The 115,343-nt window shown below is 45.8% G+C and carries 93 protein-coding genes and 1 pseudogene (2 of these 94 only partly in view); 43 read left to right on the forward strand and 51 right to left on the reverse strand.

Features of this window, described 5'->3' with window-relative positions; all coding sequences use genetic code 11:
* From AC51G0_RS11160 to AC51G0_RS11180, 5 genes are all read right to left on the reverse strand, one after another.
* Positions 1 to 588, reverse strand: the start of a protein-coding gene (locus AC51G0_RS11160) for a TRAP transporter large permease (protein ID WP_496298483.1). Its footprint begins 753 nt before the window's first position; 588 of the gene's 1,341 nt are visible here — the first part of the coding sequence; it begins with the start codon at positions 586 to 588; its stop codon lies off the left edge, out of view.
* A 29-nt stretch (positions 589 to 617) separates the two neighbouring features.
* On the reverse strand, positions 618 to 1,175 hold the full coding sequence (locus tag AC51G0_RS11165) for a TRAP transporter small permease (RefSeq protein WP_496298484.1): 558 nt from the start codon (positions 1,173 to 1,175) through the stop codon (positions 618 to 620).
* Between the two features lie 197 nt (positions 1,176 to 1,372).
* Positions 1,373 to 2,371, reverse strand: coding sequence for a TRAP transporter substrate-binding protein (locus AC51G0_RS11170; RefSeq protein ID WP_496298485.1), 999 nt, complete (start codon positions 2,369 to 2,371; stop codon positions 1,373 to 1,375).
* Positions 2,372 to 2,553: 182 nt separating this feature from the next.
* Positions 2,554 to 3,960 (reverse strand): NAD(P)/FAD-dependent oxidoreductase, encoded by a 1,407-nt coding sequence (locus AC51G0_RS11175; RefSeq protein ID WP_496301928.1) that lies wholly within the window; start codon positions 3,958 to 3,960, stop codon positions 2,554 to 2,556.
* Positions 3,961 to 4,067: 107 nt separating this feature from the next.
* Complete coding sequence (locus AC51G0_RS11180) at positions 4,068 to 4,487, reverse strand: nuclear transport factor 2 family protein (protein ID WP_496298486.1); 420 nt, start codon at positions 4,485 to 4,487, stop codon at positions 4,068 to 4,070.
* A 633-nt stretch (positions 4,488 to 5,120) separates the two neighbouring features.
* Here AC51G0_RS11180 and AC51G0_RS11185 point away from each other — a divergent pair.
* A complete protein-coding gene (locus AC51G0_RS11185) occupies positions 5,121 to 5,780 on the forward strand; it encodes a glutathione S-transferase family protein (RefSeq protein ID WP_496298487.1) in 660 nt (219 codons plus the stop codon).
* A 164-nt stretch (positions 5,781 to 5,944) separates the two neighbouring features.
* Here the strand turns inward: AC51G0_RS11185 and AC51G0_RS11190 are convergent, their stop codons facing one another.
* Complete coding sequence (locus AC51G0_RS11190) at positions 5,945 to 7,363, reverse strand: FAD-binding oxidoreductase (protein ID WP_496298489.1); 1,419 nt, start codon at positions 7,361 to 7,363, stop codon at positions 5,945 to 5,947.
* 156 nt (positions 7,364 to 7,519) lie between these two features.
* Entirely contained in the window at positions 7,520 to 7,927 is a 408-nt protein-coding gene (locus AC51G0_RS11195; protein ID WP_496298491.1) for an ester cyclase, read from the reverse strand.
* 298 nt (positions 7,928 to 8,225) lie between these two features.
* On the opposite strand from AC51G0_RS11195, the gene AC51G0_RS11200 reads away from it, so the two are divergent.
* Complete coding sequence (locus AC51G0_RS11200; RefSeq protein WP_496298492.1) at positions 8,226 to 8,528, forward strand: PTS fructose transporter subunit IIB; 303 nt, start codon at positions 8,226 to 8,228, stop codon at positions 8,526 to 8,528.
* Positions 8,525 to 9,334: a PTS sugar transporter subunit IIA gene (locus AC51G0_RS11205; RefSeq protein WP_496298494.1), complete on the forward strand. Its 810-nt coding sequence runs from the start codon at positions 8,525 to 8,527 to the stop codon at positions 9,332 to 9,334. Before AC51G0_RS11200 ends, AC51G0_RS11205 begins: the two co-directional genes overlap by 4 nt.
* Here the strand turns inward: AC51G0_RS11205 and AC51G0_RS11210 are convergent.
* The gene (locus AC51G0_RS11210) at positions 9,331 to 10,176 is read right to left on the reverse strand and encodes a helix-turn-helix transcriptional regulator (RefSeq protein ID WP_496298495.1); all 846 of its coding nucleotides are present in this window, start codon (positions 10,174 to 10,176) and stop codon (positions 9,331 to 9,333) included. The genes AC51G0_RS11205 and AC51G0_RS11210 overlap by 4 nt on opposite strands.
* Before the next feature lie 434 nt (positions 10,177 to 10,610).
* On the opposite strand from AC51G0_RS11210, the gene AC51G0_RS11215 reads away from it, so the two are divergent.
* The 4 genes from AC51G0_RS11215 (at position 10,611) to AC51G0_RS11230 (ending at position 16,160) form a co-directional block, all read left to right on the forward strand.
* Entirely contained in the window at positions 10,611 to 12,512 is a 1,902-nt protein-coding gene (locus AC51G0_RS11215; RefSeq protein ID WP_496298496.1) for a PTS fructose transporter subunit IIABC, read from the forward strand.
* Between the two features lie 191 nt (positions 12,513 to 12,703).
* Positions 12,704 to 13,903 carry a mannose-6-phosphate isomerase, class I gene (gene manA, locus AC51G0_RS11220; RefSeq protein WP_496298497.1) on the forward strand — a complete coding sequence of 400 codons (1,200 nt, stop codon included), beginning with the start codon at positions 12,704 to 12,706 and terminating at the stop codon, positions 13,901 to 13,903.
* Positions 13,904 to 14,121: 218 nt separating this feature from the next.
* Positions 14,122 to 14,262 (forward strand): hypothetical protein, encoded by a 141-nt coding sequence (locus AC51G0_RS11225; RefSeq protein ID WP_496301929.1) that lies wholly within the window; start codon positions 14,122 to 14,124, stop codon positions 14,260 to 14,262.
* Positions 14,259 to 16,160: a PTS fructose transporter subunit IIABC gene (locus tag AC51G0_RS11230; protein WP_496298499.1), complete on the forward strand. Its 1,902-nt coding sequence runs from the start codon at positions 14,259 to 14,261 to the stop codon at positions 16,158 to 16,160. Before AC51G0_RS11225 ends, AC51G0_RS11230 begins: the two co-directional genes overlap by 4 nt.
* On the opposite strand, the pseudogene AC51G0_RS11235 reads toward AC51G0_RS11230, so the two are convergent.
* Positions 16,161 to 16,619: pseudogene (locus AC51G0_RS11235) on the reverse strand (IS4/Tn5 family transposase DNA-binding protein); the annotation flags it as partial.
* A gap of 605 nt (positions 16,620 to 17,224) precedes the next feature.
* On the opposite strand from AC51G0_RS11235, the gene AC51G0_RS11240 reads away from it, so the two are divergent.
* The 4 genes from AC51G0_RS11240 (at position 17,225) to AC51G0_RS11255 (ending at position 21,804) form a co-directional block, all read left to right on the forward strand.
* Positions 17,225 to 18,298, forward strand: a complete 1,074-nt coding sequence (locus AC51G0_RS11240) for a radical SAM protein (protein ID WP_496298500.1) — start codon at positions 17,225 to 17,227, stop codon at positions 18,296 to 18,298.
* Between the two features lie 162 nt (positions 18,299 to 18,460).
* Positions 18,461 to 20,269, forward strand: coding sequence for an MFS transporter (locus AC51G0_RS11245; protein ID WP_496298501.1), 1,809 nt, complete (start codon positions 18,461 to 18,463; stop codon positions 20,267 to 20,269).
* Positions 20,259 to 20,846, forward strand: a complete 588-nt coding sequence (locus AC51G0_RS11250; RefSeq protein WP_496298502.1) for a hypothetical protein — start codon at positions 20,259 to 20,261, stop codon at positions 20,844 to 20,846. The genes AC51G0_RS11245 and AC51G0_RS11250 overlap by 11 nt, the downstream gene beginning before the upstream one ends.
* Positions 20,830 to 21,804, forward strand: a complete 975-nt coding sequence (locus AC51G0_RS11255) for a hypothetical protein (protein WP_496298503.1) — start codon at positions 20,830 to 20,832, stop codon at positions 21,802 to 21,804. The genes AC51G0_RS11250 and AC51G0_RS11255 overlap by 17 nt, the downstream gene beginning before the upstream one ends.
* 305 nt (positions 21,805 to 22,109) lie before the next feature.
* Here AC51G0_RS11255 and AC51G0_RS11260 read toward each other — a convergent pair whose 3' ends face one another.
* The 4 genes from AC51G0_RS11260 to AC51G0_RS11275 all read right to left on the reverse strand — a co-directional run bounded on the left by AC51G0_RS11260 (position 22,110) and on the right by AC51G0_RS11275 (position 26,271).
* On the reverse strand, positions 22,110 to 23,888 hold the full coding sequence (locus AC51G0_RS11260) for a choline/carnitine O-acyltransferase (RefSeq protein ID WP_496298505.1): 1,779 nt from the start codon (positions 23,886 to 23,888) through the stop codon (positions 22,110 to 22,112).
* A gap of 181 nt (positions 23,889 to 24,069) precedes the next feature.
* Positions 24,070 to 25,272, reverse strand: a complete 1,203-nt coding sequence (gene choV / locus AC51G0_RS11265; protein WP_496298507.1) for a choline ABC transporter ATP-binding protein — start codon at positions 25,270 to 25,272, stop codon at positions 24,070 to 24,072.
* 2 nt (positions 25,273 to 25,274) lie between these two features.
* On the reverse strand, positions 25,275 to 26,123 hold the full coding sequence (gene choW, locus AC51G0_RS11270) for a choline ABC transporter permease subunit (RefSeq protein ID WP_496298508.1): 849 nt from the start codon (positions 26,121 to 26,123) through the stop codon (positions 25,275 to 25,277).
* Positions 26,124 to 26,139: 16 nt separating this feature from the next.
* Positions 26,140 to 26,271, reverse strand: a complete 132-nt coding sequence (locus AC51G0_RS11275; RefSeq protein ID WP_496298509.1) for a hypothetical protein — start codon at positions 26,269 to 26,271, stop codon at positions 26,140 to 26,142.
* A gap of 533 nt (positions 26,272 to 26,804) precedes the next feature.
* Here AC51G0_RS11275 and AC51G0_RS11280 point away from each other — a divergent pair.
* Positions 26,805 to 28,382, forward strand: coding sequence for a BCCT family transporter (locus AC51G0_RS11280; RefSeq protein ID WP_496298510.1), 1,578 nt, complete (start codon positions 26,805 to 26,807; stop codon positions 28,380 to 28,382).
* Positions 28,383 to 28,716: 334 nt separating this feature from the next.
* Here the strand turns inward: AC51G0_RS11280 and AC51G0_RS11285 are convergent, their stop codons facing one another.
* The 3 genes from AC51G0_RS11285 to xsc form a co-directional block, all read right to left on the reverse strand.
* Positions 28,717 to 29,625, reverse strand: coding sequence for an FRG domain-containing protein (locus AC51G0_RS11285; protein WP_496298512.1), 909 nt, complete (start codon positions 29,623 to 29,625; stop codon positions 28,717 to 28,719).
* Between the two features lie 12 nt (positions 29,626 to 29,637).
* Complete coding sequence (locus AC51G0_RS11290; RefSeq protein WP_496298513.1) at positions 29,638 to 30,678, reverse strand: YeiH family protein; 1,041 nt, start codon at positions 30,676 to 30,678, stop codon at positions 29,638 to 29,640.
* 78 nt (positions 30,679 to 30,756) lie between these two features.
* The gene (gene xsc, locus AC51G0_RS11295; RefSeq protein ID WP_496298514.1) at positions 30,757 to 32,568 is read right to left on the reverse strand and encodes a sulfoacetaldehyde acetyltransferase; all 1,812 of its coding nucleotides are present in this window, start codon (positions 32,566 to 32,568) and stop codon (positions 30,757 to 30,759) included.
* 256 nt (positions 32,569 to 32,824) lie between these two features.
* On the opposite strand from xsc, the gene AC51G0_RS11300 reads away from it, so the two are divergent.
* Together AC51G0_RS11300 and AC51G0_RS11305 are read left to right on the forward strand one after the other, a co-directional pair.
* On the forward strand, positions 32,825 to 33,823 hold the full coding sequence (locus AC51G0_RS11300) for an AAA family ATPase (protein ID WP_496298515.1): 999 nt from the start codon (positions 32,825 to 32,827) through the stop codon (positions 33,821 to 33,823).
* Positions 33,823 to 35,553: a cobaltochelatase CobT-related protein gene (locus AC51G0_RS11305; protein WP_496298516.1), complete on the forward strand. Its 1,731-nt coding sequence runs from the start codon at positions 33,823 to 33,825 to the stop codon at positions 35,551 to 35,553. Before AC51G0_RS11300 ends, AC51G0_RS11305 begins: the two co-directional genes overlap by 1 nt.
* Here AC51G0_RS11305 and AC51G0_RS11310 read toward each other — a convergent pair.
* Together AC51G0_RS11310 and pta are read right to left on the reverse strand one after the other, a co-directional pair.
* Positions 35,550 to 36,311 carry a sulfite exporter TauE/SafE family protein gene (locus AC51G0_RS11310; RefSeq protein WP_496301930.1) on the reverse strand — a complete coding sequence of 254 codons (762 nt, stop codon included), beginning with the start codon at positions 36,309 to 36,311 and terminating at the stop codon, positions 35,550 to 35,552. The genes AC51G0_RS11305 and AC51G0_RS11310 overlap by 4 nt on opposite strands.
* A 14-nt stretch (positions 36,312 to 36,325) precedes the next feature.
* Positions 36,326 to 37,363 carry a phosphate acetyltransferase gene (gene pta / locus AC51G0_RS11315; RefSeq protein ID WP_496298518.1) on the reverse strand — a complete coding sequence of 346 codons (1,038 nt, stop codon included), beginning with the start codon at positions 37,361 to 37,363 and terminating at the stop codon, positions 36,326 to 36,328.
* Between the two features lie 173 nt (positions 37,364 to 37,536).
* Here pta and AC51G0_RS11320 point away from each other — a divergent pair, with 173 nt between their 5' ends.
* On the forward strand, positions 37,537 to 38,349 hold the full coding sequence (locus AC51G0_RS11320) for an IclR family transcriptional regulator (RefSeq protein WP_496298519.1): 813 nt from the start codon (positions 37,537 to 37,539) through the stop codon (positions 38,347 to 38,349).
* Positions 38,350 to 38,408: 59 nt separating this feature from the next.
* On the opposite strand, the gene AC51G0_RS11325 is transcribed toward AC51G0_RS11320, so the two are convergent.
* Positions 38,409 to 39,878 carry a chitinase gene (locus tag AC51G0_RS11325; RefSeq protein ID WP_496298521.1) on the reverse strand — a complete coding sequence of 490 codons (1,470 nt, stop codon included), beginning with the start codon at positions 39,876 to 39,878 and terminating at the stop codon, positions 38,409 to 38,411.
* A 206-nt stretch (positions 39,879 to 40,084) separates the two neighbouring features.
* Positions 40,085 to 42,388: an ATP-dependent helicase gene (locus AC51G0_RS11330; protein ID WP_496298523.1), complete on the reverse strand. Its 2,304-nt coding sequence runs from the start codon at positions 42,386 to 42,388 to the stop codon at positions 40,085 to 40,087.
* A 275-nt stretch (positions 42,389 to 42,663) separates the two neighbouring features.
* Here AC51G0_RS11330 and AC51G0_RS11335 point away from each other — a divergent pair, with 275 nt between their 5' ends.
* Together AC51G0_RS11335 and AC51G0_RS11340 are read left to right on the forward strand one after the other, a co-directional pair.
* Positions 42,664 to 43,767, forward strand: a complete 1,104-nt coding sequence (locus tag AC51G0_RS11335; protein WP_496298524.1) for a phosphoribosylaminoimidazolesuccinocarboxamide synthase — start codon at positions 42,664 to 42,666, stop codon at positions 43,765 to 43,767.
* A 281-nt stretch (positions 43,768 to 44,048) separates the two neighbouring features.
* Positions 44,049 to 45,917, forward strand: coding sequence for a methyl-accepting chemotaxis protein (locus tag AC51G0_RS11340; protein WP_496298525.1), 1,869 nt, complete (start codon positions 44,049 to 44,051; stop codon positions 45,915 to 45,917).
* Between the two features lie 99 nt (positions 45,918 to 46,016).
* Here the strand turns inward: AC51G0_RS11340 and AC51G0_RS11345 are convergent, their stop codons facing one another.
* From AC51G0_RS11345 to AC51G0_RS11390, 10 genes are all read right to left on the reverse strand, one after another.
* The gene (locus AC51G0_RS11345; RefSeq protein WP_496298526.1) at positions 46,017 to 47,987 is read right to left on the reverse strand and encodes a methyl-accepting chemotaxis protein; all 1,971 of its coding nucleotides are present in this window, start codon (positions 47,985 to 47,987) and stop codon (positions 46,017 to 46,019) included.
* A gap of 650 nt (positions 47,988 to 48,637) precedes the next feature.
* Positions 48,638 to 50,548 (reverse strand): methyl-accepting chemotaxis protein, encoded by a 1,911-nt coding sequence (locus AC51G0_RS11350; protein WP_496298527.1) that lies wholly within the window; start codon positions 50,546 to 50,548, stop codon positions 48,638 to 48,640.
* Positions 50,549 to 50,984: 436 nt separating this feature from the next.
* Positions 50,985 to 52,532, reverse strand: a complete 1,548-nt coding sequence (locus AC51G0_RS11355) for an alanine/glycine:cation symporter family protein (protein WP_496298529.1) — start codon at positions 52,530 to 52,532, stop codon at positions 50,985 to 50,987.
* A gap of 554 nt (positions 52,533 to 53,086) precedes the next feature.
* Entirely contained in the window at positions 53,087 to 54,535 is a 1,449-nt protein-coding gene (gene gnd / locus AC51G0_RS11360) for a decarboxylating NADP(+)-dependent phosphogluconate dehydrogenase (RefSeq protein ID WP_496298531.1), read from the reverse strand.
* 10 nt (positions 54,536 to 54,545) lie between these two features.
* The gene (pgl, locus tag AC51G0_RS11365; protein ID WP_496298532.1) at positions 54,546 to 55,268 is read right to left on the reverse strand and encodes a 6-phosphogluconolactonase; all 723 of its coding nucleotides are present in this window, start codon (positions 55,266 to 55,268) and stop codon (positions 54,546 to 54,548) included.
* Positions 55,265 to 56,764, reverse strand: coding sequence for a glucose-6-phosphate dehydrogenase (gene zwf / locus AC51G0_RS11370; RefSeq protein WP_496298533.1), 1,500 nt, complete (start codon positions 56,762 to 56,764; stop codon positions 55,265 to 55,267). The genes pgl and zwf overlap by 4 nt, the downstream gene beginning before the upstream one ends.
* A 186-nt stretch (positions 56,765 to 56,950) precedes the next feature.
* Positions 56,951 to 58,543, reverse strand: coding sequence for an ABC transporter ATP-binding protein (locus AC51G0_RS11375; RefSeq protein WP_496298535.1), 1,593 nt, complete (start codon positions 58,541 to 58,543; stop codon positions 56,951 to 56,953).
* Positions 58,544 to 58,546: 3 nt separating this feature from the next.
* Positions 58,547 to 59,563, reverse strand: a complete 1,017-nt coding sequence (locus tag AC51G0_RS11380; protein ID WP_496298536.1) for an ABC transporter permease — start codon at positions 59,561 to 59,563, stop codon at positions 58,547 to 58,549.
* Between the two features lie 8 nt (positions 59,564 to 59,571).
* The gene (locus tag AC51G0_RS11385) at positions 59,572 to 60,657 is read right to left on the reverse strand and encodes a microcin C ABC transporter permease YejB (protein WP_496298537.1); all 1,086 of its coding nucleotides are present in this window, start codon (positions 60,655 to 60,657) and stop codon (positions 59,572 to 59,574) included.
* An 84-nt stretch (positions 60,658 to 60,741) separates the two neighbouring features.
* Positions 60,742 to 62,556, reverse strand: a complete 1,815-nt coding sequence (locus tag AC51G0_RS11390; protein WP_496298539.1) for an extracellular solute-binding protein — start codon at positions 62,554 to 62,556, stop codon at positions 60,742 to 60,744.
* A 527-nt stretch (positions 62,557 to 63,083) separates the two neighbouring features.
* Between AC51G0_RS11390 and AC51G0_RS11395 the strand changes: the two genes are divergently transcribed.
* From AC51G0_RS11395 to AC51G0_RS11405, 3 genes are all read left to right on the forward strand, one after another.
* On the forward strand, positions 63,084 to 63,371 hold the full coding sequence (locus tag AC51G0_RS11395) for a hypothetical protein (protein ID WP_496298540.1): 288 nt from the start codon (positions 63,084 to 63,086) through the stop codon (positions 63,369 to 63,371).
* A gap of 322 nt (positions 63,372 to 63,693) precedes the next feature.
* Positions 63,694 to 64,026, forward strand: coding sequence for a PBPRA1643 family SWIM/SEC-C metal-binding motif protein (locus AC51G0_RS11400; RefSeq protein ID WP_496298541.1), 333 nt, complete (start codon positions 63,694 to 63,696; stop codon positions 64,024 to 64,026).
* A gap of 140 nt (positions 64,027 to 64,166) precedes the next feature.
* The gene (locus AC51G0_RS11405) at positions 64,167 to 64,625 is read left to right on the forward strand and encodes an RNA methyltransferase (protein WP_496298542.1); all 459 of its coding nucleotides are present in this window, start codon (positions 64,167 to 64,169) and stop codon (positions 64,623 to 64,625) included.
* An 86-nt stretch (positions 64,626 to 64,711) separates the two neighbouring features.
* Here AC51G0_RS11405 and AC51G0_RS11410 read toward each other — a convergent pair whose 3' ends face one another.
* Positions 64,712 to 65,419 (reverse strand): DUF4336 domain-containing protein, encoded by a 708-nt coding sequence (locus AC51G0_RS11410; protein ID WP_496298543.1) that lies wholly within the window; start codon positions 65,417 to 65,419, stop codon positions 64,712 to 64,714.
* A gap of 187 nt (positions 65,420 to 65,606) precedes the next feature.
* Here AC51G0_RS11410 and AC51G0_RS11415 point away from each other — a divergent pair, with 187 nt between their 5' ends.
* Both AC51G0_RS11415 and fusA read left to right on the forward strand, forming a co-directional pair.
* The gene (locus AC51G0_RS11415; protein ID WP_496298544.1) at positions 65,607 to 65,933 is read left to right on the forward strand and encodes a c-type cytochrome; all 327 of its coding nucleotides are present in this window, start codon (positions 65,607 to 65,609) and stop codon (positions 65,931 to 65,933) included.
* Between the two features lie 496 nt (positions 65,934 to 66,429).
* Positions 66,430 to 68,517, forward strand: a complete 2,088-nt coding sequence (gene fusA / locus AC51G0_RS11420) for an elongation factor G (RefSeq protein WP_496298545.1) — start codon at positions 66,430 to 66,432, stop codon at positions 68,515 to 68,517.
* 92 nt (positions 68,518 to 68,609) lie between these two features.
* Here fusA and AC51G0_RS11425 read toward each other — a convergent pair whose 3' ends face one another.
* The 4 genes from AC51G0_RS11425 to AC51G0_RS11440 form a co-directional block, all read right to left on the reverse strand.
* Complete coding sequence (locus tag AC51G0_RS11425) at positions 68,610 to 69,380, reverse strand: DUF4922 domain-containing protein (RefSeq protein WP_496298547.1); 771 nt, start codon at positions 69,378 to 69,380, stop codon at positions 68,610 to 68,612.
* A 429-nt stretch (positions 69,381 to 69,809) separates the two neighbouring features.
* Positions 69,810 to 71,000 carry an amino acid permease gene (locus tag AC51G0_RS11430; RefSeq protein ID WP_496298549.1) on the reverse strand — a complete coding sequence of 397 codons (1,191 nt, stop codon included), beginning with the start codon at positions 70,998 to 71,000 and terminating at the stop codon, positions 69,810 to 69,812.
* A 575-nt stretch (positions 71,001 to 71,575) separates the two neighbouring features.
* Positions 71,576 to 71,836 (reverse strand): hypothetical protein, encoded by a 261-nt coding sequence (locus AC51G0_RS11435; RefSeq protein ID WP_496298550.1) that lies wholly within the window; start codon positions 71,834 to 71,836, stop codon positions 71,576 to 71,578.
* Positions 71,837 to 72,038: 202 nt separating this feature from the next.
* Positions 72,039 to 74,267, reverse strand: a complete 2,229-nt coding sequence (locus AC51G0_RS11440; protein ID WP_496298552.1) for a hypothetical protein — start codon at positions 74,265 to 74,267, stop codon at positions 72,039 to 72,041.
* Between the two features lie 615 nt (positions 74,268 to 74,882).
* Between AC51G0_RS11440 and nirB the strand changes: the two genes are divergently transcribed.
* The 4 genes from nirB (at position 74,883) to cobA (ending at position 79,680) form a co-directional block, all read left to right on the forward strand.
* The gene (gene nirB / locus AC51G0_RS11445) at positions 74,883 to 77,432 is read left to right on the forward strand and encodes a nitrite reductase large subunit NirB (RefSeq protein ID WP_496298553.1); all 2,550 of its coding nucleotides are present in this window, start codon (positions 74,883 to 74,885) and stop codon (positions 77,430 to 77,432) included.
* Positions 77,429 to 77,755 carry a nitrite reductase small subunit NirD gene (gene nirD, locus AC51G0_RS11450; RefSeq protein ID WP_496298554.1) on the forward strand — a complete coding sequence of 109 codons (327 nt, stop codon included), beginning with the start codon at positions 77,429 to 77,431 and terminating at the stop codon, positions 77,753 to 77,755. The genes nirB and nirD overlap by 4 nt, the downstream gene beginning before the upstream one ends.
* Before the next feature lie 159 nt (positions 77,756 to 77,914).
* Positions 77,915 to 78,769, forward strand: coding sequence for a formate/nitrite transporter family protein (locus tag AC51G0_RS11455; RefSeq protein WP_496298555.1), 855 nt, complete (start codon positions 77,915 to 77,917; stop codon positions 78,767 to 78,769).
* Between the two features lie 146 nt (positions 78,770 to 78,915).
* The gene (gene cobA / locus AC51G0_RS11460; RefSeq protein ID WP_496298556.1) at positions 78,916 to 79,680 is read left to right on the forward strand and encodes a uroporphyrinogen-III C-methyltransferase; all 765 of its coding nucleotides are present in this window, start codon (positions 78,916 to 78,918) and stop codon (positions 79,678 to 79,680) included.
* 61 nt (positions 79,681 to 79,741) lie between these two features.
* On the opposite strand, the gene AC51G0_RS11465 is transcribed toward cobA, so the two are convergent.
* Together AC51G0_RS11465 and AC51G0_RS11470 are read right to left on the reverse strand one after the other, a co-directional pair.
* Positions 79,742 to 80,209 (reverse strand): DUF6691 family protein, encoded by a 468-nt coding sequence (locus AC51G0_RS11465; RefSeq protein ID WP_496298557.1) that lies wholly within the window; start codon positions 80,207 to 80,209, stop codon positions 79,742 to 79,744.
* 24 nt (positions 80,210 to 80,233) lie between these two features.
* Positions 80,234 to 80,653, reverse strand: a complete 420-nt coding sequence (locus AC51G0_RS11470; protein WP_496298558.1) for a YeeE/YedE family protein — start codon at positions 80,651 to 80,653, stop codon at positions 80,234 to 80,236.
* Between the two features lie 204 nt (positions 80,654 to 80,857).
* On the opposite strand from AC51G0_RS11470, the gene AC51G0_RS11475 reads away from it, so the two are divergent.
* A complete protein-coding gene (locus tag AC51G0_RS11475; protein WP_496298559.1) occupies positions 80,858 to 82,561 on the forward strand; it encodes an FAD-dependent oxidoreductase in 1,704 nt (567 codons plus the stop codon).
* Positions 82,562 to 82,636: 75 nt separating this feature from the next.
* Here AC51G0_RS11475 and AC51G0_RS11480 read toward each other — a convergent pair whose 3' ends face one another.
* A complete protein-coding gene (locus tag AC51G0_RS11480) occupies positions 82,637 to 83,488 on the reverse strand; it encodes a hypothetical protein (RefSeq protein WP_496298560.1) in 852 nt (283 codons plus the stop codon).
* 606 nt (positions 83,489 to 84,094) lie between these two features.
* On the opposite strand from AC51G0_RS11480, the gene AC51G0_RS11485 reads away from it, so the two are divergent.
* Positions 84,095 to 85,894 carry a MutS-related protein gene (locus AC51G0_RS11485; RefSeq protein WP_496298561.1) on the forward strand — a complete coding sequence of 600 codons (1,800 nt, stop codon included), beginning with the start codon at positions 84,095 to 84,097 and terminating at the stop codon, positions 85,892 to 85,894.
* Between the two features lie 67 nt (positions 85,895 to 85,961).
* On the opposite strand, the gene AC51G0_RS11490 is transcribed toward AC51G0_RS11485, so the two are convergent.
* Together AC51G0_RS11490 and AC51G0_RS11495 are read right to left on the reverse strand one after the other, a co-directional pair.
* Positions 85,962 to 86,357, reverse strand: a complete 396-nt coding sequence (locus tag AC51G0_RS11490) for a DUF805 domain-containing protein (RefSeq protein ID WP_496298562.1) — start codon at positions 86,355 to 86,357, stop codon at positions 85,962 to 85,964.
* Positions 86,358 to 86,508: 151 nt separating this feature from the next.
* Positions 86,509 to 87,411, reverse strand: a complete 903-nt coding sequence (locus tag AC51G0_RS11495) for a LysR family transcriptional regulator (RefSeq protein WP_496298563.1) — start codon at positions 87,409 to 87,411, stop codon at positions 86,509 to 86,511.
* 155 nt (positions 87,412 to 87,566) lie between these two features.
* On the opposite strand from AC51G0_RS11495, the gene AC51G0_RS11500 reads away from it, so the two are divergent.
* From AC51G0_RS11500 to AC51G0_RS11515, 4 genes are all read left to right on the forward strand, one after another.
* Positions 87,567 to 89,261 (forward strand): L-lactate permease, encoded by a 1,695-nt coding sequence (locus AC51G0_RS11500; RefSeq protein ID WP_496298564.1) that lies wholly within the window; start codon positions 87,567 to 87,569, stop codon positions 89,259 to 89,261.
* A gap of 142 nt (positions 89,262 to 89,403) precedes the next feature.
* On the forward strand, positions 89,404 to 90,156 hold the full coding sequence (locus AC51G0_RS11505; protein ID WP_496298565.1) for a (Fe-S)-binding protein: 753 nt from the start codon (positions 89,404 to 89,406) through the stop codon (positions 90,154 to 90,156).
* 2 nt (positions 90,157 to 90,158) lie between these two features.
* Positions 90,159 to 91,586 (forward strand): LutB/LldF family L-lactate oxidation iron-sulfur protein, encoded by a 1,428-nt coding sequence (locus tag AC51G0_RS11510; RefSeq protein ID WP_496298566.1) that lies wholly within the window; start codon positions 90,159 to 90,161, stop codon positions 91,584 to 91,586.
* A gap of 10 nt (positions 91,587 to 91,596) precedes the next feature.
* Positions 91,597 to 92,247 (forward strand): LutC/YkgG family protein, encoded by a 651-nt coding sequence (locus tag AC51G0_RS11515; RefSeq protein WP_496298567.1) that lies wholly within the window; start codon positions 91,597 to 91,599, stop codon positions 92,245 to 92,247.
* A 146-nt stretch (positions 92,248 to 92,393) separates the two neighbouring features.
* Here AC51G0_RS11515 and AC51G0_RS11520 read toward each other — a convergent pair whose 3' ends face one another.
* Positions 92,394 to 92,723 carry a hypothetical protein gene (locus AC51G0_RS11520; RefSeq protein ID WP_496298568.1) on the reverse strand — a complete coding sequence of 110 codons (330 nt, stop codon included), beginning with the start codon at positions 92,721 to 92,723 and terminating at the stop codon, positions 92,394 to 92,396.
* Between the two features lie 831 nt (positions 92,724 to 93,554).
* Here AC51G0_RS11520 and AC51G0_RS11525 point away from each other — a divergent pair.
* A complete protein-coding gene (locus AC51G0_RS11525) occupies positions 93,555 to 94,298 on the forward strand; it encodes a DUF481 domain-containing protein (RefSeq protein ID WP_496298569.1) in 744 nt (247 codons plus the stop codon).
* 80 nt (positions 94,299 to 94,378) lie between these two features.
* Here AC51G0_RS11525 and AC51G0_RS11530 read toward each other — a convergent pair whose 3' ends face one another.
* The 3 genes from AC51G0_RS11530 to AC51G0_RS11540 form a co-directional block, all read right to left on the reverse strand.
* Positions 94,379 to 95,758: a TRAP transporter large permease gene (locus tag AC51G0_RS11530; RefSeq protein ID WP_496298571.1), complete on the reverse strand. Its 1,380-nt coding sequence runs from the start codon at positions 95,756 to 95,758 to the stop codon at positions 94,379 to 94,381.
* Positions 95,755 to 96,321 (reverse strand): TRAP transporter small permease subunit, encoded by a 567-nt coding sequence (locus AC51G0_RS11535; protein ID WP_496298573.1) that lies wholly within the window; start codon positions 96,319 to 96,321, stop codon positions 95,755 to 95,757. The genes AC51G0_RS11530 and AC51G0_RS11535 overlap by 4 nt, the downstream gene beginning before the upstream one ends.
* A 144-nt stretch (positions 96,322 to 96,465) precedes the next feature.
* Positions 96,466 to 97,551 (reverse strand): TRAP transporter substrate-binding protein, encoded by a 1,086-nt coding sequence (locus tag AC51G0_RS11540; protein ID WP_496298575.1) that lies wholly within the window; start codon positions 97,549 to 97,551, stop codon positions 96,466 to 96,468.
* Between the two features lie 315 nt (positions 97,552 to 97,866).
* Between AC51G0_RS11540 and AC51G0_RS11545 the strand changes: the two genes are divergently transcribed.
* Entirely contained in the window at positions 97,867 to 98,082 is a 216-nt protein-coding gene (locus tag AC51G0_RS11545; protein WP_496298576.1) for a hypothetical protein, read from the forward strand.
* 24 nt (positions 98,083 to 98,106) lie between these two features.
* Here the strand turns inward: AC51G0_RS11545 and AC51G0_RS11550 are convergent, their stop codons facing one another.
* Positions 98,107 to 98,382 (reverse strand): hypothetical protein, encoded by a 276-nt coding sequence (locus AC51G0_RS11550; protein ID WP_496298578.1) that lies wholly within the window; start codon positions 98,380 to 98,382, stop codon positions 98,107 to 98,109.
* A gap of 345 nt (positions 98,383 to 98,727) precedes the next feature.
* Complete coding sequence (locus tag AC51G0_RS11555; RefSeq protein ID WP_496298579.1) at positions 98,728 to 99,945, reverse strand: NupC/NupG family nucleoside CNT transporter; 1,218 nt, start codon at positions 99,943 to 99,945, stop codon at positions 98,728 to 98,730.
* Between the two features lie 338 nt (positions 99,946 to 100,283).
* Here AC51G0_RS11555 and AC51G0_RS11560 point away from each other — a divergent pair, with 338 nt between their 5' ends.
* Positions 100,284 to 100,724 carry a cytochrome C gene (locus AC51G0_RS11560; protein ID WP_496298580.1) on the forward strand — a complete coding sequence of 147 codons (441 nt, stop codon included), beginning with the start codon at positions 100,284 to 100,286 and terminating at the stop codon, positions 100,722 to 100,724.
* A 52-nt stretch (positions 100,725 to 100,776) separates the two neighbouring features.
* On the opposite strand, the gene AC51G0_RS11565 is transcribed toward AC51G0_RS11560, so the two are convergent.
* Positions 100,777 to 101,697: a LysR family transcriptional regulator gene (locus tag AC51G0_RS11565; protein WP_496298581.1), complete on the reverse strand. Its 921-nt coding sequence runs from the start codon at positions 101,695 to 101,697 to the stop codon at positions 100,777 to 100,779.
* 90 nt (positions 101,698 to 101,787) lie between these two features.
* Positions 101,788 to 103,419 carry a methyl-accepting chemotaxis protein gene (locus AC51G0_RS11570; protein ID WP_496298582.1) on the reverse strand — a complete coding sequence of 544 codons (1,632 nt, stop codon included), beginning with the start codon at positions 103,417 to 103,419 and terminating at the stop codon, positions 101,788 to 101,790.
* 380 nt (positions 103,420 to 103,799) lie between these two features.
* Between AC51G0_RS11570 and AC51G0_RS11575 the strand changes: the two genes are divergently transcribed.
* From AC51G0_RS11575 to AC51G0_RS11595, 5 genes are all read left to right on the forward strand, one after another.
* On the forward strand, positions 103,800 to 104,618 hold the full coding sequence (locus AC51G0_RS11575; protein ID WP_496298583.1) for a phosphate ABC transporter substrate-binding protein: 819 nt from the start codon (positions 103,800 to 103,802) through the stop codon (positions 104,616 to 104,618).
* A 110-nt stretch (positions 104,619 to 104,728) separates the two neighbouring features.
* A complete protein-coding gene (gene pstC / locus AC51G0_RS11580; protein ID WP_496298584.1) occupies positions 104,729 to 105,640 on the forward strand; it encodes a phosphate ABC transporter permease subunit PstC in 912 nt (303 codons plus the stop codon).
* A 5-nt stretch (positions 105,641 to 105,645) separates the two neighbouring features.
* Positions 105,646 to 106,512 (forward strand): phosphate ABC transporter permease PstA, encoded by an 867-nt coding sequence (gene pstA, locus AC51G0_RS11585; protein ID WP_496298586.1) that lies wholly within the window; start codon positions 105,646 to 105,648, stop codon positions 106,510 to 106,512.
* A gap of 17 nt (positions 106,513 to 106,529) precedes the next feature.
* On the forward strand, positions 106,530 to 107,279 hold the full coding sequence (gene pstB / locus AC51G0_RS11590; RefSeq protein WP_496298587.1) for a phosphate ABC transporter ATP-binding protein PstB: 750 nt from the start codon (positions 106,530 to 106,532) through the stop codon (positions 107,277 to 107,279).
* A gap of 341 nt (positions 107,280 to 107,620) precedes the next feature.
* Positions 107,621 to 108,424, forward strand: a complete 804-nt coding sequence (locus AC51G0_RS11595) for a phospholipase A (protein ID WP_496298588.1) — start codon at positions 107,621 to 107,623, stop codon at positions 108,422 to 108,424.
* Between the two features lie 68 nt (positions 108,425 to 108,492).
* Here AC51G0_RS11595 and AC51G0_RS11600 read toward each other — a convergent pair whose 3' ends face one another.
* The 3 genes from AC51G0_RS11600 to AC51G0_RS11610 all read right to left on the reverse strand — a co-directional run bounded on the left by AC51G0_RS11600 (position 108,493) and on the right by AC51G0_RS11610 (position 110,556).
* A complete protein-coding gene (locus AC51G0_RS11600; protein ID WP_496298590.1) occupies positions 108,493 to 108,780 on the reverse strand; it encodes a hypothetical protein in 288 nt (95 codons plus the stop codon).
* A gap of 162 nt (positions 108,781 to 108,942) precedes the next feature.
* Positions 108,943 to 109,557 (reverse strand): LysE family translocator, encoded by a 615-nt coding sequence (locus AC51G0_RS11605; protein WP_496298591.1) that lies wholly within the window; start codon positions 109,555 to 109,557, stop codon positions 108,943 to 108,945.
* A 63-nt stretch (positions 109,558 to 109,620) separates the two neighbouring features.
* On the reverse strand, positions 109,621 to 110,556 hold the full coding sequence (locus AC51G0_RS11610) for a LysR family transcriptional regulator (protein ID WP_496298592.1): 936 nt from the start codon (positions 110,554 to 110,556) through the stop codon (positions 109,621 to 109,623).
* A gap of 159 nt (positions 110,557 to 110,715) precedes the next feature.
* On the opposite strand from AC51G0_RS11610, the gene AC51G0_RS11615 reads away from it, so the two are divergent.
* The 3 genes from AC51G0_RS11615 to AC51G0_RS11625 form a co-directional block, all read left to right on the forward strand.
* The gene (locus tag AC51G0_RS11615; RefSeq protein ID WP_496298594.1) at positions 110,716 to 111,855 is read left to right on the forward strand and encodes an efflux RND transporter periplasmic adaptor subunit; all 1,140 of its coding nucleotides are present in this window, start codon (positions 110,716 to 110,718) and stop codon (positions 111,853 to 111,855) included.
* A 3-nt stretch (positions 111,856 to 111,858) separates the two neighbouring features.
* The gene (locus AC51G0_RS11620) at positions 111,859 to 114,963 is read left to right on the forward strand and encodes an efflux RND transporter permease subunit (protein WP_496298595.1); all 3,105 of its coding nucleotides are present in this window, start codon (positions 111,859 to 111,861) and stop codon (positions 114,961 to 114,963) included.
* 230 nt (positions 114,964 to 115,193) lie between these two features.
* On the forward strand, positions 115,194 to 115,343 hold the start of the coding sequence (locus tag AC51G0_RS11625) for a hypothetical protein (RefSeq protein WP_496298596.1). The gene runs 246 nt beyond the window's last position; the window shows 150 of its 396 coding nt (coding positions 1–150); its start codon is at positions 115,194 to 115,196; its stop codon lies off the right edge, out of view.

A 115,343-nucleotide genomic window follows, 5' to 3' on the forward strand; every position in this document is an offset into this window, starting at 1 on the left:
GGGGATCACTCCGGCAACAAACAGTTTGGGAATTGAGAGTGACGCAAACTGACCATGCTGGGCAATAGCCTCCGGAGGCGGCATCAGTCCCATGGCAGAAATACCGAAAATCACGACCGGAATCGATGGCGGGATGATGATCCCCAGCCCACCCGATGCGGCAGTCACTGCCGAAGCATAGCTACGCTCATAATCTCGCTTTACCATCGCAGGCACCATCAGCATCCCCACGGCAGCTGTCGTTGCCGGGCCTGAGCCCGATATAGCACCAAAAAACAGGCATGCAACTACTGTTGCCGCTCCAAGGCCACCAGTCACAGGGCCTGCGAGACTTTCTGCTATATCGACCAATCGTTTTGAGATACCCGCAGCCTCCATCAGCGCCCCAGCCAATACGAAGGCCGGCAGTGCCATTAACGGGAAGTTACCGACTGAGGTAAAGGCAATCTGCACCAGCGCTATCGGGTTCTTATCCAAAATCAGATAAGCAGCCATCGACGCACCTGCAAGCGAAACGGTTATCGGGGCTCCCAGTATTAACATGACGAGAAAGCCACCAAACAATATCAAGGTTAAATAATCTTCCATGAGTCTTCCCTAGCTCGAATAGGCAGTAATTACACCGCTGTTTTTTGGACTTGGAGCTTCTTCATTTTCATCTTGCTGAGCTCTTCCGTTTCGGGATCGACCGCTTCCACACCTTTGAACAACCGTTCATAGTTATTCCACAAGATACGGATCGTCATCAGTGAAAATGCTATAGGAAGGATCAAGTAAAAGTACTTCATCGGAATACCCGTGGTTTGGGATTTCCAGAACAGGTTCATTTTGTTAAACACAAAGTCATAGCTGAGGTAGACAAAATAAAGGTTGAACGCCACCCAAATCATATCGGCGATGGTTTCACTGACCTTGCGAACGATGGGAGGAAAAAACTTAAAATGAAAGCTAACGCGATTATGGGCTGACATTTTCGCTGCCACCACCGCACCAAGATAGGCAAACCAGACGAACATATAGGTCGCCACCTCATCTCCCCAGGGGATCGAGTATTGGAAAAACTGACGTAATAATATTTGCGAAAACAGCAGCACAACAAATACAGCCAGTAGCAAGCAGCATGTGTATTCTTCGATGTTATTCAGGTGCTTTCGGATAGATTGCATTGCAGACATATATCCTCCGGTAAACAACGACCCTTTTACCAACCGTATCTTCAAACCTGAGGGAAGGTATATACAGGTGCAGTTGGGGCCATACGACCTGGCTGCATGCTTTATTTAAACCAGCTTTCTCAAATAAAGCATGCAATCAACAGTGCCTCGGTAAGTGGCTCAGAACATAAGGGCGTTAATTACACCCTTAATACTGACTATCGGCCCAGAGCAGTAAGTGCCTCATTGAGCTTTTCTTTACCGCCAATGCTGGCATAGAACTTAGGCCATACAGCCGTCGTTACTTTTTCAATCCACTCTTGTTCACCATTGGCCGGATCGGTAAATACCATCCCCTTGGCTTCTAGATCGTTGCGGATTTTCTGCTCTGTTGCCTGTAGGAAATTGAAGCTGTGTTCAGTGGCTTCTTTACTGGCGGCCAGAATGGCCTTCTGCATCTCAGGTGATTGCTGCTGGAAGATAGATTCGCTGATAATCAAAGGTTCAAGTGAGAAGATGTAGCGAATATTGGTGACATACTTTTGCACTTCGTTGAACTTCATCGCATGCACTGTAATGTATGGATTGTCCTGCCCGTCGACCACGCCTTGCTGAAGTCCGGTGAACGTCTCTGACCATGCCATCGGCGTCGGGTTGACTCCCCAGGCCTGGTAAGAAGAAATCATGATTTCATTACGTGGAACACGGATCACCAGACCTTTCAAATCTTCGGGCGACTTAATCGGACGTTTGGAATTGGTCAGCACACGGAAACCAGAATAGGCCCAGCCAATGATACGCACACCCGCATCACGAATGGTATTATCCACCAGCTCCTGGCCAATTTCGCCCTGAGTCAGAAGCTTCGCTTCATCAGCACTTTGGATCACATAAGGCATTGTCAGCAGACCGACACTTGGCGAGAAAGGTGTCACGTTATTGATGGCAAGCACCGAAAAATCAAGCAAACCAATTGCCGCATTATTAACAGTGTCCTGCTCGTTGCCTAACTGGCCGTTCGGGAACATATCAACCTTAACGTCACCGCCGGTTTTTTTCTCTAGTAATTCAGTGAATTTAGTACCAAGTTCCCACTGCGTTCCACCTGCGGCATCACCCAGTGCCATCTTAAATGTTTTTGCCATCACCAACGGTGACGCAAAAGCCAAGCTAACAGCTGTGATAAGTGGAATAACTTTGCTTTTCGTGAACATCATAGTAGTAACCTTTTCTATCAATATCGCATCAATCTGTGCGCAGTTTTTAAAGGTGACCTCGGTACTACATTGTCTTGGACAACCAGGGCCATGTTCGCATGTCATCAGTGTTGCTGTTCTCTAAATCCATTCCTCCTGAACGTGGAACGTATATTGATTCTGTTTTGGTCTTGGTGGCTTAGTTACAGCACTTCATCTTGAAGGTGGTACCAGCGGTACAAGAAACGTTGGCCGAAACGGCGAAACGGCGCAAAAGCTTCCGATTCAACCACTTCGCGAATATTCGGGAATGGCAGCTTCGACTGAAAAATCGGTAAGTCCAAATCCTTACCCTCACCAGCAATCCACTGCGCCAGGCGTTTGCCTGCCTGCGCGGAATACATCACCCCGTTACCGCCGTAACCCAGTGCGTAGTAGATAGTTTCTTGAGGATTTGGCTGATAAATACGTGGCATCATGTCATGGCTGACATCCACCCAGCCCCACCAGGAATAATCGACTTGGATGCCATTCAAAGCAGGAAACTTACGAACCAAATCAGCCTTTAGCATCTGTTCGTACTTACTTTCTGGTGCTGCGCGGCCAGTGATTGCACTACGAGTTCCAATTTGTACCCGGTTATCGGGCAACAAGCGGTAATAGTGGCGCAGTACCCGGGTATCGGTGATCACCTGATTGGTACGGAAATTACAGGCATCGAGCTCGGCTTCTGTCAGCGGGCGGGTCACCATAGAGTTCGACAAAATTGGCAGCAGGCGATTTTTCAGCTGCGAGTGCAAACCTTGGGAAGTGTATCCCCCTGTCGCCACACCGACTGCACGAGCCCTTACGATCCCGCCCGGCGTTCTGAGATGGTGTACGCCATTCTTGGTTTCCCAGCCAATAACCGGGCTGGCAGGGTGAACCGTCGCCCCTAGCGCACGCGCTTTTTTCAAATAACCAAACGCAAGCTTACCCGCATGAATACCAATTCCTTCCGGCTCATGCATCGCACCAGCGGCTTCCTCGTCACCGACAAACTGGCGCTTTACTGTGTCTGCATCGAGGATTTGGGCGTCATAGTTAAACGTCTCACGCAGCAACTTGGCTTCTTTTTCCAGTGTCGGCATTACCTTGGCGCGATGGGCAACGTATAGATGGCCACCAGGTTGCGGATCACAATCAATATCCTTGATCAGCCCCTTGAAGGTTTCCATCCCGTCAAGGCATTCCTCGTGCATACGCAGCGCGGTGTCTACTCCCCAACGCTCTATCCATTGCGAACGTTTCAAACGACCGGATGCACATTGGGCCTGTCCCCCATTGCGGGTACTGCACCCCCAACTCGCACGGTTTGCCTCAAGCACCGTTGCCTTAATGCCGTAGTTTTCAGCCAGGAAAATTGCCGTAGTAAGGCCAGTAAAGCCGGAACCAATAATCACCACATCAACGTCAACATCGCTGCTGATCGGCCCATCATCTGCAGGCGGCTCACCAGCCGTATCAACCCAATAGGTCGGCGCATACTCGGCACCATGGCCGGGGGTAGCAGCAACCAGTGGATCATAAGCCGGATCGTAAGCATTCAATGAGGCAGTGGCTTTTTTCACATTGTTAGTTTGCTGCTGGACAGTCTCTGTTCTGTTTTTTTCCGCGAGAGAATTCATTTCAAGCTCCTTAGTGTCAACGTACTAAATATTCGCTATCAACTATCGGCTTAGGATTCACTCTCAAAAAAAGCAGGACGATCTTTACGGAAGGCATTCTTCACCTGAATTTTGCCGTTATTCAATGTGAATACATCCACCATGCGGGCTTCAATTCGACTACCATCAGGCTTGGTGGCACAGAAGGTCGACTCAGACACCGCCCGGTTACCACTGACAAAGTGAACACCATCGAGCCACGCTGCATCAGGGAAGTTCTTCCACACTTGCTGGAAACTTTCTCGAACCGCTTCACGGCCGCTAAAAGTGTTACCCTGCAGATCGGGGCCAGCCGCCGTATGGAAAAGGCAATCATCGGTAACAAAGGTCATTAGTGCATCGATATCGTGGTTATTCCAGGCATCACTAAAGGCTTGTAAAAAATCGACATTGACTTCGTTTTGGTTCTTTTCAGCTGCTTGAACACTCATCTTTATTTCCTTCTAAATTAAAATGTTACAGAGACCAACTCACACCACGGCAAATGTTAAAATTTGGTTAAATGTATCCCTCTGCACACATAGCGTCAAATAGAAATCTCAATAAGCGAGACATTGCGTTTTGTTTTTATGCCTCAGTATTCCTAAACACCATATTGCAGAACAATTCACTACCTAGCTTCAATCTCTCGTGAATAGCATCTATTTACTGACCTTTCGCGACATTAATCACGGTGATAATGGCAACTCATTTTTTCTCTTATCGGGATAATCCTGAACCAGAATCCGGAACCCATCGTCTCGATAACAAAAATTTAACTTAACACTAGACGCGTATTTTCTAACCGTCAACTCAAAACGATAAATTGAAACAAAAAATTCCGAAAAACGATACGGAGCAGTCAAATTTGTGATCTGTAGGTTTCTATTTATGACGGTTTAAGGGCTATTCCTGTACTGTCCCAGAACTGTTCCAGAACTAACTCAGAAATAATTGGCTAGCGATATGTGCTTGTTTGGAAAGTGATAAAAGTGAGTAATAACGCCAAAGTTTGGCCTTAAGATTAAGTTTCGTGTACCATTAGAGGAAGTAACAGCAAGTGGTTAATTTAAAAGGAATTTAACTTGTACAAGCTATACTACTACCCCAATAATGCCAGTCTCGCCCCTCACTTTCTGCTTCATGAAATGCAATTAGACTTTGAGCTACTGCTAGTTGACCGAAAATCAAATAGTCAAAAATCAGCAGAGTATTTAAAACTGAATCCCGCAGGCCGGATACCAACTTTGATTGATGGTGAATTCACACTATTCGAAAGTCCTGCAATTTGTATTCACCTTTGTGAGCAACACCCTGAGAAAGGATTGATTCCAGCATTGGGTAGCAAAGAAAGGCCACTATTCTTTCAATGGCTAACGTATTTGAATAACACGCTACAAGCTGAACTCATGATCCGCTACTACCCGCATAAACATACCGTGGATGAAGGCGCAATTCCGGGCATTATTGAAGCTCAGGATGAGCGTGTTGCGGAGGCCTTGTTGGTTATCGATCAGGCTTTAGCAGGCAAGCAGTATCTTCTTGGCGATAAAATTTCAGCATGTGACTTCTTCTTGTTCATGCTTGCAGAGTGGTCTCTAGGCGTTAAAAAATCACCGCTATCGTTTCCGAACTTAGGTGCTTACCTAAAACGAATGGCTCAATATCCGACAGTTCGTGAGGTTTGTGAGTTTGAAGGGATTGATCTTAGTGTCTTTGAGCTCAATTTCACAGCGGCGAACTAAACAAGGATCAGTTTTTTCCAGCTCAGAATTGGTCTATATACAATAGTGCTATGCGAAGGAGACAGTATGCAGCTAGGCGTTCAACTCTATGCTTTTGATAAAGAAGCTGTTCAAAATAATCCTGACTTTATTTTTAGACGCTTAGCGTTCTTGGCTCACCAACCTCAGCGGGGTTTTATATTACGGTTAGTGCGAAATATATTATCAGGGTCCCATTTAGCCTTAACCTCCGATAGGCGTTTTAGCCCCTTGCCCAAGGCTGCCTCAATTCTTTCTGGGCCTTCGTCTTCAGCAAGGAAGTTGATATAGGTACCTCCTGTCGAAAAGGACTTCATATCATTCCAAGCCTGTCGTGCCCACTCGATATTCGCCTGATCCTCATTTTCACTTTCCCATGATCCTGCAATGTTGAGTACATAGTTAGCGTCGCGATTTCCAACTGGAGAGTGGGCATCTTCCCGACCGTTAAGAGCACCTGCAATATGGAAAAGAATGACAGCAGAATGTGGCGATGGAATGCTATCGGCGTGCTCTATAGCCTTATCACATAAACTCTCTTCTACAGCTGGAAGGTATTCACTCTTCCAATAGTAGCGTCGCCCCTTGGGTTGAGTGGCATCAAGCAAAGACTGCAACTGCGTATACGGCCTACGCATCAAAATATCACCGACAGGCTCACCCAATGATTTAATAGGAGCCACAATTTCTTCACCCTGCTCTGGATCCCCGCTATAGCAGGTAAGCATAATCACAACCGGTTTGCCATGGTATTCCTTGGGTAGCCACGGTGCGGGAGGTGCCGGGCGCATTAATATTGCTAGGGTTAGCTCCGGAGGGGCATTTTCTGTGATCTCGCGATATAGCTTCAGCACCCTGTGGGCTTCGCTAGCAGGCCAAGCCACAGGACCTCCGACAATCTCGGTTCCCACGGGGTAAAGTTTGTAATCGATGCTGGTTACTACACCAAAATTTCCGCCCCCGCCCCTTAGTCCCCAAAAGAGATCAGTGTTTTCTTCATTACTGGCATGAACCAATCTGCCCTCGGCAGTCACCACATCCACACCCACTACGTTGTCCGATGCCCATCCCCAGCGTCGGGTCAGGTAACCAAAGCCGCCTCCCAAGGTTAGGCCGGCTATACCGGTAAGTGACACAAAACCCAGTACAGCAGCTAGATTGTGTACTTGTGTTTCACGATCCACATCGCCGAGTAAACAACCCGCTTGGGCATGAGCGACTTTTTCATTTGTATCAACCCAAACACCTCGCATCAATGACATATCAAGCATCATGGCCCCGTCGGTTGTAGCCAGGCCCGCTATATTATGCCCTCCTCCTTTGATACAGAGCAGCAAATCATGTTCACGTCCAAACTGTACGCATGCAATCACATCACTCACGCCGATGCACCGCACCACAAAAGCGGGATTCTGATCTATCATCGCATTCCAGACAGTGCGGGATTCTTCGTACTCAGCATCACTGGGAAAGATCATTGGCCCGCTTAACTGTGATTTCAATCTATCTAGCACTTCCGGAGCTAGGTATGCCTCAGAGCCGCTTAGTGTTTTAACTTTCAACATGATTCATCCCCGGATTATTGCCCTCTTTCGATGGTACTCTAAGGGATAGCAGCGACCCGGCGTTTGCGCCACTAAGCTTACTAATGGTTATATCGGGGAAATACGAAATACTATGGGTTCTAATTTCTTTGTTCGATAAATCCAATCAGGGCGAAATCAAATGATACCGAGTTGTTGCAACATCCCCATTTGATCCCATTGCTCCCAACGTTCAACGACTTGTTCCCCTTCTACAATATCTAAAATCAGCCCTTCGAACTGCGCCCGCTTTCCTGTGGGCTGGGAATCACCTAGAGGCCCAGTGTGCGTTCCTTCTGCCAACCATCTTGTCGCGACTTTATTACCAGAGACAATCTGGTCTTCCACCGTTATCTGTAAATCCGGGAATGCGGTCAATAGGCCACCGACCAACTCTTTGAATGCCGCAACCGAAAGATTTGGATCAGGTGCTCCCGCTATGTGGATAACACAGTTTGGCGCGAAGGCTTCATCCGCAACCGAAACATCTCCCCGATTCAGCCCTTCAATCCATATTTGCTCGTACTTGGTGACAGTTAGAGTCATTTTTATCTCCTGTCTGGGGTTGATTAGTAATGTGTGAACGGTTCATTAAGATAAAACTGCGGTGTTCATGCATAGTAAAGGTATAGACTAATGCCTGAAAAAGTTCACAACGTAATCCATCTTGATGCTCGATACGGAATAACAGTGATTCTGCCACTGCGGCCCGGAAAGCGAACATCATGTAAGATTTGATAACACCCTACTTCCCCAATCAAAGTTAGTTTTACCTGCCTTGTGACTTGACTATCTACCCTGAATCGAGACAATCACTTAAAACAACGTTAACCACAGAGATATTATGAAAATTGTTGCTGTTACTGCCTGTCCAACTGGGATTGCACATACTTATATGGCAGCGGATGCGCTAAAGAAAGCGGCACAGCAGATAGGCATTCAGATCACGGTTGAAACACAGGGAGCGATGGGTATCGAGAACCAGCTTAGTTTTCAAGATATTGGCCGTGCTGATGTGATACTGATTGCCTCAGATATTGAGATCGAACACCGAGCCCGATTTACGGGCAGCGTAATCCACTGTGTCACGATTGAAGAAGTATTGACAGATGCCACAAGTGTACTGGCTCGTTGCCAAGAGCTATGATTGAGCGACGTATTACTTTCATCATTGGTGATGAAGGGATTCCTGCCTGGAAATTGAACCAGCTGAAAATGCTTGCGGGTTACTTTCGTGCTGTGGTCGTGATGTTAAATGTCACCCACCTACGTCAAGCCAATGTTGAGCAGACTATCCATATGATGAGCCTGGGGTGTAAACCGGGAGATTTATGCCAACTGCTTGTTGAAGGGTCCGATGCCGAACTGGCCTGTATGGTGTTCACCGATTTTCTTGCCGAACAATTTATGCTGGTGAAGACCAGTGGTAAGAAAAATAACCGTAATGCCTGTTGTGTCGATAGCAGTGATGAGGATAACAGTACCTTTTATTTGCCCTTCGATATGAAATTTACTAGCCAGGGTTTGGTTGGTGATGAATGCGTAAACGAAGACAAACCTGCACTTCTTGCTCAATTGTGTAACATGCTTAATATTAAAAAATCAGCATTGTTACTGGATCTCATGCTCAAACGGGAAGCAGTATCGTCGACAGTAATGGGAAATGGTATTGCTTTGCCACATGTAATGTCAGCAGAAATTGAAGAGCCTGCCATGGCGATGATCCAAACCATGCAGCCGGTAGAATGGGAGTCAAATCGAGGCCCTGCAACACGGTTGATAGCGATGATATTACCTGCACCAGCACAACGCCCGCACATTCAGGCATTTGCCCACTTTTCTAAATCCCTACTGGATCCTGATTTTTGTCAATTGCTAACTGACAACACTGAATCGGAAGCACTTAAAGCGATAATCCTCCACACCTTATCTCGCCCGTTTCATACTGACTAGACCGAGCTGCGGTACTCTGATGGTGTTAAACCAGTTTTGTTCTTAAAAACCCGGTAAAAATAGTTCACGTCCTGAAAACCACAGCGGAGCGCCACTTCATGTAGCCGGAAAGAGTACTTCTTTAACATGAATTTGGCGCGATCGATCCTTACCCAGATAATATAATCAGCTAATCGCATATGCCCTTGCTGTCGGAACAGCCGTGACAGGTGATTTGGGGTGATATTAAAGCGTCTGGCAATTGTTTCTCGGCTGATTGGCCGATGAAAATTTTCTTGAATAAAAATACAGATCCCCTGATAGAGGTTTTCACTTCGTTTCTTTGCTGAAGTAGTCGGTATAGATAACATGCTTCGGCAATAGCTCATTAATGCCAGTAACAGATATTCATCCATCGGCTGTTGCAGGGGCTCTTTAGACAGTGCATTGAGTGCGGCTAGAATATTGTCGATAGCATGGCCGGTACGGGTTTGAATGCTTAGCTTCTGGATATCGTGAAAAGCTTCTTGATCTTTGGCTTTGCTGACTAGGCTAAAGCCAAGCTGACGGCGGCCAAACAGCAAGCTCAACACTGAGCAGTCAGTATCCCAATTGGGTTTGTTCCAACTATTGGGTGGAATGAAGATCGCATCTCCGGCCATGATTTTCACTTCGGCAATACCGTGATCCGGATCTTCTATTTCATTAATGTATTCACCACTGATCACCAGTTCCAGCCGTGGAAAGTTGACTTGGTAACTAAATGGAGGCGGCGTTACTTGATCCCCGGCAAACCAAATGCGGTTGAAATGCTCCCGCTCTGAAAGCAGGGTATCGATGAGATCGTGAAAAACTTGGCTCATGGTTATTGCGCTCTATTCGAATCTGTCTGTCCAGTAAATATTGTTGGCAGTATTCTTCACCTCACCGCCTGATGCCATCAAAGTTACCTACATGGGTAAATATTCGTGAACCGCATCACGCTTAACAGCATCATCATTGGTTACTTATATCTAGTTTCAGCTATTTTCTAACAATTGTTCCCTGCATAAAAAGCACTCAAAAACACTTATCAGACACACATTCAACCCAATGATTTATAAGCATTAATATCACGTAGCTTCTATAGCGTTCATTATGTAATCTATATGAGAGTTAGATCACATTACAATACCCATGTTACAAATATCCAGTAAATGCCTCTCTGGTACACTACAAGAATAACTCCCTGGCGCTCAAAATATATTCAACGGCAACACGATTGCCGTACTTAAAAAAATATCCGGGGGTAACACTCATGATCACCAATTTAATTAATGAAAAACTCATCTGCCTGAATCTTCAGGCCACAACCAAAGAAGAGGTTTTTGTTGAAATGATCGACATGCTGCACAAGCAAGGTCGTATTCACAACAAAACCCAGTTTCTGGCTGATATCCATGCACGTGAAGAATTAGGCAACACAGGTTTTGAAGAAGGCGTCGCCCTACCTCATGCCAAAAGTGCTGCCGTTGCTCAGCCTGCTGTTGCTATAGGTATTAGCCGTAGCGGTATCGAATACGGCGCCGAAGACGGCCTGCCTTCAAAACTCTTTTTCATGATTGCCTCGCCAGATGGCGGTGCAAATCACCATATCGATGTGTTGGCAGAACTTTCTTCAAAACTGATTGAAGACGGTTTTATTGATGCCTTTATGGCAGCGAAAAATGAACAGAATGCACTAAATCTGTTATTGGAAAAAACAGAAGCTAATGACGATCTTCCTGTGGCTGATAAAGGCCTGCTGATTGGTGTGACCGGCTGTCCTGCTGGAGTTGCACATACATACCTAGCCGCAGAGGCGCTAGAAAAAGCGGCGGCTGAGCTCGGTTACGAAATCAAAGTAGAAACCAACGGCTCTATCGGGGTGAAGAACTGTCCGACAGCTGAAGAGATTGAACGTGCTGAAGCCATTATTGTCAGCTGCGATAAGCAGGTTGATATGGCACGTTTTGCTGGTAAGAAGCTGGTAAAAACCGGGGTGAAAGCGCCGATTAAAGATGGCAAAGGGCTGATCAACCAAGCACTTCAAGCGACACCTTATCAGGCATCGGGCGATAATGCTTCGGCGCAGACAGAAAGCAAAGTGTCTCAGGCGCGTTCTGATTTGTATCGCTTTCTGATGAATGGCGTATCACACATGATCCCCTTCGTGGTAACCGGTGGTCTGCTGATTGCGCTTGCGCTGGCCATTGGCGGTGAACCAACAGAAGCCGGAATGGCGATCCCACCTGGTAGTTTGTGGAATAAAGTACTCGATGTGGGCGTTGTTGCTTTTACGCTGATGATCCCAATTCTGGCGGGTTACATTGCCTACGCGATCGCTGATCGCCCTGCACTGGCACCGGGCCTGATTGGTGGCTGGATAGCTAACAACGGCTCTTTCTATGGGGCTGAAGCGGGTACCGGCTTTATTGGTGCCATTATTGCGGGCTTGTTAGTTGGTTACTTCGTTAAATGGGTGGTTAGCCAAAATTACCACAAGTTCATTCAACCCTTAGTGCCGATCATGATTGCACCAATTGCGGGTAGCCTGTTTATCTCTAGCTTGTTCATCTTTGTTATCGGTACACCGATTGCCAGCTTAATGGAGGGCCTGAACGCTATGCTAACCAGCATGAGCACGGGTAACGTTGTTCTGCTTGGTATCGTATTAGGTGGCATGGCTGGTTTTGATATGGGGGGTCCATTCAACAAAGTCGCCTTCCTGTTCTCTGTCGGCATGATTGCCAGCGGTCAGACTCAATTCATGGGGGCGATGGCATGTGCAATTCCGGTTGCTCCTTTAGGCATGGGCCTGGCGACCATTATGGGTCGTAAATTGAATATCTTTGAAAAATCTGAAGTCGAAGCCGGTAAAGCTGCCAGTGCAATGGGGCTGGTTGGTATATCTGAAGGTGCAATCCCATTTGCTGCACAAGATCCTGTGTCTGTCATTCCAGCTAACGTACTTGGCTCAATGGTTGCGGCAGTCATGGCGTTCTCGTTCGGAATCACCAACAGTGTGGCACACGGTGGCCCTGTGGTGGCGCTACTCGGTGCGATGAACAAACCGTTAATGGCTATCGTATGTATGCTTGCCGGTACTGTAGTAACTGCCCTGGTTGCTATTTCTCTGAAGAAAATGCGACAGCCTAAAGTAGAGGCTGCTCTAGCATAACCCGTCATTGAGAAAATAAGTAAAACAGCGCCAATGCACTGAGTAAACAAACTCACTTCCCCTGCTTGGCGCTTAACCTCCCTCCTTAACAGGAGGGAGATTTCCATCAGCGATAAGACTATCCAGTTACCTGCTACTGCTCTCATAAGTAACACATATCGCTGAAACCTGTAAAAATGAAAGGTAAGATCATGGCCGTTTCAACTTCTCCCTGTTTGTTCCGCATGCACAACGTTACCCAGGATTACGCATGGGGCAGCACAACATCAATTGAATCTCTATTTGGTATCGCCAACCCTGAAGGCAAACCTCAAGCTGAAATCTGGATGGGTGCTCATCCAAGTGGTTGCTCACAAATTAATGTTGCAGGTAAAGCAACACGTTTGGCAGATTTTATAGCAATAAACAAAGCTACTATTATTGGCGGGGCAACTGACAAGCAGTTTGGTGAATTACCTTATCTGTTTAAAGTTCTGGCAGCAGACAAAGCCTTGTCTATTCAGGTTCATCCAAACAAAGCGCAGGCAGAAGCCGGTTTTGCGAAAGAGGAAGAAGCCGGTATTCCGCTAAGCGCTGGTCACCGTAATTTTAAGGATCCGAACCACAAACCGGAGCTGGTCTACGCATTGACGTCATACCAGGCTATGAACGGTTTCCGTGAATTTGCGGAAATTATTACGCTCTTCCGTGCTCTGGATATTTCTGATTTGCATCAGCTGGTTACCACATTGGAAAATAACCCAAGTGAAGAGGGCTTAGGTCAGTTTTTCGAAGCCATGCTGTCATTGCAGGGAGAAACGAAAGGCACAGCGGTGAATGCCTTATTAGCTTATGCCGAGCTGCACAAAGATGACCAACTGTTTGCCTTAATCCTTGATCTTGCACAGCAGTATCCGGGGGATATTGGCCTGTTTTCACCCTTAATGCTGAATGTGCTCACTCTACAGCCAGGTGAAGCCATGTTCCTTGAGGCTTGTACGCCGCATGCTTATATCAAAGGCACCGGCCTTGAGATCATGGCGAACTCCGACAATGTACTTCGAGCGGGCCTAACACCTAAACATATGGATATTTCTGAGTTGGTAGCAAGTACTTGCTTTGTTCCAATGCCAACAGATACCTTATTGCTTGCTCCAGAACAGATTGAAGGTGGCCTTCACTACCCAATACCGGTACCTGACTTTAAGTTCAGTGTTTACCAGAACCAACAAGGTACAAAACTCACCACAGCAAGTGCAGAAATTCTGCTGGCGATCGATGCATCACTAACTGTAAATCACAGTAATGGCGAGACACTGACTATTGAAAAAGGTGAGTCAGTATTCATACCTGCTTATGCCGGTAACTACACAGCAAGCTCGACAGGCCGATTTGCTCGCGCTTATAACTAATGTGGCTCGTAGATATGTAGCCAATGACAAAGCCCGATGCTCTTGCGTCGGGCTTTCATGATCACCCAGCAAAGCTGGCAGGCACATCTGGTTGTTTATTCCAGCCTTAACCTCTATATAATTGAATACTGTTTCGAAAGTAATATTGATATCATACCAAGCGTAATGGCACCGCATTCTTATAATCAGTATCAGTGTCTGAAAAAGCACTTAATATCATGGCTACTGGAGACAAAACGCCACACAATAATGTCGAATACTTATTGTTAAAATTAGTGACATGTTGTGGCGGTTCTTGGATGGTGTCACCAAAACTTATCAAGAAGCGAAACTGGAATGAACTCGGGAATCTCTCATGATCTCCAATTTGATTAATGAAAAGCTCATCTGCCTGAATCTTCAGGCTACGACCAAAAAAGATGTCTTTGTTGAAATGACCGACATGCTGTACAAGCAAGGTCGCATTCACGACAAAGTCCAGTTTCTAGCTGATATCTATGCACGTGAAGAATTAGGCAATACAGGTTTTGAAGGGGGAATCGCCATACCTCATACCAAAAGTGGCGCTGTTGCTGAACCTGCTGTCGCCATCGGTATCAGCCGTAGCGGCATTGAGTACGGTGCCGAAGACGGCCTGCCTTCAAAACTCTTTTTCATGATTGCCTCGCCAGATGGCGGTGCAGATCATCATATCGAAGTGTTAGCTGTACTTTCTTCAAAACTGGTTGAAGATGGTTTCATTGATGCCTTCATTACAGCAAAAAATGAACAGAATGCACTGAACCTATTAATGGGAAAAACAGAAACCAATAAAGCTATGCCTATAGCTAATAAAGGCCTGCTGATTGGTGTAACAGGCTGTCCTGCTGGAGTTGCGCACACATATCTAGCCGCAGAGGCGCTAGAAAAAGCGGCTACTGAGCTCGGTTACGAAATCAAAGTAGAAACCAACGGCTCTATCGGGGTGAAGAACAGCCCGACTGACGAAGAAATCGAACGAGCAGAAGCCATTATTGTCAGCTGTGACAAGCAGGTTGATATGGCACGTTTTTCCGGTAAGAAGCTGGTAGAAACTGGTGTGAGAGCGCCTATCAAAGATGGTAAGGGGCTGATCAACCAAGCACTTCAAGCGATACCTTATCAGGCATCGGGCGATGACGCTTCGCCCCAAACGGAAAGCAAAGTATCTCAGACGCGTTCTGATTTATATCGCTTCCTAATGAATGGCGTATCACACATGATCCCTTTCGTGGTAACCGGTGGTTTGTTGATTGCACTTGCACTGGCAATAGGTGGCGAGCCAACTGAAGCCGGGATGGCGATCCCTGCTGACAGCATTTGGCAGAAAGTGCTCGATGTAGGTGTTGTTGCCTTTACGTTGATGATCCCGATTTTAGCTGGCTACATTGCCTATGCGATCGCTGATCGTCCGGCGCTAGCACCAGGTCTGATTGGTGGCTGGATAGCTAACAACGGCTCTTTCTATGGGGTTGAAGCGGGTACCGGCTTTATTGGTGCCATCATTGCCGGCTTGTTGGTCGGTTACTTCGTTAAGTGGCTGGTTAGCCTTAGGTATCATAAGACTATCCAACCACTGGTGCCAATCATGATTGCACCAATTGTGGGTAGCTTGTTTATCTCTAGCCTGTTCATTTTTGTTATCGGTACACCGATGGCAAGCCTAATGGATGGCCTGAACGCCATGTTAACCAACATGAGCACAGGTAACGTGGTTTTGCTTGGTATTGTACTGGGTGGTATGACTGGCTTTGATATGGGGGGGCCATTCAACAAGGTCGCCTTCCTGTTCTCTGTCGGTATGCTCGCCAGTGGTCAGGCTCAATTTATGGGTGCAATGGCGTGTGCGATTCCGGTAGCACCTCTAGGCATGGGCCTGGCGACTGTTCTTGGCCGCAAGTTGGGTATCTTTGAAGAGTCTGAAATTGAAGCCGGTAAACCTGCCAGTGCGATGGGGCTGGTTGGTATCTCAGAAGGTGCGATCCCATTTGCAGCGCAAGATCCACTCTCTGTTATTCCTGCAAACGTTGTTGGTTCAATGGTTGCAGCTGTCATGGCGTTCACTTTGGGTATCACCAACAGCGTCGCACACGGTGGTCCAGTAGTCGCGCTACTTGGTGCAATGAATAAACCGTTCATGGCTATCGTATGTATGATTGCTGGCGCTGTTGTGACTGCTCTGGTTGCTATTTCTCTTAAGAAGTTGGGTAATAATGTAATGAACCATCCCACTCTATAACTTACCTCGAGTCTTGATATCTCTTGTCCATCGAAGTTGATCAATCAAGCCGACAACCTGCTGGGATTGAGGTGAAAAAAGGAGAACAGAATGGGCATAAAGGCCACGAGTTCTGTTGCCTGAGTTCACATGCCCAAGCTCATCTTTTACGGCTTGATGGGCATAGCTCAGCGAGGTCGTATCTTCAAGAGCTAACAGTAAATCATGGTGCTGAGCTTCTTGTATCGTAGCCTGAAAGCCTGCTTCTGCAATGGCATTACAATCAATGTGTTCGTTACGAATTAAACGGTAAGCGCCTTCAATATCGGCAGGTGATTGGCATGATTTCACTAGTGACTTCCCTGTGTGTTGTGCAAGATTCGCGGCCACTTGTACTAGTCGTTTCGTCCGTCTCGGATCGCCTAAATTAGCGTGCCCAAAAAGTGATTGGGCCCAATGATGTGGTGTGGGGAAAAACATGATGACCGTCCTTGGTGAAATAACAAAGGATCAGATCGTGATATCAAAAGGAAGTTCAAAAAAATCCCCTGCCGGTTGGCAGGGGATTTATGTATAAGAGACAGGTACACATTGGCCTTTGAAGCTAAACAGGGTGGAAGATAATAATGACAAGGAATATTACTAATTTACAAGAAAAGAAGCATTGTAAATCAATGCCTTAATTATAGTTGGTCTATATACGCCGACTCATGCAAGCGAAGTAGAGCTGTTTTTCTAATAACATCATAAGTATTTTCATTGATTATTTTATAAATGTGACTTTACCTTAAAGTATGCGACCAGCTTCATATAACTGAAGCGAGAGTGTTTAATTAAAACTCAAAACTGGTAAACATACTGTGGCTTGTCAATGAGGCTTTCAAGGCTCATAACAATCGCTATATATTTTATTAATAAGTAATTAAGGAAAATTCTCATGAAATACCAAACTCCAAAATCAAGCCCAGCAATATCTGAACGCTCAACTTGCTTCAAGCCAGTAGAGAAGAAAACAAAATAGTATCTAAACTATTTCATTTGAGGTGGAGATTGATCTTTCCACCTATTAATACCAGTATTTGCATATGAATATAAAATATATTCTCAATGAAGAGAAACAAACTCTTACTTGCCTTAAGAAAATTTCAACCACTGAGCTTAATATTACTGCTGTGACCTTGATAAAGGAGGCTGTGATTAATGGTCGCTCAATTGATGAGTTGGCTAAAGAGTTCGAAGTTGAGGCGGATGTTGTAAGAACTGACTTCGATGCTTTGATGTCAGATCTTATTCAAAAGGGTTTTGAACTGACAAAAGCCAATCTAATTTGTGCCAAATTTAACGAGCTGAACTTAGAAGAGTATTGGAGCCCAACTATTCCAATTGTTCATATTATTCAAAATTGTAATAGTCCTTGTGTCATTTGTGACTGCTGGAAAGCAAAGAAAAATTATCATGACATTGGTGTGCTCAAGGATACTTTCGAGTTACTTGCAGACAAGGGAGCACATTCTGTAATGATCTCAGGTGGAGAGCCATTGCTTCACCCTCAACTCAAAGAAGTTTTGGCTACCGCTAAAAGTTATAACCTTGACATTGAGCTGAATACTAACGGAATCCTGCTCCACAAATATGATTGGGTAGCGCACTTCGGAATTAAAGAAATCATTATCTCGATGGATGGAATTGATGCTGATTCATATAAGCTCATTCGAGGAACGAATAAGTTTGAAAAAGTTTGGAGCAATATTGAACGAGTTAAGTCCCTTAACCCAAACCAGAATGTAGGTATCCGAACTACTTTAACAAGCGTGGTCACTCGTAATCTGCTTGAGTATCTTGAACTCATAGACCGAAGCCCGATTGATTACGTTGGGTTTAGTCCATTAGATTGTGACTCGACTAGCTTTTCCCGTGACAGTATGACAATTGATGTAGCTAATCAACTGAAGGTAAACTTACTTCCTAATAGAAATGAGTGCACGAATCTTTTCTCAAGGTTAACTGATTATAACTCTTCACTTTATCAGAAAATATCTGAAATGTACTCTCTCGGTAAGATTGACTGGAATGCTGACAAGTTCATTGATTGCCTGAAATTCTATACGAATAGCTCCAGTGATAGAATACGTTCACCTGAGCATGTAACTTTCCATTAATCTCACTGCTTGTAGATTACGATGGTTCGCTGAAGAACTGCTTCTACTCGAAGCCATTTGGAAACATATACGAAAAAGACCAGATTGACTGGTCTGCAAAGGCACCTTTGCAGGAACTTAGAGATATTAATAGATGCGTTGAATGTAGAGGAAAGATTTTCTGTGAGTAATCGTTCGTTATATAAATTATTTCATATTGGGAAATCTACTGCTTGGGTAGTTCCTGTACTTTCTATTTTTCTAGCAAACGAAAAGGGAGTAACGGTTTCCGAGATTGTTTCCATTGCCGGACTATTCGGTATATTACCATTTTTTTTAGAGATACCCTTTGGGCTACTTTCCGATAAATGGAGTAACGACAAAACCCTTAAACTGGGGCTTCTGTCTTTTATTGCTGCTTTTGTATCAATAGTATTTTTTGATGGCGTAGAATCTTATGTTTTCTATATGCTGTTCATTACCTTGTCGTCTTCTTTGTTTTCCGGTGCTGAAGACAAACTGCTCAGTACTATTATTGAAAGCGACCAAATACAGAAATTCAAATTTGAACTAAATTCACAGTTCTACAAAGCCACCATTCCGATGATTCTTCTTGGTGGTGCCCTGTATCATCTTGATCCTAGTCTACCTTTTTATTTCCAAATCGTATCATTCTCCATTGCACTTTTTGCACTATATAAACTGCCAGCCATTACACAAAATAAAGTAAGGCGTGGCGATTCGGCAATCGAGCTGATACGCAGCTCCACATATGATATCTATAATACCTACTTTTTAATGATTGCTTTGGTAGGTTCGATGTGTACTTTTTTGGTTTCAATAAACACACGAACTGTACAAATCCACTTTGAGCAACTTGTGGATTACAATCCAACAATCGTTATTGGTTTGTTTTTTGTGATAGGTAACATGGTGTCTGCTGTTGCTTCAGACATTTACAAGAAATACTTTCTTAATAAATGGCGACTTGAACTCAATATCCTTATCTTGGGTCTAGTTGCTGCTTTAGCGTTTCTGTTTATGTCAGTTAAAAATGTTGCGGCTGTATTCGCAGGTTTTCTGATTCTTTGTGGTTTCAAATCCATCTATAGGCCGATTGTAAGCGCGAATCTGATGACCGCTTTGAGAAATACAAAATCTCTCTCCACAGCCATGTCAATGGCTGCAATGCTTTCAGCAATAATGGGGCTAGCATTAAGCTCTATTTACTCTTTATATTTCACGACCTTTGAAGGTATCAACTTGACCTTATCTGGCGTTATTGCAATTGTCTTTTTAGTGATTGCCATTGTTATACGCCAGCATAAGGAAAATATAACTGAAGAGCTGGACGTGCGTTCTATGTCCGCCAAAAAACACTTTGTGAAACGCTCATACTCTAGTTGGTCATATATTCAGGTCTACCCAAATTCAGAGTGTATTAACGAGGCATTTCTTCTTACAGAGAATAGAAACTATCCGTCACCCAAGCTACTTTCTCATGATGGCAACATGGTTGAGTGGGAATACGTCAGCGGAGAGCTTCTTTCTAACCTGTGTAGAGAGCAGCAGCTTGCAGTAGTCAGCCAGTTAGGTGAGATTATCAAAGGCATGAATTCCAAGTCTCAGTCTAGCGACATAGTTATTCACGGCGACCTTCATCCTGACAATATATTGATCAAAGGTGACAGTATCTACGTAATTGATTGGGATCTCGCTGAAGTGGGCGACCCGATGTTTGATGGGATTACTTTCATTACCAGCCCAAAACTGGATCTGACTAACAATGAACGTGTTGAGTTTATCTCCAAATATTTTGGCGTCTCTGAAAAGGAAGCAAATCAAGTCATTTCAGGTTTTCTTGGCCTAAAAAGCGAGCAGCTTAAAAGGTTGGTAGCTGCGCACGAAGTTGATGCTTACTTTACCGATTTAATTGATGCATACCAACAGTTATTAGAAAGCTTTTTGCTGGATAAGAGTTATGAGTCTTAAAACAGTAATGGTAAATGATGGTTGTTCAGCAAAATGTTCTCATTGCCCGCATGGAAGTTACCCATCGAGAGTTAAGTTTGTGGCGCATGAGGAGATACATTCAACGACTGAGGATATTGTTCTAATTTCTGGCGGTGAACCTCTCGAGATAAAAGCAACCGAGTTGATCACTCTTATTATGAACTGCCTTAAAAATCAAAAAATTTTTAGGATAGCGACTGGAGGACATGTCCCTTTAGTGAGTATTACTAGAAAACTAACGCAAACCCCATACTTTTCTGGTTTCTCTGTTGGTACTGATGTTTTGCTCGAAGAGCGGAACAAAAGGTGTCATGAATATAAAAAAGTATGGGCACAAAATGTAGCACTCTTAAATGAAACCCAGACTAACTACTCGTTCACGATCACGTTGTCCAAAACAATTGGCCTTGAATCATTTTTGCCGATTATTCGAAGTGGTAACCCAGACTTTATTATGATCAACTCAGTTGATAAAAGTGGTACTGTGAAGGCCGAGACTTGCAAACATGCATTAGAAGAAATGGGGTATATAGTGACGTATGGATATCTTGCTTAAGTTACTCGTTAATGAATATTTGATCCCTAATCCTATCTCTACAGCATCTGGCGTAATTAATTCCAAGAAAGAGGTTTTGGTTGCTTTTATCATGGAGGAGGGTGTTCAGTTTGCTATTGAACTTCCTCTGTCACCAAGTGCTGGGGAGACATTTGAAGAAATTGTCGAAAGGTTTACTATTTTTAAATTCAAAGAGTCCGAGCATATTGGGAATGCGATAAGTTATTTTGTCAACATGTCCCTTAAGCCGTTCAGGCTGAAGCGCAGCAGTGAATCTGCCACATATCGAACTTTAGGTATTTCGGATTACTATAGCGATCAAGTAAATGGCTGCTACGTTAAAATAAAGGCATCGCCAGACAGCATCAATGAAGTCAAATCATTTTTGCTTCAAAATCAAGGCAAGTCGAATTTTATACTCGACTTTAATTGCTCCCTTACTGAGAGTAATTTTATTAGTATGATGCATGAGTTTGAGGAAGTTGATGTATTTGCTTTTGAGCAGCCTCTTAAGCATTGCTCTAACAATGAGTTATTGTTAAATGGACAAGGTTTATATATTGCTGATGAATCACTGCCAAAGGTTTCTTATTCATCCCTTAAGAGTAAGGGCTATGGCGGTTTTGTGTTCAAGGCATTCAGAAATAACTTTAAGTCCCTGACCGAGTGCAGTTTTAACTCTGACAATCTTTATGGAGTCGTAGGAACAAATATGTCTGGCGCTTTTGATGTTCAATTTAGTTCGATAATAAATGACTATTTGCCAGTAGAAATCAAAAACTACTCACTTGCTTCATATTTTGAAGGTCATCCTTTAGATAAAAAGATCGTGTACTTAATTGAAGAAAACACAGTTCGATTATCTGAAGATGCAGTGAACTACATCAACCATAGTACTTCAGAGCTAGCTTCCTTTACTGTGAACAAAAGCCAGTTGAGATCATTTTACGAAGATTAACCCTGAGCTGAGGTTCAAGCGGTTACATAGTTAAATGACCTACGGCAGAGCCGATGGCTTATCAGATTGCGCTCTTGAAGGGCTAAAGTAAGCAATAGTATGCCCCCTTGGATAACTTTTGGTAAGGTAAACTGCATTAACAGGATATGAATGAACCTTTGCTCTAAACGAAAAAAGGGCAAAAGCAAGTTAGAGCAACCTATCTGATATGGTTGAGCTAAATGACAAATTGCGTCTAACCTAATGCAAGCCTAACTCACTCCCGACACCCACTCTGACAGTTTCCCCCTTTAGCACCAGGCGTATTAGCTTCGCATCAATTCTGCCATTTCAAGCAGCGATTGCTCGATATAGATTCGCATCTGCTCGAGTTTGTCTTGCATGTCGGTTCGACTTGTCATATTGAAGCAGATAGAATCATTTCGCTTAAAGTACCTGATCCCGTAGCCATCATCGACAATTGGCCCGTAACCTGCCAGCTCAACACCGTATTCTGACGTGGTGCTAGTACAAACCACACTGTGAGTCAGGGCCTGGTATCCTTTATCGGTAAATATTTTTGGAAGTGTATCAATACCGATGTCACGGCCAACCGCTTTATAATGGTATTTAAGCGCGAGTAAATGGGTATAAACCCCATGACCAAACCTGCACTCGTTTGCCCTTTCGATGTGTATTCGTGTCGCCTTAATGAGTGAATCTATCTTAGCCTGATCGCTACAATCGGGATCGCGTATATTTTGAATAAAGGCCATCGACTCGGGCGAAACGGTATATAAAACATCGAGACGTCCATCGAGAAACGTTCTGGTCATCACAGCTTCATAGGCACTGTAGCACTTTCCATAAAGCTTATGTTCCGCCAATTGTAACGCCAACTGAACGAACGCATCAGGGCTCACGCCAAATTGCTTGATCTGATTTTTACCAAACTGAGTAAAATGCAAAACCCTGGTTTGGGTATTGGCCGTGTGTTGACAAAACGCATCCGCTGCTGCACGAATCGTCTGTGTCAGCGCATCATCTAAATCAAACTCAATGTCTTCAGCTCTTGGGGCTAGTGATCCTTTTGTCTCAGCAAAAGCGCCCCTCTCATCAAAAGAAACCTTATCAATCGTGTCGTAGAGATATCCAATCAAGCGCAACATCACAGAGCCATCTACCCCTGTATGTTCGAAATTGACCCCTGTTTTACCATTTTTGAAGACGATAAATTGCAGCGACTTATCGAAAAAGCGATCCTTGCCATCTCCATGAAGTAACTGTTTTGATACCTCGGTTATCTCTTCCGGGTTATTTTCATCCAGGCACAAGGCAAAAGCAGCGTCTTCGATTGCTGTCATCGCTTCTCTATTGTTCGCCGATATCTGAAGCAAATCTGCCCTGCTTTCTGCCCAAGCATCTCTCGGCATTGTGGTTAGCACGCCTATATTTTGCCCTTTCCCAGAGATAGAGAGAATGCAATCAAGATCGGATTCAATCGCTGAAGGCGTTCTGATACTTCCTTTTTCATCAAGAATATCGATCTTATATATGCGTTGATTATGCATTACCACAATATGCTGTCTGGATGATGAAACTTTGAGCTCATCCATTCCCTGCTGCGCTATTCTTATTGAGGAAAAAAGGTTGTTGTACTGATTCATGCAAAGCGGCATATCTTTTTGCATGTCAACCGTGAGCTCTTTTTTATCAATCAAAGAGATAAAATTATAAACGCTGACAATAAGCGCGGCGGCGATATGTGCCTGTGAATAGGCCTTTTTATCAAGCTTACTTTTCAGGTAATAAAATACGTTACTGTTAATCACCAGAGAATCTCGGGATTCCAGATAATGAGCTCGCCAGACGGGCGCGGACCAATTAGAGTCAGCGTGTCGACTAGCCCATTCAATCAGCTCATGCTGTAGTACTTCTCCCTCTCCGCCCGACTGCAAAAACTGCTCAATCACCTTTTTGGTTCTGGCTTGCTCTTCTTGCGTTAATAACGGTTCAGCCCATTCAATGAGTTTCCGACATGTTTTATTTAAGCTTGGCACCGGCATTATCGGTAACTCTTTTTGACAACTAAATGTATTTCCCATTGTTTTTTAAACTCCTTGGGGTCTGTCTTTTTTTCAGAATGAGTCTTGTTGAGCATTATTATTTTTATAGTAGGGCGACTGATACAAAGTAACCCTATTTAGTAACGCGCAGGTAAGCCTTAGCCCTATGTATTAAAAACTATTGAAGACATACTCCGCGCTTTCGAGTGTAGAGATCGAATTATGTACTGGTTTCAGTTTCTAGTGAAAAGTGTTTACCTAACAGGGCGTGATAGAAATCATTGTCCGCCAACACGCCGACCAGCGGCCCATTATCGGCCAACAGAACAGGTTGCCCCGTACGATAGCGGATTTCCAACCCTTCCCGCATTGAGATGTCCGGACTGGATATCACCAGGCTATCTTGTTTCAGCCCCTCAAGGCAGTCTCCTTCCTGCCACGAATGCAGGGGTAACGCCTTACCCCGACGGGTCACCGAAGTAACATGTCCTTGATGGTCAGTTTCTACATAGGTTTGATCATGGTGGCTTAACACCCGTTTATTATCTTGCAACTCCAACGCGGCTACATCTGTCATCAAAGAACGACCACACAACACATTCAGCGGATTGGTGTGAGCCACAAACTCCGCGACGTACGCTGTATTCGGGTTAAGCACGATCTCTTCCGGTTTACCGTGCTGGATCAAACGGCCCGATTCCATAATGGCAATTTTATTACCCAGTTTCAGCGCTTCATCCAAATCGTGGCTCACGAAGACAATGGTTTTATTCAGCTGACGCTGAAGTTCGAGCAGCTCATCCTGAAGTTGGCTTCTAATCAGGGGATCAAGGGCAGAAAAAGGTTCATCCATCAGCAAGATATCGCTATCCATGGTGAACGCCCGTGCCAACCCCACTCGTTGCTGCATACCGCCCGACAACTCGTGAGGATAGTTATCTTTCCATTCAGCCAAGCCAACCATTTCCAATTTTTCTTCTGCACGACGACGGCGCTCACCCTTCGAGACGCCTTGCATCTCAAGGCCAAAAGCGACGTTATCCAGAACGGTTAACCAAGGCATTAACGCAAATTTTTGAAAAACCATCGAAATGCGGTTAGTGCGTAGATGACGCAGTGTACTACCGTCACAACTCGCCAGGTTAATTGTACGGTCACCGTCACGCACGTTTAGTTCACCCCGGGAAACTGTGTTGAGACCATTGATCGCCCGCAACAGGCTAGACTTACCAGAACCTGATAACCCCATGAGAACGCAGATATCCCCTTCCTTGATCTCCAGGCTGACGTCATGCACACCAACGACATCACCCGTGATATCAATGATTTCCTGACGGCTCTTTCCTTCATCCAGTAATGCCAGAGATTTATCGATCTTGTTACCGAAAACCACATCTAAATTCTTAATACTGATTGCAACCATGACTATTTTCCTCCGTTATGATGTGCCGGAGTTTTACACAGCCGATCCAGAATAATCGCGACTAAAACTATCGCCAACCCTGCTTCAAATCCCTGAGCAATATTCACTGTATTAAGAGCACGGATAACTGGCTTACCTAGTCCGTCAGCACCAACGAGTGCTGCAATCACCACCATTGAAAGCGATAACATAATGCATTGAGTAATACCCGCCATGATGTTTGGCATTGCCGCCGGAAGTTCAACTTTAAACAGTAATTTTATTCGATTGGCACCGAATGCTTTTCCTGCTTCCACTAATTCTTCTGGAACTCCGATAATTCCCAGATAAGTCAGACGAATTGGAGCAGCAATGGCAAAAATAATGGTGGATATCAGGCCGGGAACAACCCCTAAACCAAATAAAACCAGAGTTGGAATTAAATAAACAAAGGTTGGAATCGTTTGCATCAAATCCAGTATTGGTCGCAAAATGGCGTAACACCAGGGGCGGTGAGCAGCCATAATACCAATCGGAACACCAACCAGAACAGAAAAGAGCGTCGCGGTTAACACTAGAACAAAGGTTTCCAGCATCTCATGCCAGTATCCCAGGTTCAGGATCAACAATAGTGCGGCTACGACAAATACCATTAAAGATAAGTTGCGGTGAAGAAGCCAGGTAAATAGCGCGACAAGGGCGATCAACCCCATAGGAGGGAACCACTTAACGCCATCAACAAAAAAGATAATTAATGATTCAAGACCATAGGATAAAGCATCAAAAAAACCTGCCGCATTGTAAGTGAGCCAATCCACGAAGTCAGCCATCCAACTGCCGACAGGAATTTTATGCTCAATGATAAAGTTCACTTTTACTCCTTGTTTATTAATTAATATCCATTGTGACCACTGGTGACGCACCCGTTTTTCGGCTGATTAAACCAACATCGTTTACAGCAGCCATCGTTGCATCAATCAGCTGTGGACGACGAATTTCCGGCATCCCTAACGTTGGCATTTAGCCCTTAATTATTTTTAATTAAACGTTCAATTAATAAAAACCTTACACGAAAGATTAGAAACATCAAAGCGAAATCATTAGTACTATAACAATACACAAGCCATCACCCACTCAATAAGTCATTGTTTTACATTGAAATAAATTACCACCACCCTAGAATTAAAAATATCATTGTTTAGCACTCAAAACATCCATAACAATAAGGCTGCAAGCAAATAGAAATTACCCCTGGCAAGCCCCCCTACAACCTTCCTTTCTTGCGCTTCATTACTAGATCCAGCCTCAAATAATTAGAGTACGAAGCAAACAATTAGAGCTCAAAACAAATCCGTACAACCGCACCAATTCAATCGAGGAGAAAACCGTGTCTAGTGTGAGTTTTATCGCCTTCTCTTGTGATAATGCAGCGCCAATGTTAACATTTCGCCGATTTTAATAATTTGAAGTCTAAGTATTTCCTGATTTACATCTGTTTTGGTGATGTTTTCCAGGTGAAAAATACTTAGAGGACAAAACGTTTGAGAATGAGTATGGATAGCGTATTTAATAAATACAGCATAAAAACAACGGATTACGAAGTTGGGCAAGACAATGTTCAAAAATGGGGTTTTGACGTTCACAACCCTGTTTTCGGTATCAGTGCAGGACTAATTATTCTATTTTTGGCCGCGCTGCTGCTTGTTGACCCAAGCACTGCAAAGGCCGCTCTAGATGGCCTTAAGTGGCAAATCATTGGAAACTTTGACCTTCTATTTATGTGGTCTGGGAATATTTTCCTGATTTTCTGTTTAGGTTTAATTCTCTCGCCACTTGGCAAAGTTCGACTTGGTGGCATAGACGCCAAACCTGAGCACTCCAATATTTCATGGATAGCAATGCTTTTTGCAGCAGGCATGGGTATTGGTCTTATGTTCTGGGGAGTGGCAGAGCCAACCGCCTACTTCACTGGCTGGTACGAAACACCATTGGCCGTTGAAGCTTTTTCTCCAGAAGCGAGAAAGGTCGCCCTGGGTGCAACCATGTTCCACTGGGGTATTCACGCATGGTCTATGTATGCGGTTGTCGCCCTGTCTTTGGCTTTCTTCACGTTCAACAAAGGGTTGCCACTTTCTATTCGTTCAATTTTCTACCCTTTGCTTGGTGATCGGACTTGGGGCTGGTTTGGTAACGTTATTGATATCATGGCTGTACTTGCCACCCTATTTGGCCTTGCTACATCGCTAGGGCTTGGTGCACAGCAGGCAACCAGTGGTATCAACCATGTTTTTGGCACCGAAGGTGGCCTTGGCATGCAGCTCGCAGTCATTGCTTTTGTTACAACCCTTGCGGTTGTCTCTGTTATTCGAGGTATTGAAGGCGGTGTTAAGGTACTGAGTAACGTCAACATGCTATTTGCTGTTGCCCTGCTTATCTTTGTTACCTTGGTTGGATTTGCCATTGCAATGGGCTCCCTGCCAACAACCTTGATGGGTTACATCGAGAATATCATTCCGCTTAGTAACCCTCACGGACGTGAAGATGTTACGTGGATGCATGGCTGGACAGTATTTTACTGGGCATGGTGGATTTCTTGGTCACCATTTGTAGGGATGTTTATTGCGCGCGTTTCTAAGGGCAGAACCGTTAGAGAATTCCTAACTGCCGTTATCTTTATTCCAACATTGATCACGTTGATTTGGATGTCTGTTTTCGGTGGTATTGCTATCGATCAGGTAGTAAACAAGGTGGGTGAATTAGGTGTAAATGGACTAACCGATATTTCATTAACACTATTCCATGTGTTTGATGCACTGCCATTTGGCTCGGTCATTTCTGTTATTTCTATCGCGTTGATCATGGTGTTCTTTATCACGTCTTCAGATTCAGGATCACTTGTTATTGATAGCATAACAGCTGGCGGTAAAGTGGATGCTCCCGTCCCGCAACGTATCTTCTGGGCAACCGTTGAAGGTGCAATTGCTGCGGTAATGTTATGGGTTGGTGGTACTGAGGCAATTCAAGCTCTACAGGCTGGGACCATTGCAACAGCTCTACCCTTCACCATTATTCTCCTGTTGATGTGTGTGAGCTTAGTTAAAGGCTTGAGAACAGAAAGAGCCCTGTACTAACAGTAACTCTCCTAACTAAAAATGGTCAGCTCAATTGCTGACCCTTTTTATATGCCCAAACTACTTCAAAATGCAGGATTCAGAGTGATATCAGCAAGTTCAGTTCAAGGAAAATAACGGCAGGAATGGTAGCCCCTTTCAACATTATTTGACACCGAAATGGACTTGCTGAATCACTCCCGAAGGGCGAGTTTACTTGGCTGCTATGCAGCGTTACAGCTTTTTGACGTAGAGCTACTATGTCTTCAAATCTGCGCCTTGCCTACGCGGCCCGACCTACCAGGCAAGTCATTCTCGCTGAAACGAGCATTAAGAAGTGGTTTGGGTATAAGCACTAATCAAAGTCAAAATCTCTGGTATAAGTATGGCGGTATTGCTGGAAGCCATCTGATACTTCGCGTCGGTTTAGTTCGCTTACCGATTCGCTATGCCCCCGGGCCGTAGTCATTCCTCCAAAGGCCTGGTGGTTGTTAACTACCTTTATAGACATTTTCTTTTTCTGATTCAGATAAGGATTACTAGCAGAACTATCCTCACTCAGTGACGTCTCGAATAACTTATTAATATGTCGGCATAGACCACTCAAATCAGGGTAAATCAACCGCTCATTGACGCCACATTGGTCTAGCTCATCCAGTAATTTCTCTTTCACCGCAGGAAGAATAGGGATCTCCATGAGGTTACCGCTAGCGGCCAATTCCTCCTCGAGAGGAACAAACCTCTGTCCATTATTTCCAGTCTGGTTGGAGCTGGAATGCACGGTATACCAGCCATTTTGGGCATCTACCCTAGGGTGGCAACGTTTAGGATGTAACACCTTGGTTTGAGTCTGCTCAAAAGGATCAGTGTTTAGATCAGCATCCATTAAGCTATCTGCTTTCAATACATAAACATGGGGTTGTTTGCCTGGATTCTGGCAGGCAAACCATAAAGCAACGAGCGGATTGCTGCTCCAGTCGAGCAACCGGGTTTTCAAACCAAAATGCTGGGCTTCCGATAATAAATACCAGTAGCCTGAATGCTCATTCGATAACTTGTTAGCACCATATTTGTGTAGCATATCGAGCATATCTTTTTCGACTGACACAGAATCGATATTACTTCTGTTTCTGGCTACAGCGGGAAGCAGGCGCCTTTTTATATTTGGCTGCCCCCGAAATAACGTCAGGTTATTGCCCGCGCTGAATTCACGGATAATATCCAAGTATTTTGACAATGAACTTACATGTGACGAAGACTTCATGATAACTCCTTTTTATCCTGCAGATAGTCGACCCAAATAAACGATAACCAGCATGTAGGCGGCGATGAATACCGCATTGCTCATCAGCAAAATAACTGGCTTCCAGCCTAACTCTGATAACTTTTCAAACGAGGTTTTTACTCCCAGTGCTGCAATTGAAATAACCAGGCACCACTTTGATACATCTGAGCTAAGCGTCGCTACATCTACCGGAATTAAACCCAGACTATTGATGACAATTAACCCAATAAAAACGAGCAGAAAAAGAGGAACTATCGGTTGCTTGGCCGCCTCCCCTTCCCCATGGACTTCACGGTCTTTGCGAAACACAAATACCAGCAAGACAACAACAGGCATCAGCATTGCGACCCGAAACATTTTGGCAAGTGTTGCAGCATCACCGACCTCAGGCGAGATCATAAAACCGGCACCGACAACCTGGGCAACATCGTGGATCGAGCCACCAAGAAACAAGCCAGCTTCGGCAATCGTCAGTCCACTGGTTGTAGCAACCAATGGGTAAAGCACCATTGCCACTGTAGAGAAAATCGCCACACCTATCGCGGTTAACAAGGTGTAGTGCTCGTTATCGCGGTTCTGCGGCAAGGTTGATGATATGGCCATCGCAGCCGAGATCCCGCAGATGCCGGTAGCCCCACCAGATAACAGTCCCAGCATTGGAGGTAACTTCAATACACGAGCCAGCAGTAAACTGAAACTGATCGTCAGAACCACGGCCCCGGCCAACGCACCGACACCGGCAGCTCCGATATCACTGACATCACTGACCGCTATCCGAACGCCAAGCAACGCGACGCCAATTCTTACCAGCTTCTTCGCCGACATCTCGATACCGGCCATACATTTGTGGTTATCGGATAAAAAGTGGAACGCAATACCAATCAGCAAGGCATATAAAAACTTCGGGCCACCATAATGTTCTGATACAAATGAAGCCGCGACAGCGATCACGCTGCACAGCAGAAAGCCCGGTAAAATCACGCTCAAATCATTGAACATGACCTTTGGCATTCTCAAAGTTCTCGTCGTCATCAAAGATCACCTCGTTCCGTGAAATGTATAAAAAAGCCTGACCCAGAAATCTGTGTCAGGCTGCGCTGCATTTAACGATTAAACGTAATCTTTATACTTATCCAGGAAGCGGACAGGCGTGGACAGTGCGTCGCGGCGGAACGGGTCGCCGAGTTCCTGGGTACACATGATCTCGATGACGGTGGTCTTGCCTTCGTTCATCTGCATGTCGATGGCCTTGTCCAAAGCCGGGCCAACATCTTCCAGGCGGTCGACGGTGATACCTTCCGCCCCCATTGCACGGGCGATTTCAGCAAAGCTTTGGTTATCCAGCTCACCGGCGACAAAGCGACGGTTATAGAAATCCACCTGGTTCTTCTTCTCGGCGCCCCACTGACGGTTATGGAACACCACGGCCGTGACCGGAATGTTGTGGCGGACACAGGTCATTGTTTCCATCAGGCTCATGCCCCAGGCACCATCGCCTGCATACGAAATAGCAGGGCGATGCGGTGCCGCCACCTTGGCCCCGATGATTGTCGGGAATGCATAACCACAGTTACCAAAGCTCATTGCAGCAAAGAAACTGCGTGGTTTTTCAAAGCGTAGGTAGCTATTGGCAACCGAGTTGATATTACCAATATCGGTCGAGACCATCACATCTTCCGGCATCGCTTTTTCCAGCTCGCGAAGTACTTGGCGAGGGTGCAGGTATTCACCGCCCGAGAACGGTTTTTCCTGGGCATTTTCTTCGATCATATCCAGGCTGAAGGCATCGCGTTCGTGCGTCCAGTCATCGAGCTCCTTCTCCCAGATCTCTTTCTCGGCCTGAACCTTGTTAAAGCGATCATCTTTAGTTGCATCACACGCCAGCGAGCGACCTTCCAGGCGTTCAGTTAATGCCACCGCAGAGGCCTTGGCATCACCGCAAACACCTACTGTGATTTTCTTAACCAGTCCCAGCATTTTGTGGTCGGCATCGATTTGAATGATTTTGGCATCCTTCGGCCAGTAGTCCATACCATGCTGAGGCAAGGTGCCGAATGGCCCCAGGCGAGAACCCAGTGCAATCACTACATCAGCTTGAGAGATCAATTTCATCGCCGCTTTCGAACCCTGATAGCCAAGTGGTCCGCACCATAGCGGGTGGCTAGCCGGGAATGAGTCATTGTGCAGGTAGCTGTTGACGACCGGGGCGCCCAAACGCTCTGCCAGCGCCTTACATTCTTCGACCGCACCAGCCATTACCACACCGCCACCAGAAATAATGACAGGGAACTTGGCTTCAGCCAGCAGATCGGCCGCATCATTCAAGCTCTGCTCACCACCAGGACCACGGTCCAGACGGGCAGGTTTTGGAATTTCACAATTAACTTCACCATAGAAATAGTCACGGGGAATATTGAGCTGAGTCGGTCCCATTTCGCTCATCGCCCGGTCGAAACAACGGCCAGTGTATTCCGCCATCCGTGATGGGTGGGTCACATGCCCTTGGTATTTTGTGAACTCCTGGAACATCGGCAGCTGGTTACATTCCTGGAAACCACCTAGCCCCATTGTTGTTGTACCCGTTTCTGGCGTTACGATAACCACCGGGCTATGCGCCCAATAAGCCGCAGCAATCGCTGTGACACAGTTACTGATACCTGGGCCATTCTGACCAATTACCACACCGTGATCGCCCGATACACGGGAATAACCATCTGCCATGTGCGCGGCACCCTGCTCATGCACAACAGGGATAAGGCGAATGCCGGCTGGCGCGAAAATGTCCATAGCATCCATAAACGCAGAGCCCATAATGCCGAACATATCGGTTACGCCATTGGCAACCATTGTTTCAACGAAGGCTTCTGAAGGGGTCATCTTAGTTGGACCAGTAACAACGGTACGTGCACCTTGTTCGCTCATAATCTGTATCTCCTTGATGATGGGACAACGCGTTCACAAAATCGGAACCAAACGTCTCAATATCCAAAATTCAATCTAACACTAGACGCTCATTTTTTACCCGTCAACAAAAAACAATAAATCGGTACAAAAAATTCCGAAAAACGATACACAGCGACCAGTTTTCTCTTTTCGCCATTTTGTTTTGCTTGTTGGTGATAAAGAATGAGGGGTAAGAAATACGCCAAAAGGCCAAACAATTGAGGGAAGAGAAAAGATGACAGACATTGCACTCACCGATATTGCACTTATCAAGCCCGATATCCGGGTTTCTGTTCGCGATCTTTTCGGTATCGATTCAGATCTCTGTGTTCCTGCTTTTTCCGAACGTGACGATCACGTGCCAGAAATTGACCACGCCTACCGCTTCAACCCGGAGGTGACCCTGGCCATCCTTGCCGGCTTTGCGCAAGATCGCCGTACGATGATCCAGGGCATGCACGGAACCGGAAAATCCACCCATATAGAACAGGTAGCAGCGCGTTTAAACTGGCCCTGCGTACGGGTAAACCTGGATGGTCACCTCAGCCGCCTTGATCTGGTCGGGAAAGATACGATTGTCTTACGTGACGGCCAGCAGGTAACTGAATTTCAGGAAGGGATCGTGCCGTGGTCATTGCAACGTCCTGTTGCCCTTATCTTTGATGAGTATGATGCAGGGCGACCCGATGTCATGTTTGTTATTCAGCGAATTCTAGAACGGGATGGCAAGTTCACCCTGCTTGATCAGAATCGGGTGATCCATCCTCATCCAGCATTTCGCCTGTTTGCTACTTCCAACACGGTTGGGCTCGGCAACCTGTCAGGGTTGTATCATGGTACCCAGGTACTGAACCATGCTCAGATTGACCGCTGGAATATTGTTGCCACCCTCAACTATCTACCTAGCGAGGAAGAGCTCGCCATTGTCCTGGCCCGTGTGCCCAGTAAAGATACGGAGCAAGGGCGCAAGCTACTCCAACGGATGGTCGCTGTTGCTGATTTAACCCGCAAGGGCTTTGCTGCTGGCGACCTATCAACCCTGATGTCACCACGAACGGTCATCACCTGGGCTGAAAACTGCGAGATCTTCCGAAACCCTGCATTGGCTTTCCGCCTTTCTTTTCTCAATAAATGTGATGACATCGAGCGCCCAATTGTTGCCGAGTATTATCAGCGCTGCTTCGATGAAGAGCTTGAGGAATCCTGGCTAGTTAAAGCGGGGGAAGCGTTGTGATGGCAATACCAACTAAGGCAATACAACCCCAGTCGCGCCAGCAACAACAAACCGAGGAGCTCTGCGCTGCAGCCGCACGCGCGCTGAGCAATGAACCGCAACTTCACTACCGCGGTGAAAGGCTCTACCGGGGAGTATCACCTGTTCCCATCCATGCTTCACATTTACGCCATACCAAAGAAGACGGTGATTTCAAAGCCAAACGCGGCAATATCGATGCTATTTCACTGCGTTTGCGATATTCTGATAGCGCGTTACATCAACAGCTCTGTCCTGATGATCCCATTGCTCGATTACTGTTTGAAATGCTCGAACAGTTCCGTGTCGAAACCTTCGTCCCTGATTCTATGCCAGGAATGGCGACCAATATTGAACACAGCTTCATACGCTGGACTGAGCAATTTTACCAATCAGGCTTAGCCGAAACCCACCTTGGGATCTTGCTCTACACTGTGGCGCTGATCTCACGATCTCGCCTAATCGCCCGCCCTGTACCAGCTCATAGTGAAGATTTCATTGAAGCCACCCGAGCTGCGATTGTTCCCGTATTAGGGACACCACTAGCCGGACTTCGTCGCACCCGTGACAACCAGCAAGACTATGCTGTCCATGCACTCAATATTGCCCGTATCGTCAGCGATATGCTCCAAACCGAAATGGATCTGCATTCTGAAAGCTCTGAGAGTGATGGAGCCGACAAGACGTTACTCGCCTTTTCCCTATTGCTGGATTTCGAGGATGGAGAGAGTGAGGCTATTGCAACGGCTGCCAGCGGGCAAAGCAACACATTTACAGGTGTCCATTGTGGCTACCAGATATTCACGACCCAATATGACCGCGAAGTGGCTGCAGCGTCTCTGGTAAGAAAAGCCCTGCTTGTGGAATACAGGGAGAGACTGGATCAACGGATCCGGCATCAGGGGGTCAATATCAGGCTCCTTGCCAAACAGCTCTCGGCGGTACTGAATACCCCTCATCGTGACGGATGGCTATTCGGCGAAGAGGAAGGCTATATAGACGGCCGTAGGCTTAGCCAGCTCATCAGCTCTCCGGGAGAAAGACGCTTGTTCTGCACGGAGCAATATAAGCCGACAGCGAATGCCATCGTCAGCTTTCTGATTGATTGTTCCGGCTCTATGCGGGAGCATATTGAAAACGTCACCTTAATCGTCGATATATTGGTGAAGGCACTGGGTTTGGCCGGTATTACCAGCGAAGTCCTTGGCTTTACGACTAACGCCTGGAACGGCGGCAAAGCCTATGCCGACTGGCTTCAAAAAGGGCGTCCGGCTTCCCCTGGGCGATTAAATGAGGCCTGTCACCTAGTTTTCAAAGACGCGGATTCTAACTGGCGCCACGCCCGCAAGAACATCGCCGCTTTGCTTAAAGCCGATCTGTTTCGGGAAGGGATAGATGGCGAGGCGATTGAATGGGCATGCCAGCGCATGTGTGTACGGCCAGAAGAAAAACGTATTCTATTGGTTATTTCAGATGGCAGCCCTATGGATACAGCCACCAACCTGACCAATGATAAATTCTATCTGGGCAATCACCTGAAAGAGGTTGTATCACGGTATGAAAAAACAGGCGAGGTTGATATTTTGGGACTTGGCGTCGGGTTGGATTTAAGCCCGTATTACCGTCGGAATCTCGCCATTGAGCTGGCTGACTCCGTCGATAATGCCCTGTTTGCAGATATTATTCGACTAATCGCCAGCAAGCGGCGCTAGCGCGCCGTTACCATCAGGGCTGATGCAATCAGGTAAACACCAATTAACATCAATACGGTAAAAACAAGTCGCCGCATTGTATCGGCACTAAACGGCGGCGGGTAACGACGGCCAACAAAGGTCGTCAGGGTCACAACAGGCAATGCAACGGCAGCCAGCAATAGGATTTCAGTATCCAGCTTGCCCTGCGCACCGATAAACAGGCTGCGTGAGGCCGATGTGCAGGCAAAAACAACCAGCAGCATATTGCGAATCGTCTTGATATCAAACGGCTGGCGGTAGAATTGGTACACCAGTGGTGGCCCGGCCATACCAAACAAGCCTCCGGTCAAGCCTGAGCTGAAGCCACTGACAACAAAGCTGGTATCTCCCGACCGTACCTCTTTCTGCGAGGGCCGCATCAGAAAATTCAAGCCACTGTAGACAATCATGGCACCGAGTAATCCTTGTAATAAAGTGGCCGCCGAATAACTCAGAAACTCCAATAACAATACCCCGGCAATAACGCCCGGCAGCACACCGACAGCAACGGCGCGGACTGCACGCCAGTCGATCTGCCGGGTTGCCCCTGGCAGGGCCACCGCACAATTAGCCAGTGTCACCAGGCTGACAACGGCGGCAATCACAGCAACCGTGGTCAAATCCAGTGCACTGGTAGCTCCGATAACAATAATGCCGAGGCCAAAGCCGGTAACGGTCTGAAAATAAGTACCCACCATAATGATGGCAAGCAAAGCTAGCAGGGTTTCGGTGCTCATCATTCAGTATTCTCTCAAGTAGGGATTAATTCTGGTGCTTGTTTCTGCTCGGTAACAACCTTCTGCGCCTGCACAACAGTAACAGCGATAACATGGTAAATGTCATCAACACTGCATCCACGGGAAAGATCATTGGCCGGTTTGGCCAGCCCCTGCAGCAGCGGGCCGATTGCAACTGCCCCCCCTACCCGCTCAGCCAACTTGTAGCCAATATTGCCAGCTTCGAGGTTTGGGAAGATCAGTACATTGGACTGGCCTTTTACTTTCGAGTCCGGCACCTTACGATTGGCTATTTCTGCCACGATAGCCGCATCCAACTGAACGTCATCATCGATAGCCAGTGTCGGCTGTTGCTCTTTCACTAAATGGGAAGCTGCCACCACCTTATCAACAGCAGAATGCTTGGCACTACCACTAGTCGAGAACGACAACATGGCCACCTTGGGCTCTTCCATCAGCAGTCCGCGAGCACTTTCCGCTGCCGACAAGGCTATCTCTGCCAGTTGTTCGGCATTTGGATCAACCACCAGCCCACAATCCGAAAAAATCATCCCGCCTTTCAGATGATGAAAAGGCTGGCAAAGCATCATCAGGAAGAAGCTCGACACCAGCTTACAGCCCTGTTCAACACCGATGATCTGAATGGCATTACGCACGACATCGCCAGTGGTGTGCACCGCTCCCGCAACCGAGCCATCTGCCAGCCCCTGTCTTACCATTAGGTTGGCAAAGCACAGCGGCTTGAGCACTTCCTGCCGGGCAACGTCCAATGTCATCCCTTTTGCTGCTCTTAGTTCGAACAACTCATCAGCAAAAGGTGTCCGCAACGGCGAATCAATGGGGTCAACCAGCTCGATATTATCCAGTGGAATAGCTCCATCGATTGCCTGCTGCTCAATACGCTGCCGATCCCCGACCAGTGTAACTTTGGCTATCCCCTCTTGGGTGACAAGAAAAGCGGCCTGTAAGACACGAGGATCATCCGCTTCACATAACACGATACGAGCTGGCTGCTTTCTGGCCTGCTCAATAATTCGATTGATTGCTTTCATTCTGCCCGCCTTAATCGGCCCCACAACACAAACAACAATTAATGAGACGAATAATTCCGAAAATTGAGATTTGATTGAATTTTAATCATTATCTCGCAGATCGTCAACGGATATTCAAATAAACGGTATAATTGTTATTATGTATTTGCTATACAGAAGGGAATCAAAGCGATATGACGATAACTGTGAACGATAAGAAGAAAACCGATCATGTGCGTGTTGAAGGCGACACGCCAACCCTGCGCCTCTTTTCCCTGCTGGAAGTCATCGCGGAGAAGGACGAGTTTTTCTCGCTACAGGGGCTAGTTGAAGAAACCGGGCTGCCAAAGCCGACTCTGCACCGGATGCTTCAGCAGCTGGAAAATGCTGGGATAATCCAGCGAGATGGTGACGATCGCCACTACAGCTCCGGGGTGAGATTACGTAACCTTGCCGAAAAGCTTCTGTTGAACAGTACAACCCACAGTGCGCGCCATGCCGTGCTGACACAGTTGAAAGAAGAAGTCGGGGAAAGTTGTAATTTAACCGCCCTGTCCGGCGGTGAAATCATCTATGTTGACCGTGTAGAGACCGAAGCCCCACTGCGTTTCTACCTACATCCGGGATCACGGGTACCGGTCCACTGCTCGGCAACCGGTAAGTTGTTCTTGGCCAATATGAGTGCCTCGCAGCGCCGCAGACTATTGGGCAACGTACCGCTGACCCAGTACACCGAAAAAACCATCACCGATTTCGACACACTCGAAGCGGAACTCGAAAACGTCAAACTAACTGGCTATGCCATCGACAACGAAGAGTTCCTGCCCGGCCTGTTTTGTGTGGCGGTATTAGTGCCAGCCCCTAACGGCCGATCCAACCTTGGGATCGCGATCCAGGCTCCGATCATGCGCCTGAAACCCGAGCAAGCCCTGCATTTTCTGCCTGCACTCCAGCGCGCGGCTCAGGCACTGGCAAAAATTGAAGCTGAAAGTTGGCCTGAGAGTTAGGCCAACCTTTTATCTAAAGCTTGATTTTCCTTGTCACATCAAATAACTGAGCGGCCATACTACAGCCCTTCAGGAATGACATTACCGTTTGCATCATAGGCTTGTACGTTGAAGTGATATTCAACACACTTCTCATAATCCCCTTTAAAGAACGCATTAAATGCGTACTGATAAGGTACGAGCTTACAAGCAAAACTATGGTTGCCCGGTGTAGTTGGATTCCAGCCCCAATCCTTATCCCAGGTGATCATCAGTGCACCTGCGCCATCTGTGTCAAATGGCTTCATATCAGCACACCCAAGCTTCTCACCTGTAATATCAAGGTTTAGCTCTTTGGCAAACAGGCGATAATAGTCAATCCGATTTTGCGCTAGCGTGGTCTCAGCCCCCTTGCTACATTCGTATGCACCATTAATGATCTGAATTGTCGCCCCAAAGCCAGATTCAATTCCAGCCGCCTTATCCGTCGTATTCGGCTGCCATGTTCCATCGATGACGTGTAACATACTTGGCTTCGGTGGTTGAGGATACACATAGAAGAATACTGCAGAAGCAAGATTCAACCAGGTATCGGCGACCAGTGCAGGGTTCTCCAGCAAAATACTTTGATCACCAAACATGGCTTCCGAAAACGGACCGTAGTTATAGTTCCAGCTTAACTGTTTCGCCCCGCGGCCAAAATAGCTCTTGCCAGGGGCGCAAGGCCACTTCTCACCTTGCCAGCCACCACATTTGCTATAAGTGCCGTCAGGTTTATCTTCTGATTTATACATTTCACGCAGGTAATACAGCCCCTGACGCCACTCGGGCACGCCTTTCGACACTTCCCAGTTTGGTGCATGGGCGCCGGTTTCCTGCACAAAGTGGGCAAACATGGTAGTGATTGACCGTTTGCAGATATCGTCTGAATTACGACCATCGGTATAGGTGCGACAGAAGGCAGGGAATTTTGCTATTGCCTGTAGAAAGCGAGTATAGGTGTACTTCTCATTTCGAAGCGGGAACAGATACTCCCACATTGCTTCATTAACAATTGACTCGGCACGACGGACGTTTTCGGGGTTAGTAATACTAAGAGGTATAACAGCCTCAACCAATACATTATCGAGAGTAGCAATATCAGAGCGGACCAACTTAAAAAGATCAGTATTGGTCAGCTTGGTCTCGATGGCCTCCAGTTCACTACGTGGCATTAAATAGCCCCCCTTGCCGTCTGGAATCACCGTCAGCCCTGGGTCAGGTTTAGGGTCGGGATTCGGTCCTGGATCTGGATCGACAGGCGAAGTTACGCACTCGGCAGGCTCCCAAAACCAAGTCGATGACAACGAAGGAGTATCCCACGTTCCCGGACTATTCTTGGCAATAAAGCAGCTACCGTTATAACTAACCAAGTCGCCATTTGCCACCTTCGTTTGGCCTTGGATCCAGTCTATTGGTTGTGCGCTAGCAAGCGTTACCCCGCAACTACAAATCCCAAGAGCAATAGCGATCAAATACCCAACCTTCTGCGCCTTTATTTTATTAAACATAATGAACAAGCCTCCGTTCTATTATTCGGGTTCTGGTTATTATTTGTTCAACAAATATGCAGCGCGATTTGTTTCAAAAACATATTGGCGGGCACTCGAGTGTAATCACATAATTTCTGATACTGAAATTATGCCATCGCCGAATAATCGACATCATTCAAATTTATGGTTTAACCCATAGCATTACGACATGTTACACACCAAACCTAACGCCTTACCCGACTTCTGGCATTGGCCGCAACAATCAATCGGTTTACCAAGACTTTTTTCTTGGTCTCGGATGCTGAGTTCAGCTCACGGATCACCCTGCTAATTTCACTATCTAAGTACTTCGCGGTTTTAGTGCGGATCATGGCACTAATTACCTTATCTGCATTGACTGGCAAAGGCTGGCGCAACGCCCACTGATAGCTGTAATTAGAATTCTGCCCAGAGTCTGGGGCATCGAAGATTATCTCCTGCGGCGCTTGTACATCCTCTTCTCGGCCCAGGCGCTTGTAGTATTCACTGACAATCGGCGACTTGTGATGAGGTAACTCCCCGCTTTGATAGAGTTTCGGCCCCAGCTCTTTCGCCAGTTCGACTTTTGCCTCCAATACAAACGTACTTGCGTTGGTTGCCTTGGCTGATTTTTTCTCTGGCTCGGTAAAGTATACTGTTGCTTGTTGCTTGGCCCGTGTTAGCCCGACATAAGCCAACCTACGCTCTTCTTCAACATCTGCAGCTATACTTCCCGCCGACTTATTCATATACGGAAAGGCATCTTTGTCCCAGAATGGCAGGTGGACGTGGTTATACTCACAGCCTTTAGCACGGAAGATGGTTGTCAGCTGTACCCCCGATCCCTCATTATTTGGTGCAACCGATCGTTGGGCCGATTGCTGCGTGTAGTATTCAAAGTACTGCAGTGCTTTATCACAATTTTGATCCATAGATTCAAGCACAGTGGCTACACTGTCGAGCCTTTCGATCGCTTCTTCGATTTCTGTCGCGGTGGCTTCGGTCTTCCAAATCCAGTTATCAAGCCCACTTTCATTGCGATACTGGTTATAGACTTCTAGCGCTTTGAAACTACCTTTTCGTTGCAACCGCACCAGCAAGTCCAGCCGCTCAATCAGGTTATCCAGCTTCAGGCTATTATTTGCTTTGTCATATCTGGCAATAAACACAGACCAATTTGAGGTTTCCATGCCTGCCAGCTGATCACACAGCGGGCGCAGCTCCTTATTCGGCACATAGCAATGGGGAAAACTTAAGAAATTAAACAGCAGTAAGTTTTTTTGTTGTTGGGGCATCTGTTCGTACCTGCCCGTTGCCAGTGACATCAGCTCAATCAGCAGCTTTACTTCACGGCTATTGGCCAATACTGAAGGCACCGGCATTTGATAAGGCACTTGCTTGCTCAAAAATGCCAATTCAAATAGCAACGTTTGCGACCAGCGCCGAACCAAAATGGCCACCTCTGCAGGATCGCCCCCATCAGTAATATACTGTTGTACCGACTGGGCTATTTCCCCGACCTGACGTGAGGTACCAGACACTTCAATGGCAGTATCGCTGATACCGTCATCGGAAATGGTCAGAAAATCACTAAAACGTTGCTTGTTGTTGGCAATAAGGTGGCTGGCTGACAAGGCCAGGCTATGTCCGAATCGAAACGTACGCGACAAGGTATAAGTGCTGGCAGGTGCAAAATCATTATCAAAATCAAGCATAAACTGTGGTGCACTACCGCGCCATTTATAGATACATTGGTCAACATCACCCACAGCCAACAGTTGGGTTTGCGGCCCCAGTAGCTGCTTGAGCAAGCGATACTGGGCAGTATTAATATCCTGAAACTCATCGACGACCACGAGTTTGCAGTGCTGATGGTAATGCTGCCGAATTGTGTCTGAGCCTTCCAGCATTTTTACCGACTCCACAAGCCAGTCGTCGAAGAACAACACCTTGTGCTCTTTGCGCAAGGTTTCAAACTGCTCAAACGCATCAATGATAAACAGATAGTCCTGGCTGACTTCCGACATCTGGAAGACTTCTCGCGGCGGCAACATATAGGCCTTTACCAGACCAATAAAACTCAGCAGCAACTCAATGGTCTTGGGATCCTTGATCATCTGCTGACGCTGATAGCTTTTCTCCTGCCCGGCAACCGCTCTCAGTACGGTTTTTACCAGGGATTTATCGCTCTCCCCGCTTTGATAATCAACTCGAAAACCTGTTTCCCTGAGAAATCCCGTTTGATTGAGCAACTTCAGGCAGAAACTATGAAAGGTATGAACCGGTACATTTTGCTCAATTCCCGTCGCCTGCAGCTTTTGCTGAAAATCACTGCGAATATCACGGTTGAACATCATCACCAACATTTCTTGGGCAGGTATATGGGCTAGTTTTTTTTCGATCAAGCCTACCAAGGTGGTGGTTTTACCTGTACCTGCGCCTGCTATACAGAGTGCATTACCTGTCTGATGGTTGATAAATGCTGTCTGCTCGGGTGTATAGCGCGTCATAGTGAGAGTTAACCTAGTCAAGCTGGAAAGGTAGGGATTTTGCCATAACTGGCCCCTCTTCGCTTAGCAAAATATCCAACAAGGTTCTGGATCGATGCTCAACTGACCAAATGGGCCAAATCAAATTGCGCAAACGTTTGCTTTATTTGCTGAAAGCTGTAATCGGTTCTGCTATTATCTGCCTCAGTTACAGACTAGGCCTGTGTTTTAAAGCCAAATAAGGCGTAGTCTGCATGGTTTTATCTTTGTCTCGACTTTTGAAATAGGAATTCACCATGAGCCTTGCTGATCAAGTTCTCGCTGTAAATGATGACCTCCCGATCCGTACCGACAAACCCGTTCACAGCGGCAAGGTACGTTCTGTGTACTGGTTGACTGAAGCCGACAGCCGCCGTCTGATCAAAGAAAAAGGCTATAACGTTAAACCTGATGCCCCGCTGGCCATTATGGTGATCAGTGATCGTATCTCTGCTTTCGACTGCATCTGGCATGGCGAAGGCGGTATGAAAGGGGTTCCAGGTAAAGGGGCTGCGCTCAATGCGATTTCTAACCACTGGTTTAAGCTATTCCGGGAAAACGGGCTGGCAGATAGCCACATCCTTGATATCCCCCACCCCTTTGTATGGATTGTGCAAAAAGCCAAACCGGTCAAAATCGAGGCGATTTGTCGCCAATACATTACTGGCTCAATGTGGCGTGCCTATGCCAATGGCGAGCGTGAATTCTGTGGTATTGACGTCGCCGAAGGCCTGGACAAAGATCAGAAGCTGCCCGAGCTATTGATCACCCCATCTACCAAAGGGATCCTGGAAGGTATTCCGGGTGTTCCGGCTGTCGATGATGTCAACATCACCCGCAAGAACATCGAAGATAACTATCAAGCTTTTAATTTCAGCTCTCCAGACGATATCGCGCGCTATGAAACGCTATTGAAAGAAGGGTTTGGTGTGATCAGCGAAGCACTCGCCAAGCTAGATCAAATTTTTGTCGATACCAAATTTGAATTTGGCTATGTGACCGATGCAGAAGGTAATGAAAAGCTGATCTATATGGATGAAGTTGGTACACCGGATTCATCACGTATCTGGGAAGGTGCAGCTTACCGTGAAGGTAAGATTGTCGAGAACTCTAAAGAAGACTTCCGTCAGCTACTACTCAACCACTTCCCTGACCCTGATATTTTGCTCAACAAAGACCGTATGGAAGAGCGTTCGGCACTGGCCCGTGACAATGCCCTACCTCAAGAGGTACTGATGCAGGTATCCAGAATCTATACCGGTATTGCTGAAAAAATTACAGGCAAGAAAATTACCCTAAGTGAGAACCCTAAAGCTGAGATCATTGATATTCTTCGTGATGAATATAATTTAATTGTCTAGCAAAATAATACTGTATAAATAGGCGGCATCATTGCTGCCTTTTTTCTATCAGCTTAATTTACCTATCTTGAAATTAAATCTTAATATTTAACTAAGTTCATATATTAATATCTAAGAATTATCCACTTTCTATCTGCTGACATGCACTTATTTGGTATATGGCAAAAAAATGCATTCTCTGATCACATATTTGCACAGCAGCTATTAACAATTTCATTACGCAGCCGACACAATGGTTATCATACCTATAAATACACGTGTGCTCGTTGAGGTCTCATCATATGAAGTTCAGCCATAAAGTTGTCGCCACATCATCCGCCATATTGCTGGCAGCATTAGCTTTGCTTTCTGCCAACCAATATTTCAATACCAAATCCCAAATCCAGTCTTTGGTAATGCAAAGCATCGATGAAATCGTATCGGGCATGAGTAATACCGTAAATGCCGAGATCAGCAGTCGTAAGGCCCTTGCCAGCTATGCCACCAGCCTGATAGAGCAAGACTTATCACTAGAAAATATCCAGACTGTCATTACCCAACCTATTATTAAGAATTCATTTTTGCTGACAGGCCTAGGGTTCGAAAAAGATGGAAGCTTTACCAGTAATGACCCAAGCTGGGATCCTGGTGCTAGTTGGAACCCGCGTGTACGTCCTTGGTACAAAGATGCAAAACAAGCCAGAGAGCTAATTATCACCGCGCCATACGCTGATTCAGCAACTCAGGAAATCCTAGTATCTATTGCTACTCCACTGTTTGAGCGGGGTGAATTTACCGGTGCTATATTCTTTGACGTTAGCCTTGGCGGCCTAGCCGAGCTCGTTAACCAGGTTTCACTGTTTGATGCTGGCTACCTGTTCATTGTCTCTGGTGATGGTACCGTCATTGCGCACCCGGAAGAAAAACATAACGGTAAACCGATGTCAGACTTCCTTGGTAACCAACCACTATCCAAAGACGTCGTGACCACAGAGCTGCATGGTAAAACAGTTAAAATCACGTTTACCCAGGTGGAAGGTCAAGACTGGTATATCGGTACTGTACTTGACGAAAGCCTTGCATTTGCCGCCGTCGACAAGCTAAAAACTGATTCCATCATTTACTCAGTCATTGCACTGATTGCCGGTATTATTGCCCTGCTTCTTCTTATCAAAGTATTGATGCGCCCATTGCAAGATCTGAATGTAGCAATACAAGATGTTGCTTCCGGTCAGGGTGACCTTACCCGCCGCTTGGAAACCAATACTGATGCTGAATTTGCCGAGCTGGCAAAAGGCTTCAATGCCTTTACTGAGAAACTGCAGGGCCTAATTATCCAATCAAAAGCGCTGAGCCTCGACATCATGCAAGGTACCGAACAAACCGCAGAAGGTGCACAACAGTCTGCCGCTGCGATGTCAACGCAGCTGCAAGAGCTGGATCAGCTAGCAACCGCAATGCACGAAATGGCAACCACATCTTCGGATGTTGCAGGCAATGCCCAGGGCGCCGCTTCAGCAGCACAAGCCGCCGATACCGCTGTTATTGAAGGCAGCAGTGTTGTTTCTCATACTGCAACTGCGATCACCGAACTCTCTGAACAAATCGACGAGGCGGTAGATGTTGTCAAGCAGCTTGAAACAGCGACCGGCAACATTGAATCCATCCTGAAGGTTATCAATGAAATTGCCGACCAGACTAACCTGCTGGCGTTGAACGCTGCTATTGAAGCAGCCCGGGCTGGTGATTCTGGCCGCGGCTTCGCCGTCGTTGCTGATGAGGTACGTACCCTTGCCCAGCGCACCCAGGAATCAACCACTGAAATTCGCCAGATGATTGAACAGTTGCAGTCAGGTGCCAGCTCTGCCGCGAGTGTAATGGGTCTTAGCAAGGAAACTGCAGCCAACACAGTGGTAAAAGCGCAAGAAGCGGATGAAGCCTTAGCACGTATCAGTGCTGCTATTCAGCAAATCAACGATATGAACCTGCAAATTGCTTCTGCCGCCGAAGAGCAAAGCCTGGTCGCGGAAGAGATCAATACCAACACCCTCAATATCAAAGAACTCTCGGTTCAAGTGGCAGATGCTGCCAACGGGGCCAATGAGGCAATGGAAATACAGATCAGCAAGGTACGTGAGCAAGATAGTGTTATGAACAAGTTTGTTGTCTAACCAATTCAACAGCACTTTACAGCTACCACGCTTATAGAATTAGAACGCTAACCATAAAAAATGCCACTCTTTTTGAGAGTGGCATTCCTTTTTCATCTATTAACACTTAAACTTCTGCGTTTCGGCATTGAGAGCATGCGCCATACGTGATAGTTCACTGCTGGAATCTGCGATATTTCTTGTTGCTATTTCACTCTCCGCTGCCCGCTGATCAATTAACCCAATATTTTGGGCTATTTCGTCAATCATCGCTGCCTGTTGATTAGTCGCTGCAGCAATTTGTACCACCATATCAAAAATGCCTCCTACTTCTTGTGAAAGCATACTGTTTACCTGGTTTGCCTGACAGGCTACTTGTTGTACCTGATTAGTCTGCTCAACATTGGTTTGCATCGTCTCGACGGCTGCATTTGCCCCCCCGACTATCGTCTCGATAATGGTCTCTATTTCTGAAGTCGACTGCTGCGTCGATTGCGCCAGACGCCGTACTTCATCTGCAACCACAGCAAACCCACGACCGTGTTCGCCAGCCCGTGCAGCTTCGATTGCAGCATTGAGTGCCAATAAATTCGTCTGCTCGGCAATTTGCTTAATAACAGCTAATACATTAACGACTTGCTCTGTATCTTGGCGAAGCTTGACTATCTGGTCAGCTGTCGACAATGTTGTCTCTCCGAGAGTAACCAATGAATTATATGTATTATCAATATGTTCAGCCCCTTCTTTTGCTTTTACCAAAACGTCTTCACAGACACTGGACGCGCTGGCTGAAGTAGCCGCAATCTCCCTGATTGTGAACCCAATATCTTTTGTAGCCGTTACAGCTTGAGCTGTTTGTGCCTGCTGCTCAGCCACTGCTGCACTGCTTTGTTGCGTAACAGCAGCAAGCTCATCAGCCGTCGTTCCTTGCTGAAAAGCAACATCTGTTAGCTGGCCGACCATGATACGCAGGTTACACAACATTCGATCTAAAGACGTCTGTAGTTGTCCTACCTCATCATAGGCACAAACTTTAATATCTTGTGAAAGGTCGCCACCAGCAACTTTCTGGGCAATGGCTGAAGCCTCAATGATAGGGGTCGCAATTCTTCGAGATATCCCCAGGCCTAGCAGGAAGACAATGATTCCAGACACTATAATCAACCCACCTGAAATGAATGTGGTTCGCTTAACAGAGCTAAATGCTTCCGCAACGTCTACCTCGCTGATAACTACCCAATTAAAGTCACCAATATTAACAATGTCGTAGGCGGATAATACACGATCACCGTTATAGCTCTGGACTATATCGACACCATGCTGGCCATTCAGTGCTCGATTTACAGGTTCACTATCAACACCATTTTTTCCGACAGTTCCAGCAAAGCTTGCTTTCATCGAGTGAGCTGACGGATCGAAAAAAGAGTCTGACCGCATTAGTTTATCTTCACCGACGAGATAGCTTTCCCCACTATTTCCCATGCCGTCACGGACTGCCATGATACTATGCAGTCCATCTTGAGAAAGCTGTAATGCCACCACCATACTGGTTCCATTAATAGATTTCGCGATAAAGGCAGCAGGATCACCATTGCTCGGTCCATAGGGTTGATAATCGACAATGCCGTAACTACCAGTGGCTCGAACCTGTTTGACAAGCCGCCCCAGATTCGAATCAGCATACTTTCCAGTTAAAATATTCGTCTGATAATCAGATTCTTTTGTTACCGAATAAAAAATCACACCATCTTCATCAATTAGAAATAAATCATGGTAATGATATTGATTTATGTAATCAGGAAAAAAAGTGTCATAATATTCTTCATCTAACTGTGGGATTAAAGTAGTTAGTATATTAATGTCAGCTTCACGCTCACTAAAATAGTTTCTTACTTGATTACGCTTTAACGTGTTTATTGCTTCAAGTTTGAGAGATACTTTACTCTCGATATCTTGGTTTGATTGCAATGTAGCAATCATTGTAGTAATTGATGCCGGTAAAATACCAACCAATAAGAAAGCTATAATTAACTTAGTTTTAATACTCCAATGAGTAATATTCCAGGAGAGAATTCTGTTTAAATGTGACATAATGAATACATATCAAAACAACCACTAAGATGATTTCAGTAGCTGCATAGATTTCCTTGCTCTTAGACGATCCGCTTTAAAAATCATGTTACATTAAGACACCATGTTAATGAAGCTGACCTCATATATACTTCGTTTTGTCACATACCATATTCAAACATACAGAACACCGAAAATATTCCAACTTGGTATGGTTATTCTTATATTAAAAGTTTCTCCTATCCGAACTTCCCATAGAAAAATAATAAAAATTCGTCTTGCTAATACATTTCTGTCTTATTCATATTTAAATAAATCCCCCTACTTTCTGATTTTGTGATTGAAGTATAATTCCTAATCAAAATTAGCACTTTATCATCGATGCTTATTTACAATGCCAATATAGCTTTCAAGTCATTATCTGGAAGCTATATAGGTATACCCAAGTAACTTCAAGGTGCTTGTTCAGCGAGAATTTATTGGTTTCTAGACCAGGCGCTGATTTGAAGACATAGTGGCTCTAAGTTAAAAATCAGTAACGCAGTATAGAAGTCAATAAAACTCACTCTGAATCCTGCAACTTGAAGTCACTTGGGTATATACACTCAAAAAGGGTTAGCATAAGCTAACCCTTTAAGTAATTTTGCTAACTTCCGCTATGATGTGAGCGGCTAACTAGCTTCAAGCTTAAATTTGCTCACAATCGCAGAAAGCTGAGTATTGGCAGACGCCAGGGTTTGGCTACTCTCTAGGTTTTGTTGGCCACTTTCGGCAAGGATATCTGCCATGTGTCTAATGGAAGACATATTCTTATTGATCTCTTCCGACACTGAACTTTGCTGTTCGGCAGCCGTTGCGATTTCAACAGCAAGGTTGTTAACCTCGGTGATTGAATCCGCCATCGTATCGAGATCCTGATTTATCTGCTCGGTATTATCAGCGGTGTGATTGCAGCTCTCCTTAATCACATTCATATTGACCACCAGCCCATCAGCACCAGTCGTTAGCTTATTCAACATTTGCTCAATTTCAGAGGTACTCTGCTGGGTACGGGCAGCCAGAGCACGTACCTCATCAGCAACCACGGCAAATCCTCTCCCCTGCTCACCTGCCCGGGCGGCTTCAATAGCTGCATTCAATGCCAGCAGATTGGTTTGATCCGCAATCTCACCGATGACTTTTAGCACACCGGCAATATCTAGGCTGTTACGGTTCATCTCGCTGATATTGTTAGCCATCGACTCTACATCATTGACCAGTGCAGACACCGAAGAAACCGCATTGGAAACAATCGTCTTTGACTGCTGTGCTTGATCATTGGTGCTCTGAATATGCGAAGAGGTCTTAGCTACATTTGCTGATACATTTTCCGCGGTAATGCTCATTTCATTAATAGCAGTAACGACCTGATCCGTCTCATCGACATGGGATTGCAATACGTTTGCATTCTGTTCAGACTGCGATCTAAGATCTTCGACACCGCTTGAAATATGGCTCGTCGCCTGAGAAACCTCCAGCATCATTTGCTGCAAGTTACTAATGAAGGTATTGATCCCCTCAGCAATCTGCCCCAGATCATCGTGGCTATTCACGTCCAAACGACGTGTAAGATCGCCATTACCCGCCGATAGATCAATGACGGTTTCTTTCAGCGCAGTAATCGGGCGATAAAGCTGATTAAGCACCATAAGAACGATAAACAAGGCGACAGCAAGTATGACTGCAGATGTGACTATCGCATTGATGAACGCGGCTTCAATCGCTGCATACACCACCGATTTATCAACCCCGACATAGAGATACCACTTATTACCATCAACCAGTGAAATATCTGAGAAATAAGCCCTCTTTGCGACACCAGCCCATTCATAGTCCGCCGCTCCGGAACCTAGGCTAGTCATCTGCCGCTCCAGTTCTGGAATATCAAAATATATCCCTAACTCATCACTTGGATCTGTAGAGGCTAGCTGACTGAAATTTTCACTAAGGATCAGGATCACGGCACCTGGAAAGTTCACATGGCTAATCGCTTCGTTAAGGCTCTTTAGTGACACATCACCAACCACGACACCTTCGCGGTTAATCGGAGTGGCAATACTCACCATCAGATCGCCAGTTGTCGCATCACTGTAGAAGTCAGTCAATATGGTCTTGTTTTTTGCCAAAGCCTGTTGATACCAATCCCGGGTTCGCGGATCGTAATCATTGACATCAAAAACACCATTGTCGCCACCAGAATCACCGAATGCCCGGCCATCACTATAGCCAGCTGTAAAACTGGCATAGCCCGCCGCTTTGGTGATCAGCTTGGCGACTCCGACATATTCTTGGTCTGAGTGCGACTCTTGGTAGAAGGCTTTGGTTGATTCAAGCGCATCTACCCCCTTTTGCATTGATAGTTCGATTTCTCGCTTCGCACTTTCAACGATAATCCGGGACTTTTCTTCTATTGATGCAATTTTGTCATTCTTGAAATTGCTGTAAGACAGCCAATTGGTGATCGACAGTGCAACCGCAACCAAGATGGCAACGGTCAAGATGATACGCTGCTTAAAACCAATACGTTGTAATGAAAGGGGCATGATATTTGTCTTAATATGATTAACGTTGAATATTAAATATCTGTTTAACCTAAAGTTTAATCATGCAGGTTTATAATGTGGAGAGTAAATAATCTGACGAAAGCGTCTGATTTTTGACGTTATGCAAAAGTAATCTAACTACTTTTGAGGCAAAAACTAGAAGATTACATTGTGACTAGCTATTTTTTCCTTCTTAGTCCGGTACTTTTGGCAATGAACTCAACAAAAGCAACAAAACCCACGTGAGCGGCTCTTGAAAAAATAGTTATTCGAATTGCATACGGAATCATACCATGCACTCATGGAAATATCTCATAGCGTGATAGATGTCACGCCAACCGTAAAGCCAGCGAATAACTCAGACAATTTTGATACTACAGACGCAAAAAGGGTTAGCTTACGCTAACCCTTTGGTCATTGATTGTTGCTAAATACGTTAGGCTATCGGTTTAACCGGCTCACCTTCAACCTCTTCAGGTTGTGCTGCTGGTTTACCAGAATCCTTTAGACGCTTCTCCCAGTAGTCAGCATTTTTGATACCTAGCTTCACTGGGTCGAAAGTAAACTCTTTCACGCCAGCTTTCTGCTGCTCTTCATAATCTTTAAGCGCTTTCAGTGCAGGCTTAGATAGGAAGAAGATAATCAAGATACCGACAATGTTCAGCCATGCCATCAGGCCTACACCCACATCACCCATTGCCCAAGCAAGGTTTGCGGCTTTCACTGTGCCGTAGAACACAGCAACTGTCAGAACAATCTTCAGTACGAACATCATGCCAGGCAGTTTCAGCGAGCGGCGGATGTAAGCAATGTTTGTTTCTGCAATGTAGTAGTAAGCAAGAATAGTCGTAAAGGCAAAGAAGAACAGAGCAAATGCGATGAACGGCTTACCAATTCCTGGCATTGCACTCTCGATTGCCATCTGGGTGAACACAGGACCGTTAGCACCGATATCTGCAGCTAGGTTCTGTACCAGGAATACACCTTCAGCGCCGCCGTGTACATTGTAAGCACCAGTGATAATAATCATGAATGCTGTTGCTGAACATACTAGCAGTGTATCGATGTAGATAGAAAACGACTGAACTAGACCTTGCTGTGCAGGGTGGTCAACATCTGCAGCAGCTGCTGCATGAGGACCAGTACCCTGACCGGCTTCATTCGAGTAAACACCACGCTTAACACCCCAACCGATTGCTGCACCTACGCCAGCCATTGGTGTAAATGCATCACCAACAATCATACCGAAGACCACTGGAACCTGATTGATGTTCAGTAGGATGATGATGAAAGCAACGATGATGTAAGCCAATGCCATGAATGGCACGACAATTTGGGTGAAGCTTGCGATACGCTTAACACCACCGAAGATGATGAATGCCAAGATAATCGAAATGATAGTACCTGTTACGATTTTAGCCAGGCTGATAGTACCGATTGTTGTCTCAATCATACCACCAGTACCAAACGCTGCTTCTACCGCGTTACCGATACTGTTTGACTGAACACCAGGAAGAAGGACACCACAGGCAAAGATAGTGGCAATGGCAAAGATCCATGCGTATACCTTATTACCCATCGCTTTTTCGATGTAGTAAGCCGGGCCACCACGGAACTGGCCGTCTTCATCTTCTTCTTTGTAAATCTGCGCCAATGCTGATTCGGTGTATGCAGTCGCCGCGCCCAAGAAGGCTACAACCCACATCCAGAATACCGCACCTGGACCACCAAAACCGATTGCTGCAGCAACACCTGCAATGTTACCGGTACCTACACGTCCTGATAAAGAAACGGCTAGTGCTTGAAAAGAGGAAATACCTTTATCTGAACTCTTACCTGATAACAACAGACGCCACATTTCTCTGAAGTGACGGATTTGAACGAAACGAGTGGTAATGGAATAAAACAAACCAGCACCAAGGCACAAATAAATCAGTACCGGGCTCCATATTATTCCGTTTAAAAAATCTACTAACGACTGCATTAAAATCTCCCTGTCTTATAGATTATGGTTAATGCTCGGGCAGTATAATAAGCAGATTGTAAGTCAAATGTTAAGAATTTTATTTTGTCACTCAATTAAGTGTGAGTCACAGCACATATCAGCAACAATAAATTAACAGCCAGTGTATCTCACTCTTAAGGGGTAAACATACAGTTATTCACGCTACTCATTAGATAACCATGGTCTTTCGTCTTGCTCGAAAAGAACGCAGATAAACCAATATTTATGTTAAAGATCACAGAATTAGCAGGATGATGAAGCTGATAGATTTCGCTCACCCAACAGCAACTGCTCAATTAATAACCACCCCAAAAAATCATGCTGCATATCTATTTAAAATTTCAGAATTTTTAACGCAACCTAAGATCTATTCCTCCAACCTTTCTAAGCCATAACGGAGAATCAGACATGTTAAATTAACAACTTTTTAACCTTTCGCAGTAATCCATGTTTGCAGCTACAACTGAGATAACAAAAAGCGCAGTGGGAACCACTACGCTCTTAATACATATTCTTTATGGCAATACTATTTATTACACATCGTAGGTGGTTGAGGAGATATCTCCCCCTTTCCCTGTCCAATTTGTATGGAAAAACTCACCACGTGGCTTGTCAGTACGCTCATACGTGTGGGCACCAAAATAGTCACGTTGTGCTTGTAGCATGTTTGCAGGCAGACGGGCTGTTGTATAACCGTTCAGGAATGTCAGTGCCGAGGACATACATGGCATTGGCAGGCCAACCTCAAATGACTTCGCCACAACCTTGCGCCAAGCTGGTAGGCACGTTTCCAATATCTCTTTGAAATACGGATCAAGGCCAAGGAAAGCGAGCTCAGGGTTTGTTTCAAACGCATCACGGATATTACCCAGGAACGCACTACGGATGATACAGCCACCACGCCACATCAAAGCTACGTTACCGTAGTTCAGCGACCAGTCATTTTCTTCTGACGCCTGACGGATCAACATAAAGCCTTGTGCATAAGAGATGATTTTCGATGCCAATAGTGCTTGGCGAAGCGCATCAACCCACTCAGACTTATCACCATCAACGGGTTCAATCGTTTTTCCAAACAATTTTCCCGCTTCAACACGTTGGTCTTTCAGTGATGACAAACAACGGGCAAACACAGAATCAGTGATCAGAGTCAGTGGAATCCCATGTTCAAGTGCATTGATCCCAGTCCACTTACCGGTCCCTTTCTGGCCTGCCGCATCAAGGATTTTTTCCACCAGCGGCTCACCGTCTTGATCTTTGTAGCCCAGGATCTCGGCGGTGATTTCAATCAGGTAACTGTCTAGCTCTGTCTTGTTCCAATCAGCAAAGATGGACTGCATCTCGTCGTGAGACAGGCCCAACCCTTCTTTCATAAAGTGGTACGCTTCACTGATCAGCTGCATATCACCGTATTCGATACCGTTGTGAACCATTTTCACAAAATGACCAGCCCCTTCTTTTCCTACCCAATCACAGCACGCTTCACCTTTATCGGTTTTGGCTGAGATTGCCTGGAAAATAGGCTTCACATGTGACCACGCTTGAGGATCGCCGCCCGGCATAATTGAAGGTCCAAAACGCGCTCCTTCCTCACCGCCGGAAACACCCGCTCCCACATAGCGGATACCCTTTTCACGAAGCGCTGCAACACGACGGTTGGTATCAGGGTAGTTAGTGTTACCACCGTCAATGATGATGTCGCCTTCATCTAGCAAAGGAACCAGATTATCAATGAACTGGTCAACAACCTCACCGGCACGCACCATCAGCATGACTTTGCGTGGGCTTTCAAGCTGATCTACCAGATTTTGCAAAGAAGTGGCACCGACAATATTGGTCCCCTTTGCAGCACCATTCAAAAACTCGTCGACTTTCGCTACGGTGCGGTTATAGGCAACCACTTTGAAGCCATGATCATTCATATTAAGGATCAGATTCTGGCCCATTACGGCCAAACCAATTACACCAATATCACCTTTCATTTCTTTCTCCTTACGCCAGCTCTTTGGCGGCTTCTGAATCTAAATACCACTCGGTGATGCCTGACTTGGCTTCCACCTTAGCTGCCGGATACATGTCGGCTTCAGCAGCCTGCGCAGCAATTTCTTTCAGTACGGGTGCCTTACTTGCCCCCAGTACCAAATAGGTAATACGTTTGGCATTAGCCAACAGGTGAGCAGTTTGGGATACCCGAATTTGGCGAGTCTCAGGGTGCGCCGCGATAGTCGCGATTTCTGTTGTCTCGTAATCGGTCTGTCCCGGGAACAAGGAGGCGGTATGGCCATCAGTTCCCATGCCTAGCAAGATCCAGTCGAAGACAGGCGTCCCCTCTTGCGCCGGGATCTCTGCCCGCATTTCTTCAGCGAAGCGAACCACTTCCATTGCGGCAAAGTCTTCACCACGAATACGGTGTATGTTCTCTGCCGGGATAGAAACCTGGTCAAACAACAGTGCTTTTGCATTGCCATAGTTGCTCTCTGAGTTATCTGGAGAAACACAGCGCTCGTCTCCCCACCAGAAATGCAGATTGCTCCAGGCTATCGTGTAGGCATACTCAGAGTTGGCAATATAAGTAAACAGCTGTGATGGTGTACTGCCACCTGACAAAGAAATATGTACCGGTCGCCCTAGCTGGCTGTATTCCTGCATGCTTTTTGCTAGTGACTCGACAACCAGTGCCGAGCTTTCAAATACGTGGTAATTCATCTTACTCATAACTCGCAATAATCCGTATTAGTCAGGTTCTTACAAGGGAAACGCCATTCCCGCTTATCGTCGGCCAGCAAAGTATCGGCTTCTTTCGGCCCCCAGGTTCCCGCCGCGTAGCCATATAAATGCTCTGGGTTTTCTTTGTACTCCAGAATGGGCTGTACAAATTTCCAACAAGCTTTTACTGCATCGGTACGGGCAAATAATGTTGCATCCCCTTTCATCGAATCCAGCAATAGACGCTCATAAGCCGTCAGCATATTAGTTTCTTCAAGGCTCTCGTAATGAAAGTCCATGGAAACATCTTTAGCTTCAAATCCGGCTCCTGGCTTTTTAAGGCCAAAGCTCATCAAGATACCTTCATCTGGCTGGATGCGAATGATCAGCTTATTTTCCGGTGCATTGGCACTAAATACCGGGTGGGGGGTTTTCTTGAAGTGAATAACCACTTCGGTCACTCGTGTCGGCAGTCGTTTACCGGTACGGACATAGAAAGGTACCCCACTCCAGCGCCAGTTATCGATAAACATCTTAAGGCCGACATAGGTCTCAGTACGGGAGTCTGCCGCAACACCCTGTTCGTCACGATATCCCGGCAGGAGATCACCCCGAACATCAGACTCAATGTACTGGCCCAGTACCAGGTGGTTCTTTAGATCTTGATCAGAAAGCGACTGCAGGCTATTCATGACTTTAACCACTTCGTCACGCATAGAATCGGCATTGATCGCGGCTGGTGGCTCCATCCCGACCATGGCAAGCACCTGGAGCAAGTGGTTCTGGAACATGTCACGAACCGCACCGGCACCGTCGTAGTAACCACCACGTTCTTCAACCCCCAGGAATTCTGCTGCGGTAATTTCTACATAATCGATAAAATTGCGGTTCCACAATGGCTCAAACATACCGTTGGCAAAACGAAACACCAGCAGGTTCTGCACGGTTTCTTTACCTAAATAATGGTCAATCCGGTATATCTGGTGCTCTTGGAAGTGTGTGTGTAGCTGTTTGTCTAATGCTTGCGCCGACGCCAAGTCATAGCCAAACGGTTTTTCGACAATCAGACGCTTCCAGCCTGAGGATTCATCGTTTAAACCATAGGCGGCGAGACATTCCAGGATCACACTGTAGAGGCTCGGTGGGGTGGCTAGATAAAACGTGGTGTTGCCGTTGGTATGATAGTGCTCACCAATCTCATCTAGGCGGACTTTTAGCTGAGCATAGTCTTCAACCGCAGCCGTATTGAGCGCTTGATAATGAAGGTGCTGACAAAATGCCTCAAGCGTCTTCTCGTCCACGTTTTCCGAGGCCATTAATGCCTGTTTGAGCTTATCCCTGAAGGCGTGATCTGAATATGCTGTGCGGCTGACACCCAAAATGGCAAACTCTTCAGGTAACAACCCATTGGCATAAAGGTGATAAAAGGCAGGTATCAGTTTCCGGTGGGTCAGATCACCTGACGCACCAAAAATGACAATACAATTATTTTCTGGCTTATCCATAGAGTTTTTCCATTCAGATCAACATGATCTGCGAAACAATATTTTGATACCTCGGATATTAGCACTAGGAAATTGAAGGGAAATTTGGTTTTACCTATTACACTAATAGGCAAAACCTTAATTTGAATAAAAATCAAACAGAAATACTAATTTTGAACGCAGCCCACCTGTTATTACCTTTTTGAATCAAACCGATGACAAATTGACTAATTCTTGTGTGTAAGCATGCTGTGGTTCGTTAAAGATTTGCGCAGTGTCTCCTTGCTCAACCACTTGGCCATTTTTTAACACCAGTGTGTAGTGGCACAACAATTTCACCACATGCAAGTCATGGCTGATGAACAGGTAACTGAGCCCGTATTTTTGCTGCAGAGATTTTAGCAAGGTCAGTACGTGGAACTGTACCGTTCTGTCGAGCGACGAGGTCGGCTCATCGAGCAAGATAAATTCCGGCTTTAGCACCAATGCACGTGCAATCGCAATGCGTTGTCGCTGCCCGCCAGAAAACTCATTGGGGTAACGGTGACGGGTTTCCGGATCCAGCTCCACCTCACGCATGGCATCACAAATTACCTTCTCCTCTTCCTCTGGCGTCAGCGACTTGTGGATCTTTAATCCTTCACCGATGATCTGTGCCACTGACATCCGAGGGTTTAGCGCAGAGAATGGGTCCTGAAAGACCACCTGCAGCTTGCTCCGGTACGGAAGCATTTGTTTGCGGCTGAGATCCGATATATCGATACCATCAAAGTAAATACTTCCTTCACTACTGAGCAATTTCAGTACCGCCATACCGGTTGTAGACTTACCGGAACCACTTTCTCCTACTAACCCGACACTATGGCCTTTACGTAAAATAAAGCTTACATCGGTGACCGCCTTAATGTGATCCTTTACCCGTTTGAGTATCCCCCCTGTGATAGGAAACCATACCCGCAAATCGTTAATATTGAATAAAGGTTCAGCATCGGAAGCGACTGGGACTGGGCTACCACTGGGATCAGAGTTGATCAGCTTGATCGTATAGGGGTCGGAAGGGTTAGTGAAAATCACCTCTTTGGTGTCTGTTTCAACCAGCCTGCCGAGCTGCATCACTGCAACGCGATCGGCAATACGGCGGACAATACTCAAATCGTGGGTGATAAACAGCATTGCCATTCCCATTTCCTGCTGCAGATCTTTTAACAGCTCGAGTATCTGCGCCTGGACCGAGACATCCAATGCTGTGGTAGGTTCATCAGCAATCAGTAGCTCGGGCTCGTTAATCAAGGCCATGGCAATCATCACCCGCTGACGTTCTCCACCCGAAAGCTCGTGTGGATACGCTGTCAGGCGCTTTTCAGCATCACGGATACCTACTTTTTTTAACCAGCTCAATGCCTTTTTCTCTGCCACTTTCTGGCGGATTCCACGGTGGATAGCCAATGTTTCGCACAGCTGGCGACCAATTTTATGCAGTGGGTTAAGTGACATCATCGGCTCTTGGAATATCATCCCAATCCGATCGCCACGCATCCGGCGCATTTCGCGTTCGCTGCAGGTCATCATATCGGTAGTATCATACCTGACATGACCACCGAGATAGCGGGTAGAAGACTTCGGTAACAGGCGTAATATCGCATTGGCAGTCACCGATTTGCCCGATCCGCTCTCCCCCACCAGTGCCAGCGTCTCCCCCCGGCGAATCGAAAGGCTAACGTCATGCGTTACCTGATTAACACGGCCTCCACTTTGAAAGCCAACCGATAAGTTTTCAATTGTGAGTATAGGTTTAGCCATAACTTATCTCTGATGATGGGGATCGAATGCATCCCGGACCGCTTCACCAACAAACACCAGCAGGCTTAGCATAATTGACAATACGACGAAGGCTGACAGCCCCAGCCAAGGAGCCTGCAAATTGGTTTTACCCTGCGCCAACAGCTCACCGAGCGACGGCGAGCCAGCAGGCAGGCCGAAGCCGAGGAAATCAAGGGAGGTTAAGGTCGTCACCGAACCACTGAGGATAAACGGCATCATGGTCAGCGAGGCAACCATGGCATTGGGCAGCATATGCCGTAGCATGATGCGACCGTCACCCACTCCAAGCGCCTGGGCTGCGCGCACATAATCAAAGTTCCGGCAACGCAGAAACTCAGCACGTACAACGCCAACTAGCCCCATCCAGCTAAACAGTACCATGATCCCAAGCAGCCACCAGAAGTTTGGTTCGACAAAGCTCGACAGAATAATCAGCAAGAACAACGTGGGCATGCCTGACCATACCTCAATAAAGCGCTGGCCGAACAAATCGACCCAACCGCCATAGTAACCCTGGCACGCTCCCACTATCACACCGATAATGGTAGAGATGATTGTTAGCGCAAAGCCAAACAAAACAGAGACCCGAAATCCATAAATAATTCGTGCCATTACGTCCCGGCCCTTATCATCAGTGCCCAGCCAGTTCACCCAATCTGGCGGCGATGGCGCAGGCCCCATAAGGTTGTAGTTGATGGTATCGTAACTAAAACGGATGATCGGCCAGATCATAAAGCCATCAGCTTCAATTAAGTCGGACACATACGGATCGGTATAGTCGGCTTCCGATTCGAACTCACCACCAAATTCCGTTTCAGTGTATTGCTCTACGATCGGAAAATACCAGTTAGCATCAAAACGGATCAGCAGCGGCTTGTCATTGGCAATAACTTCAGCAAACAAACTGATAAAAAACAACACAGCAAAGATCCATAACGACCAGTATCCCCGCTTGTGCGCACGGAACCTTGACCATCTCTCCTTTGTTAAGGGATTCATTTTCACTACTAGCGCGCCTCAAAATCTATGCGTGGATCAACAAAGGTGTACGTTAAATCCGAAATAATATTTAGCAATAGTCCCAGCAACGTCATGATATACAACGAGCTAAATACAACCGGGTAGTCACGCTGGATCGTCGACTCAAAGCCCAGTAGCCCAATCCCTTCGAGCGAGAACATGACCTCTATCAACATGGCACCCGTAAAGAAAATACTGATAAATGCCGCCGGGAAACCAGCAATGATAATCAACATCGCATTGCGGAATACATGGCGATAAAGAATACTGCGCTCGTCAAGCCCCTTAGCTCGGGCTGTTACAACATACTGCTTGTTGATTTCATCAAGGAAGGAGTTTTTCGTCAGCATCGACAACGTTGCAAAGCCACCGATCACCATTGCCAAGATAGGCAGCGTCAGATGCCAAAAATAGTCAATGACCTGCTGGTACCAGGTAAGCTGATCAAAGTCTGATGAGACCAGGCCACGAAGCGGGAACCAACTGAAATAGTTACCGCTGGCAAAGAAGATGATCAGCAGGATGGCGAACAAAAAGCCCGGAATTGCATAACCGACAATCACCACTGCACTGCTCCAGACATCAAAGCGAGAGCCGTGATTAATTGCCTTGGCGATCCCCAATGGAATGGAGACAAAATAGATAATTAATGTACTCCATAGTCCAAGGGAGATAGATACCGGCAAGCGGTCGATGATGAGATCAATAACATTGCCCCCTTTAAACAGGCTTTCACCGAAGTTAAAGGTGGCATAGTTCTTCAGCATATCGACATATCGTTCGAGTACCGGCTTATCAAACCCAAACTGTATCTTTATGGCTTCAACCACTTCAGGATCCAGCCCGCGTGATCCTCGATAACCGCTGCCGTTATCTCCCGGTTCAACGGCTTGCACCTCTTGGCCGCCGCCGGTAAAGCGCTCCATGATCCCGGATGAGTGCCCTTCAAGTTGGGCTACGGCCTGCTCCACCGGCCCGCCAGGGGCTATCTGGATCACAAAAAAGTTAATCGTGATAATTGCCCATAAGGTCGGAATAACCAGTAATAAACGACGAATAATATAAGCTGACATCTTTCCCTATGCCTTTTAATACTTCCCAAGGCGAGCTCGTTTAAACAGCACTCAGCGCTGGATAATTAATGGTAACAACGTTCACTAGCGCCGCTTCTCAGGCAACTTTGCGGCTTTCACCGGATCAATCCACCAAGTATCTTTACCAAGTGCATACTTTGGCCTAACCGTAGGACGCGAGAATTTATCCCAGCTGGCTACACGGAACTTGCTGATGTGCCACTGCGGGATCACATAAAAGTTCCACTGCAATACCCGATCCAATGCCCGGCCATAGCTCAGCAGTGCCTCAGGATCTTGCTGGTTTGCGGCAATCTTCTCGGTCAGATAATCAATCGCCGGATCTCTAACGCCAGCAGTGTTGTAGGTGCTGTCGATAAAATTACTGTTCCAGGCAATCAATAGATTCGGATTAGGATAGGGATTGGCACCGTACCCGGCTGATACCATGTCAAAATCGCGGTCACGAAGGCGTTTGATATATTGGGTGGTATCGACGGTACGGATCTTCATATCGATCCCCATCAGCTTGAGGTTTTTTTGGACCGGGATAGCCAAGCGCTCTGTCGACGGGCTGTAAATCAGCAATTCGAACACAAACGGTTCGCCCGTCTTAACATTGGTCATGACTTTGTTTTTCAGCACCCAGCCAGATTGTTTCAACAAGCCCAATGCCTTTCGCATCTGAACCCGAATTCGCCCTGAACCGTCAGTGACTGGTGGCTGGTAAGATTCAGTAAACACCCGAGGCGGTACTTTATCTTTTACTGGCTCTAATACCTGCCGTTCAGCATCTGATGGAAGGCCATTAGCTTCATATTCGGTATTTTGGAAATAACTGCGTGTTCGCTTGTACTGGTTATAGAACAAGCTTTTATTCATCCATTCAAAGTCCATCGCATAGGTCATCGCCTCCCGGACTTTTGCATCTTTGAAATAAGGACTTTCTGTATTAAAGACAAAAGCCTGCATAGACTGGGGGATCTGGTGAGGAATTTCTTCCTTGAGAATATAGCCTTGTTCGAAGTTCGGCCCCTGATACATGGTTGCCCAGAACTTGGCAACATTCTCTTCCCGGATATCATATTCACCCGCCTTGAAGGCTTCAAGGGTGACCGTTTCGTCACGGTAGTAGTCGTACTTGATGGACTCAAAGTTATTACGACCAACGTTCACCGGAAGATTTTTGGCCCAATAATCATCAACCAACGAGTAAGTCACACTCTGGCCCGACTTATAGCTTGATACTTTATAAGCACTGCTACCAAGCGGTGGCGTGCTCAGCGGCTCGCCCAGATTCTTATCTTTCCAGTAATGCTCCGGTAGGACATTCATCCCCTGCACCAGAGAGAATAGGATTTCACGGTTTGGTTTGGCCATATCGATGCGGGCTGTTAACTCGGCTTTCGCCGTCACAGATTTCACATCTTTATAGTAAACCTTATACTGCGGCACCCCTTCTTTCATGAACTTATCAAAAGTAAAGACTACATCGGACGCAGTGATAGGATGCCCATCATGGAAGCGAGCTTTGGGATTGATGTCCACTTCCATCCAGGAAAAGTCATCGGCATAACGCACTTTTTCTGCAATAAGCGGATAGTGGCTATCTATCTCATCTGTCGAAGCAACGAATAACGTATCGTAAATCGCTTCCGCGCCAGCAGCCGATACTCCCCGAGTCGCATAACGATTGAAGCTGTCGTATGTCCCTACCTGGGCATAGGTCACCTGGCCGCCTTTAGGCGCATCTGGGTTCACATAGTCAAAATGTGAAAAATTACTGGGGTATTTTGCTTCGCCAAACCCAACCAGATGGGTCGACTCAATGACTTCTGCGGCATGGATCGCTCCGGCTGTAAACAACATTGCCACAAAAAATGGCACCTTTTTAAGCATTAGCCTCTCCCTGCTATCCCACGAACTCCCTACTTTAGGGTAAAAATGTTCAATTTATCATTATTCTACGATAGGACAGTAATCACATTTCGACAATGTCGCAACCTCGGTTACTTCATAATGTGTTCGACGCATATAACGAAACTTGCCTGTTGAGCAAAGCTTACCCACTATTCGAGAATCCACGCGTACTAGCTGCATAACTGCGTAGTCGTTGGTTTACCAATTGCACCAATACTTAACTGTTCACTACATTGCATACAAAGCCCCAACAGACCACAATGCGCACAACACCTTCGCATTGAGGTTAATCTAGAGTATTAGTTCGAATTATTATCAAAAAATAGAATTCTTCACTCACCCAGATCTCAAAAGCAGTGAAATCACCATTTCAAAACACCGCGAAACGTCAATCTGATCACATGAACAAGCAAAGTAAGTGAATAAACCTAAAAAAAAACAACTTTCTGTTAGATAATGATTCAGTCGTCAACACGCAAATATTGATTTGTTATTAAAGGACTTTTATGAAAAATATTTCCGAGTTTATCGAACAAGTTGAACGTGGGAACCACCATTTCAATATTTGGGTATATGCCAGTAGTGGTCATTATTATCAGTTTGTCACCCAAAGTAATAAACCACGTACATCCCCACTGCACGAAGCCGTTGAACAGCATCTACAAGTGATCGTTGAAGTGCATAGCGATGAAATTGATAATGCTTTCCTTTTATTACCTGAAGTGCATATGGCTGTGCCCGTTAATTTCAATGGTGATCAAGTGCTCTCAATAATTCGACCACAAGCAGCATGATCTGTTATCTATCTTTATTAGGGCATCAATAACGATTAATGAACACACTACGGCTAGGTAATTCTGATTGCCCCAATTAATAAAAATAAAACAGGCTCAACGGTCTGTTTTTTTTTAACGATCATTTCAGACCAACCTTGTTAAAAGGAAGTTAAGCCAGCAAATAATTACCTCATACGCGACAATACATACTGCTTGCAGGCAACATGGTTAGCCGTTACCATCCCTCCCCTCTCCGCAAATGCACCGCAAATGCGAATTACATTTTTCAGAGCCAGCTTCAGTTCTGAATCTGCACAACAAAGTTACACAGGATCAGGTTATGTCTAAATTTTTCTATAAAGGCCGCATTGAGAAAAAGCCCAAGCATGAGAGCTTCGGCTACAACACCAAACGTGCAGCTAAGCTAGGTACCGAAGCTAACCCGTTACCATTGACGGTAACCAGTGACGAACGTAAGGCTAAAGTTGAAGCAATACTCGCTGAAAACCAACTGTTCGCAGATATTACGGTTAATGTAGAAGCGAAAGAAGATCTGGTAGAGTTGGATGCTATCCTGAACAAGCCGACAACCACAGTTTTTGAAAAAACACCAAACCGCAACGACCCATGCTCTTGTGGCAGCGGCAAAAAATACAAAAAATGCTGTGGCTAACAACGCCTCCGTGTCAACGGCCCTTTCGGCTTAGGAAGGGCTGTTACTGTTTACTACCCCACTTTGCTATTGCCCCCTGCAATTTCAGATAAAAATCCGTATAATCCCGCCTCAATTTTAATTTTGAAGATGTACGCGATATGAGCAAAGGTTACTCCTGTGTGGGGCTATTTAATCCCAAAACCCCTGAAAATGTTGGTTCAGTAATGCGCGCAGCAGGCTGCTATGGCGTTAACTCAGTGTTTTACACAGGTACGCGTTATGACCTTGCCAAGAAATTTTGCACCGACACAAAAAATGTCTACCAAGACATCCCGCTCATCGGCGTACAGGATCTGAAAGACATCATCCCCCATGACTGTGTTCCCGTTGCGGTTGATCTCATTGAAGGCGCAAAGCCCCTGCCGGACTATAAGCACCCTAGACGTGCCTTTTATATTTTTGGCCCGGAAGACAACACACTTAAAAAAGAGATCACTGATTTTTGCCGCGAAACGATTTATGTTCCGACCAAAGGATGCATGAACCTGGCTGCAGCAGTGAACGTTATCCTTTATGATCGCTTGGCGAAAGGTGAGAGTTTCTCAAACCATAAATAAAAGGCGATAAGGTCACGGTAGACCCGGTCAATCACCTCATATAGCAAACGGAATAACGTCTTAGGCAATCAGTTGTTCCGTTCTACTTATTGTTCCAGCGGTACTTTCCAAGCAAGGCGTACAACCTCTTTGGCATTCTTTTCGATTAAATCGCCATGAGAAATAATCACTCTTTCAAAATCCCAGTCCAATATATGTAATAAAGACTGCCTTGCGGCAATTTTGTCTGCCCATCCCAGTTGATACTCAGGAGCGGGCTTTGGGTGGTTCCACATCCGAAAAACCAGTTTCCACCAAAATTTCAGCCCCCAGCCGACTCCTTTTGTTTTATCGCCAATATTTTCAACCAGGTCGACTAAAATAAGCGTCCGACTCGGTTTATGGAAAAACGCCACCTCCCACATGTATTTCGCCCCCCGAACCAAGACTAAGTCAAAATCATCCAGCCAGTTGTCAGGTACCTTATCGCAGAGGAACTCATCAAATTGTAAGTTTGGCATTTTTTGCTCGACTCCCGGACAAATCATGGTTGTTGCCAGCGGATAGGCATCCTGAGCAGAGGTAATATGGCCATAATGATACGAACCCGGGGCTATGATATACGCCACTTCACCTAACCGATCTAATTGCTCCTTTACCGCTTGATCAATATGGCAAGGAGAATGCAGAAGAAGCCTGTTATCAATCAGTCTGACTACTGTCATTCGTGAGAAGAAATCTAAACCGGCATAGTGCACCGGATAGTCAGCTATCCATATCATCCCCTGCGTATGTTCGGTGAGTAATGGGCTCATAACACTTCTCCGGTTTGTTCAGCAGAAAGTCTAGCACTTGTGATGTCGCTCAAGCTCAGCAGCCATTATTCGTAGTAAAAGGAAGGGAAGGTTACATAATCATTATTTGTTACAAACAACATCTTAATTAATTGATTCATCACGATATAACTAACGCATCACTTTATAAAAAGGTTTAACAATAATAATGTTAGGAAAGAAGTTCCTCGTAATCCCCTTTACATTCCTCATTTCTGCCTCTGCACTATCAGCGCCTCTTAGCGGAAACGCCGAACAAGGTAAAATGAAGGCATTTACCTGCCAGTTTTGCCATGGCACGAACGGTGTTGCCAAACAACCCGGTTATCCCAATATAAACGGCCAGAACGGCATTTACTTGTTTAACTCAATGAAAGCCTACCAGAATGGTGAACGCTCAGGTGTCTATGCCGAAATGATGAAAAAGCAACTGTCGATGATGAATGATCAGGATCTTACCGATATCGCGGCCTTTTATTCAAAGATGCAATACTAATTTTTCTTAGTTATCAGTATAAGCAGGACTAACTAGATACTCCTCTTCCAGGGGAGAACAGAGGTTCTAGCACAAGACAAGCGCTGACCTTATAAAAACCTATGCCCACAGGTGCATGTAGACATATCCGATAACAGGAAAAACCCCTTTGCAACTGGTGTGAGAAGCGTAATCGGACTAGACTTAATCCGATTTAAGTCTTACATACATTTTCAAAATCAAATGAAGCAGAGGATTATCCCGATGCACGTACTAAATAATATGCAGCCTTACCTATAAGATAAGCGACTTGTGCAAGGGCTATTTTCCAGCAGATTATCTTATCGACTTGGTAGCCCTGTGGTTTTATTGAGCGTTTGAGTTGGATTTGTGGAAAAGGCGAAGCAAAAACAAGCAAATGTTCATTTTATCGTGCATGAGCTCTGTAATCTTTGTTTGAATCAGTGATATACTCCCCACCCTGACATGTGACCGTAATTGTTTATAGAGAAAAACAATGACAGATTTATCTAAATACAGAAACATTGGTATTTTCGCGCACGTTGATGCGGGTAAAACCACTACTACTGAGCGTATCCTTAAGCTTACTGGTAAAATCCATAAAACTGGTGAGGTTCACGATGGTGAATCAACAACTGACTTCATGGAACAGGAAGCTGAGCGTGGTATTACTATCCAGTCAGCAGCAGTAAGCTGTTTCTGGAATGATCACCGTCTAAACGTTATCGATACTCCAGGACACGTTGACTTCACAGTAGAAGTTTACCGTTCACTTAAAGTACTTGATGGCGGTATCGGTGTATTCTGTGGTTCTGGTGGTGTTGAGCCTCAGTCAGAAACTAACTGGCGTTACGCGAACGAATCAGAAGTTGCTCGTCTGATCTTCGTAAACAAACTAGACCGTATGGGTGCAGACTTCTTTAACGTTGTTGACCAGGTTAAGAACGTTCTAGGTGCTAACCCACTAGTTATGACTCTACCAATCGGTCGTGAAGATGACTTCATTGGTGTTGTAGACGTACTAAACCGTCAAGCATACGTTTGGGATGACACAGGTCTTCCTGAAAACTACGAAATCAAAGAAATCCCAGCGGATATGGTTGATGACGTAGAAGCTTACCGTGAAGAGATGATCGAATCTGCTGTTGAGCAAGACGATGATCTAATGGAAGCATACATGGAAGGTGAAGAGCCTTCTATCGAGCAAATCAAAGCTTGTATCCGTAAAGGTACTCGCGACCTTGCTTTCTTCCCAACGTTCTGTGGTTCTGCATTCAAAAACAAAGGTATGCAGCTAATCCTTGACGCAGTTGTTGACTACCTACCGTCTCCAACAGAAGTTGACCCACAGCCGCTAACAGATCCAGAAACTGGTGAGCCAACTGGTGACGTTGCAACTGTATCTGCTGATGAGCCACTAAAAGCGCTAGCATTCAAAATCATGGATGACCGCTTCGGTGCACTTACGTTCATCCGTATTTACTCTGGTAAGATCAACAAAGGCGATACCATTCTTAACAGTGCAACTGGTAAGACTGAGCGTATCGGCCGTATGGTTGAGATGCAGGCTGATGAGCGTAACGAACTAACTAGCGCACAAGCTGGTGACATCATCGCTGTTGTTGGTATGAAGAACGTTCAGACTGGTCACACTCTATGTGATGTTAAGCACGAGTGTACTCTTGAGCCAATGATCTTCCCAACTCCAGTAATCTCAATCGCTGTATCTCCAAAAGATAAAGGCGGTTCTGAGAAAATGGGTATCGCGATCGGTAAAATGGTTGCTGAAGATCCATCTTTCCAAGTTGAAACTGACGAAGAAACTGGCGAAACCATCCTTAAAGGTATGGGTGAACTTCACCTAGACATCAAAGTTGATATCCTTAAGCGTACTTACGGTGTTGACCTTGTTGTTGGTGCTCCTCAGGTTGCTTACCGTGAAACTATCACTCAAGCAATTGAAGATAGCTACACGCACAAGAAACAGTCTGGTGGTTCTGGTCAGTTCGGTAAGATCGACTACCGTATCAAGCCTGGCGAAGCTAACTCTGGCTTTACGTTCACATCATCTGTTGTTGGTGGTAACGTACCTAAAGAATTCTGGCCTGCAATCGAGAAAGGTTTTGCTGGCATGATGGACACTGGTGTTCTAGCTGGTTTCCCTGTTCTTGACGTTGAAGTTGAGCTATTCGACGGTGGTTTCCACGCAGTCGATTCATCTGCAGTAGCATTCGAAATCGCAGCGAAAGGTGCATTCCGTCAGTCTATGCCTAAAGCAGGTGCACAGCTTCTAGAGCCAATCATGCACGTTGACGTGTTCACTCCAGAAGATCACGTTGGTGATGTTATCGGTGACCTTAACCGTCGTCGTGGCATGATCAAAGATCAGATGGCTGGTGCAACTGGTGTTCGTATTAAAGCAGACGTTCCTCTATCAGAAATGTTTGGTTACATCGGTCACCTACGTACAATGACTTCTGGTCGTGGTCAGTTCTCTATGGAGTTCTCACACTACGCACCATGTCCAGCAAACGTTGCTGAAGCAGTTATTGCAGACGTTAAAGCAGCTAACGAGAAGAAGTAATTCTTCCCTAAGCTTTAGCTGATAATAACCCCGATGGTGCAAGCCATCGGGGTTATTTTTTACCTCTAGTTCATCTGCAAGCCGCTTACGCGCTAAACCACGCTACACTCAGTGAGATAACGCATGATGCCGTACTGCTGTAGCCATTTAAGCTGTTCTGGCCGCTTTACTAAAAAGCGCCCACTGTAGTTAAGCGCATTGGCAAATACACCTTCTATATTGTTGGTTGACCTGGGAACCACCAGCATCCAGCGCTCAGTCAGTAGGATATTGTAAGGCTGACACTCCCCTTGACCGCGCAACGACAAGGTATCTAGTGCCTTGAGATAGCACTGATGTAAATAGCCAGACTTGAGCCCATCAAATGCAAAGAAGCAATGCTTAAATGGCAACAAGCCACACGTTATCATTGACTCTAGCGACACCTCTGCCTTCACTATCTGCATATGACGGTGCGGCTGACTAGCCCCCGCCAGCGGGCCACTATTATATAAACCCAGCACATCGCGATCACTAAAGCCAAGCAGCCAGGCAGCAAAATCACTTTCAGAAAGAGGAGCTGACTGCGGAACAAATGTCTTGGAACAAATCAGCAAATGGGGAGACAATACCGGAAATTTGTTGAGCAGGCAGACATGGTTCTCACCGGCTTCTCCTACATACATAGATGACTCATAAGGGAGAAAGGGATTGGCTTGAGGCGTAGTAACTGCAATCGGCTTTTTGCTGGCATTATGGGTAACGACATAACCAAGGTAGGCCACCCCTTCTTCAGTCATCGTTTCAGCCTCAGTCGTTATCGGCATCAAGTGCCCATCAACAAGGGCTTGTTTTGACACCCGAGCTGCATCACTCCAATACATCTATGCTTCCTTTTTCTGATAGCCAAACGGGTGTTCGTACATAACTATTTTCCATTTACTTATGATGAGAACCTACAACGAACTGCCTGCTTTTTAAGCATGTGTATTATCAAGTTTACACTTCAGATCAAATTGTGATAGTCATGAATACCGTGATTCTATAGCGACTTAGAGGGAAAATTTGTATGATCAACCTGTTGAATGAGACAACGGCTTCCCACCCTATTCCCTAGTTTTACTCCAAAGGGAAGCCGGATAAATATTTGTTCGGTCACTCAAAGTTTATCAGCTCAGGACATTATCGTTCGGTCAAACAGTAATGCCCTTTTCAATTTCAACAGTTATCTCTGAAAAGAAAAAAGGCGTTTACCCTCAGGTAAACGCCCTTTTGTCTTGCATGTCAGTTCTCATGCAAACTGAATATGAGTATTAAATCAGCTCAGCAGCCAGCAAGAAACAACCAAATGCAAAGCTCATCGCCAATGCAAGTTGACCACCGCCCGCCTGGTAACACTCAGCACCAGCTCCTTGGATGGATGCCTGTTCAGGCTCCTGATTATCCTGGATCTTACGAACCTTGATAGTCATTGCCATCGGGACAAAAATCGCCAGGAATACCAGGATAATACCGGCATAACCCAATACGGATAGGAATTGGTCAGCAGCCCACAACGCTCCCATCAAAGGGAAAATGAATGTCAGTACATAGGTCACGACACGATTTTGCTTAAAGGTATCGGCATTTTGATCGAATAGCGCCATGGCGACCCCCAAGAACGATGTCAGCAGCGCAAGGCCAGTAAATACTGATAATACAAGGTTGATCATACTATGGTTTGCGCCTAGCGCAGCAATCAACTCAGAGACATTGGCGAACTTCACCATCTGCTCAGCTGATAAGTTACCCATTGCGGCATACAACCATAATAGGTAGCTAACCAAAGGGATCAATGAACCTACAATGACCATATTACGCAACTGCTTATGAGTCGCTTCCTGGTTGTAAGAAACCAAAGATGGAATAACCACCATAAAGCCAAAGCTGGTGAACAATACCGAGCTAGTTTTAATCAAATCAAGCTTACTATCACTGGTCGCTTCCAGTAGATGCTCAAGGGAAATGGTAGGAACCAGTGACATTAACGTCAGTGCCAGCATCACAACCATAATGGCAAACAGTGCCCGGTTTAACTTATCGATAACCGCCGTACCCGCCGCAACGATCGCGCCAGCAATGAGCGTGAAGGCAACCTGACTCTGCACCAGAGTTAGGTCAAAACCGATGCCGGCCAGCATCTTCTTCACCAAGTCACCAGCACCTATGATATAAGCCATTAACAGGCACACTAATAACGCATATAGCAGGCCATTAGTAACCATCTGCCCACCTTTACCCAAAGTTTTACGGGCAATCGTATTCATGCCAAGGCCACCACCCGACTTGATACTGGCTTCCAGTAACAACAAGGCCGCATACGTGGTACCGAGCCAAATAACCAGCATCAATAAGGTGCCCCATAATAGGCCAAACTGTGCCAATACCATTGGGATCGCCAGCATGCCTGCCCCTAACGCTGTTCCTGCAATGATCAGCGCACTTCCTAATAACTTCAAATTCACAACAATTATCTCTGAAAAAAATAGATTTCAACCTGCTTTAAGGCATGCCCTTGCATTGGACCTTAAGCAGCAATGGAACATTTGTCTGTAAAGTGATCTAACTTGTTACCAGCTGTGGTCAGCAGCAAAAATAGTCTTTAAAAAACAATCAACAAAGAAAGATCGTTCCCAAAGGGAAGACAAGAATTAATAGCTAAAAAAGCTAAATCGAGAACAGGCAAAAAAGCCGTAATACTGAGAGGTAAAGGCAGGATAGCGGGCAGAATGTAGGCGAGAGGTTTTCGCAATGTTTACCACATGCGACAAGCAGTTTATGGCTAAGTGTGGCAGCCCTGCTGAATTAAGTTTCATTTATCGTACTCCAAAAAACGATATTTCCCTGCTTATAAGGATAATCATCCGTTAATTATCCTGTTTTTGTTCGGTCGTTTAGCAACTTAAAGACCTAGCAGACAAATCACAACAACCATATATGGAATCTTTGATTTCATATATGGTTGTTGGTGTTTTTAGGAAATCTCACAATAAAAATCCCCCTGGATAACAGTAATCCAGGGGGATTCAGACCGGCGTTCTTACCTACCTCGCTGGGTGCCAAATTCAGTCGCCACTAGCGTCAGGCGGTTGAATGGACCAGGGCGGACACTGATATAGCTCCCGTCATCAAACTGAATACCATCATAGAAATCGGCACCCCATTTCACCCGGGTAAACCTGGCATAACGCGCCTTGGTATACACTGCTTCCAGCGCATTCAGGGCCCCATCTTTTTTGGCCTGAAGCAAAACCGCGGGGCTCAACAATTTTTCAGCAACGGATTTAATGGCAACAGTCATCCCTGCCTCCTGCACGCCTTTGAACATACAGTCCTTTTACCAAATCATTACGCTGATGCAACCCCATGGCGAGCTAACTGGACAAAAAGCACCCACGTACCTCCCCAAAATGGGAGGCTGGTTTGATATTTCTCCGGTAACAAGGTCATTACCGGAGAGTTGGCTTATCCAATCATCAATAAGCGATAATCAACATCCAGCATTAAGGCATTTTGACATGCACATCAATATAGTCAGGATCAATTGTCACAGCCTTACCACCACTATTAACAAAAGAGGCTACCGCCTTCTGCTGCAACGTGAGTGAGTCATTTAACTCTTCCCGTACGGGCAGCGGATTCCCTGGGACACCATCTTCGTTCATAGGGCCTTCATAACCAAACAAATACGTGCCATGCCCTCCAGTCTTAATCCGCAATACACGCTTAAGAGGATCCGGGCTTGCTTCTGTGCCAGTAATAGCCGTCAGGCCCAGCTGACTGATCAAAGGCTCAGTCCCTACAAGCGGCAGACCTGCAACATCGTTGACCACAACCGTATCCGGTAGATAATCTCCCACTTCACACTCTTCCGTCGCTCCATTTTCTTCACAGTTTCCGGCAGCTTCAACCAGCAGAATCGGCTGCTCGCTATTGGTCGACTGACGAAGGGTAAAGTTGGCCGGATCACCTGCATCGACTGCGGCTTGGATGCCTTTCTTCATGTCAGGCATAATCATGTTGTAGACCATATCTACCATGCTGTTGACCTGCTCCAGGTTCTCAGGGACCTCTTTAAATGCCTCCAGCGCCTTAATCCCATCAACCCGGCTATCCTGAGTTTCGTCATAAAGGCCAAGCATACTTGCAACAGCCAGTTGAATATCAGCCGAATCTTTGATTTTACCTTCGACTTCCTCACCTAACAGGGGAGAGTTCATTGTCAACTCTGTCAAGTGCATGCCCGGTACAACAAGGCTTACCGTTGTGAAAGCAAACTCGCTATTGGTTGAATCTGCGGTCGGCTGCGACATTTCACTCACCATGGTTGCAACGATCCCACCCAGAGAGTGGCCAATCAGATTCACGTTCGATTTATTGACAAAGCCTGTTCTGTTAAGTGCCTTACGAAGCGCAAGCTGATCAAGTACTGCCTGGCGCTGATTATCACGCAGAGTTAGCGGGCTAAGTAAATTCAAATAAACCGCTTTATCACCACCTTTGTAAGCGCTGCTGCTGGCTGATATTTCAAGATCCGAATCGAAATCAAGGTTTATTCCCCGTTCGCCATGCAGCGGTTGGTCAATGGCAATAACCAGCCCCGGATTACCGCTTTGGGTAATGCTCTCTACCATGGTAGCTGTAGATTCTTTCCTTCCCGTAATACCATGGACAAAAATCGAAGTGGGATATGTCACCCCACCTTCTTCCCATTTTTCAAGATCAGCGCCTTTAGGCGCATAGATCACTACCGGGATAACTTCCGTTGACTGTACCTTGAGGTTGGTATTGCCTCCGTGAATAAAACCACCACTAGCATCTCTCCACCAACTATACAGTGCCTCACACTTTCCAATTGGGTCGGCAATTACCTCCATATACTTCTCTTTTTCATTTTCCGGATCATACGAATAAGGTACCTCACAGCTTCCTCTTTTCGGCATATCTAAGTAATACGGAATAGAGATAGTTGCCGAATAAGTCTCATAGCCTTTATTATCTGGCGTCTCCAAGGCGGTAATGCTATTCAGTGACTGCTCCTGTATATTTTTGATGGCAGCATCCATTACCGGATAAATACTCTGAGTTGTAAATTCACTGCTATATACAATTTCACCTGTGACACCGGCGGCTTCCAATAAGGCATGATTGCGCTGGATCTGTGACATCGCCTGCTCACTTAGCGGATTATCGACTGAACCTCCCTCAGCCAGTTTTTCATACTCATATGCAGCTTTAAGACCTTCGGATTTACTATCCTTCACGCCATCAGTCACAGCTAATATAAATGTACTGACTTCAGGCAAGATCACCGTTGGTGTAATGACCAAGTCCTGTTTATCATTGATGGATACAACAAAGTCATCTCCATACTTAAGCCTTTTCGCATTTTTCACATCATATAAAATAATGTTATCCGCCAAGCTAGCTGCATTAATGGCAAGATCCGAGCCTTCCAGCGGCAAGACGATCTGATAGCCTGTTGACCAGCCATCAAGCGCTCCATAGACATTCTCATAGTCTCGGAAATCAACATCATCACCGGCAGCTTCAACCGGAAGTGCTATTGTGCCATCACTGTCAGTTAGCATCAGATCATTCGGGAAATGCAGGTTACTCAGATTGTAAGGAATATACTGACGAGTATCTGTTTCCAGTTCATGTTCTTCAAAGCAGCCTGATAACAGGCCGACAAGAGGGATCAGGCAATAATACTTTTTATTATTCTTCATTACTTATTCCATTCAACGAGTTAGTTTACAGATTTAAGACGCGCTACAACCCTAAAATTCACTCAGTTTGAATTGTCAGAAGAATGTAAAAATATGCACCCATGAGCATTAAATCGCTCAAGTTATATATTTTGTTATATATTTTTTATATAAAACCAAAGGCTATTAAGATAGAAAGCGACCAATATATTCAGATTTCTTATGATGAATAAATTTCAATCTCTTGTTTCACTTGCTATTTGTTCCAAAAACAATTTGTATTTTTCAACTTACCAAGGAGAAATAATTTTCTCTCTTTAGTCACCAAGTCTCTTAAATATTAAATACCCTCCTACAAGCATTACTCCTTATGAACTTTTTCAGAGCCGCAGCCTCACACGGCTTCACCAATACATGCGCCATCAAACACATACATCCACTGACACAATCAGCATAAATCTGTAATATTATTTCATTAATGAAATATCACAATTCAGACCAACACTGTAAGTCATTGATTATTAAGATCATACCACTTTAGGGGTATTTGACGTCGTAATTGATTTACGTCATATTTATTCACAACCTGTCTTATTACTATTGCCTCAGAATTAACGCCTTTGTTAAGAGGATCTTATGAGCAAAGTCAGATTGGCGATTATCGGTAACGGTATGGTCGGCCATCGCTATATCGAAGAATTAGTCGATAAAGCAGACATGGAAAACTACGAAGTCACTGTTTTCTGTGAAGAACCACGCGTTGCATACGACAGGGTGCACCTGTCTTCGTACTTCTCCCACCATACTGCTGACGAACTTTCTTTGGTAAAAGAAGGCTTCTACGAAAAACACGGCATCAACGTTCTGATCGGCGAACGTGCTATCACCATCAACCGCGCTCAAAAAGTTATCCACTCCAACACCGGCCGCGAAATTCAGTATGACAAGCTGATCATGGCAACCGGTTCATACCCATGGGTTCCACCAATCAAAGGGAATGAAGGAAAAGATTGCTTCGTATACCGCACCATTGAAGATCTAAAAACCATCGAAGCGACAGCAAAACGCAGTAAGAGCGGTGTTGTGGTCGGCGGCGGCCTACTTGGTCTTGAAGCGGCCGGTGCACTCAAGGCACTAGGCGTAGAAACACACGTTATTGAATTTGCCCCCGTACTGATGGCAGAGCAGCTTGATCCTCAGGGCGGTGAACAGCTACGTAAGAAAATCGAAAAACTGGGTGTTAATGTTCATACTGGCAAAAACACCAAGGAAATTGTTGCAGAAGGCACCGATGCCCGCAACACCATGCATTTTGCCGACGGCACCTCGCTCGAAGTTGACTTCATTGTGTTCTCAACCGGGATCCGCCCACAAGACAAGCTAGCGATGCAGTGCGGCCTGGCAACTGGCCGCCGTGGCGGGATCGCTATCAATGATCATTGCATGACCTCAGATGAAGATGTCTATGCCATTGGTGAATGTGCTTCGTGGAACGAAATGTTCTACGGCCTTGTCGCACCGGGCTACAAAATGGCTCAAGTCGCCGTTAGCCACCTGATTGGTGACGACAACACCTTTGAAGGTGCCGACATGAGCGCCAAGCTGAAACTACTTGGCGTCAAAGTCGGTAGTATCGGTGACGCCAATGGTCGCACGCCAAACTGCAAGAGCTATGTCTACCTTGATGAAAACGAAGAAGTATACAAACGCATCATCGTTTCTGAAGACGGTAAAAAGCTACTCGGTGCGGTATTGGTTGGTGATACCTCTGACTACGGCAACCTACTACAGCTAAAGCTCAATGATATTGAGCTACCCAAACACCCCGATACACTGATCCTTCCAGCCCACGCTGGGGCAGAAAAGCCAGCGATGGGTGCAGACTCACTGCCTGATTCAGCGGTTATCTGTTCATGTTTCGATGTCACCAAAGGCAAAATTGCGACGGCTGTTGCTGATGGCCATACAACGCTGGGTGAAATCAAGGCGGTAACCGGAGCAGGAACAGGTTGTGGCGGTTGCCTTCCACTCATTACCCAAGTATTGAATGCCGAACTGGCGAAATCAGGCATCGAAGTGAAGAACCACTTATGTGAACACTTCGAATATTCTCGCCAGGAGCTTTTCCACCTTATTCGTGTTGAAGAGATCAAATCTTTTGACGAGCTACTGCAGAAATACGGTAAAGGCTACGGCTGTGAGGTGTGTAAACCAATAGTGGGGTCTATTCTGGCGTCGAGCTGGAACGACTACATTCTGACCAATGATCACACCCAGCTGCAAGACACCCATGATATCTTCCTTGGCAATATGCAAAAGGACGGGACTTACTCGGTCATTCCTCGTATGGCTGGCGGTGAAGTAACACCTGCTGGATTGCTGGCCGTCGCTCAGGTTGCTAACGAGTACAACCTCTATACCAAAATCACCGGAGCCCAGCGTATTGGCCTATTCGGCGCGCAGAAAGATGACCTGCCGACCATCTGGGAAAAGCTGATTGCTGCTGGTTTTGAAACCGGCCATGCCTATGCCAAAACGCTGCGTATGGCAAAAACCTGTGTTGGTAGCACCTGGTGCCGCTTCGGGGTTCAGGACAGCGTCGGCCTGGGTGTCGAGCTTGAGAACCGTTACAAAGGTATCCGTACTCCGCACAAAATGAAGTTCGGCGTATCTGGCTGTACCCGTGAGTGTGCTGAAGCCCAGGGCAAAGATCTAGGTATCATTGCAACCGATGCAGGCTGGAACATGTATGTATGTGGCAACGGTGGTATGAAGCCTCGCCACGCTGATCTGCTGGCTACGGACTTGGACAAAGAAACCCTGCTGAAATACATCGACCGTTACATGATGTTCTATGTTCGTACCGCCGATAAGCTACAGCGCACATCGGTATGGATGGATAACCTGGAAGGCGGGATCGAGTACCTACGTGATGTGATCATCAACGACAAGCTTGGTATCAATACCCAGCTGGAAACCGATATTGAAAGACTGATTGCCAGCTACCAATGTGAGTGGACAACAACGCTTGATGAAGAAGCCCAAATAAAACGCTTTAACCACTTCATCAACTCTTCTGAACGTGACAGCAATGTGGTTTTCGTACCAGAACGCGCTCAACACCGCCCAGCAACAGAAGAAGAAAAAGCCCCAATCTACAACATTTCCTTGGAGGAAACCGTATGAGCCAGTGGATTTCAGTCTGCAACATTGATGACCTGATCCCAGGTACCGGTGTCTGCGCGCTAGTTGAAGGCCAGCAAGTAGCGATTTTTCGCCCGTCTAGCTCAGAAGCGCTGTTTGCTATCGATAACATGGACCCGTTTGCCCGTTCCAATGTGTTATCCCGTGGCCTGATCTGCGAACACGAAGGTGAGCTTTGGGTGGCGAGCCCGCTAAAAAAGCAACGTTTCGCCCTCAATGATGGCCGCTGCCTCGAAAATGCCGACGTTTCAGTCAAGAGCTATCAAGTTAAAGTCGAAAATGGTGACGTTCAGGTTGCCGCATAATTAAACAGTTTTAATGACATTCAGGGAACCCTCCGTCTCCAGTCAGTCGGTTCCCTGCTTTTTGAAATAGGAAGTAAGAGAGGCGAGTAACTAGAACCTCGCGACTATTACCTATTCCAAAAAGATTTCAATTTTAAACTTTTAATAATAAGGATTATTATGTCTTACAACAAACCTGCTGAATTCGTTCAGACCATGATCGACACTGGTGAAGCAAAAGTGCGCACATCGACACGTGATCTGATCTTACGCGGCATGATGGCAGGTATTATTCTTTCTCTGGCCGTTGTTGTAGCTATTACAACAATCGTACAAACAGGTGTTGGCATTGTAGGTGCTCTAGTCTTCCCAGTAGGTTTCTGTATTCTAAGCCTGATGGGTTACGACCTGCTTACGGGTGTTTTCGGTCTTGCGCCACTGGCTAAATTTGAAAACCGCAAAGGCATTACTTGGAGCCGTATCCTCCGCTGTTGGGGTTATGTTGGTCTAGGTAACCTTATCGGCTCTCTACTTGTTGCTTTCCTTGTTGCACTAACATTCACAATGAACTTCAGTGTAGAAGCGAGTGCAGTAGGTCAAAAATTCATTGGTGCCGCAACAGCACGTACGGTGGGTTACGCGGAGCATGGTGTGAATGGTTGGATCACGGTGTTCGTTAAAGGCATTCTTTGTAACTTAATGGTTTGTTTAGGTGTTATTGGTAACATGACAGCTCGTTCTGTAGCAGGCAAAATTGCAGCGATGTGGCTACCAATCTTTATCTTCTTCGCCCTAGTATTTGAGCACGCGGTAGTCAACATGTTCCTATTCCCACTAGGTATGATGCTAGGCGCTGATTTCAGTATCGCGACTTGGTTAAACTGGAACCTTATCCCAACAGTGCTAGGTAACCTAGTTGGCGGCCTTCTATTTACGTGTGTTCCTCTATACCTAACTCACGCAAAAACGGCACCAGCAGTTGACGTAGAAAAAGATACAGAGATTAAGCTAGAGCCAGCATTTAGCACTAAATAATCTCCTTATCTGGCCCTGGCGCAGAATGTGCGGGGCCAACTCTTAACTTGCACCATTTATTGTATTGTTTTGGCTATAAAAAGTAATAACTCCTTAGGATAGTTTGCCGAGTTCTACTCTTTATATCCAAATTGATAGGCGTTGCTATGACCACCAATCACACATCGTTAAACAGCGGCTTTGTTTCTCTTGTTGGTGCGGGACCGGGTGATCCTGACTTACTCACCGTGAAGGGGCACCGCGTGATCCAACAAGCAGAAGTCGTAGTCTACGACCGTCTGGTTTCTCCGGAAATTCTGGCACTGGCAAGCTCCGATGCCGAAATGGTTTATGTCGGCAAGAAATTGGACTTTCACTGCGTACCACAAGATCAAATCAACCAGATCCTGGTCGACAAAGCCAAAGAAGGAAAACGGGTTGTTCGTCTAAAAGGCGGCGACTCTTTTATCTTCGGCCGCGGTGGTGAAGAGCTGGAAGAGCTGGCCAAACACGGAATCAAATACGAAGTTGTACCGGGTATTACTGCAGCAGCAGGGGCGACGGCTTATGCGGGGATTCCATTGACGCACCGCGACCACGCGCAAAGTGTTCAGTTTATTACTGGCCACATCCAAAAAGACGGCCAAGAAATTGAATGGTCATCGCTGGCACAATCGAACAATACGCTGGTGTTCTATATGGGCCTAAAGCAAAGTGGTCATATTAGCGACAAGCTGATCACACACGGTTTGGCCGCAGACACGCCATGTGCCATTATCGAAAACGGTACACGTCGAGAGCAGCGTGTGCTCACAAGTAACTTAGCCAACTTGGCTGAACTAGCACAAAATGCCCAAAGCCCAGCTTTGATCGTTATCGGCAGCGTGACGACATTAAGCAAATCGTTACAGTGGTTTAATCATCAGCCATAATCGACTAAGAATACCGCTTACAAGTAGATTTGACCAAGGGCACTTAACCGTGCCCTTCTTATCAGCTATGGGTAATAATCTCGCCCTTTTCCTGCTTCTTCACGACAAAACCTGCAGCAACCATGCCAAGCAACATTGCAGCAATAAACACCAGCATCGACGGATTTAAACCAGATATTGATGTTACAGCTGGCCCCGGGCAGATACCAGCAATCCCCCAGCCAAGTCCAAACAGTGCAGCACCACCCATTAACTTTTTATCAATCATATGGTTATTGGACAGCCTGAAGCGCTCGCTACACACGGGGGCGGTGCGCTTTTTGATGACCAATAGGTACATGGGCATAAATACCGCTAGTGCACCGCCCATCACGAACATCAAGCTTGGATCCCAGGCTCCGGTAATATCTAAAAATCCAATGACCCGATGCGGGTCAACCATGCCCGAAATCATCATACCCAAACCAAATAAGACCCCAGCGACTACAGCCATTAACTGTGAAGCGATTGCCTGTGACGACATTTTCATTATCAACCTCCGAATAAAGGCCTATTAGAGTAAATGCAAACGAACAAACACGGTTGCAATAGCGACAGCCATGAATACACATGTGGCGGCAATTGATCGCCCTGATAAGCGCCCCATCCCGCAAATACCATGGCCACTGGTACACCCGTTGCCGATTTTCGTCCCTATCCCGACCAGTAATCCTGCAAGCCCAACCCAAAAGAAAGAGCTGACTGGTAGTGATTCAGGTAACTCAAAGCCCAGCAATGGTGCAAAAATTCCGCTGAAAATCATACCCAGCACAAATAGCACCCGCCATAAGAACTCACCGTTTACTGGTTTCAGCAGACCTGAAACAATACCGCTGATCCCGGCAATTCTCCCGTTCACCAGTAACAATAAAGCCGCTGACAACCCTAACAGCATCCCTCCGAACAAGGCATCCCAGGGAATTTCAAATTCCATCACGCTCTCCTACTTTCTCGCTTTGCAATATATAAAGCCCTTTAATAAATTAGAGATTACTAAAGTATACTCTTTAGTCAAGAGTAAATTAGGTAAAATTAAATTAGACTTTACTAATTAATGATTTTATAGTGATGTAATTGCTGAGACAAAGAGCTAAGTCGAGAGCAGTTCCAACTCTGTCAATTCCAACAGGAGTGTGTAATGACCAAAATCCTTATCGTCGGTGGTGTCGCTGGCGGCGCATCAGCTGCTGCAAGAGCGCGTCGTCTAAGTGAAGATGCTGAAATCATCATGTTTGAGCGCGGTAATTTCGTTTCATTTGCTAACTGCGGTTTGCCATATCATATTGGTGGTGACATCCAAGATCGCAGCAAGCTACTCCTGCAAACTCCAGAAAGTTTCTTAGCTCGCTTTAATGTAGATGTTCGTGTTATGAACGAGGTTGTTAGTATCAATCGCTCTGAAAAAACGGTTACCGTTCGCAACACGCTAGACAACAGTGAATACGTTGAAAGTTATGATTTCCTGCTGCTTAGTCCTGGAGCAGCGCCTATCGTGCCACCAATCCCTGGCATTGATAATCCGCTGACCCACTCTCTGCGTAACATTCCAGACATGGACAAGATCATCAAGACGATCGAGATGAACAAGCCTGAACACGCAACGGTTGTTGGTGGTGGTTTTATCGGCCTTGAAATGATGGAGGCCTTCCACCAGCTAGGGATCAAAACAACATTGGTTGAGATGGCCGATCAGGTAATGACACCCGTTGATAAAGAAATGGCAGGATTTGCGCATCAAGAAATTCGCAATCAAGGTATTGACCTGCGCTTAGGTGTCGCGCTTGAGTCTGTTGAGTACAAACCTAACGAGTCTGTCGCCAACGAAGATACAGGCGAAAGCCCAGAGCACCAGCATCTATGCGGTGAACTTACGCTTAGCCTGAATAATGGCGATACGTTCAATACCGACATCTTAATCATGGCTATCGGGGTGCGCCCAGAAACTAAGCTGGCTGCTGAAGCAGGCTTACAGATTGGTGAACTTGGCGGCATTTATACTAACAAGTCAATGCAAACAAGCGATCCTTCTATCTACGCCGTTGGCGATGCGGTAGAAGAGGCCGATTTCGTTACAGGCAGCCCTACCCTTGTACCGCTTGCTGGCCCAGCTAACCGCCAAGGCCGTATGGCTGCCGACAACATGCTTGGACGCAGCGAAAAATATCAAGGCACGCAAGGTACAGCAATTTGTAAGATCTTCGATCTAGCGGTTGCATCAACAGGTAAAAACGAAAAGACGCTAAAACGTGAAGGCATCAACTACGAGAAAGTTTATGTCCATACTGCAAGCCACGCTAGCTACTACCCTGGTGCTGAAATCGTATCATTCAAGATGCTGTTTGATCCTGAAACCGGCAAGATTTTGGGCGCACAGGCAGTCGGTAAAGATGGCGTAGATAAACGCATTGATGTTATGGCAGTTGCACAACGAGCTGGTATGACGGTTGAACAGCTTCAGCACCTTGAGCTGACTTATGCTCCACCGTTTGGTAGCGCTAAAGATGTGATCAACCAAGCTGCATTTGTGGCTAACAACATCATCAAAGGCGATGCAACACCGATCCATTTTGATGAAGTTGCTGAGTTATCTGATAACCAATTGCTCTTAGATGTACGCAACCCGGCAGAGCTTGAAAACGTGGGTTACATCGAAGGTTCAATTAACATTCCAGTCGATAGCCTCCGTCACCGTATGCACGAGTTACCCAAAGACAAAGAGATCATCATTATTTGCCAAGTAGGATTACGTGGTAATGTTGCTTATCGTCAGCTGGTGAATAATGGCTTCAAGGCCCGCAATTTAATCGGTGGTTATCGCACCTGGAAAACAGCGCAACAATAATTACTTAGAAAAACAATATTAAGCCTAAAGAAAACTGCTTTAGGCTTAATATTTTGTGCACTCTAAAACGAATGATCAGTCATACCTCGATGGCTTACGATACGAGCTGTCACCACCTGAATCACTACCATCATATTTTTTGTGACCGTGATAATCCCGGTTGTAACCTCTGTTGTAATAATGTTCTTTGTACCATTTATACCAGTGGCGGTGTTTAAACTTGATTTTTTCTAGATCAATGGTGAAAAGGCAGTCAAAAAACATTGGATCACCAACATCGCCGTTAAACTCTGACAAATTCACCATTCCTGACAACCGCACAGTGCCGCGATACCACCAAAAATCGCCAGTCGCTTTAAGTACACTGTTCTGATCACTAGATGCGCCGGTAATATGAGTAATCTCCTCACCGTCTGGTGTTATAGTTTCCTGATTCACAGGCTGAACAGTAGTCAGACCTCGGGTCACAATTTGCCCATTGGGTAGGTTAAAAAAAGTAGTACCGACTAATTTCAGCCCCCCATTTTCGCCAGGCTCGATATTAGACAAGCAGTCTGTCGCTGTACCAACAAGCTCGCCATCAGCAATATTTTTCAAATCCACATCGAAACAAATAGCAGGATCTGGCTGCTTATCACCATCAATATCAGGGACTTCGCTTTCATACATTAGCCCTGTGCCGACTAAGTTCAGGGCTAACCGCTGTTTGGTATCCGAGTCATCTTCTTTATAGGTGTCAGAACTATCATCACTGGTGTCATCATATGATTTATCTCTATAGCCATCTCCTTTATCGCTGCTATCGCTGTCACTGCTTGTATATGTATCACTTTCGTATGAACCATATTTGTCATATGACGCTATGGCAAAACCGGAATAACCGATGCATATCGCCAAGGCTGACAAAGCTACCTTATTCATTTTCATCACGATTCTCCACGAACATCTTGTGGCATCCTTGATATTCTCATAGCCAACGGAAGAACAACGCTAACCCATCCAACTCAACCTATTGCTGTTTCTTTTTTCAGAAAATAACCCTCCATACTCCAAGCATATAAATATGGGAGCTAATGGGTTAGCTTTGTCATGCTTAATTGTAGATGTAATTTGATGCTTGGATTACGAGCAGCACTCTCCTTGCCTACTCGCAACACATTGAACAGATTTGATTTTTTACAAGATCGCCCCCAAATAAGCCGCTAACTATCTGATCTCAATTCTCATAATTAAGAAATGTAATCATAACCTTTTGAATTTTAATCAAACAATAACAAGCCATCTAAGCACTGCAGACATATGAGCTTTCAGAAATATATGAGAAACAGACAAGCTGACACTATCACGGTTACAGACATTTCCTAAATCTACTCTGATTAAATATGATCTTCGACTGACATCTCATAACGTCATTCATTTATAACTAAAGTAGCTTAAAGGTGGTATAAAACAAATGTAATAGAAGAATATGCTTTATAGCTAATATTGCAACAGCGCTAATGATTTAAATTTTCTAATAGAAAGTGATATTAAATGGGCAATAATGCGGAAATAGAATATAGATACAAGCTTGAGAACTACACAAAGGAACTGAAAAAACAAGAAAGATCCCACCTCAACATAAGCCGTACCCGTTTTTTTCTATTAGCATTAACATGTTTTAGTTCATTCGTGTTTTATAACAATAATTATATTGATTACGCTTTTATCTCTATGTCACTCAGCACAGTCATATTTCTACTATTAGTTAAAAAACACTTACTAATTGAAAGCAGAATCGCTCAGTTAAGAAGTCTATTGACTATCAACAATAATGGGATAGAACGTGTGACAGGCAACTGGAACACATTGCCTGACAACGGCAATGAATTCATTGATGAAGAGCATGCCTTTTCACAAGACTTGGATGTATTTGGTAACAATTCTATCTTCCAAAGAATAAATACTGCGCATACCTATTTCGGTCGTAAAAAGCTTGCCTCAAAGCTCTGTAACCCTTCCATTCCAACTCTTGGTATCGACGAAACTCAACGTTCTGTATTAGAACTATCAACTGACATTGAATTTAGACAATCCATTGAACTAGCCACGTTAAAAGTTAAGAATATAAGTATTAAAAAAAGTATAGAGTGGTTTAAGCATTCAGACAATGACCTATCTCTTCTGAAGGTAAAAAACATTATTCACGCATTGCCTATCATTTCACTCGCCTTTTCGTGCGTTGAGTTAATTTTCTTCCGTACGTACTTTACGCCTATCTTTTTATATTCTCTTCAGGCATTTCTTACCCTTAAACACCATAAGAAAAACCATAACTTATTTAATACTTTTGATAACAAAAGAAACAGTTTAAAAGAGTATGCGAACGTATTAAAGATCATTGAAGATCAACACTTTACTACTCGACTCTTAACAACACTGCAAGGCAGCATGACCAAGGACGGTCGCACTCTCCCATCAGCCTCGCTGTATACCCTGAATAGTATTTTAAACAGCGCCGGGCTGAGACATAACAAGCTTGTGCATTTGTTTGTTAATATTATTCTTCTTTGGGATTGTAGATGTGCAATTCGAGCGATTGAATGGAAAATAGAAAATGGTGCATCGATTGAGGTATGGTTCGACGTTATCGGTGAAATTGAAGCACTCGCATCACTGTCTGTATTAGCCTTCGAAAACCCTTCCTGGACGATGCCCACCGTCGATAATTCAATGGTAATTGAAGCCAAAAACATGAAACATCCACTAATTCATGAAGTAGAAAATGTAGGGAATGACTTTTCATTGGGCAATGAGAAATGTACCGCTATTGTTTCGGGATCAAATATGTCTGGAAAGAGCACTTTTCTACGAACAGTTGCGACCAATTTGCTACTCGCTTATACGGGTGCCCCCGTCAATGCAGACAGTTTTCTCTGTGGCAAGTTTGACATAGTCACGTCAATGAGAACCAATGACTGTATGAATAAACACATTTCTACATTCTACGCGGAACTATTAAGAATAAAAAAGATGATAGATGTTGCCAAAGCAAGCAAGACATTCTTCCTGGTTGATGAAATCTTCAGCGGGACAAACTCTCAGGACAGATTAGAAGGTGCATTTCAGGTCATCAAAGAGCTAAACAATCATAAGTGCCTGGGCATAGTTTCAACCCACGATTTGACGTTGTGCGAATTGGCTACCAATGAAATACCCACCGCCGAAAACTATCACTTTCGCGAACACTATATTGATGGAAACATTCACTTTGACTACAAGATTTATACTGGTCATTCTACAACAAGCAATGCGCTGTTCATTATGCAAAAAATTGGTATTCCGACTTGCTAGCCAGAGCGGATAACTCAAGCTTTACAGGGCACTTTATCGAGCCCTGTAAACCTTCATTATGACATGCTTAAACCTTAAACTGCCCCACAGAGTCGGAATCAATATTTTTCGGGTTAAGGCCATACTCATTACTGCCGGGATGGCTATCTTGAACAAAGAAGTAAATCAATACCAATGCACCGATGATCGGGATCAAGCCCAGCAGCATCCACCAGCCACTGCGTCCCGTATCATGAAGCCGACGTACACCCACAGCAATACTTGGAACTAAGATAGCCAGAGAATAAATAGTACCCAGAATTCCAGCTCCCTCACCTGCACCAGGATTACCCATCGCACTATCTATAAACGAAAGTGCAATACTGATAATGATGTTGATGAGGAAAAAGTACCAATACTCTTGCCTGCGCGCTCTTCCCTTAAATACTGCATAATTTTTAAGGACATGGATATACCAGTTCATCGTTCGACCTATATGTTAATACCTAGTGAAAGTATATCTATTAGAACAAAACCTGTTTTCTCTGATATTGAACAATCTCAAGTAAACAGACATTTAGATCCGACTTGATGTAAACGATCGCAAAATACGGTTTAACTTGTCGCTAGCGGTACTAAAAAAACTGCTTCATTGATAAATAACGGTCACGAATGTGCTCTATCAACAAACGGATCTTCTGGGATGGCTGGCGGGTATATGGGTAGACCGCATAAATTCCAAGTTTCTTTCCCACTTTGTCCGGAAATAAGTCGAGCAGCTTACCTTCCACCAAATCATGGTAAACAAGGCAACGGGGCACATAGGCAATACCATAGCCGCCTAGTGCCGCTTTACGTAACGCCGTCGCATTGTCGGTCGAAAAATTACCGTTAACATGCAGGATATAATTGCCCTGCTCGCCAATAAATTGCCATTCTGCCGCCCCTGTCGTCTGATAGGCATACTGAAGGCAGTTATGATTGACCAGATCCTCCGGCTCCTTTGGCATGCCAAGCCGAGCAATATATGACGGGGCCGCGCAAATCACCCACTGAGAGTCTAGAATATGCCTTGCAATCAAGCTTGAATCTTCCAGGTAGCCTGTTCGGATCACCAGGTCATAACCATCTTCCACCAAATCAACAAAGCGATTATTCAGCGACATATCCACCGTCAATCCAGGATGGAGCGTACAAAATTCAGCCACCGCATCCGCTAGCAACAGGTCTCCGGAAATAGACGGCACTGACATTTTGACGTGTCCACTGACTTTTTCGCCATAGCCACTGACCGCGTCAACCGCTTCAATTGCTGCCTGCTTCACATTTTTTGCACCTTGGTAAAGCACTTTACCGGCTTCACTTACTGTTAACTTTCGGGTCGTACGGTACAAAAGCTGTACCCCGAGGTCTTCCTCCAGCCTTGCTATTCGCTTGCTAACCACTGAGTTTGTAAGGGAATTTAACTCAGCCACCTTACTAAATGATCCACACTCCACTACCTGGGCAAAGAGGATCAGGTCATCTGTTTTCGCCATTATTTATCAACTTTTGGAATTAATCTTTTTCATTATTTCCCTATATCAAAAAAAAATAAAGGGTTATCGTCACACAACATTAACAAACGCCCCACAATCCATAACAAGACCAGTGATGGTCTGAAACGAAACAGCTGTACGAGGGATGTACTACCATGAACGATACCATACTTGCGTTACTCGCATTTTCACCGATACTGGTCGCTGCGGTTTTGCTGGTCGGCCTTAACTGGCCAGCCAAACGAGCTATGCCTGTGGCCTTTCTACTCACTGTCGGCATTGCCCTGTATTTCTGGGATATGTCTGCCAACCGCGTCTTCGCCTCTACCCTACAGGGACTGGCCATTACCGTCGCCGTACTTTGGATAGTCTTCGGTGCCATATTCCTGCTTAACACGCTTAAGCACACCGGAGCGATTTCCACGATAAGAAGTGGCTTTACCGATATATCCACCGACAGGCGTGTACAGGCAATCATTATCGCCTGGTGCTTCGGTTCATTTATTGAAGGCGCTTCTGGTTTCGGTACTCCTGCTGCTATTGCCGCTCCTCTTTTAGTTGCTATCGGTTTCCCGGCTCTGGCTGCAGTTGTAATGGGTATGATGATCCAATCTACACCAGTATCATTTGGTGCCGTAGGTACCCCAATCATTGTTGGTGTAAACAAAGGCCTTGATACTCACAACATTACCGAGAGCCTAGTGGCAAACGGTTCAAGCTGGGATATCTACCTTCAGCAAATCACCACAAATGTTGCTCTGATCCATGCCACTGTCGGTACATTAATACCTGTATTTATGGCAATGATGCTGACCCGTTTCTTTGGTAAGAATAAGAGCTGGAAAGAAGGCTTGGAAATTCTGCCATTCGCTATCTTTGCCGGCCTAGCATTTACGATTCCTTATGCACTTACTGGCGTGTTCCTTGGTCCTGAATTCCCATCACTTATCGGTGGTCTGGTTGGTCTGGCTATCGTAGTTACCGCAGCCAAGAAAGGGTTCTTGGTACCTAAAAATCACTGGGACTTCGAAAGCGAAGATAAGTGGCCTACAGAGTGGTTAGGATCACTGAAAATGGATCTGGCCAAAAGCGAGAAAAAGCCAATGAGTATGGCACTTGCTTGGGCCCCTTATGTTCTTCTGGCTGTAGTCCTTGTTGCAAGCCGCGTGAGTGCTGACTTCAAGAACTTCCTGAAAAGCGTTAGCCTTTCCTTCGGTGACATCTTAGGTGAAGCTGGTATCAGTGCAGCTATCCAGCCTCTATATCTACCTGGTGGTATCCTGGTATTTGTTGCCCTACTAGCAGTGCTGCTTCAGTCTCGTCAGGTATCTCCACTGGTTAAGGCCTTTGGCGAGTCAAGCAAAACCCTAATTGGTGCTGGTTTCGTACTGGTATTCACAATTCCAATGGTACGTATCTTCATCAACTCGGGCGTCAATGCCTCAGACCTAGCCAGTATGCCGGTTACAACAGCAAACTTCGCGTCAGGCCTGGTGGGTGAGTTCTTCCCAGCACTAAGTGCAACGATTGGTGCCCTGGGTGCCTTCATCGCGGGCTCGAATACGGTATCAAACATGATGTTTAGCCAGTTCCAGTTTGAAGTGGCACAAACGCTAACCATCTCAAGTGCTGCCGTTGTCGCCCTACAGGCTGTCGGTGCAGCAGCGGGTAACATGATTGCTATCCACAATGTGGTCGCTGCGTCTGCAACAGTTGGCCTGCTAGGTCGAGAAGGTGCCACCCTGCGTAAGACAGTGATCCCAACATTCTATTACCTCATCGTTACCGGCTTGATTGGACTTGCCATCGTCTATGGCTTCCACATCACCGATGCCCTAATGACGAAGTAATCCACTTGCCAATTCACACAGATAAGTAACAAACGACTAGCACTACAGCTATTTCATTCGGACACTAGCAATACCAGAGGCCCTGTCTTAGAAGCCTCTACCAGTCCGGATGAAATAGCTCTCTTCATTCAAGGAGTTCAAGATGCGAATCTACCCTGCCAAGCCGGAAAAAGTGTATTTCTACGCAACCTGTCTGGTCGATATGTTCGATCCCGAAGCCGGTCTTGATGCCATTACGCTGTTGGAGCAGCAGGGAATCGAGGTTATCTTCAAAGAGAAACAAACCTGCTGTGGTCAGCCAGCCTATAGCTCCGGCTATGACGGAGAAGCCAAGCAAGTAGCCCTCAGCCAGATGGCGCTGTTTGAAGAGCAATGGCCTGTCATCGTACTGTCCGGCTCCTGTGGCGGAATGATGCACCATCACTATCGTCGTCTCTTTAAGGGGGATGATAAGCAGCAGCAAGTCGATAGCTTCTGCGACCGCGTTTTTGAATTGACAGAATTTCTGGTCAATGTCTGCCGTATCAAGCTCAATGACAACGGTGAACCGACTTCTGTCGTCATGCATACTTCCTGTGCCGCCCGCCGCGAGATGAATGTTCATGTTACGGCAACCCAACTTATCAATCAGCTTGAACATGTCGAGCTGCGTGAACAAGACTACGAAAGCGAATGCTGTGGCTTTGGCGGTACCTTTGCCGTTCGCCACCCGAACATCAGCCAGGCAATGGTGGAAGACAAAACCCACCACCTATCGAATACCCAAGCTGAAGAGCTGGTCAGTGCCGACTGGGGCTGCCTGCTAAATATCAACGGAGCGTTGGAGTATCAAGGCAAGCCAATGCGCGGCCGCCACCTAGCCAGCTTCCTGCTGGAAAGAACGGGAGGAAAATAACCATGAACCAAGAAAAACCTCAAGGACCCGAATTCTTCCACCCGCAAGCCAAAGCAGCCTTAGCCGATCAACAGCTACGACAAAATTTCCGCGGGGCGATGGACTACCTACGGGACAAGCGCAAAAGCGCATTCGATGACAGCAATGAAGAAAAGAATATTCGCGATTTGGCCGAAGCCATCCGCCAGCGCTGCCTGAGCAAATTACCCGCACTCCTAGAGCAGCTGGAAGCAAACTGCCAGCACAATGGTATTCAGGTCCACTGGGCCGAGGATGCCGATGAAGCCAACCGCATTATTGCAGGGATAGTCCAGTCCCATGACGCCAAAACCATTGTCAAAGGCAAGTCTATGGTCAGCGAAGAGATTGAGCTGAACCACGAGATGGAAAAGCTGGGAATTGAGTGCCTTGAAAGTGATATGGGCGAGTACATTGTCCAGCTCGATGGTGACAAGCCCTCTCATATCATTATGCCGGCCATTCACAAAAACAAGCAGGAGGTCAGCGATACCTTCGAGCAGAACCTTGATAACTTCACCCCTACTGTGGATGTCGATGAGTTAATCCAAACGGGTCGCAGCAGGCTACGTCAAAAGTTTCATGACGCGGATATCGGCTTGTCCGGGGTCAACTTCGCTGTTGCCGAAACCGGCACGCTATGCCTGGTCGAAAACGAAGGTAACGGCCGAATGTGCACGACAGTACCCAAAGTGCATGTTGCTATTACCGGTATTGAGAAGGTGGTTGAGTTCCTGTCTGATGTCCCCCCTCTTTATAGTGCACTGACCCGCTCGGCGACCGGTCAGGCGATCTCTACCTACTTCAATATGATCAGCTCACCGCGGCGTGAAGGTGAGCTTGACGGCCCGGAAGAAGTCCATCTCGTCCTGCTCGATAACGGCCGCTCACAGGCTTATCGTGATGAGGAAATGCGTAAAACCCTACAATGTATTCGCTGCGGTGCGTGTATGAATCATTGCCCGGTATACACCCGGATTGGCGGCCATGCCTACGGAACGGTTTATCCGGGGCCTATCGGAAAGATCATTTCACCGCACATGATGGGGCTGGAAAAAACCAAAGATCTGGTAACAGCATCGAGCTTATGTGGTGCCTGTGGTGAAGTCTGCCCTGTACGGATTCCGATCCCAGAACTACTTCAACGCCTGCGCCATGAAGCCAAAAACCCTCCTAACGAAGGAACTGAAGCCATCAATGGCCAACAGGCTGCGGCGAACAAAGCAGAGAAACTGGCGATGAAAGGCTTTGCCTATGCCGCAACCCATCCAACGCTGTATCACACCGGTACACTGGCGGCGACGAAACTAAAAGCTTTGATGCCTAGCAACCTAGGCGCCTGGACCCAATGCCGTACCGCGCCGAAACCAGCTGACAAAACCTTGCACCAGCTACTTAAATCACGCAAATAAGGAGAGAGCCATGAGCACAGCCCGTCATTCTATATTGTCTCGTCTTCATGAAGCCGGTGTCAGCCCTACGAGTTCAAGTGACCATACATACCAGCCTTGGACAGCCTCATCAGATGCAGAACTCCAGCAACGCTTTATCGATGGCATAACGGCTAGCCATGCTGAAGTCGTCACCACAGCTGCAGAGCAACTTGAAGGCGTTTTAACTCAACTGATTGCCAATAAACAGCTAAGACGTATCGCGATAGGAACCAATGGAGAGTTTCAGTCCGATATTAACAACGCCGCTCAACAAGCTGAGCCTGTGACATTTGATCGTGATATTCACGAGTGGAAGAGCGAGCTTTTCGAGCAGGTTGATGCCGGGATCACCCATTGCCTGGCAGGTATTGCCGATACCGGTACACTGGTATTGTGGCCTGATAGCAGCGAGCCGCGTACTCTGTCGCTTGTACCGCCCACCCATATTGCTATCATCAAGCGCTCTACCCTAACCAGTAATTTTGCCGAGCTCATGCACAAGCAGGCCTGGCACAAAGGTATGCCGACTAATTCGGTATTGGTATCGGGGCCATCTAAAACAGCTGACATCCAGCAGACACTGGCTTACGGCGCCCATGGACCAAGCGAACTAATCGTCGTCCTTATCGAAGACAAGTAATGGAATAACCTACCCTCGCGATTACTCTATTGCGCTTGCCACAATCGGTGAGCGCGATATCTTTTCTAATCTACACTCCCTGAGTGATACACAACAAAAGGTCTGCTCTTAGCAAACCTTTTGTCATCATTCATTTTGCATATGTCCTAGGCTTTCAGGCGTAATTCCGTGGCATGCAATGTTGATACTTTCTCGTCATGATCACGTTGTACAAGCGGCTCAATATGGTTACGTACAGGCTCACCCAGTGCTTGCTTACGTAATTCAGTGGCACGTCGTGTTGATACTGGCTCATCACGGTCTACTGATAGCTGTGGATTCACTTTTACCTGATAACTAGGCTGGCCTTCGAAGGCTTTCAGGCGAAGTTCTTTTGCATAGCGATCGCTAGTATTTTCATCTCGATCATATTGAGCTGCTGAAGCGCCGAAAGAGATTAGACCCAATAGAGTTACTGTAAGTGCGTAAGTTTTCATATTTATCTCCACTATCTTAATGTTAAAGATTTAACCAGTGTTGAAAACGTGTCAGTCCCTCTAAGGAGCAATCCATTTACCTTCACGGTTCAGACTTCGTTTCGATTCCTACAAATAGTAAAACGTGACCAAGTTCAAAAAAAGCCGGAAAAATAGAACAAGTCTGTCAAAAAAATAGTTGGTATCAAAAAGGCCGACCAAAAAGGTGCGACAAAGTGACGGGAGTATCACTCTCGAACCGAATCAAGAAAGACCGCCTCAGGCGGTCTTTTTTGATTCGGTTTACGGGGGATCAGGCTAAAGTCGCAGAGTAAAGTCCATCTTTACCTACGCCCAACCCATAATAGAGAAAACGGTACGATAATAAGTAGCGACAAAATTATATATCCGATTATCTGAGCCAGATTATCCATGATAGATCCCTTAAACAACTCCACTGAGAACAAAAAACCGCCTAAACTAAGGCGGCCGATTAAAGCAAGTAGGCTCAATAGATAGAACCCTAAAAGTTGGCTAGGCTTTGCAAGAATGCGCACAAAGTTACATAACAGACATCTAAAATGCAACATTAAGTTTTTTGTTTGTGATATACAAAACATTTATCACTGTTAATTGTATATTTATCATGTAACAGCCAGAGACGAGAAAGCCCGCATATTTGTAATGTTTAGCGCCAACCATTCACAGCCACCATCCTTATCAAGCAAGCCATCACTACCAGAAATCGATTGACTAAAACTTCAACTAGAAATGACACCTTCCTGACATCCGCAATGTCTCGGTTTTTACAATATCGTCAGTTCCAGTCGCAATGAAACGAAGAAGACCTGCATGAAACCAATTTTGTTACTGACTGTATTGAGCATTATTTCAGCACCAGCTCTGGCCGACAGTGATGACCCGGAAACGAGCGAATCCCCATGGAGCGGCAATGCCAAGCTCGGATTCATTTTCAGCAAGACCAATGAAACGTCTATGTCGGTAAACTCAGGGGTAAGCGCCATCTATGACAAAGACCAATGGCAACAAAAAGGCGAATTTTCAACTTACTATACCAAAGGCAACGAAAGCTCTGACGGTACCAACAAATACAATCTCAACTATGGCGTGAAACACCTTATCAATGGTGACTGGTTTGTTTATACCAACAGTAAGTACGAACACGACCAATATGCGACCTACAGAGAGCAAGTGACTGCCGCCATCGGTTTTGGTGCTAGCCTCATCAATGAAGAAGATACCAAGCTCAATATCGGTGCTGGTCCTGGTTATCGTTTCTCTAAGCGACAAGATTTCGATCCCGATCACCCCGGAAACAAAGAAGACGAGGTGATAGCCAACGGCTTTATTGAGGGAAGCTCAAAGCTCAATGACCGCTTCGAACTGGGCGGCGAACTTCGCGTCGACTACGGCGAAGAAAATACAACCACCAACGTCAAAGGCTATATCAAGAACCAGCTAATGGCGCAGGTCTCATTACAGCTAGATACGGAATACATCAACAACTCAACCGTTGCCGCAGACAGCAGCAATAGCGAGGTCTACAGTACCATTAGCTTAAGTTACGACTATTAATAACCATGCTGGAATCATCTAGAGCCAGTTTGGCAAGCCCTGTAAAGGGCTACCAAACCGGGTCGATATAAAAAGATATATTAACCATATACCGCATCTGGCAACCAGGTTGCCAGCGCTGGCCAATACGCCAACATCCCAATCACAACCAGCTGAATGACGATGAAAGGGATCACTCCACGGTAGATTTGCTGAGTTGAAATCGTATCTGGCGCGACTCCCCTTAAGTAAAACAGTGAGAAACCAAATGGCGGCGTCAGGAAAGAGGTTTGTAGATTAAGCGCTATCATGATCCCCAGCCAGATTGGATCAAGATCCATACTAAGCAGGATTGGCGCAACAATCGGGATCACGACAAAAGTGATCTCAATAAAATCGAGGAAAAAACCCAGCAAGAACATAACCAACATCACTAGTAGTACGGCACCGAATACCCCACCTGGCAAATCAGTCAAAAACTCGCGTACCATATCATCACCGCCAAAGCCCCGAAATACCAGCGAGAATACCGAAGCGCCGATCAAAATCATAAAGACCATCGCCGTTACCTCGGTCGTACTGTGCATGACGTCACGCAATACATTGAGGTTGAATGTCTTTTTTATCTTGGCAAGAACAATTGCGCCAACAGAGCCAACAGAAGCAGCTTCAGTTGGTGTCGCGATCCCTCCTAAAATAGACCCTAACACCAACACGATCAGCAAAATTGGCGGGAATAACACGGTTAATACCTGCATCCACAGCTCTTTACTAACTTTGCGCTCTTCTTCTGGGATCGGTGGTACCTTCTCTGGTGCTATTGCTGCAATCACAATCAAATACACACAATACAGGCCAACTAAAATAAAGCCGGGGATCAGAGCACCAAGGAATAGATCGCCGACTGTAATACTATCCGGCGCGAAGATCCCCTGATCAAGCTGCGCCTGCTGATACGATGATGAAATCACATCCCCCAGCAAGACCAGAACAATCGATGGTGGGATGATCTGCCCAAGAGTGCCTGACGCACAAATTGTCCCAGTTGCCACTTCAGCCGAATAGCCACGACGCATCATCGTTGGTAAGGAAAGCAGCCCCATCGTCACCACCGTTGCACCGACAATTCCTGTACTGGCAGCCAACAACATACCTACTAAAGTCACGGATAGACCTAGTCCTCCGGCTAAACCGCCAAATACCTGCCCCATAGTATCGAGCAGCTCTTCGGCAATTTTCGACTTCTCTAGCATTACCCCCATAAAGACAAACAATGGTATTGCGATCAACAGTTCATTGGATAGTATGCCCTGAATCCTATTGGGTATAGCTTCAAGGAAAACTGGATCAAATGTCTCGGTAAAGTAACCAATAACAGCAAAGATCAGTGCTGAACCCGCCAACGAGAAAGCAACGGGATAACCGGCCAGCAGCACAATAAAAACAAAGACAAACAGTAGTAACGGCAGTAGTTCAATCATAATCCGTGCTCCTCTACATGCTCATCAAGGGCAGCAACTGCCGACTCATAGCCACTAAGTACCAGCAAGCATTTCAAGGTTTCAGCTAGCCCCTGTACGATCATTAATGCCGGCATTAACAAGATTGATGTTTTGAACAGGTAACGGGCATCAATTCCCCCTGCCTCCTGAGAGCCTTCCAGCATCTGCCAAGAAAAAGCTACGTATTCCCAAGAAATGTAGAAAAGAAAAGCACATGTTGGCAGCATCAATACAATGAAGCCAAACAGATCAACCCAGGCTTTTGCCCTGGCCGATGCTGGGCGATAAAAAATGTCGACCCTTACATGCGCTCCTTTCAGCAACGCATAGGCCGCCCCCAACATAATCACGTAGTTGTGAAAGTAGGTAATGGATTCTTGCAGGAAGACAGAGCCAATGTTGAAGATATAACGCATCACAACCACCACAAACGTAATGATCACGATTGCCAGTACAAACCATGAAACGATCCGCCCGGTTATATCACTGAAACGATTAATGCCTCGAATGAGGCTGATCAAAAAAGGAGAAGGTGTATCCATACAACACTCACCTAGCTATAAATTATTCAAGTACTTCAAGATCGGCAACAGCAGATAGGCATTTCTCACCTTGTTGAAAGGCACAAGGCACGGTATTGAGTGATGCCTATCTGGTTAAGTAGCTAAACGACCGATATGTATTATTTACTGAGGGTTCCTTGCGTTCAGGTATGACTGCTCAGAAATTTCATGCCAATCAACCGCTTGCTCACGAAAAGTTTTATACGAAGCATATACTTTCTTGCTCATCGCATCCTTTTGAGCTTCTTCTTCAACCACCTTCTCGGATAGTGCCTTAAGCTGCTCAAGTACCTCGGTAGGATACGGGCGTAAATCTACCTTATGCTCCTTAACCAAACGTTCCAGTGCCGCATTATTTCGCGCCGTGTATTCAGCCAGCATATTGGCATTGGCAACACGGGTAGCATTCAACACGATAGATTGCAGATCTTTGGGCAGTTTATCGAAGGCTTTCTTGTTAATCAGCGCTTCCAGCGTCGTACCAGGCTCATGCCAGCCCGGAAAGTAGTAGAATTTTGCCGCTTTATGCAGGCCAAATGCCATGTCGTTATAAGGCCCTACCCATTCTGTCGCATCAATAGCACCAGATTGTAGTGCTGGGAAAATCTCTCCACCTGGTAGCAAGACCGGCGTGCCACCCGCACGTTTGAGCACTTCGCCGCCCAAGCCAGGAATACGCATCTTCAGACCTTTAAGATCGTCTAAAGAATTAATTTCTTTGTTGAACCAGCCCCCCATCTGCACGCCGGTATTACCACCTGGCATTGGAATAATACCAAATGGTGCATATGCCTCTTGCCATAGCTGCAATCCGCCACCGCTGTAGATCCAGCTATTCATTTCCTGTCCCGTCAGGCCAAAAGGAACAGCGGCAAAAAACTGGCCAGCCGGTACTTTCCCCTTCCAGTAATACCCCGCCCCATGGCCCATTTCAGCCGTCCCACGTGATACGGCATCGAACACTTCCAGCGCCCCAACCAGCTCCTTGGCACCATAAACCTTCACCTGAATACGGCCATTACTCATCTCGTCAATCAACTTCGCAAGATCATTAGCCCCCGTGCCCAAACCAGGAAAATTTTTCGGCCATGTTGTAACCATTTTCCATTTGTATTCTGCTTTGGCCGCATTGGCAAAAAACGGTGTCAGGAGCGCACTGGCTACCGTAATTAATATGGCCAGCTTCTTGGCTACATCCTTGAAAACCATCTTCCTCTCCTTGCTTATTGTTATTTTGAAGTTGTAACTGCTTTGTTAACCAATTATTACTATAGATTTTATGTTGGGGGATCTTGATAAATTATTGATAATTTTGAAGTCGCTCATAAAACAACTCAGTGTTCCACAAGCTTTGAGGTGAGCTTGGGTATAGTGTGAATTATTAAGTAGGTAATGAATTCACTGGCTGCAAAAAAAGAGCAACAAATTGCTTAACATCAAGTTGCACTGCTGTATAGCTGGGTCTAACCTATTAGATACAGAAGTAGGCCAAAACGTGCAAAAGACTGTAGAAGGGAATCTGCCATGTCAGCAAAAGTAGCCGAAGGAAGCGACTACTCAATTAGTTTTTCAGGTATTTGCAAACACTGCGGCAATGCGACTTTAATGCACATTATTGAACTCAATATTCAGTCGTGCGCTTTTTGTCATCAGTCGGATTCAGCATCTTTCGGAGTTGTGAAGAAAAGGCAGGTACAGTCCGGCCCAGCAGTCATCATGAGCACATCTAATGCTGGTTAATTGTGGCTCTGAGATAACCAACGACTAGTAGAGCTTAATTCGAACCACCTTCATAACCTCAATTTCGAAGCCTGCGACAGCTTCGACTGCAGGGTAGTAGGTCATATTTACCTTTGCTCCCTTCAGGCTTTTGTACTTTTTCTTCCGCTTAAACTTAAATGGCGCTTCGCAGCCTTCAATCATCAAGGTATGCAGTATCCACTCTCCATCTTCACGCTGAGTGTGAGAGGTTACTTTCACCCCTTCAGAATGAACAAGACTTTCATGGTTCAACAATAACTTATCAACGGGAGACTTCATGGGATTTCTCGATAGCTCTTGGTGTAAAAATGCTAATTGAAAACACCACCATGTCGCAAGCAATGATTCTAACTCTCAGAAATTATCTAAAATAAGAGCAAAATACAGAGCTTTATCGCACCATCCCCCTCAAACAAAATAAGATTAATTTATATCGCGTATCAGTTTTAAGACAAAGCCACCTTAACCATCGCACTACTCTTAATTAGTCCTTAGGTCTTAGACGAAGCATCAGGAGAATCCCCGCCCTGGCGGGTTTTCTTTTGTTTGCTATCTCTATCGCACAAATAAAAACAGAGAGCATGGCTCTCTGTTTTTATTTGTCGAGTTATTTAACCAACTGTACTAAAACGATAAAAAGATACCTGCCAGCGTGGCACTCATTAAGTTTGATAGTGTCGCAGCAAAAATAGCTTTCATACCCAAGCGGGCAATATCCGGGCGGCGGCTTGGTACTACACCACCTAGCCCACCCATCATCATAGCGATAGACGTTAAGTTAGCAAAGCCACACAATGCAAAAGTAACAATCGCCTGCGAGTGTTCACTCAGCTGATCTTTCACGGCAATTAAATCAGCAAATGCCACAAATTCATTCACCGCAATCTTTTTACCAATCAGGCTCGCGGCAATAGTCGCTTCCGACCAAGGTACACCGATCAGCCAAGCGACAGGTGCAAACAGATAGCCAAACAACAGCTCTAGGCTCAGGTTCTCAATACCGATCCAGTGACCAACATGACCAAGGCCACCGTTAAGCAGCGCAATCAAACTAATGATTGCCAGTAGGCTCGCACCAACAGCCATAGCAATCTGCAGGCCGCTTAAGGCACCTTGTGAAGCGGCATCAATGATATTAACTGGCGCGCCTTCGTCTTCTTCTTCCGCTTGAGCTTCTTCGCTCAACGTTTCAGTTTGTGGCACTAGAATTTTTGCCATCATCAAGCCTGCAGGTGCAGACATAAAACTTGCTGCGATCAGGTAGCTGATTTCAACACCAAGCCCGGCGTAGCCCACCAAGGTACCGCCAGCAACCGATGCCAGGCCTCCGACCATAACAGCGAATAGCTCAGAGCGGCTCATTCTAGCAAGGAAAGGGCGCACAACCAGAGGTGCTTCAACTGAGCCAACGAAGATATTAGCTGTCGCTGACATCGACTCGGTACGGCTAGTGCCCAGCAAGCGCTGCAGTGCACCACCAAGGACGCGGATCACCCAGCCCATAATGCCGAGGTAATAAAGCACAGAAATAAGCGCTGAGAAGAAAACGATGGTTGGCAGTACATTTACAGCAAAGATAAAACCAATTTTAAACTTGGCCAGATCGCCAAAAAGGAACTCTGAACCAATTCGACCGTAGTCGATAACACCAGAGACGGCATTAGATACTGTGTTCAGTACCTCACGTCCGATCGGAACGTATAAAATGAAGCCTGCAAATACGATTTGAATAGCAAACGCGCCGCCCACAGCACGCCAGCTGATCGCCCGGCGATTTTCTGAAAATAGTATAGCAACCGCAAATAGCGAAAAAATGCCTAAGATGCTGACCAAATGGCCCATGGTCATTCTCCAATGTTAGTCTTGTAGTAAACGATTGCGGCGGCATTGTAGGGATTTAAAAAACTGTGACAAGGATCAAATTGTTACACCGATTTACACTTTTGACACACCTCCTGGAAAAGTTGCTGCCTTTATCATCAAAGCAAACGAAATCGGCAAATTAGTTCCAGGTGCGGATACTGTTGTTAGCATATGTGACAATCAGAGACCTAATATCCATGCGCTTTCTATGGCCATATACCCCATAACCTTCGATTCATATTCTACACTTGTCATTACGTTACTCATTCTCAGGTTGTCAGCTGTCGTTGGCACAGTGCTTATACGGAGTGATATCCATGAACAACAATAAAATTCTAACCGTGCTATTGATTGTGTTTGGGCTCAGTGGATGCGAACAAGTGTCGACAGGCTTTAGCCTGCCAGTCGGGGATCCGACACAAGGAGAGCAAGTTTTTTTGAGTATGCAGTGTTTGAGCTGCCATGAAATGGAAGGCTTTGAGCGGCCAGAGGGGACAGACGATAAATTATCTGTCGCTCTAGGAGGAAAGGTTCAGAGTCTGAAAACTTACGCTGAGCTTGTTACTTCTGTCATCAACCCATCCCACCAGCTGGCAAAAGGCTACGATGTCTCAGAAATACAAGTCTCTGGTGAGTCAGTTATGCCTGTCTATAACGATATCATGACAGTAGAACAGCTTGTAAATCTCATCACTTTTCTTGAATCTCGTTACGAGCTTGAACCCTATACCCAAACAAAATACATCATGTATCACTAGCAGGTTTTATTAGAGTCAGTGTATAAAGACAATCATTTATACACTGGCTCTATTAAAATAAATTACGATCCCAGAATGCGGGCTCACCGATATGTTCACGTACAAAGTCGATAAAGACCTTCACTTTTTCAGGCAAGAACTTATGGCGAGGATAAATCGCATACAAGGGCATGTGCTGGTTTAGTTGCCAATCAGGCATTAGGCGGATCAAGCGCCCTTCTCGAAATTCATTTTTGAGCAAATAGGTTGCCAAATAACCAATCCCGTTTCCGGCCAACGTCGCGTCTCTAATTGCATCTGCAGAATCGACACGGTAGTTGCCTTTGACCTTCACTTGCAAATCGGCCTGCCCGTTACAAAAGCGCCATGAGGTATCTTTCCGCTCACGACTGTAATAAGTAATGCAATTATGCTGCTTCAAATCTTCCGGGTGGTAAGGCACACCATGTTTGGCTAAATAGTCAGGACTGGCCGCCAACACAAACTGGCAATCAGTCAAATGCCTGGCCACAAACCCTTCCGGGGGGGAGTCCATGATCCCGATCCATAGATCAAGCTGCTCAGAGATCAGATCTACCCGGTGATCAAACAGGCTCATTTCCAGATCCAACTGAGGATACCGCTCATGAAATTCTGAGATATAAGGACCAATATGATTCAGGGCAAATGACTGCGCGATACCGACACGCAAAGCTCCTTGCAAGGTATTTGAGTCAAGCAACAGCTCACTTTCCGCCTCATTAATCTCATCCACAATATTGGCGCAGTGAACAGCAAAATGGCGGCCGGCTTCTGTCAGGGCAAATGAACGGGTTGTGCGCTGGACAAGCTGAACCCCTAACCGTTGCTCTAACTGCTGAACCAGTTTACTTACCTGCGTTCTGGAGATATTGAGCAACTGCGCGGCACGGGTAAAGCTCTGCTGCTTGGTCAGAGCATTGAACACAACCATTTGTTGGGCTTTTTTGAGCATGAGTACCTTTAGTTCTAGCAGTTTCTTTTTGCGCTGAAAACAAAAAGACCTGTCAATGACAGGCCTTTTATCTGGATATTGTAAGTCAGGTTACATTTTAAAGAAAGAAAGCTGCTGCTTTTGCTTCTCTGCTAGCTGAGAAAGCTCGCTACTTGCAGCGGCACTCTGACTAATCCCAGCAACATTCTGATTAATGATTTCAGACATGTTGGTGACATTGCGATTAATGTCTTGTGTCACTTGTGATTGCTGCTCGGCTGCAGTCGCAACCTGAGTGTTCATATCGCTGATTTGCACTACGGATTCAGTAATGCCGACCAATGCATCATTGGCCTGGCTTACCAACGACTGGTTTCGCTCAAGCATCTCCAGGCTCGACTGCATACTATCGTTTGCATTATTAGATTGTGATTGCAGCTCTTCAATAATAGCCTGAATTTCTTGGGTAGAATCCTGCGTACGTGCTGCAAGCATACGGACTTCATCGGCGACAACGGCAAAGCCTCGACCAGATTCACCAGCACGAGCAGCTTCAATCGCAGCATTCAATGCCAGCAAGTTGGTTTGCTCAGAAATTCCCTGGATCACCTCAATCACTTTGCTGATTTGCTCGGATTGCTCTTTCAGGCGAGTCACAACACCTGCGGCATCAGATAACGTTTGTGTCATCTGTATGCTGGCTTCGTTGCTTTGCTCAAAAATGCTCAAGCCTTCTCTTGCCAACCCATCAGTTTGCTTCGCCGTTGAATCTGCAGCGGTGGCATTATCACTGACGTTATCTGCCGTACTCGATAGCTCATTAACCGCAGAAGCAACCTGGTCAATTTCATTGAGTTCAGCCTGGGCATTCACTTCGGACTGTGTCATCACCGCAGCAAGTTCCGTTGACGCTGATGCAACATCTTCACTAATACGAACTAATGCATCCACCGTCGTATGAAGCTGATCAACAGTCGTATTCACATCACTACTTAACTGCGCAATTTCGTTGGTGCCATCTTGCTCGGCACGCACACGTAAGTTGCCTGAAGCGACCTCGCGCATAATCGACTGCAATGTAACTATCGGGTTAACAATTAGACCGGATAACCACCATGCGCAGAAAAGCGCAAGGATAAGAACACTTGCCAGCCCAATGAAAATGGATGACATCAAGGTATCATAATCTTCTTTCGAGTCCCCCTGCAGCACACGAGCCAATCGGTTAACCTCGTCTGACAGTGCCGTAATCGCCTCAACCATCACATTACCGCTAGCACGAAACTGGACGGTATAACGAGCATACTCATCATCAGATACCAACCCCTGGTGACGTCTCTCCAACATAGGGATCATCGTATTCAGGCTGAAGCGCAAATAACTGTCCATCGCACTCTTTGCTGTATCAACCTCTTCTTCAAGCCCTTTTACACGGCGAAGGTTGGCGAGCGTGATACCATTTTGCTTCATACCTTGGTTTAGCTCTGAGGCCAGGCGGCTTAGCTGTTCAGGATCATATAGGCTATAAATCGCACTGATGCGCATCATGTAAGTATTATTGATTAAGCCAGCGACTTTATCTTTACTGTCTACTACGGAAGACACCGTGTTATCTAGCTGGATTTGCTCTTCTTCTAAACTGTCTCCAGCCACGAACACAGCAATACAGAGCGTGATAGCCAACAAAAAAACAGGAAGCAATACCTGTTGTCGGATAGAAAGAGTTTTTAATGATAGTGACATTACAACCTCAATAACCTCTAAAAATGCGCTTCCATGCACTACACAAAATTGCATTTATTATCTATGTTTAACCCGATAAAAGATAGAAAAACATCACAAAAAATCATGAATAAACATCAATAGAATCAGCAAGATAACCTCATCCAGCCAGTCAATACATTGACGCGCTTCGTCATAAAATCAACACCCAGCCCCCTATCCTTGTCTTTATCCGATAGAAATTTACTTCAGCAGCGACTCGTATGGTTATTAGGCATTTATGACTATCGTCATAGAGTGTTCAAACTTCTGAAACATGACTGTCATAAAACTCTCCTAATCTTGGCTTCGTTCATTCAAACCTATTGGCAATAAGGCCAAGCTTTTTAAGGATTAGGAAAATGAAAACACAGGTTATTGGTGCACTAGCCCTAGCAGGTTCAATGGTATTCAACACTGCAATAGCAAATGAGACTGTTTCTGTTGTAGGCTCAAGCTCCGTATCACCAATCATGGAAGTTCTTGGTGAAACCTATGCAAAATCAAATAACGTAACTATCGAAGTACAGGGCCCTGGCTCATCTGCCGGTGTTCGCGCTGCACATGATGGTTCATCTGATCTTGGTATGAGCTCTCGTAATCTTAAGTCTTCTGAAAAAGCAGACAACATCAAAGAAGTGGTTATTGCCCGTGACGGTATCGCTGTTGTCGTTCACAACAACAACCCAGTCGCTGACCTGACTAAAGAAGAGGTGGCAAGAATTTACAAGGGCGAAATCACTAACTGGAACCAAGTTGGTGGTGAAAACAAGCCAATCGTCGTGGCCACTCGTGATACCGCTTCAGGTACTCGTGGTGCGTTCGAAGACATCATGAAGCTGAAGAAGAAAATCAACGGCATTAAAGTTTCTGCTATCTCTCAGCGTGCACAGGTTGCAAGCGGCAACGGTCAGCTAAAAACAATCGTAGCCAACAACCCGTTTGCTATCGGCTACATCTCTCTAGGTTCAGTTGACGGGTCAGTTAAGCCTCTGGCCATCGACAACCATAAGCCTTCAGTAGAAGCAATTAAATCAGGTGAGTACGGTGTTCAGCGTCCATTCCTAGTGGTGTACAAAGAAGGTCGTCCATCCCAGGCTGCTCTTGAGTTCCTTAACTGGGTCAAAAGCGCTGATGCTCAAAAAATCGTTGCTAATAAAGGCTTCATCTCTGTTAAGTAATAACGCTTAAATATTTGTCCGGTCAGCGTCATGATGACGATGGCCGGTCTTTCTTGATTCCTCGGTATTTGAATAAGCCTTTTGCTTGATCAGTATCTGGAGTAAACACTATGACCATCGCAAATAATATAGAAAATCAAATCAAAGGATCTTCGCTAAAAGCCAAAGATAAAATCGATTGGCGCGAAATATTCTTTAAATACCTATTTTTGAGCAGTGCAGCCCTTGGTATTTTGTCTCTTATTACTATCGGCTATTTCATCTTCCGAGAAGGTTATGCCGCGATTGAGCACTCGGGTATAACGGGTATCGTTTTAGGCACTGACTGGTTACCGCCAGCGCTATACGGTATTGCTCCGATGATTGTCGCCTCTGTCGTATCTACAGCCGGTGCCGTTGTTATCGGTGTACCAATCGGCGTGCTAACCGCTATTTTCATCGCTGAAGTCGCGCCTAAACGCCTTGCCGATATTATTCGGCCGATGATTGAACTGCTAGCGGGTATTCCGTCTGTGGTTTACGGTTTCTTCGGCCTGGTTATCATCGTACCGCTGATCCAAGACTTCTTTGCTGTACCAGCCGGTAACACGGTTCTGGCGGGTATTATTGTTCTGGCAGTCATGATCCTGCCTACCGTAATTACGGTTTCTGAAACCTCGATTCGTGCTGTACCGCGTACTTACAAAGAAGGCTCTTTGGCGCTGGGTGCATCACACATGTTTACGATTTTTAAACTGCTCGTGCCTGCTGCACGCTCTGGCATCATGACCGGAGTCATCCTGGGTGTCGCACGTGCACTCGGTGAAACCATGGCCATCATTATGGTAATGGGCAACTCCCCTGCCATGCCGGAAGGTATATTGGACTCAGCCCGTACACTAACGGCGAACATTGCAATCGAAATGTCGTACGCAACCGGTATTCACGCCAGTGCGCTTTACGCCACTGGTATTGTATTGCTTGTCTTCATCATGATGCTAAATGCCGCACTTCTTTATCTAAACCGTGAGCGTGCGAGGTAACCACTATGTCTTTACAATCAACCAATGCTGCCAAGCAGCAGCTTAAAGATAAAATTTCACTGGGTGTTATCTGGCTTTCGGCGTCAATCACGGTGGGTTTCCTGCTGTGGGTTGTCTGGTACATCCTGAGTAACGGCCTGTCACACGTTGACTGGACTTTCGTTACTAGCAACTACACCACCATCGGCCAGGAATCCGGTATTTGGCCAATGATTGTATCAACCCTTTATATGGTTGCTGCCTCAATCGCTGTTGCTGCGCCGCTGGGTATCATGACAGCCATTTACCTAACAGAGTATGCCAAGGTCGGTAGCAAGCTAGTCAAAGTGATCCGCTTCTGTACCGAATCCCTGGCCGGTATCCCGTCGATTATCTACGGCCTGTTCGGTATGACCTTCTTTGTGGTTGTGCTTGGCTTTGGTTACTCGATTCTGTCGGGCGCCCTGACCCTTAGTATTCTAATTCTTCCGGTGATTATCCGTACCACGGAAGAAGCATTAATGGCTGTACCTCAAACTTACCGTGAAGGTTCTTACGGTTTGGGTGCATCCAAAATCTACACCATCTGGAGACTTATTCTGCCAAGCGCGATGCCAGGCATTGTAACCTCCATCATCCTCAGCGTAGGTCGTGTTATCGGTGAATCTGCACCGGTATTCATGACAGCAGGTATGGTTGCCCGTATCCCAGAGAGCATGCTTGACTCTGGCCGTACGCTAACCGTCCACCTGTATAAGTTGACCCAGGAACTCTACACCATTCATGAATGGAACCAGGCGTATGCAACCGCCACCGTTCTGATTGTGATAGTTCTTGTGATTAACCTAATTACTAAATTGATTGCCAGCCGATTCAACACTGCGACTTACTAATTTTGAGGAAGAAAACCATGAATAAATTTAACATTGAAAATCTAGACCTTTACTACGGCGAAAACCAGGCTCTGAAAAAGATTTGCCTACCGATCCCTAACCGCCAAGTAACAGCACTGATTGGCCCGTCAGGTTGCGGCAAGTCTACCCTGCTGCGCTGCCTGAACCGTATGAACGACCTGATTGAAGGCGTGAAAATTGACGGCCAGCTAACCATGGATAGCGAAGATGTCTACGGCAACATCGATGTAGCACAGCTTCGTATCAAAGTGGGCATGGTTTTCCAAAAGCCAAACCCGTTCCCGATGAGCATCTATGAAAATGTTGCCTACGGCCTGCGTGCCCAGGGCATCACCGACAAGAAGCGTCTTGACGAGGTAGTGGAAAAATCTCTTCGCGGCGCAGCACTGTGGGACGAAGTAAAAGATCGCCTGAAATCACACGCATTCGGCCTGTCTGGTGGCCAGCAACAGCGCCTATGTATTGCCCGTACCATTGCTATGGAACCAGAGGTGATCCTGATGGATGAACCAACATCGGCACTGGATCCAATTGCAACCAAAAAGATTGAAGATTTGATGGAGTCATTGAAGAAAGACTTCACCATCGTAATTGTGACCCACTCAATGCAGCAGGCGCGACGTATCTCTGACCGTACCGCTTTCTTCCTGATGGGTGAACTGGTTGAACACGATGATACACATGCACTATTTAACAGCCCACGTGATGATCGCACCCGTGGTTATGTGAATGGTGACTTCGGCTAAGCGAGCGAATACAAAATACTTCCTCAGCTCGCAGGCTATGTAAGCAAATAATAATAGCGATGGTACTCTTGCCCCCTTCTTGAAGGGGGCTTTTTTTGTTTGTTTACATTCATTTAAACGACACCATTCAACCAGCTACTCTTAATGGTGACAGATGAAATAATAAGCGCTATTAGTTTTCGATATAAAAGTATTATTTCGCCACCAACCAAGAGCACTTACACCATAAGTTACACAACAGTCAATAAGGTGCTAACAGGATGCTACAAACATAACCAAAAGATAACCAACCTCAAGCATTCATCATATACCTCACTAATAGGAATTGTTAGAATGCTTTTTTGGTATTTTTCTTAACCGTTAATATGCGCATAATTTACTATTTTTTATTTCTTATTTTTAGTCTAGCGACACCTTTTTCTTACGGAAAGAGCTTAAGTAAGCCTGGAATCTATGATGATACTTACTTCTTAGCTACGTATACGACTGACATTAATGAAAATGTCTATAGATTAGCTAATGATTCAGAATTATCTCAATTAAATAATTTTGAAGCTAAATATCAATTCTCATTTTCAGCCCCAATAATTCGAATAACTAATAGAATGTCATTAATGGCTTCTTATACCCAGCTATCTTTATGGCAATTAGGAAATTCAGAAGTCTCAGCACCTTTCAGGGAAACAAACTACCAACCTCAACTTTTTTTCATGCACAAAGGGAACTTTATACTATTCAATAATATAGAATACGGTTATAGACACCAGTCCAATGGACGAGGTGGAGAGATATCAAGAAGTTGGGAGCGATTCTACTTATCCCTTGAGAAGATAAATAGAACTGTTGATTATGGTATTCAAGGATGGTTAACTACAGGCCTATCTGATAACGATGATATTGAGGAATACATACCACCTTACTCTGTTTGGATGAAAGTGTATAACTCATTTGGTGTATACAATGTTAGATTTCATCAGAACTTCGAAACAAACAGATCGGGTATTGAACTTGGTTACAGCCATAATATAAACAATATATTACGTTTGTATTTTCAAGTTTGGACAGGGTATGGTGAAACGCTAATTGATTATAACCATAATCAAACAAGACTTGGTTTAGGCATCAGTATCCAACCATGGAATTAACATAGTGTCACCATGATAAGGCCACCATTTATGGTGGTCTTATCATAAATTAATATCTGCATGTACAGCTACCTTATGAGCTCTCTTTTGATTCGCTGAAATTCACCGCCATGATCTGGGAATTTTAATGTTGATCGAGTCACCCCAAAGCTCATTGTTATTGTCATTTTTTCTTCATCAATATTAAACCAAGTAACCTGATTTTTGTTTATATAAGCCTCACGACTTGAACTGTATTCAATCCCTCTTATTCCTCCAGACGTTTCTAATAGCTCTCTAATTGCACCTCCCGACGTTTCGTGAAGATCTTTTATCCCGTTCTTCAAGCTGATTTTTACAATATTATTGTTAATCATAACTTCCCCTAAAGAATACTTACCAAGCAAAGACTTATTGGGATTATCATTCGCCAACAAATTAATTATATGTCATCAAATAGAAACGGGACACTTCACTCCTACCTCGATGCAATCATTATCATATGTGTTAGCTACCAACGCTTGAGCTATGCACTTTCATTACTGACGCATAAACAATAGGTTGCCGCCTGATATACCTAAAAATACTGAGCACCCTCGATTAAAGAGTTTAGCCATTTTTGGCTTTGAAAACCAATGCCTTAGATATAACCCGAATAAAGCGTATATTGATATAGCTAGCAGCTCCAATAAAAGAAACGTGCTACCCAAAATAAAAAATTGCTCATTTACATTAGCACTTATATCCACAAACTGAGGTAGGAATGCAGTAAAAATAAGTATGGCTTTGGGGTTACCTGCCGCCAATGTAAACTCTTGCTTTGCCAAACCAAAATGACTTTTAGTCCTTACTATATTCTTTAATTGGCTTGATTCAGAACACCAAAGCTGCACCGCGATCCAAAGTAAGTAAAGTGCACCGACTAACTTTATTGAAAAAAAGATCGTTTCCGACGTGTATAGAATGACAGCCAACCCTGAAGCAGCTAAAGCTATCATCCCAGAGAAAGCCAGAATTCTTCCAAGCCCCGCAACAACGGCCGCTTTAAAGCCATAGCAACGTGCATTATTCATCGATAGTAAGTTGTTCGGCCCCGGAGCCATATTCAAAGCAAAGCATGCCGGTATGAAAAGAAGTAGCTTCAATATCTCCATTGGATCTCCCTATTTAAAACTATCACCCTGCTAAGTAGTTACCTGCTGTATACGGGTAGTCGGCTACACCACCATTCCACGGACATCGGCTTCCACATTGGTACAGATCGGCATCTTCTCAAATTCGGTCAACATAAAATCAATAAACGTTCTTACCGTCAGTGACAAGTGTTTACGCGAGGGGTATACCAGCCAACCATATTGCATGGTCGGTTCATAATCAGATAACAACCTTACCAGCATGCCTTTATTGATATAAAAATCAGCCAAAAACTCCGGGATAAACACCACGCCGCGATTTTGCAAACAGGCTTCCATGATCAACGGTACGCTATTCATTATCAGGTTACCGGACACAGCAATCGACGTACCTTTGTCCAGGGGGATCTCATTTAATATCTGACCACTTGGAAATCGATAGCGGATAAAGTTATGGTTTTGCATCTCTTCCGGTGAATTCGGCATCCCATGCTTGGCAATATATTCCGGTGTTGCATAATAACCAAACGAAGCCGAATTGAGCGGTCGTGCTATCAGACTAGAGTCCTCCAGTGTTTCCCCTGCCCCCACCCGCAGCGCAACATCAATATGTTTCTCAACCAGGTTGGATTCTTCGGAACAGTTGATCACCTCGACGCTGATCTTCGGATACATATCCATGAACTTAAATATGATCCGACCGATATCAAGAATATTTGGAAGAGGCAGTAATTGTACCCGCAAGTGCCCGGATATTTCATAAATTGGCGCCGTAACTTCTTGAATACTTAGTTCCAAATCATTCAAGATTGTTTTAGTTCGCTCGTAAAACTTGGCTCCGGCATCGGTCAGCTGCATTGAGCGGTTATGGCGATGAAAAAGCAGGATTTTTAGCTCATCTTCCAATGCTTTGATTCGGCGACTAAGGTTCGACTTTGGTAAATCAAAGATTTCCGAGGCACGAACGAGGCTTCCTGCATCCACAATTTGATGGAAAAGCTTTATATCTTCCGTTTTCATCTATCACCTTGTTTGTTCACAAACTATCGTAATTGTAAAGCAAATTGACGCTGTTATTAGTTGCAAAAAATAGAACAACACTTTCCAAATAGTCCGGTTATTCGCAACTTAAGTAAAGAGTATAGTTTCCAGTAAGATATAACAACAGGAAATACAACCATGAAACCGGCCGCCCTCAGCCTGCTTGCAATCATGCTCTCCACTGTCTTGACGGGATGTGATGAAGCAGAAAGCGCAATCCAACCATCAGCCGTCGTCCGGCCAGTCAAGCTTATGACTATCGACGACAGTACATCGCAGCAACTACGTGTTTTCCCTGCAAAAATTGCTGCAAGCCAGCAAGCCGATCTAGCATTTCGCATTAATGGCGAATTAGTAAAATTGGGACTAACCGAAGGCCAACATGTTGAAAAAGGCCAGTTGCTTGCCCAGCTTGATGATCGTGATGCAAAAAATGCCCTGCTAAATGCTGAAGCGAACCACGACTTGGCTGACGTCGACTACAAGCGAAAGCAAGAACTGTACAAGCGAAAACTGATTTCAAAAGCTGAGTTTGATACCGCTAAGGCAACGCTGAAATCTGCCAAGGCTTCGCTGTATTCAGCTCGAGACCAGCTCGCCTATACCCGTTTAGAAGCCCCTTTTCCCGGCACTATCGCTAAGGTAAACCTGGATAACCACCAAATGATCCAGGCAACTCAGGTTGTATTGACCCTACAGGGCAACAAGCAAATTGATGTCCGAATTCAGATCCCGGAATCCCTGCTACTGTCACTAAAAAATGTCTCTTTTGATGAAGCATTCAAGCCAACGGTACGCTTTCATGCTCCTCAGACTCTGGCTCTGGAAAACGGCTTTACCCCAACCTTAACGTCTTCTGGCCAACACAATACTTATCCGGTGCAATACAAAGAACACGCCAGTACTGTCAGCCCAGGTAGCCAAACCTATGAGGTTGTGTTCAGCCTGACACCACCAGAGAACTTAAATATTCTGCCAGGTATGAGTGCCGAGCTCCTGCTTGATATGTCAGAGTTCAACACCACTGGCCATGCCATCACAATACTGCCGCTCACAGCCATTGTACGCAGTGATGACACCAACGAAACCAATGTATGGCGCTATAACTCCGATAGCAGCACACTTGAATCTGTATCGGTGACACTCGGACAAGTACGCGCAAACGGTATTGAAGTTCTATCAGGCCTACAGTACGGCGATACCGTTGTTGCCGTGGGAGCCACTGCAGTCAAGCCCAACATGGAAGTTAAACCCCTTCGCTGGGAACGAGGCGTTTAATTGATGAATGTTGCACACTATAGTATCAAGAACAAAGTCATCAGCTGGATGTTCGTCCTGCTGATGTTAATCGGTGGTGCGGTTTCTTTTACTGGTTTGGGCCAGCTGGAATTTCCTGAATTCACTATCAAAAACGCCCTGGTTATCACCCCATACCCTGGCGCCTCGCCAGAACAGGTAGAAGAAGAAGTCACCCTGCCGCTAGAAGATGCCATCCAGCAAATGCAGCAGATCAAGCACATTACATCGATTAACAATGCCGGCCTTTCTCAGATCGAAGTCGAGATGAAAGACGAATTCGATGCAACTGAGCTGCCGCAAATATGGGATGAACTGCGTCGCAAGGTCAATGACACTATCGCCGACTTGCCACCTGGCACTATGCAGCCTCAGATCATTGATGACTTTTCTGATGTATTTGGCATTTTGATGAATATCCAGGGCGAAGGTTATAGCTACCGGGAACTGGAGAACTATGCCAATTACCTACGGCGAGAGCTGGTCCTAATTGATGGTGTTAAGAAGGTCTCCGTTGTTGGCGCGCCCGAAGAACAAGTTGTTGTCGAAATCAGCCAGCAGAAACTTTCGGCGCTGGGCCTTGACCAGAATTACATCTATAGCCAGATCCAAAACCAGAACGTCGTTTCCAATGCAGGCAAGATCCGTATCGGTGAAGGCCGGATACGTATCCACCCAACGGGTGAGTTCGATGACGTCAGCGAAATGAACCGTCTGCTAGTAAGCCCACCGGGAAGTGCCAACCTGGTCTATCTTGGCGACATTGCTACCGTCTATAAAACAACGACTGAAACCCCAACCCTGCTGTATCACAACATGGGGCATAATGCGCTTTCCTTGGGCGTCTCATTCACTTCTGGTGTTAACGTGGTTGATGTTTCCAACGCCATTTCCGCCAAGATCAGCGAACTGGAGTCGCAACTACCGCTGGGAATGAACCTCAATACCGTTTACGACCAAGGGGCTGTGGTTGATGTATCTGTCACCGGGTTTCTAATCAACCTGGCTGAATCTGTTGCAATTGTTATCGTAGTATTGCTTGTCTTTATGGGCCTGCGTTCCGGTTTGCTGATGGGAGTGGTGCTGCTACTTACTATCTTCGGTACGTTTATCGTTATGAATGTACTAAGCATTCAGCTTCAGATCATCTCGCTTGGCGCGCTGATCATTGCACTGGGCATGCTGGTTGATAACGCAATTGTCGTCACCGAAGGGATCCTGATTGGTATTCAGCGTGGCCAAACACGTTTCGAAGCCGCAGGGCAAGTTGTAAAGCAAACCCAATGGCCGTTACTCGGTGCAACGATCATCGCTATCATTGCATTCGCGCCGATTGGCTTGTCTCAGGATTCAACTGGTGAATTCTGTGCATCTTTGTTCCAGGTCTTGCTGATCTCACTGTTTATCAGCTGGATCACGGCCATTACTATTACACCTTTCTTCTGCCACCTGTTGTTCAAAGATGGTGAAGTCAGTGACGAACCGCAAGAGCTTTACCAGGGTTGGTTCTTCAACCTTTACCGAGGCCTGCTTAACGCAGCCATGCGCTTTCGCGTCGCTACCCTAGTATTAGTTATCGCGATGCTAGTGGCCGCAGTTATCGGTATGGGCCATGTGAAAAATGTGTTCTTCCCGCCATCAAGCACGCCTATTTTCTTTGTTGATATCTGGCTACCAGAAGGAACAGATATTCGCGGCACAGAAAACTTCGTCTCCAAAGTCGAAGACGATATTCTCGGCTACGAGAAGAAAAACGATGTGGGCTTAGCAAATCTGACTTCAGTCATTGGCCAGGGTGCACAACGTTTCGTTCTGCCGTATGTACCGGAGAAAGGCTATGATGCTTACGCTCAGCTCATCATCGAGATGGATGATCTGGCAGTACTGAATTCAAACATGCCGAAGCTAACGGCCCACCTGCGCGATAGCTATCCTGAAGCTGAATTCAGAGTGAAGTTCCTGGAAAACGGTCCTTCTCCGGCAGCTAAGATAGAGGCACGTTTCTATGGTGAAGATCCTCAGGTACTCCGTCAGCTAGCCCACCAGACAGAGCAAATCTTCCTGGCTGAGCCAACGGCTGAAAATGTCCGTCACAACTGGCGTAATCAAGTAACCGTTGTTCGACCGCAAATGAATTTTGCCCAGTCCCGTGAGGTTGGGATCAGCAAGCAAGATCTCGATACAGCATTACTGGTTAACTTCAGTGGCCAAACAATCGGTACCTACCGTGAGCAATCACACCTGATGCCTATTTTAGCCCGAGCCCCTGAACAAGAGCGACTCGATGCCAATAGCCTGCTCAAACTGCAAGTATGGAGTTCAGAAAACAGTACTTTTGTCCCTGTCACCCAGTTGGTTTCATCATTCGACACCGAGTGGGAAAACCCTATCATCATGCGCCGTGACCGTAAGCGTATGATAACTATATTGGCCGATCCGGTACTTGGCAGCGGTGAAACCGCTGACTCCGTCCATCGCAAATTACGGGACAAAGTGGAAGCTATCGGGCTTCCGGATGGATATACCCTGGAATGGGGCGGTGAATACGAAACCTCCCGTGATGCGCAGGCAAGTATCTTCAGCTCATTACCTTTAGGCTATCTGGCGATGTTCCTGATCACCGTGGTTCTTTTCAACTCAGTCAGGCAGCCATTGGTTATTTGGTTCAATGTTCCACTTGCGATTATCGGTATCGCATCTGGCCTATTGCTGCTAGATGCACCACTGAGCTTTATGGCCATTCTCGGCATGCTCAGCTTAAGCGGCATGATCATCAAAAATGGTATTGTGCTGGTTGATCAGATCCGTGCCGAGATTGAATCGGGTAAATCACCCTACGACGCAGTCTTTGACTCATCAGTCAGTCGTGTAAGGCCGGTTGGTATGGCGGCAATTACCACCATGCTTGGCATGATCCCACTTCTGTTTGACCCATTCTTTGTGGCGATGGCAGTAACGATCATCTTCGGTTTGGGATTTGCGACGCTACTGACCTTAGTTGTACTACCCGTCAGCTATACCCTGATTTTCCGCATTCCGACTAAAGTGAAGCAAACAATCACCACAGAGGGAGAGCAAGCTATCGCTTAACGAAAAAGAACAAAGCTAACTTGTGTACTTTTTCATTATTTTTGTTAACACTCGCTACTTGCCCATACCTCTTGGTATGGGCTTTTTTTTTCCAAAACTTTGACCGTGCGCTGACATTTTCACACAACCTCTTCTTAATATAAAAACGCTGTTTTCAAAGTCGGCGGTATTGTCTATTTTTAAATAAATGCATGAGCGAATTATATTTTTCTGAATTATAGGGTGATGTTATGCAGAGGTGTAAAGAAATCACGCAAGCAACAACCTGGGTTAACCTGCTAACTAAACAAAAGAAGAACCCCCGATTAGTCGGCATATTGCAATCATCCATTCCTCTCGCCAGGCAATATCTTATTTGCTGCCGGAACAGTGAGCTGATG

This window comes from Photobacterium sp. HL06 (assembly GCF_059552575.1).

Coding starts and splice junctions, on each gene's coding strand:
- AC51G0_RS11225 (WP_496301929.1), top strand. CDS start 14,122: ATGGCTACTGGAGACAAAACGCCACACAATAATGTCGAATACTTATTG.
- gnd (WP_496298531.1), bottom strand. CDS start 54,535: ATGAAAGGTGATATTGGTGTAATTGGTTTGGCCGTAATGGGCCAGAAT.
- AC51G0_RS11435 (WP_496298550.1), bottom strand. CDS start 71,836: ATGACTGTTGCCATTAAATCCGTTGCTGAAAAATTGTTGAGCCCCGCG.
- AC51G0_RS11520 (WP_496298568.1), bottom strand. CDS start 92,723: ATGAAAACTTACGCACTTACAGTAACTCTATTGGGTCTAATCTCTTTC.
- pstA (WP_496298586.1), top strand. CDS start 105,646: ATGTCTTTACAATCAACCAATGCTGCCAAGCAGCAGCTTAAAGATAAA.
- AC51G0_RS11530 (WP_496298571.1), bottom strand. CDS start 95,758: ATGATTGAACTACTGCCGTTACTACTGTTTGTCTTTGTTTTTATTGTG.
- AC51G0_RS11190 (WP_496298489.1), bottom strand. CDS start 7,363: ATGTTGAAAGTTAAAACACTAAGCGGCTCTGAGGCATACCTAGCTCCG.
- AC51G0_RS11410 (WP_496298543.1), bottom strand. CDS start 65,419: ATGAGCCCATTACTCACCGAACATACGCAGGGGATGATATGGATAGCT.
- manA (WP_496298497.1), top strand. CDS start 12,704: ATGGCCGTTTCAACTTCTCCCTGTTTGTTCCGCATGCACAACGTTACC.
- AC51G0_RS11495 (WP_496298563.1), bottom strand. CDS start 87,411: ATGGCGAAAACAGATGACCTGATCCTCTTTGCCCAGGTAGTGGAGTGT.
- AC51G0_RS11205 (WP_496298494.1), top strand. CDS start 8,525: ATGATTGAGCGACGTATTACTTTCATCATTGGTGATGAAGGGATTCCT.
- choV (WP_496298507.1), bottom strand. CDS start 25,272: ATGGTTGCAATCAGTATTAAGAATTTAGATGTGGTTTTCGGTAACAAG.
- AC51G0_RS11545 (WP_496298576.1), top strand. CDS start 97,867: ATGTCAGCAAAAGTAGCCGAAGGAAGCGACTACTCAATTAGTTTTTCA.
- AC51G0_RS11505 (WP_496298565.1), top strand. CDS start 89,404: ATGCGAATCTACCCTGCCAAGCCGGAAAAAGTGTATTTCTACGCAACC.
- AC51G0_RS11345 (WP_496298526.1), bottom strand. CDS start 47,987: ATGTCACATTTAAACAGAATTCTCTCCTGGAATATTACTCATTGGAGT.
- AC51G0_RS11230 (WP_496298499.1), top strand. CDS start 14,259: ATGATCTCCAATTTGATTAATGAAAAGCTCATCTGCCTGAATCTTCAG.
- zwf (WP_496298533.1), bottom strand. CDS start 56,764: ATGGATAAGCCAGAAAATAATTGTATTGTCATTTTTGGTGCGTCAGGT.
- AC51G0_RS11285 (WP_496298512.1), bottom strand. CDS start 29,625: ATGAAGTCTTCGTCACATGTAAGTTCATTGTCAAAATACTTGGATATT.
- AC51G0_RS11325 (WP_496298521.1), bottom strand. CDS start 39,878: ATGTTTAATAAAATAAAGGCGCAGAAGGTTGGGTATTTGATCGCTATT.
- AC51G0_RS11320 (WP_496298519.1), top strand. CDS start 37,537: ATGACGATAACTGTGAACGATAAGAAGAAAACCGATCATGTGCGTGTT.
- AC51G0_RS11610 (WP_496298592.1), bottom strand. CDS start 110,556: ATGAAAACGGAAGATATAAAGCTTTTCCATCAAATTGTGGATGCAGGA.
- AC51G0_RS11565 (WP_496298581.1), bottom strand. CDS start 101,697: ATGCTCAAAAAAGCCCAACAAATGGTTGTGTTCAATGCTCTGACCAAG.
- AC51G0_RS11615 (WP_496298594.1), top strand. CDS start 110,716: ATGAAACCGGCCGCCCTCAGCCTGCTTGCAATCATGCTCTCCACTGTC.
- AC51G0_RS11210 (WP_496298495.1), bottom strand. CDS start 10,176: ATGAGCCAAGTTTTTCACGATCTCATCGATACCCTGCTTTCAGAGCGG.
- AC51G0_RS11540 (WP_496298575.1), bottom strand. CDS start 97,551: ATGGTTTTCAAGGATGTAGCCAAGAAGCTGGCCATATTAATTACGGTA.
- AC51G0_RS11440 (WP_496298552.1), bottom strand. CDS start 74,267: ATGAAGAATAATAAAAAGTATTATTGCCTGATCCCTCTTGTCGGCCTG.
- nirD (WP_496298554.1), top strand. CDS start 77,429: ATGAGCCAGTGGATTTCAGTCTGCAACATTGATGACCTGATCCCAGGT.
- AC51G0_RS11455 (WP_496298555.1), top strand. CDS start 77,915: ATGTCTTACAACAAACCTGCTGAATTCGTTCAGACCATGATCGACACT.
- pstB (WP_496298587.1), top strand. CDS start 106,530: ATGAATAAATTTAACATTGAAAATCTAGACCTTTACTACGGCGAAAAC.
- AC51G0_RS11560 (WP_496298580.1), top strand. CDS start 100,284: ATGAACAACAATAAAATTCTAACCGTGCTATTGATTGTGTTTGGGCTC.
- AC51G0_RS11605 (WP_496298591.1), bottom strand. CDS start 109,557: ATGGAGATATTGAAGCTACTTCTTTTCATACCGGCATGCTTTGCTTTG.
- AC51G0_RS11340 (WP_496298525.1), top strand. CDS start 44,049: ATGAAGTTCAGCCATAAAGTTGTCGCCACATCATCCGCCATATTGCTG.
- AC51G0_RS11385 (WP_496298537.1), bottom strand. CDS start 60,657: ATGTCAGCTTATATTATTCGTCGTTTATTACTGGTTATTCCGACCTTA.
- AC51G0_RS11165 (WP_496298484.1), bottom strand. CDS start 1,175: ATGTCTGCAATGCAATCTATCCGAAAGCACCTGAATAACATCGAAGAA.
- AC51G0_RS11310 (WP_496301930.1), bottom strand. CDS start 36,311: ATGAGCACCGAAACCCTGCTAGCTTTGCTTGCCATCATTATGGTGGGT.
- AC51G0_RS11600 (WP_496298590.1), bottom strand. CDS start 108,780: ATGATTAACAATAATATTGTAAAAATCAGCTTGAAGAACGGGATAAAA.
- AC51G0_RS11280 (WP_496298510.1), top strand. CDS start 26,805: ATGGATAGCGTATTTAATAAATACAGCATAAAAACAACGGATTACGAA.
- pgl (WP_496298532.1), bottom strand. CDS start 55,268: ATGAGTAAGATGAATTACCACGTATTTGAAAGCTCGGCACTGGTTGTC.
- AC51G0_RS11275 (WP_496298509.1), bottom strand. CDS start 26,271: ATGCCAACGTTAGGGATGCCGGAAATTCGTCGTCCACAGCTGATTGAT.
- AC51G0_RS11305 (WP_496298516.1), top strand. CDS start 33,823: ATGGCAATACCAACTAAGGCAATACAACCCCAGTCGCGCCAGCAACAA.
- xsc (WP_496298514.1), bottom strand. CDS start 32,568: ATGAGCGAACAAGGTGCACGTACCGTTGTTACTGGTCCAACTAAGATG.
- AC51G0_RS11260 (WP_496298505.1), bottom strand. CDS start 23,888: ATGGGAAATACATTTAGTTGTCAAAAAGAGTTACCGATAATGCCGGTG.
- AC51G0_RS11390 (WP_496298539.1), bottom strand. CDS start 62,556: ATGCTTAAAAAGGTGCCATTTTTTGTGGCAATGTTGTTTACAGCCGGA.
- AC51G0_RS11490 (WP_496298562.1), bottom strand. CDS start 86,357: ATGAACTGGTATATCCATGTCCTTAAAAATTATGCAGTATTTAAGGGA.
- AC51G0_RS11240 (WP_496298500.1), top strand. CDS start 17,225: ATGAATATAAAATATATTCTCAATGAAGAGAAACAAACTCTTACTTGC.
- AC51G0_RS11330 (WP_496298523.1), bottom strand. CDS start 42,388: ATGACGCGCTATACACCCGAGCAGACAGCATTTATCAACCATCAGACA.
- AC51G0_RS11575 (WP_496298583.1), top strand. CDS start 103,800: ATGAAAACACAGGTTATTGGTGCACTAGCCCTAGCAGGTTCAATGGTA.
- AC51G0_RS11180 (WP_496298486.1), bottom strand. CDS start 4,487: ATGAGTGTTCAAGCAGCTGAAAAGAACCAAAACGAAGTCAATGTCGAT.
- AC51G0_RS11485 (WP_496298561.1), top strand. CDS start 84,095: ATGGGCAATAATGCGGAAATAGAATATAGATACAAGCTTGAGAACTAC.
- AC51G0_RS11200 (WP_496298492.1), top strand. CDS start 8,226: ATGAAAATTGTTGCTGTTACTGCCTGTCCAACTGGGATTGCACATACT.
- nirB (WP_496298553.1), top strand. CDS start 74,883: ATGAGCAAAGTCAGATTGGCGATTATCGGTAACGGTATGGTCGGCCAT.
- cobA (WP_496298556.1), top strand. CDS start 78,916: ATGACCACCAATCACACATCGTTAAACAGCGGCTTTGTTTCTCTTGTT.
- AC51G0_RS11250 (WP_496298502.1), top strand. CDS start 20,259: ATGAGTCTTAAAACAGTAATGGTAAATGATGGTTGTTCAGCAAAATGT.
- AC51G0_RS11195 (WP_496298491.1), bottom strand. CDS start 7,927: ATGACTCTAACTGTCACCAAGTACGAGCAAATATGGATTGAAGGGCTG.
- AC51G0_RS11405 (WP_496298542.1), top strand. CDS start 64,167: ATGAGCAAAGGTTACTCCTGTGTGGGGCTATTTAATCCCAAAACCCCT.
- AC51G0_RS11170 (WP_496298485.1), bottom strand. CDS start 2,371: ATGATGTTCACGAAAAGCAAAGTTATTCCACTTATCACAGCTGTTAGC.
- AC51G0_RS11555 (WP_496298579.1), bottom strand. CDS start 99,945: ATGGGCCATTTGGTCAGCATCTTAGGCATTTTTTCGCTATTTGCGGTT.
- AC51G0_RS11470 (WP_496298558.1), bottom strand. CDS start 80,653: ATGGAATTTGAAATTCCCTGGGATGCCTTGTTCGGAGGGATGCTGTTA.
- fusA (WP_496298545.1), top strand. CDS start 66,430: ATGACAGATTTATCTAAATACAGAAACATTGGTATTTTCGCGCACGTT.
- AC51G0_RS11395 (WP_496298540.1), top strand. CDS start 63,084: ATGAAAAATATTTCCGAGTTTATCGAACAAGTTGAACGTGGGAACCAC.
- AC51G0_RS11550 (WP_496298578.1), bottom strand. CDS start 98,382: ATGAAGTCTCCCGTTGATAAGTTATTGTTGAACCATGAAAGTCTTGTT.
- AC51G0_RS11400 (WP_496298541.1), top strand. CDS start 63,694: ATGTCTAAATTTTTCTATAAAGGCCGCATTGAGAAAAAGCCCAAGCAT.
- AC51G0_RS11480 (WP_496298560.1), bottom strand. CDS start 83,488: ATGAAAATGAATAAGGTAGCTTTGTCAGCCTTGGCGATATGCATCGGT.
- AC51G0_RS11570 (WP_496298582.1), bottom strand. CDS start 103,419: ATGTCACTATCATTAAAAACTCTTTCTATCCGACAACAGGTATTGCTT.
- AC51G0_RS11215 (WP_496298496.1), top strand. CDS start 10,611: ATGATCACCAATTTAATTAATGAAAAACTCATCTGCCTGAATCTTCAG.
- AC51G0_RS11300 (WP_496298515.1), top strand. CDS start 32,825: ATGACAGACATTGCACTCACCGATATTGCACTTATCAAGCCCGATATC.
- AC51G0_RS11500 (WP_496298564.1), top strand. CDS start 87,567: ATGAACGATACCATACTTGCGTTACTCGCATTTTCACCGATACTGGTC.
- AC51G0_RS11355 (WP_496298529.1), bottom strand. CDS start 52,532: ATGCAGTCGTTAGTAGATTTTTTAAACGGAATAATATGGAGCCCGGTA.
- AC51G0_RS11475 (WP_496298559.1), top strand. CDS start 80,858: ATGACCAAAATCCTTATCGTCGGTGGTGTCGCTGGCGGCGCATCAGCT.
- AC51G0_RS11525 (WP_496298569.1), top strand. CDS start 93,555: ATGAAACCAATTTTGTTACTGACTGTATTGAGCATTATTTCAGCACCA.
- AC51G0_RS11335 (WP_496298524.1), top strand. CDS start 42,664: ATGAGCCTTGCTGATCAAGTTCTCGCTGTAAATGATGACCTCCCGATC.
- AC51G0_RS11535 (WP_496298573.1), bottom strand. CDS start 96,321: ATGGATACACCTTCTCCTTTTTTGATCAGCCTCATTCGAGGCATTAAT.
- AC51G0_RS11465 (WP_496298557.1), bottom strand. CDS start 80,209: ATGAAAATGTCGTCACAGGCAATCGCTTCACAGTTAATGGCTGTAGTC.
- pta (WP_496298518.1), bottom strand. CDS start 37,363: ATGAAAGCAATCAATCGAATTATTGAGCAGGCCAGAAAGCAGCCAGCT.
- AC51G0_RS11620 (WP_496298595.1), top strand. CDS start 111,859: ATGAATGTTGCACACTATAGTATCAAGAACAAAGTCATCAGCTGGATG.
- AC51G0_RS11515 (WP_496298567.1), top strand. CDS start 91,597: ATGAGCACAGCCCGTCATTCTATATTGTCTCGTCTTCATGAAGCCGGT.
- AC51G0_RS11255 (WP_496298503.1), top strand. CDS start 20,830: ATGGATATCTTGCTTAAGTTACTCGTTAATGAATATTTGATCCCTAAT.
- AC51G0_RS11510 (WP_496298566.1), top strand. CDS start 90,159: ATGAACCAAGAAAAACCTCAAGGACCCGAATTCTTCCACCCGCAAGCC.
- AC51G0_RS11290 (WP_496298513.1), bottom strand. CDS start 30,678: ATGACGACGAGAACTTTGAGAATGCCAAAGGTCATGTTCAATGATTTG.
- AC51G0_RS11350 (WP_496298527.1), bottom strand. CDS start 50,548: ATGCCCCTTTCATTACAACGTATTGGTTTTAAGCAGCGTATCATCTTG.
- AC51G0_RS11425 (WP_496298547.1), bottom strand. CDS start 69,380: ATGTATTGGAGTGATGCAGCTCGGGTGTCAAAACAAGCCCTTGTTGAT.
- pstC (WP_496298584.1), top strand. CDS start 104,729: ATGACCATCGCAAATAATATAGAAAATCAAATCAAAGGATCTTCGCTA.
- AC51G0_RS11375 (WP_496298535.1), bottom strand. CDS start 58,543: ATGGCTAAACCTATACTCACAATTGAAAACTTATCGGTTGGCTTTCAA.
- AC51G0_RS11415 (WP_496298544.1), top strand. CDS start 65,607: ATGTTAGGAAAGAAGTTCCTCGTAATCCCCTTTACATTCCTCATTTCT.
- AC51G0_RS11380 (WP_496298536.1), bottom strand. CDS start 59,563: ATGAATCCCTTAACAAAGGAGAGATGGTCAAGGTTCCGTGCGCACAAG.